The organism is Tateyamaria omphalii, from assembly GCF_001969365.1.
Classification (GTDB): domain Bacteria; phylum Pseudomonadota; class Alphaproteobacteria; order Rhodobacterales; family Rhodobacteraceae; genus Tateyamaria; species Tateyamaria omphalii_A.
In genome coordinates this window covers 2,710,308-2,817,791 of sequence record NZ_CP019312.1, presented here as the reverse complement: position 1 = coordinate 2,817,791, position 107,484 = coordinate 2,710,308, and the positions used below count along the sequence as shown (strand labels likewise).

Annotated in this window: 128 protein-coding genes, 1 tRNA gene and 1 pseudogene (2 of these 130 running past the window's edge); 64 read left to right on the top strand and 66 right to left on the bottom strand. The window is 62.9% G+C overall.

Annotation, left to right across the window (positions count from 1 at the left end; all coding sequences use genetic code 11):
* The 4 genes from eda to BWR18_RS14045 all read left to right on the top strand — a co-directional run.
* On the top strand, positions 1–608 hold the 3' portion of the coding sequence (eda, locus tag BWR18_RS14060) for a bifunctional 4-hydroxy-2-oxoglutarate aldolase/2-dehydro-3-deoxy-phosphogluconate aldolase (protein ID WP_076629104.1). 37 nt of this gene lie to the left of the window's left edge; only the last 608 of its 645 coding nucleotides appear in the window; its start codon lies beyond the left edge, outside the window; it ends in the stop codon at positions 606–608.
* Between the two features lie 277 nt (positions 609–885).
* A complete protein-coding gene (bchE, locus tag BWR18_RS14055; protein WP_076629103.1) occupies positions 886–2,523 on the top strand; it encodes a magnesium-protoporphyrin IX monomethyl ester anaerobic oxidative cyclase in 1,638 nt (545 codons plus the stop codon).
* The gene (gene bchJ, locus BWR18_RS14050) at positions 2,516–3,124 is read left to right on the top strand and encodes a bacteriochlorophyll 4-vinyl reductase (protein ID WP_076629102.1); all 609 of its coding nucleotides are present in this window, start codon (positions 2,516–2,518) and stop codon (positions 3,122–3,124) included. The genes bchE and bchJ overlap by 8 nt, the downstream gene beginning before the upstream one ends.
* 167 nt (positions 3,125–3,291) lie before the next feature.
* A complete protein-coding gene (locus BWR18_RS14045; RefSeq protein WP_172839390.1) occupies positions 3,292–3,849 on the top strand; it encodes a hypothetical protein in 558 nt (185 codons plus the stop codon).
* A 165-nt stretch (positions 3,850–4,014) separates the two neighbouring features.
* On the opposite strand, the gene rpmE is transcribed toward BWR18_RS14045, so the two are convergent.
* The 25 genes from rpmE to BWR18_RS13920 form a co-directional block, all read right to left on the bottom strand.
* Positions 4,015–4,236, bottom strand: coding sequence for a 50S ribosomal protein L31 (gene rpmE / locus BWR18_RS14040; protein ID WP_076629100.1), 222 nt, complete (start codon positions 4,234–4,236; stop codon positions 4,015–4,017).
* A complete protein-coding gene (gene rplS / locus BWR18_RS14035; RefSeq protein WP_076629099.1) occupies positions 4,233–4,622 on the bottom strand; it encodes a 50S ribosomal protein L19 in 390 nt (129 codons plus the stop codon). Before rplS ends, rpmE begins: the two co-directional genes overlap by 4 nt.
* Before the next feature lie 235 nt (positions 4,623–4,857).
* Positions 4,858–5,676, bottom strand: a complete 819-nt coding sequence (trmD, locus tag BWR18_RS14030; RefSeq protein ID WP_076629098.1) for a tRNA (guanosine(37)-N1)-methyltransferase TrmD — start codon at positions 5,674–5,676, stop codon at positions 4,858–4,860.
* Positions 5,677–5,680: 4 nt separating this feature from the next.
* Complete coding sequence (gene rimM / locus BWR18_RS14025) at positions 5,681–6,187, bottom strand: ribosome maturation factor RimM (protein ID WP_076629097.1); 507 nt, start codon at positions 6,185–6,187, stop codon at positions 5,681–5,683.
* Entirely contained in the window at positions 6,180–6,317 is a 138-nt protein-coding gene (locus tag BWR18_RS21905; protein ID WP_172839389.1) for a hypothetical protein, read from the bottom strand. Before BWR18_RS21905 ends, rimM begins: the two co-directional genes overlap by 8 nt.
* Positions 6,318–6,622: 305 nt before the next feature.
* On the bottom strand, positions 6,623–6,988 hold the full coding sequence (locus BWR18_RS21710; protein ID WP_157598776.1) for a hypothetical protein: 366 nt from the start codon (positions 6,986–6,988) through the stop codon (positions 6,623–6,625).
* 283 nt (positions 6,989–7,271) lie between these two features.
* Positions 7,272–7,898 (bottom strand): 5,6-dimethylbenzimidazole synthase, encoded by a 627-nt coding sequence (gene bluB / locus BWR18_RS14010; RefSeq protein WP_076629094.1) that lies wholly within the window; start codon positions 7,896–7,898, stop codon positions 7,272–7,274.
* Between the two features lie 15 nt (positions 7,899–7,913).
* Positions 7,914–8,288, bottom strand: coding sequence for a 30S ribosomal protein S16 (rpsP, locus tag BWR18_RS14005; protein ID WP_076629093.1), 375 nt, complete (start codon positions 8,286–8,288; stop codon positions 7,914–7,916).
* Between the two features lie 48 nt (positions 8,289–8,336).
* Positions 8,337–8,636, bottom strand: coding sequence for a chorismate mutase (locus BWR18_RS14000; RefSeq protein ID WP_076629092.1), 300 nt, complete (start codon positions 8,634–8,636; stop codon positions 8,337–8,339).
* Positions 8,637–8,735: 99 nt separating this feature from the next.
* Complete coding sequence (locus BWR18_RS13995; RefSeq protein WP_076629091.1) at positions 8,736–9,338, bottom strand: GNAT family N-acetyltransferase; 603 nt, start codon at positions 9,336–9,338, stop codon at positions 8,736–8,738.
* Entirely contained in the window at positions 9,338–9,901 is a 564-nt protein-coding gene (locus BWR18_RS13990) for a GNAT family N-acetyltransferase (RefSeq protein ID WP_076629090.1), read from the bottom strand. Before BWR18_RS13990 ends, BWR18_RS13995 begins: the two co-directional genes overlap by 1 nt.
* On the bottom strand, positions 9,898–10,425 hold the full coding sequence (locus BWR18_RS13985; RefSeq protein WP_076629089.1) for a GNAT family N-acetyltransferase: 528 nt from the start codon (positions 10,423–10,425) through the stop codon (positions 9,898–9,900). The genes BWR18_RS13990 and BWR18_RS13985 overlap by 4 nt, the downstream gene beginning before the upstream one ends.
* Entirely contained in the window at positions 10,422–10,940 is a 519-nt protein-coding gene (locus tag BWR18_RS13980; protein WP_076629088.1) for a GNAT family N-acetyltransferase, read from the bottom strand. The genes BWR18_RS13985 and BWR18_RS13980 overlap by 4 nt, the downstream gene beginning before the upstream one ends.
* On the bottom strand, positions 10,937–11,449 hold the full coding sequence (locus tag BWR18_RS13975; RefSeq protein WP_076629087.1) for a GNAT family N-acetyltransferase: 513 nt from the start codon (positions 11,447–11,449) through the stop codon (positions 10,937–10,939). The genes BWR18_RS13980 and BWR18_RS13975 overlap by 4 nt, the downstream gene beginning before the upstream one ends.
* A complete protein-coding gene (locus BWR18_RS13970) occupies positions 11,446–11,976 on the bottom strand; it encodes a GNAT family N-acetyltransferase (RefSeq protein WP_254684864.1) in 531 nt (176 codons plus the stop codon). The genes BWR18_RS13975 and BWR18_RS13970 overlap by 4 nt, the downstream gene beginning before the upstream one ends.
* The gene (gene ffh, locus BWR18_RS13965; RefSeq protein ID WP_076629086.1) at positions 11,973–13,478 is read right to left on the bottom strand and encodes a signal recognition particle protein; all 1,506 of its coding nucleotides are present in this window, start codon (positions 13,476–13,478) and stop codon (positions 11,973–11,975) included. The genes BWR18_RS13970 and ffh overlap by 4 nt, the downstream gene beginning before the upstream one ends.
* A 244-nt stretch (positions 13,479–13,722) precedes the next feature.
* Positions 13,723–14,118: a RidA family protein gene (locus BWR18_RS13960; protein WP_076629085.1), complete on the bottom strand. Its 396-nt coding sequence runs from the start codon at positions 14,116–14,118 to the stop codon at positions 13,723–13,725.
* Positions 14,108–14,524: an acyl-CoA thioesterase gene (locus tag BWR18_RS13955; RefSeq protein WP_076629084.1), complete on the bottom strand. Its 417-nt coding sequence runs from the start codon at positions 14,522–14,524 to the stop codon at positions 14,108–14,110. The genes BWR18_RS13960 and BWR18_RS13955 overlap by 11 nt, the downstream gene beginning before the upstream one ends.
* Entirely contained in the window at positions 14,521–16,155 is a 1,635-nt protein-coding gene (locus BWR18_RS13950) for an AMP-binding protein (RefSeq protein ID WP_076629083.1), read from the bottom strand. Before BWR18_RS13950 ends, BWR18_RS13955 begins: the two co-directional genes overlap by 4 nt.
* Positions 16,155–17,306 (bottom strand): acyl-CoA dehydrogenase family protein, encoded by a 1,152-nt coding sequence (locus BWR18_RS13945; protein WP_076629082.1) that lies wholly within the window; start codon positions 17,304–17,306, stop codon positions 16,155–16,157. Before BWR18_RS13945 ends, BWR18_RS13950 begins: the two co-directional genes overlap by 1 nt.
* Complete coding sequence (locus BWR18_RS13940) at positions 17,306–18,109, bottom strand: enoyl-CoA hydratase family protein (protein ID WP_076629081.1); 804 nt, start codon at positions 18,107–18,109, stop codon at positions 17,306–17,308. The genes BWR18_RS13945 and BWR18_RS13940 overlap by 1 nt, the downstream gene beginning before the upstream one ends.
* A complete protein-coding gene (locus BWR18_RS13935; RefSeq protein ID WP_076629080.1) occupies positions 18,096–18,572 on the bottom strand; it encodes a MarR family winged helix-turn-helix transcriptional regulator in 477 nt (158 codons plus the stop codon). The genes BWR18_RS13940 and BWR18_RS13935 overlap by 14 nt, the downstream gene beginning before the upstream one ends.
* Complete coding sequence (locus tag BWR18_RS13930) at positions 18,569–19,288, bottom strand: SDR family NAD(P)-dependent oxidoreductase (protein ID WP_076629079.1); 720 nt, start codon at positions 19,286–19,288, stop codon at positions 18,569–18,571. Before BWR18_RS13930 ends, BWR18_RS13935 begins: the two co-directional genes overlap by 4 nt.
* On the bottom strand, positions 19,285–21,579 hold the full coding sequence (locus tag BWR18_RS13925) for a bifunctional salicylyl-CoA 5-hydroxylase/oxidoreductase (RefSeq protein ID WP_076629078.1): 2,295 nt from the start codon (positions 21,577–21,579) through the stop codon (positions 19,285–19,287). Before BWR18_RS13925 ends, BWR18_RS13930 begins: the two co-directional genes overlap by 4 nt.
* 156 nt (positions 21,580–21,735) lie before the next feature.
* Positions 21,736–22,134, bottom strand: a complete 399-nt coding sequence (locus BWR18_RS13920) for a c-type cytochrome (protein ID WP_076629077.1) — start codon at positions 22,132–22,134, stop codon at positions 21,736–21,738.
* Positions 22,135–22,249: 115 nt separating this feature from the next.
* Between BWR18_RS13920 and BWR18_RS13915 the strand changes: the two genes are divergently transcribed.
* Positions 22,250–22,810, top strand: coding sequence for a DinB family protein (locus BWR18_RS13915; RefSeq protein WP_076629076.1), 561 nt, complete (start codon positions 22,250–22,252; stop codon positions 22,808–22,810).
* On the opposite strand, the gene BWR18_RS13910 is transcribed toward BWR18_RS13915, so the two are convergent.
* Together BWR18_RS13910 and BWR18_RS13900 are read right to left on the bottom strand one after the other, a co-directional pair.
* The gene (locus BWR18_RS13910) at positions 22,807–23,268 is read right to left on the bottom strand and encodes a hypothetical protein (protein ID WP_076629075.1); all 462 of its coding nucleotides are present in this window, start codon (positions 23,266–23,268) and stop codon (positions 22,807–22,809) included. The genes BWR18_RS13915 and BWR18_RS13910 overlap by 4 nt on opposite strands.
* Positions 23,269–23,635: 367 nt before the next feature.
* Complete coding sequence (locus tag BWR18_RS13900) at positions 23,636–24,208, bottom strand: FMN-dependent NADH-azoreductase (RefSeq protein WP_076629074.1); 573 nt, start codon at positions 24,206–24,208, stop codon at positions 23,636–23,638.
* Between the two features lie 120 nt (positions 24,209–24,328).
* On the opposite strand from BWR18_RS13900, the gene BWR18_RS13895 reads away from it, so the two are divergent.
* The 3 genes from BWR18_RS13895 to BWR18_RS13885 are packed head-to-tail and all read left to right on the top strand — an operon-like array spanning position 24,329 to position 26,968.
* Positions 24,329–25,210, top strand: a complete 882-nt coding sequence (locus BWR18_RS13895) for a LysR family transcriptional regulator (RefSeq protein WP_076629073.1) — start codon at positions 24,329–24,331, stop codon at positions 25,208–25,210.
* Positions 25,207–26,097, top strand: coding sequence for a DMT family transporter (locus BWR18_RS13890; RefSeq protein ID WP_157598774.1), 891 nt, complete (start codon positions 25,207–25,209; stop codon positions 26,095–26,097). Before BWR18_RS13895 ends, BWR18_RS13890 begins: the two co-directional genes overlap by 4 nt.
* A gap of 31 nt (positions 26,098–26,128) precedes the next feature.
* Complete coding sequence (locus BWR18_RS13885) at positions 26,129–26,968, top strand: transglutaminase-like domain-containing protein (protein ID WP_076629072.1); 840 nt, start codon at positions 26,129–26,131, stop codon at positions 26,966–26,968.
* On the opposite strand, the gene BWR18_RS13880 is transcribed toward BWR18_RS13885, so the two are convergent.
* On the bottom strand, positions 26,959–27,291 hold the full coding sequence (locus BWR18_RS13880) for an ArsR/SmtB family transcription factor (protein ID WP_076629071.1): 333 nt from the start codon (positions 27,289–27,291) through the stop codon (positions 26,959–26,961). The two genes, BWR18_RS13885 and BWR18_RS13880, sit on opposite strands and share 10 nt — an antisense overlap.
* 38 nt (positions 27,292–27,329) lie before the next feature.
* Positions 27,330–27,539, bottom strand: coding sequence for a hypothetical protein (locus BWR18_RS13875; RefSeq protein WP_076629070.1), 210 nt, complete (start codon positions 27,537–27,539; stop codon positions 27,330–27,332).
* 107 nt (positions 27,540–27,646) lie between these two features.
* Here BWR18_RS13875 and BWR18_RS13870 point away from each other — a divergent pair, with 107 nt between their 5' ends.
* The 7 genes from BWR18_RS13870 to BWR18_RS13840 all read left to right on the top strand — a co-directional run bounded on the left by BWR18_RS13870 (position 27,647) and on the right by BWR18_RS13840 (position 32,336).
* Complete coding sequence (locus BWR18_RS13870; RefSeq protein ID WP_076629068.1) at positions 27,647–28,546, top strand: LysR family transcriptional regulator; 900 nt, start codon at positions 27,647–27,649, stop codon at positions 28,544–28,546.
* A 186-nt stretch (positions 28,547–28,732) separates the two neighbouring features.
* The gene (locus BWR18_RS13865; RefSeq protein ID WP_076630319.1) at positions 28,733–29,068 is read left to right on the top strand and encodes an AtpZ/AtpI family protein; all 336 of its coding nucleotides are present in this window, start codon (positions 28,733–28,735) and stop codon (positions 29,066–29,068) included.
* Positions 29,069–29,083: 15 nt separating this feature from the next.
* On the top strand, positions 29,084–29,836 hold the full coding sequence (locus BWR18_RS13860) for a F0F1 ATP synthase subunit A (RefSeq protein ID WP_076629066.1): 753 nt from the start codon (positions 29,084–29,086) through the stop codon (positions 29,834–29,836).
* A 62-nt stretch (positions 29,837–29,898) separates the two neighbouring features.
* The gene (locus tag BWR18_RS13855) at positions 29,899–30,123 is read left to right on the top strand and encodes a F0F1 ATP synthase subunit C (RefSeq protein WP_015496525.1); all 225 of its coding nucleotides are present in this window, start codon (positions 29,899–29,901) and stop codon (positions 30,121–30,123) included.
* A gap of 112 nt (positions 30,124–30,235) precedes the next feature.
* The gene (locus tag BWR18_RS13850) at positions 30,236–30,772 is read left to right on the top strand and encodes a F0F1 ATP synthase subunit B' (protein ID WP_076629064.1); all 537 of its coding nucleotides are present in this window, start codon (positions 30,236–30,238) and stop codon (positions 30,770–30,772) included.
* Positions 30,773–30,775: 3 nt separating this feature from the next.
* Entirely contained in the window at positions 30,776–31,351 is a 576-nt protein-coding gene (locus tag BWR18_RS13845) for a F0F1 ATP synthase subunit B (protein WP_076629062.1), read from the top strand.
* Positions 31,352–31,520: 169 nt separating this feature from the next.
* Positions 31,521–32,336: a phosphate ABC transporter ATP-binding protein gene (locus tag BWR18_RS13840; protein ID WP_076629060.1), complete on the top strand. Its 816-nt coding sequence runs from the start codon at positions 31,521–31,523 to the stop codon at positions 32,334–32,336.
* Here the strand turns inward: BWR18_RS13840 and BWR18_RS13835 are convergent, their stop codons facing one another.
* Positions 32,337–33,104, bottom strand: coding sequence for a FadR/GntR family transcriptional regulator (locus tag BWR18_RS13835; RefSeq protein WP_076629058.1), 768 nt, complete (start codon positions 33,102–33,104; stop codon positions 32,337–32,339). It lies immediately after the preceding gene.
* 250 nt (positions 33,105–33,354) lie between these two features.
* On the opposite strand from BWR18_RS13835, the gene BWR18_RS13830 reads away from it, so the two are divergent.
* From BWR18_RS13830 to BWR18_RS13820, 3 genes are all read left to right on the top strand, one after another.
* Positions 33,355–33,759 (top strand): hypothetical protein, encoded by a 405-nt coding sequence (locus BWR18_RS13830; protein WP_254684863.1) that lies wholly within the window; start codon positions 33,355–33,357, stop codon positions 33,757–33,759.
* A 125-nt stretch (positions 33,760–33,884) separates the two neighbouring features.
* Positions 33,885–37,340 (top strand): chromosome segregation protein SMC, encoded by a 3,456-nt coding sequence (gene smc / locus BWR18_RS13825; protein ID WP_076629056.1) that lies wholly within the window; start codon positions 33,885–33,887, stop codon positions 37,338–37,340.
* Positions 37,341–37,396: 56 nt separating this feature from the next.
* Positions 37,397–37,747 (top strand): hypothetical protein, encoded by a 351-nt coding sequence (locus BWR18_RS13820; RefSeq protein WP_076629054.1) that lies wholly within the window; start codon positions 37,397–37,399, stop codon positions 37,745–37,747.
* A 298-nt stretch (positions 37,748–38,045) separates the two neighbouring features.
* Here BWR18_RS13820 and BWR18_RS13815 read toward each other — a convergent pair whose 3' ends face one another.
* Genes BWR18_RS13815 through cobD form a run of 3 tightly spaced genes read right to left on the bottom strand, consistent with a single transcriptional unit; the run spans position 38,046 to position 41,106 of the window.
* Positions 38,046–39,209 carry a lytic murein transglycosylase gene (locus BWR18_RS13815; protein WP_076629052.1) on the bottom strand — a complete coding sequence of 388 codons (1,164 nt, stop codon included), beginning with the start codon at positions 39,207–39,209 and terminating at the stop codon, positions 38,046–38,048.
* Complete coding sequence (cbiB, locus tag BWR18_RS13810) at positions 39,206–40,126, bottom strand: adenosylcobinamide-phosphate synthase CbiB (protein ID WP_076629051.1); 921 nt, start codon at positions 40,124–40,126, stop codon at positions 39,206–39,208. The genes BWR18_RS13815 and cbiB overlap by 4 nt, the downstream gene beginning before the upstream one ends.
* The gene (gene cobD, locus BWR18_RS13805) at positions 40,123–41,106 is read right to left on the bottom strand and encodes a threonine-phosphate decarboxylase CobD (protein WP_076629049.1); all 984 of its coding nucleotides are present in this window, start codon (positions 41,104–41,106) and stop codon (positions 40,123–40,125) included. The genes cbiB and cobD overlap by 4 nt, the downstream gene beginning before the upstream one ends.
* A 139-nt stretch (positions 41,107–41,245) precedes the next feature.
* Here cobD and BWR18_RS13800 point away from each other — a divergent pair, with 139 nt between their 5' ends.
* Positions 41,246–41,605 (top strand): response regulator transcription factor, encoded by a 360-nt coding sequence (locus BWR18_RS13800; RefSeq protein WP_076630318.1) that lies wholly within the window; start codon positions 41,246–41,248, stop codon positions 41,603–41,605.
* On the opposite strand, the gene BWR18_RS13795 is transcribed toward BWR18_RS13800, so the two are convergent.
* On the bottom strand, positions 41,598–42,581 hold the full coding sequence (locus BWR18_RS13795; RefSeq protein ID WP_076629047.1) for a glutathione S-transferase family protein: 984 nt from the start codon (positions 42,579–42,581) through the stop codon (positions 41,598–41,600). The two genes, BWR18_RS13800 and BWR18_RS13795, sit on opposite strands and share 8 nt — an antisense overlap.
* Positions 42,582–42,805: 224 nt before the next feature.
* On the opposite strand from BWR18_RS13795, the gene BWR18_RS13790 reads away from it, so the two are divergent.
* Positions 42,806–43,162, top strand: coding sequence for a hypothetical protein (locus BWR18_RS13790; protein WP_076629046.1), 357 nt, complete (start codon positions 42,806–42,808; stop codon positions 43,160–43,162).
* A gap of 173 nt (positions 43,163–43,335) precedes the next feature.
* Here BWR18_RS13790 and BWR18_RS13785 read toward each other — a convergent pair whose 3' ends face one another.
* Positions 43,336–43,818: a hypothetical protein gene (locus tag BWR18_RS13785; protein WP_076629044.1), complete on the bottom strand. Its 483-nt coding sequence runs from the start codon at positions 43,816–43,818 to the stop codon at positions 43,336–43,338.
* A gap of 265 nt (positions 43,819–44,083) precedes the next feature.
* The gene (locus BWR18_RS13780) at positions 44,084–45,253 is read right to left on the bottom strand and encodes a MalY/PatB family protein (RefSeq protein WP_076629042.1); all 1,170 of its coding nucleotides are present in this window, start codon (positions 45,251–45,253) and stop codon (positions 44,084–44,086) included.
* A gap of 96 nt (positions 45,254–45,349) precedes the next feature.
* Between BWR18_RS13780 and def (BWR18_RS13775) the strand changes: the two genes are divergently transcribed.
* The 5 genes from def (BWR18_RS13775) to BWR18_RS13755 are packed head-to-tail and all read left to right on the top strand — an operon-like array spanning position 45,350 to position 48,011.
* Positions 45,350–45,868 (top strand): peptide deformylase, encoded by a 519-nt coding sequence (gene def, locus BWR18_RS13775; protein WP_076630317.1) that lies wholly within the window; start codon positions 45,350–45,352, stop codon positions 45,866–45,868.
* On the top strand, positions 45,865–46,365 hold the full coding sequence (gene def / locus BWR18_RS13770; RefSeq protein WP_076629040.1) for a peptide deformylase: 501 nt from the start codon (positions 45,865–45,867) through the stop codon (positions 46,363–46,365). Before def (BWR18_RS13775) ends, def (BWR18_RS13770) begins: the two co-directional genes overlap by 4 nt.
* The gene (gene def, locus BWR18_RS13765; RefSeq protein ID WP_076629038.1) at positions 46,362–46,856 is read left to right on the top strand and encodes a peptide deformylase; all 495 of its coding nucleotides are present in this window, start codon (positions 46,362–46,364) and stop codon (positions 46,854–46,856) included. The genes def (BWR18_RS13770) and def (BWR18_RS13765) overlap by 4 nt, the downstream gene beginning before the upstream one ends.
* Position 46,857: 1 nt before the next feature.
* Entirely contained in the window at positions 46,858–47,763 is a 906-nt protein-coding gene (fmt, locus tag BWR18_RS13760) for a methionyl-tRNA formyltransferase (protein ID WP_076629036.1), read from the top strand.
* An 11-nt stretch (positions 47,764–47,774) separates the two neighbouring features.
* A complete protein-coding gene (locus tag BWR18_RS13755; protein WP_039682209.1) occupies positions 47,775–48,011 on the top strand; it encodes a hypothetical protein in 237 nt (78 codons plus the stop codon).
* Between the two features lie 5 nt (positions 48,012–48,016).
* Here the strand turns inward: BWR18_RS13755 and BWR18_RS13750 are convergent, their stop codons facing one another.
* The 7 genes from BWR18_RS13750 to BWR18_RS13720 all read right to left on the bottom strand — a co-directional run bounded on the left by BWR18_RS13750 (position 48,017) and on the right by BWR18_RS13720 (position 51,425).
* Positions 48,017–48,283 (bottom strand): hypothetical protein, encoded by a 267-nt coding sequence (locus BWR18_RS13750; RefSeq protein WP_076629034.1) that lies wholly within the window; start codon positions 48,281–48,283, stop codon positions 48,017–48,019.
* A gap of 71 nt (positions 48,284–48,354) precedes the next feature.
* Complete coding sequence (locus tag BWR18_RS13745; protein ID WP_076629032.1) at positions 48,355–48,639, bottom strand: hypothetical protein; 285 nt, start codon at positions 48,637–48,639, stop codon at positions 48,355–48,357.
* Positions 48,640–48,874: 235 nt separating this feature from the next.
* Complete coding sequence (gene rnhA / locus BWR18_RS13740) at positions 48,875–49,330, bottom strand: ribonuclease HI (protein ID WP_076629030.1); 456 nt, start codon at positions 49,328–49,330, stop codon at positions 48,875–48,877.
* Positions 49,323–49,916: a class I SAM-dependent methyltransferase gene (locus tag BWR18_RS13735; protein ID WP_076629029.1), complete on the bottom strand. Its 594-nt coding sequence runs from the start codon at positions 49,914–49,916 to the stop codon at positions 49,323–49,325. Before BWR18_RS13735 ends, rnhA begins: the two co-directional genes overlap by 8 nt.
* A complete protein-coding gene (locus BWR18_RS13730; protein WP_076629027.1) occupies positions 49,916–50,365 on the bottom strand; it encodes a DUF3429 domain-containing protein in 450 nt (149 codons plus the stop codon). The genes BWR18_RS13735 and BWR18_RS13730 overlap by 1 nt, the downstream gene beginning before the upstream one ends.
* Complete coding sequence (locus BWR18_RS13725) at positions 50,362–50,814, bottom strand: YdeI/OmpD-associated family protein (RefSeq protein WP_076629025.1); 453 nt, start codon at positions 50,812–50,814, stop codon at positions 50,362–50,364. The genes BWR18_RS13730 and BWR18_RS13725 overlap by 4 nt, the downstream gene beginning before the upstream one ends.
* Entirely contained in the window at positions 50,811–51,425 is a 615-nt protein-coding gene (locus BWR18_RS13720) for a LysE family translocator (protein ID WP_076629023.1), read from the bottom strand. The genes BWR18_RS13725 and BWR18_RS13720 overlap by 4 nt, the downstream gene beginning before the upstream one ends.
* A gap of 156 nt (positions 51,426–51,581) precedes the next feature.
* On the opposite strand from BWR18_RS13720, the gene BWR18_RS13715 reads away from it, so the two are divergent.
* Positions 51,582–53,351 carry an esterase/lipase family protein gene (locus BWR18_RS13715; protein WP_076629022.1) on the top strand — a complete coding sequence of 590 codons (1,770 nt, stop codon included), beginning with the start codon at positions 51,582–51,584 and terminating at the stop codon, positions 53,349–53,351.
* Positions 53,352–53,355: 4 nt separating this feature from the next.
* Here BWR18_RS13715 and ispH read toward each other — a convergent pair whose 3' ends face one another.
* From ispH to BWR18_RS13700, 3 genes are all read right to left on the bottom strand, one after another.
* The gene (ispH, locus tag BWR18_RS13710) at positions 53,356–54,306 is read right to left on the bottom strand and encodes a 4-hydroxy-3-methylbut-2-enyl diphosphate reductase (RefSeq protein WP_076629020.1); all 951 of its coding nucleotides are present in this window, start codon (positions 54,304–54,306) and stop codon (positions 53,356–53,358) included.
* 60 nt (positions 54,307–54,366) lie between these two features.
* Positions 54,367–55,104, bottom strand: a complete 738-nt coding sequence (locus BWR18_RS13705; protein ID WP_076629019.1) for a helix-turn-helix transcriptional regulator — start codon at positions 55,102–55,104, stop codon at positions 54,367–54,369.
* A gap of 158 nt (positions 55,105–55,262) precedes the next feature.
* Positions 55,263–55,835, bottom strand: coding sequence for a LabA-like NYN domain-containing protein (locus BWR18_RS13700; RefSeq protein ID WP_039682235.1), 573 nt, complete (start codon positions 55,833–55,835; stop codon positions 55,263–55,265).
* A 100-nt stretch (positions 55,836–55,935) separates the two neighbouring features.
* Between BWR18_RS13700 and folK the strand changes: the two genes are divergently transcribed.
* The 13 genes and pseudogenes from folK to recO all read left to right on the top strand — a co-directional run bounded on the left by folK (position 55,936) and on the right by recO (position 66,568).
* Positions 55,936–56,547 (top strand): 2-amino-4-hydroxy-6-hydroxymethyldihydropteridine diphosphokinase, encoded by a 612-nt coding sequence (gene folK / locus BWR18_RS13695; RefSeq protein ID WP_083957711.1) that lies wholly within the window; start codon positions 55,936–55,938, stop codon positions 56,545–56,547.
* Between the two features lie 73 nt (positions 56,548–56,620).
* The gene (gene rpoZ / locus BWR18_RS13690) at positions 56,621–56,974 is read left to right on the top strand and encodes a DNA-directed RNA polymerase subunit omega (RefSeq protein ID WP_039682236.1); all 354 of its coding nucleotides are present in this window, start codon (positions 56,621–56,623) and stop codon (positions 56,972–56,974) included.
* 22 nt (positions 56,975–56,996) lie between these two features.
* Positions 56,997–59,138 (top strand): RelA/SpoT family protein, encoded by a 2,142-nt coding sequence (locus BWR18_RS13685; RefSeq protein ID WP_076629017.1) that lies wholly within the window; start codon positions 56,997–56,999, stop codon positions 59,136–59,138.
* A gap of 23 nt (positions 59,139–59,161) precedes the next feature.
* Positions 59,162–59,821, top strand: coding sequence for a DUF2062 domain-containing protein (locus BWR18_RS13680; protein WP_076629015.1), 660 nt, complete (start codon positions 59,162–59,164; stop codon positions 59,819–59,821).
* A 96-nt stretch (positions 59,822–59,917) separates the two neighbouring features.
* Entirely contained in the window at positions 59,918–60,670 is a 753-nt protein-coding gene (locus tag BWR18_RS13675; protein ID WP_076629014.1) for a pyridoxine 5'-phosphate synthase, read from the top strand.
* Between the two features lie 129 nt (positions 60,671–60,799).
* Positions 60,800–61,111, top strand: a complete 312-nt coding sequence (locus tag BWR18_RS13670; protein ID WP_076629012.1) for a Dabb family protein — start codon at positions 60,800–60,802, stop codon at positions 61,109–61,111.
* Between the two features lie 7 nt (positions 61,112–61,118).
* On the top strand, positions 61,119–62,564 hold the full coding sequence (locus BWR18_RS13665; protein WP_076629011.1) for an alpha/beta hydrolase: 1,446 nt from the start codon (positions 61,119–61,121) through the stop codon (positions 62,562–62,564).
* 8 nt (positions 62,565–62,572) lie between these two features.
* Positions 62,573–62,989: a holo-ACP synthase gene (gene acpS, locus BWR18_RS13660; RefSeq protein ID WP_076629009.1), complete on the top strand. Its 417-nt coding sequence runs from the start codon at positions 62,573–62,575 to the stop codon at positions 62,987–62,989.
* 55 nt (positions 62,990–63,044) lie between these two features.
* Positions 63,045–63,863 (top strand): signal peptidase I, encoded by an 819-nt coding sequence (gene lepB / locus BWR18_RS13655; RefSeq protein ID WP_076629007.1) that lies wholly within the window; start codon positions 63,045–63,047, stop codon positions 63,861–63,863.
* A pseudogene (gene rnc, locus BWR18_RS13650) lies at positions 63,860–64,547 on the top strand (ribonuclease III); the annotation flags it as partial. The gene lepB and the pseudogene rnc, both read left to right, overlap by 4 nt.
* Positions 64,543–65,451, top strand: coding sequence for a GTPase Era (gene era / locus BWR18_RS13645; RefSeq protein WP_076629004.1), 909 nt, complete (start codon positions 64,543–64,545; stop codon positions 65,449–65,451). The pseudogene rnc and the gene era, both read left to right, overlap by 5 nt.
* A gap of 57 nt (positions 65,452–65,508) precedes the next feature.
* The gene (locus BWR18_RS13640) at positions 65,509–65,841 is read left to right on the top strand and encodes a DUF1491 family protein (RefSeq protein WP_076629002.1); all 333 of its coding nucleotides are present in this window, start codon (positions 65,509–65,511) and stop codon (positions 65,839–65,841) included.
* A 1-nt stretch (position 65,842) separates the two neighbouring features.
* Positions 65,843–66,568 carry a DNA repair protein RecO gene (gene recO, locus BWR18_RS13635; RefSeq protein WP_076629001.1) on the top strand — a complete coding sequence of 242 codons (726 nt, stop codon included), beginning with the start codon at positions 65,843–65,845 and terminating at the stop codon, positions 66,566–66,568.
* On the opposite strand, the gene BWR18_RS13630 is transcribed toward recO, so the two are convergent.
* The 5 genes from BWR18_RS13630 to BWR18_RS13610 form a co-directional block, all read right to left on the bottom strand.
* Positions 66,552–66,944 (bottom strand): META domain-containing protein, encoded by a 393-nt coding sequence (locus tag BWR18_RS13630; protein ID WP_076628999.1) that lies wholly within the window; start codon positions 66,942–66,944, stop codon positions 66,552–66,554. The genes recO and BWR18_RS13630 overlap by 17 nt on opposite strands.
* On the bottom strand, positions 66,941–67,465 hold the full coding sequence (locus BWR18_RS13625; RefSeq protein ID WP_076628998.1) for a TetR/AcrR family transcriptional regulator: 525 nt from the start codon (positions 67,463–67,465) through the stop codon (positions 66,941–66,943). The genes BWR18_RS13630 and BWR18_RS13625 overlap by 4 nt, the downstream gene beginning before the upstream one ends.
* Positions 67,466–67,598: 133 nt before the next feature.
* A complete protein-coding gene (locus BWR18_RS13620) occupies positions 67,599–68,189 on the bottom strand; it encodes a LysE family translocator (RefSeq protein WP_076628996.1) in 591 nt (196 codons plus the stop codon).
* 315 nt (positions 68,190–68,504) lie between these two features.
* Positions 68,505–70,193 carry an acyl-CoA dehydrogenase family protein gene (locus tag BWR18_RS13615; protein ID WP_076628995.1) on the bottom strand — a complete coding sequence of 563 codons (1,689 nt, stop codon included), beginning with the start codon at positions 70,191–70,193 and terminating at the stop codon, positions 68,505–68,507.
* A 266-nt stretch (positions 70,194–70,459) separates the two neighbouring features.
* Positions 70,460–70,819, bottom strand: coding sequence for a helix-turn-helix domain-containing protein (locus tag BWR18_RS13610; protein ID WP_076628993.1), 360 nt, complete (start codon positions 70,817–70,819; stop codon positions 70,460–70,462).
* A gap of 176 nt (positions 70,820–70,995) precedes the next feature.
* Between BWR18_RS13610 and BWR18_RS13605 the strand changes: the two genes are divergently transcribed.
* Positions 70,996–71,898: a LysR family transcriptional regulator gene (locus tag BWR18_RS13605; RefSeq protein WP_254684862.1), complete on the top strand. Its 903-nt coding sequence runs from the start codon at positions 70,996–70,998 to the stop codon at positions 71,896–71,898.
* A gap of 87 nt (positions 71,899–71,985) precedes the next feature.
* Positions 71,986–72,702: a hypothetical protein gene (locus BWR18_RS13600; RefSeq protein WP_076628990.1), complete on the top strand. Its 717-nt coding sequence runs from the start codon at positions 71,986–71,988 to the stop codon at positions 72,700–72,702.
* Positions 72,703–72,718: 16 nt separating this feature from the next.
* On the opposite strand, the gene BWR18_RS13595 is transcribed toward BWR18_RS13600, so the two are convergent.
* Positions 72,719–74,317 carry a phosphoenolpyruvate carboxykinase gene (locus tag BWR18_RS13595; RefSeq protein WP_076628988.1) on the bottom strand — a complete coding sequence of 533 codons (1,599 nt, stop codon included), beginning with the start codon at positions 74,315–74,317 and terminating at the stop codon, positions 72,719–72,721.
* Positions 74,318–74,664: 347 nt separating this feature from the next.
* On the opposite strand from BWR18_RS13595, the gene BWR18_RS13590 reads away from it, so the two are divergent.
* The 7 genes from BWR18_RS13590 (at position 74,665) to BWR18_RS13560 (ending at position 80,031) form a co-directional block, all read left to right on the top strand.
* Complete coding sequence (locus BWR18_RS13590) at positions 74,665–75,366, top strand: response regulator transcription factor (RefSeq protein ID WP_076628987.1); 702 nt, start codon at positions 74,665–74,667, stop codon at positions 75,364–75,366.
* 45 nt (positions 75,367–75,411) lie between these two features.
* Positions 75,412–77,112, top strand: coding sequence for a sensor histidine kinase (locus BWR18_RS13585; RefSeq protein WP_076628985.1), 1,701 nt, complete (start codon positions 75,412–75,414; stop codon positions 77,110–77,112).
* A 6-nt stretch (positions 77,113–77,118) separates the two neighbouring features.
* Entirely contained in the window at positions 77,119–77,544 is a 426-nt protein-coding gene (locus BWR18_RS13580) for an HPr kinase/phosphorylase (protein ID WP_076628983.1), read from the top strand.
* An 8-nt stretch (positions 77,545–77,552) separates the two neighbouring features.
* Positions 77,553–78,434, top strand: a complete 882-nt coding sequence (gene rapZ / locus BWR18_RS13575; RefSeq protein WP_076628982.1) for an RNase adapter RapZ — start codon at positions 77,553–77,555, stop codon at positions 78,432–78,434.
* Positions 78,431–78,826 (top strand): PTS sugar transporter subunit IIA, encoded by a 396-nt coding sequence (locus BWR18_RS13570; RefSeq protein ID WP_076628980.1) that lies wholly within the window; start codon positions 78,431–78,433, stop codon positions 78,824–78,826. The genes rapZ and BWR18_RS13570 overlap by 4 nt, the downstream gene beginning before the upstream one ends.
* A gap of 2 nt (positions 78,827–78,828) precedes the next feature.
* Positions 78,829–79,098, top strand: coding sequence for an HPr family phosphocarrier protein (locus tag BWR18_RS13565; protein WP_076628978.1), 270 nt, complete (start codon positions 78,829–78,831; stop codon positions 79,096–79,098).
* Between the two features lie 69 nt (positions 79,099–79,167).
* Positions 79,168–80,031 carry a lysophospholipid acyltransferase family protein gene (locus tag BWR18_RS13560; RefSeq protein WP_172839388.1) on the top strand — a complete coding sequence of 288 codons (864 nt, stop codon included), beginning with the start codon at positions 79,168–79,170 and terminating at the stop codon, positions 80,029–80,031.
* Between the two features lie 51 nt (positions 80,032–80,082).
* Here BWR18_RS13560 and BWR18_RS13555 read toward each other — a convergent pair whose 3' ends face one another.
* Complete coding sequence (locus BWR18_RS13555; protein ID WP_076628977.1) at positions 80,083–80,958, bottom strand: 3-hydroxybutyryl-CoA dehydrogenase; 876 nt, start codon at positions 80,956–80,958, stop codon at positions 80,083–80,085.
* A 150-nt stretch (positions 80,959–81,108) separates the two neighbouring features.
* Between BWR18_RS13555 and BWR18_RS13550 the strand changes: the two genes are divergently transcribed.
* Positions 81,109–81,921 carry a DUF6473 family protein gene (locus BWR18_RS13550; RefSeq protein WP_076628975.1) on the top strand — a complete coding sequence of 271 codons (813 nt, stop codon included), beginning with the start codon at positions 81,109–81,111 and terminating at the stop codon, positions 81,919–81,921.
* A gap of 53 nt (positions 81,922–81,974) precedes the next feature.
* Here the strand turns inward: BWR18_RS13550 and BWR18_RS13545 are convergent, their stop codons facing one another.
* Positions 81,975–82,901 carry an electron transfer flavoprotein subunit alpha/FixB family protein gene (locus tag BWR18_RS13545; RefSeq protein ID WP_076628973.1) on the bottom strand — a complete coding sequence of 309 codons (927 nt, stop codon included), beginning with the start codon at positions 82,899–82,901 and terminating at the stop codon, positions 81,975–81,977.
* On the bottom strand, positions 82,901–83,659 hold the full coding sequence (locus BWR18_RS13540) for an electron transfer flavoprotein subunit beta/FixA family protein (RefSeq protein WP_076628972.1): 759 nt from the start codon (positions 83,657–83,659) through the stop codon (positions 82,901–82,903). Before BWR18_RS13540 ends, BWR18_RS13545 begins: the two co-directional genes overlap by 1 nt.
* 194 nt (positions 83,660–83,853) lie before the next feature.
* Here BWR18_RS13540 and BWR18_RS13535 point away from each other — a divergent pair, with 194 nt between their 5' ends.
* The gene (locus tag BWR18_RS13535; RefSeq protein ID WP_076628970.1) at positions 83,854–84,219 is read left to right on the top strand and encodes a VOC family protein; all 366 of its coding nucleotides are present in this window, start codon (positions 83,854–83,856) and stop codon (positions 84,217–84,219) included.
* Here BWR18_RS13535 and BWR18_RS13530 read toward each other — a convergent pair.
* The 4 genes from BWR18_RS13530 to BWR18_RS13515 all read right to left on the bottom strand — a co-directional run bounded on the left by BWR18_RS13530 (position 84,216) and on the right by BWR18_RS13515 (position 86,573).
* A complete protein-coding gene (locus tag BWR18_RS13530) occupies positions 84,216–84,791 on the bottom strand; it encodes a cob(I)yrinic acid a,c-diamide adenosyltransferase (protein ID WP_076628968.1) in 576 nt (191 codons plus the stop codon). The genes BWR18_RS13535 and BWR18_RS13530 overlap by 4 nt on opposite strands.
* A gap of 2 nt (positions 84,792–84,793) precedes the next feature.
* Entirely contained in the window at positions 84,794–85,000 is a 207-nt protein-coding gene (locus tag BWR18_RS13525) for a twin transmembrane helix small protein (RefSeq protein ID WP_076628967.1), read from the bottom strand.
* A gap of 72 nt (positions 85,001–85,072) precedes the next feature.
* Entirely contained in the window at positions 85,073–85,903 is an 831-nt protein-coding gene (locus BWR18_RS13520) for an SDR family NAD(P)-dependent oxidoreductase (protein WP_076628965.1), read from the bottom strand.
* A 55-nt stretch (positions 85,904–85,958) separates the two neighbouring features.
* Positions 85,959–86,573 (bottom strand): SH3 domain-containing protein, encoded by a 615-nt coding sequence (locus BWR18_RS13515; protein ID WP_076628964.1) that lies wholly within the window; start codon positions 86,571–86,573, stop codon positions 85,959–85,961.
* Between the two features lie 228 nt (positions 86,574–86,801).
* On the opposite strand from BWR18_RS13515, the gene BWR18_RS13510 reads away from it, so the two are divergent.
* Genes BWR18_RS13510 through BWR18_RS13500 form a run of 3 tightly spaced genes read left to right on the top strand, consistent with a single transcriptional unit; the run spans position 86,802 to position 91,484 of the window.
* Positions 86,802–89,096, top strand: coding sequence for a DNA topoisomerase IV subunit A (locus BWR18_RS13510; protein WP_076628962.1), 2,295 nt, complete (start codon positions 86,802–86,804; stop codon positions 89,094–89,096).
* A 7-nt stretch (positions 89,097–89,103) separates the two neighbouring features.
* A complete protein-coding gene (locus BWR18_RS13505; RefSeq protein ID WP_076628960.1) occupies positions 89,104–90,402 on the top strand; it encodes a DUF898 family protein in 1,299 nt (432 codons plus the stop codon).
* Positions 90,399–91,484, top strand: a complete 1,086-nt coding sequence (locus BWR18_RS13500; RefSeq protein ID WP_076628959.1) for a M48 family metallopeptidase — start codon at positions 90,399–90,401, stop codon at positions 91,482–91,484. Before BWR18_RS13505 ends, BWR18_RS13500 begins: the two co-directional genes overlap by 4 nt.
* Here the strand turns inward: BWR18_RS13500 and BWR18_RS13495 are convergent.
* Entirely contained in the window at positions 91,481–92,845 is a 1,365-nt protein-coding gene (locus BWR18_RS13495) for a cytochrome P450 (protein WP_076628957.1), read from the bottom strand. The genes BWR18_RS13500 and BWR18_RS13495 overlap by 4 nt on opposite strands.
* A gap of 107 nt (positions 92,846–92,952) precedes the next feature.
* Here BWR18_RS13495 and BWR18_RS13490 point away from each other — a divergent pair, with 107 nt between their 5' ends.
* The 6 genes from BWR18_RS13490 (at position 92,953) to BWR18_RS13460 (ending at position 98,352) form a co-directional block, all read left to right on the top strand.
* A complete protein-coding gene (locus tag BWR18_RS13490; protein ID WP_076628956.1) occupies positions 92,953–93,561 on the top strand; it encodes a hypothetical protein in 609 nt (202 codons plus the stop codon).
* 155 nt (positions 93,562–93,716) lie between these two features.
* A complete protein-coding gene (gene tuf, locus BWR18_RS13485; RefSeq protein ID WP_076628877.1) occupies positions 93,717–94,892 on the top strand; it encodes an elongation factor Tu in 1,176 nt (391 codons plus the stop codon).
* 596 nt (positions 94,893–95,488) lie between these two features.
* Positions 95,489–95,938, top strand: coding sequence for a hypothetical protein (locus BWR18_RS13475; RefSeq protein WP_076628952.1), 450 nt, complete (start codon positions 95,489–95,491; stop codon positions 95,936–95,938).
* A 214-nt stretch (positions 95,939–96,152) separates the two neighbouring features.
* The gene (locus BWR18_RS13470; RefSeq protein ID WP_076628951.1) at positions 96,153–96,992 is read left to right on the top strand and encodes an FAS1-like dehydratase domain-containing protein; all 840 of its coding nucleotides are present in this window, start codon (positions 96,153–96,155) and stop codon (positions 96,990–96,992) included.
* Positions 96,989–98,227: a CoA transferase gene (locus tag BWR18_RS13465; protein WP_076628949.1), complete on the top strand. Its 1,239-nt coding sequence runs from the start codon at positions 96,989–96,991 to the stop codon at positions 98,225–98,227. The genes BWR18_RS13470 and BWR18_RS13465 overlap by 4 nt, the downstream gene beginning before the upstream one ends.
* A 49-nt stretch (positions 98,228–98,276) precedes the next feature.
* A tRNA-Trp gene (locus BWR18_RS13460) sits at positions 98,277–98,352 on the top strand.
* Positions 98,353–98,361: 9 nt separating this feature from the next.
* On the opposite strand, the gene BWR18_RS13455 is transcribed toward BWR18_RS13460, so the two are convergent.
* Entirely contained in the window at positions 98,362–99,249 is an 888-nt protein-coding gene (locus tag BWR18_RS13455) for a LysR family transcriptional regulator (protein ID WP_076628947.1), read from the bottom strand.
* A gap of 108 nt (positions 99,250–99,357) precedes the next feature.
* Between BWR18_RS13455 and BWR18_RS13450 the strand changes: the two genes are divergently transcribed.
* The 4 genes from BWR18_RS13450 (at position 99,358) to nusG (ending at position 102,142) form a co-directional block, all read left to right on the top strand.
* Positions 99,358–100,062, top strand: a complete 705-nt coding sequence (locus BWR18_RS13450; protein WP_076628945.1) for a type 1 glutamine amidotransferase domain-containing protein — start codon at positions 99,358–99,360, stop codon at positions 100,060–100,062.
* 399 nt (positions 100,063–100,461) lie between these two features.
* Entirely contained in the window at positions 100,462–101,142 is a 681-nt protein-coding gene (locus tag BWR18_RS13445; RefSeq protein WP_076628944.1) for a hypothetical protein, read from the top strand.
* Between the two features lie 98 nt (positions 101,143–101,240).
* Positions 101,241–101,438 carry a preprotein translocase subunit SecE gene (gene secE, locus BWR18_RS13440; RefSeq protein WP_039689783.1) on the top strand — a complete coding sequence of 66 codons (198 nt, stop codon included), beginning with the start codon at positions 101,241–101,243 and terminating at the stop codon, positions 101,436–101,438.
* 170 nt (positions 101,439–101,608) lie between these two features.
* On the top strand, positions 101,609–102,142 hold the full coding sequence (gene nusG / locus BWR18_RS13435; RefSeq protein ID WP_076628942.1) for a transcription termination/antitermination protein NusG: 534 nt from the start codon (positions 101,609–101,611) through the stop codon (positions 102,140–102,142).
* 148 nt (positions 102,143–102,290) lie between these two features.
* Here nusG and BWR18_RS13430 read toward each other — a convergent pair whose 3' ends face one another.
* The 5 genes from BWR18_RS13430 to BWR18_RS13410 all read right to left on the bottom strand — a co-directional run bounded on the left by BWR18_RS13430 (position 102,291) and on the right by BWR18_RS13410 (position 107,067).
* On the bottom strand, positions 102,291–103,121 hold the full coding sequence (locus BWR18_RS13430; RefSeq protein ID WP_076630314.1) for a glycerophosphodiester phosphodiesterase family protein: 831 nt from the start codon (positions 103,119–103,121) through the stop codon (positions 102,291–102,293).
* 68 nt (positions 103,122–103,189) lie between these two features.
* Positions 103,190–104,302, bottom strand: coding sequence for an extracellular solute-binding protein (locus BWR18_RS13425; RefSeq protein WP_076628940.1), 1,113 nt, complete (start codon positions 104,300–104,302; stop codon positions 103,190–103,192).
* 43 nt (positions 104,303–104,345) lie between these two features.
* Positions 104,346–105,173, bottom strand: coding sequence for an ABC transporter permease (locus BWR18_RS13420; RefSeq protein ID WP_076628939.1), 828 nt, complete (start codon positions 105,171–105,173; stop codon positions 104,346–104,348).
* Complete coding sequence (locus tag BWR18_RS13415; protein WP_076628937.1) at positions 105,170–106,024, bottom strand: ABC transporter permease; 855 nt, start codon at positions 106,022–106,024, stop codon at positions 105,170–105,172. Before BWR18_RS13415 ends, BWR18_RS13420 begins: the two co-directional genes overlap by 4 nt.
* Positions 106,021–107,067 (bottom strand): ABC transporter ATP-binding protein, encoded by a 1,047-nt coding sequence (locus tag BWR18_RS13410; protein WP_076628935.1) that lies wholly within the window; start codon positions 107,065–107,067, stop codon positions 106,021–106,023. Before BWR18_RS13410 ends, BWR18_RS13415 begins: the two co-directional genes overlap by 4 nt.
* A gap of 151 nt (positions 107,068–107,218) precedes the next feature.
* Between BWR18_RS13410 and BWR18_RS13405 the strand changes: the two genes are divergently transcribed.
* On the top strand, positions 107,219–107,484 hold the beginning of the coding sequence (locus tag BWR18_RS13405; protein ID WP_076628934.1) for an ROK family protein. The gene runs 850 nt beyond the window's last position; the window shows 266 of its 1,116 coding nt (coding positions 1–266); the start codon lies at positions 107,219–107,221; its stop codon lies off the right edge, out of view.

The window sequence follows — 107,484 nt, the reverse complement described above, 5'->3', positions numbered from 1 at the left end:
AAATCTGTGACCTGGCGCCGATCGTGCCTGTTCTGGTGGTGGACGATGTGGCCCATGCCGCGCCTCTGGCCGAGGCTTTGGTGGCGGGTGGGTTGCCTGCATTGGAGGTGACCTTGCGGACGCCTGCCGCGCTGGATGTGATCGCGGCGATGGCGCAGGTGTCTGGCGGGGTTGTGGGCGCCGGGACGCTGGTGACGCCGGATGATGTGAAGGCGGCCAAGGAGGCGGGGGCGCAGTTTGGTGTTTCGCCGGGGGCGACGGAGGCTTTGATTGCGGCCTGTGAGGCCGAGGACTTGCCGCTGCTGCCGGGGGCTGCCACGGCGTCCGAGGCGATGGGGCTTTATGAGCGGGGCTATGACATGCTCAAGTTTTTCCCGGCCGAGGCGTCGGGTGGGGCGCCCGCCCTCAAGGCCATCGGGGCACCTCTGCCGCAGATCTCTTTCTGCCCCACGGGTGGGGTCAGCATGGGGAATGCGGACAGCTATTTGAGCCTTCCGAATGTGGTCTGTGCGGGGGGATCCTGGGTGGCGCCCAAGGATTTGGTTCGGGCCGGGGATTGGGCCGGGATTGAAGCGCTGGCCAAAGAGGCGGCGGCGCTGGCGCGGTAAGTGTCCCAGGCTGGGACGCATCTTCGACCCTGCAAAATCAATGGGTTACAGCGGCCGGTTCGCGATTTGTTAACCTTTTGGGCCTTGTTGAGCGCCCAGCTGGTCGGTCCTCGCGTCTTGGGGAGCCGGGCGCGCAAACGGGGATGAGAGCCATGCCCCATGCGCCCACCGGTCAGACCGATCCGTGCGCGCCGTCCCCCGACACGCACCATTTTGATCCAGGTCAATGAAGCAAACGCCCAAAATGTAAACTCTGATTTACATTGGAGGGCCGCACATGCGCATTCTGTTTGTACATCCGAACTACCGATCCGGCGGGGCCGAGATTGCGGGAACCTGGCCACCGGCCTGGGTCGCCTACCTGACGGGGCACCTGCGGCAGGCGGGCTTTGACGACATCCACTTCATCGACGCGATGACGGATGAATTGACGGATGCCGATCTGGCGCAGCGGATGGAGGCCATCAAGCCCGACGTGGTTGGCGTCACGGCAATCACGCCGTCGATCTACCGCGCCGAAGATGTTCTGAAAATCGCGCAGGACGTGGTGCCGGATGCGGTGCGTGCCATGGGCGGGGTCCACGCCACATTCATGTACAAGCAGGTCCTGTCCGAAGCGCCGTGGATCGACGTGATCGTGCGGGGCGAGGGCGAGGAGATCTGTACCGAACTGATGCTGGCCATCGAAGACGGCCGCTTTCCCGCGGACCGTCACAAGATCCGCGGCCTGGCCTTTGCCGATGGGGACAAGATTGTCGCCACGCAAGCCGCCAGCACGGTCAAGGACCTGAGCAAGATCAAGCCCGACTGGTCCGTTCTGGACTGGGCGAAATACATCTACATCCCGCTGAACACGCGCGTTGCCATCCCGAACCTCGCGCGCGGCTGCCCGTTCACCTGTTCGTTCTGCAGCCAGTGGAAGTTCTGGCGCGACTACCGCGTGCGCGATCCCAAGGATGTGGTGGATGAGATCGAAGACCTTGTGGACAATCATGGCGTTGGGTTCTTTATCCTCGCCGACGAGGAGCCGACGATCAACAAGAAGAAATTCGTGGCCTTCTGTCAGGAATTGATCGACCGGGGCCTGCCCAGGCGCGTGAAATGGGGCATCAATACCCGCGTGACGGACATCTACCGCGACAAGGATCTGCTGAAGTTTTACCGCAAGGCGGGCCTTGTCCATGTGTCGCTGGGGACCGAAGCGGCAGCCCAGATGAAGCTGGACGTATTCAACAAGGAAACCAAGGTCGACGAGAACAAGACGGCCATCCGGCTTTTGCGCGAAGCGGATATTCTGGTGGAGGCGCAATTCATCGTCGGCCTTGATAACGAGACACCCGAGACGCTGGAGGAAACCTACAAGATGGCGTGGGACTGGCAGCCCGATCTGGCGAACTGGTCGATGTACACGCCGTGGCCGTTCACGCCGCTGTTTCAGGAATTGAAGGACCAGGTCGAGATTTACGACTTTTCCAAATACAACTTCGTCACCCCCATCATGAAACCCGCCGCGATGGAGCGGGGCGAATTGCTGGACGGGGTGATGAACAATTATCGCCGGTTCTATAGCCGCAAGGCGCTGTTTCATTATCCTTGGCGCGGCACGGGGTTCCGGCGGCGGTATCTGCTGGGCTGCCTTTACGCGTTCCTGAAGGCCGGGTTCCAGAGGACGTTCTATGATCTGGGCAAGGCGGGCTATTGGGGGCCGCAGACCAAGAAGACCGTCGATTTCCATTTTGACGAGACGCGGCAGGTGGCCGAGGCGCAGCTGGAGGATTGGGAGGCGAGCGCCGACCGCGCGGCGCGTGCCAAGGAGCGGCGCGAGGCGGTGAAGGCGCAGACCATTGCGCGCAAGCGGGAGGCCGATCAGGTCAAAGCCTGTGGCGGCGGCGATCAGCAGATGGAGGATGTCTGAGGATGCGCAGCGCCCCGGGGGCCTGATCGGGCCGAACGCGGTTCTGCAATTGCTGCCGCTGCTGGACCGGATCGGTGGGCCGGAGCGGCGGGACCGGATGCTGGCGGCGGCGGGTATTTTCGATGTACCGGACGGCAGTTGCATGATCCCCGAAGGCGATGCCGCGCGCCTGCACCGGCAATTGCGCAAGGAAGAACCCGATCTGGCCCCGTGCCTGGCGACCGTCGCGGGGTATGAGACCGCGAACTATATCCTGACCCATCGCATTCCGCGGCCCGCGCAATGGGTGCTGCACACTTTGCCGCCCGCCCCGGCGGCGCGGCTGCTGTCGCGCGCCATTGAAAAGCACGCCTGGACCTTTGTCGGCTCGGGCCGCCTGCAGGTGCCCGATGCGTGGACGTTCGAGATTGAAGACAATCCGTTGATCCGGGGGGAGCACAGCGAGGGGTGTCTGTGCCACTGGCATGCCGCTGTTTTTGCGCGTCTTTACCAGGCGCTGGTGTCGCCCGGTTGTGTCTGTGAGGAGCGGGCTTGCGGGGCCCAAAACGGGGGTGGCCCGTGCCGGTTCGAGCTGCGCTGCGCGGTGCCGCATGTTGGGTGATGTTGGTGTGTGTGCGGACGCGGTCGGGGTTTGAGCCCCAGCCTGCGTGATGCAGCGCAGTGAACCGCCGGTCGCTGTCTTGCGTTGCCTCAATGCGTTCGCGCGCGCGCTGGTGTACGGACGTCCACATGTGAACGGGGTTTCAGACAGGAGTGTTTTGTATGCGCATGACCCAGCCGCGCCCCGGACTTCTTGGATCGTGGGACCGTTTTGTCGGCCCAGGCATGAGCAGAGGTGAGACCCTGGTGTTGCTCGGCGCGACCCTTGCCGGTGGGGCGCTGGTCGCCGTGCACCTTTATACACTTGGACTGCCTTGGCTGCTGATCGCGCTGGGGGCGCTTGTCGCGGCGGATGTCATTGGCGGAGCCGTCTGCAACATGACGGAAACGACCAAGCGGTGGTATCACCGCCCCGAACAGCGCCGTCGCGACCATTTGGGTTTTATCGCCCTGCATGTCTGTCACGTTGTCATCGTGGCATGGGCGTTTCGGGGGCCGGGGTTTGACAGCATTTACGCGTTGAGCATCGGCGGCTGGCTGGTTTTGTCCGCCATCCTCGTTCTTTGCGCGCCGACCGTCCTGCGCAGTCCGCTTGCCACGACATTCTTTGCCGTTGCTCTGGGCCTGTCGCTCTATGCGCTGGGACCGACGCCGGGCTTTGAATGGTTCGTGCCGCTGCTGTTCATCAAGCTGCTGATCGGACATGCCGTCCCGGTGAAGGACTAGCCACTGTGCTGTGGCGTATTGATGGTTTCGGACTGGGATAGGGCCTGGGCGGGCGTTCGCTGACATGATGCGCGCCCGCGTCGTCCCGTATGCGGGACCTGTGCCACAAGAAAAAGGCCGCCCTGACAAGAGCGGCCTTTGGCAATTCCGTGCTGTGGCAAGGGTTTAGAAGCCCAGGCCCGCGTACTTGTTCTTGAACTTCGACACGCGGCCGCCGGTGTCCATCAGGCGGGATGTGCCGCCGGTCCAGGCCGGGTGCACCGAGGGGTCGATGTCGAGCGACAGTTGGTCGCCTTCCTTGCCCCAGGTCGATTTCATTTGCACCACGGTGCCGTCCGTCATCTTGACGTCGATGATGTGGTAGTCGGGATGCGTGTCGGCTTTCATGCTTCCGCTCCTTCGGACTTCTTGGGTTTGTAGTTGGTGACTTCCGCGATCCGGGCCGATTTGCCGCGGCGCGAGCGGAGGTAGTAAAGCTTGGCGCGACGCACGCGACCGCGGCGGACCACGGTGATGCTGTCGATGTTGGTCGAGTAGAGCGGGAAGACCCGTTCGACGCCTTCGCCAAAGGAAATCTTGCGCACGGTGAACGAGCCGGCGATGCCCGTGCCGTTGTTGCGTGCGATACAGACGCCTTCGTAGTTCTGCACGCGGGTGCGGGTGCCTTCGGTCACTTTGTAACCGACGCGGATGGTGTCGCCCGCCTTGAAGTCGGGGATGTCTTTGTCGAGGGCGGCAATCTGTTCCGCCTCGATCTGTGCGATCAGGTCCATGGCCTGGTCTCCTATCATGCTCGTGGTTTGCCCACGAAGGTTGTGTCGCGCCTGAGAGCTCTCGTGTCTTCACCGGGTCCGCCATCGCGCCCGCCGGAGGTCAGGTCATCATTCCTTTTCGTATCCCGAGTGTCGCGTGGTCTGATCACCGAAGAAGGTGCCACGCGCCAAAGGGTCCGGTCGGGGAGGACCCCGAGTCGGAATGGGCGGTGTATAGGCGGCGTTGTCTGCCGGATCAAGCCGTTCCGTCGGTTTTGCCGCGGTGTTTGGCCCAGAGGTCGGGCCGGCGCGATCGTGTGAGGTTTTCGGATTGGTCTTGCCGCCATTCCGCGACCTTGCCGTGGTCGCCTGATGTCAGCACCGGGGGAATATCCCGCCCTTCCCAGGTGGCGGGACGGGTGTAGTGCGGGTGTTCCAGAAGGCCGTTTGAGTGGCTTTCGTCGACGGCACTCTCTGCATTGCCCAGGACGCCGGGGAGCAGGCGGACGGTGGCATCCAGCATGGCCTGGGCTGCGATTTCGCCCCCCGTCATCACGAAGTCGCCCAAGCTGACTTCGGTGATGTTCCAGTGGTCGAGCACGCGCTGGTCCACCCCTTCGAACCGGCCGCAGAGCATGGTGACCCCGTCGCAGCGCGCGAGGTCGCGGGCCATGGCCTGGTCAAAGCGTTGCCCCCGCGGGGACAGATACAGGATGGGCCAGCGACCGCGGGCATGGGTTTGGGCGTCTCTCAGGGCGGCATCAACCACGTCTGCGCGCAGCACCATGCCCGCGCCGCCGCCTGCAGGCGTGTCATCGACGTTGCGGTGTTTACCGATCCCATGCGTTCGCAGGTCGTGGGTGTGCAGCTGCCACGTGCCGTCCTGCAGCGCCTTGCCGGTGAGCGAGGCGCCGAGCACGCCGGGGAACGTGTCGGGGAAGAGGGTGATGATGCGGGCCTGCCAGACGCCCACCAGATCCGGCGCTTCGTCCATCAGCGAGGACGGTTTGAGCGTGGGGCGGATCGCTTTGCGCCCATGAGATTTGGGGGGCTGGGCTTCGGGGGGCTGCGCCATGTGCCTAGAACAGCCCTTCGGGCGGGTCGGCGACGATGCGGCGGGCGGACAGATCGACAGTGGGCACTGCGGCCTTGGTGAAGGGCAACAGGACCGTGGTCGTGGCGCCGGGGGCGTGGATTTCCAACAGATCGCTGGCGCCGTGGTTCTGCACGGATTTCACCCGGCCAAGCGCGGTGCCACCGGTGTCGAACACGTCGAGCCCGACCAGATCGGTATAGTAATACTCGTCATCGGGCAGATGGGGCAGTTGGCCGCGGCGGGCAAAAAGCTGCGTGCCCTTGAGCGCGTCGGCCTGTTCTTTGGTCGCAACCTCGGCGATGCGGGCGACAAAGCCGTTTTTCATGGGGCGGATAAGGGCGAGGGCAAAGGACCTTTTGCCGTCTTCGGAGACAAGCGGGCTGTAGGTTTCGATGTCTTCGGGATCGGCGCAGAAGGATTTCACGCGCACCTCGCCGTGCACGCCATACGCGCCCGAGATCGCACCGACGCAGATCAGATCATCACTCATTCCAGCACACTCCGTCGCGCATTGTGCCGCCCTGGGTCGTGCAGGCGTCGGACGCCTGGCTGCGTTCGAACATCAGACCCGCCACGAAGGCGATCAGGATCAGGACAGCGGTGCGGATCAGTCCGAACATGGGGCGCATTTCCTTGCGGTGGTTGTCGCATTTGCGACAGGTGGCGGGGGGTTGTCCAGTGGGGGGATGTTCGTTGTCGGCGCGGGCGCGCGACCAAGTGCCGGGGGGCTCTTGCATGGCGCAGGGTCTTGCGCGCCGGTGTTTGAGGTGAGGCACCGCAGAGCGTGTCGGGTGATGTGACTGTCACACCGTGAGGCAGAGCGGCTTGGAAGATGTGCTTTTGTGGACGTTGGGTTTGAGGCCATCTCACCGGATGCTGCACTTCGCACCAATGTCCGCTGCCAGATTGAGGCCGCTAAAAATCATCATTCGGAAGTTTTGCAAACAGAAGTGACAGTTCCATCTGAAGCGGTCTGAACAAAGTCGAGAACGCAGTGCTTCGAATTGAGCTCTACCAACAGCAAAACTGCGCCCATGGTAGTAGCGAAGGAGCCGATGAGGAACATTGCGTTTCTGAGAAGCGCATTTCTAGAATTTCTGTTTCTGGGGTGGCACAGAACCCGCCAAAACGAAATGGTGCTGCCGGTTGCAACGTCCCAGGTACCACGCGCCGTGGCATATGCCGCAAAGATCAAGCTTGAAAATGATGCAAGGAGCCTCAAAAACCAAAAGATGGTAACAACCAAACCAAAGATCACCAATATCAGGTGAACGTAGATGAAAGTGGCCACGTTGGTTGGCTCCTTGAGAACTGGACCTGGAATGGGCTGGACCTTGTTTGGACAGAATCGCTGAAATTCGCCAAACGAGCAACAACGACGCTGTATTTGCGAAGCAGACCTTGGCACGGGCGTAACAAAAGGTAGCAAAGTCCGCATAGCCGCTATTCGCGCTGTCGTTCTTTTTGCATGCGCCGTCGTCGCAGCAGACGCGTCTTGGCGGCTGCAAGGCGCGCCGTTGCTCAAGGCCTGAGTGAGATCGGCGACGACGCTGTTTGGTGGGGCCCAGGACTGATTACCGCGTGTCGATGATCAGGTCGTGGCGGTGTTCCCAGCCGGTACGTTCCAGTTCCGGGGTGTCGGCCTGTGCTTCGGGCCAGCCGACGCACATGTAGGCGACGAGGCACCAGGTTTCGGGTGCGTCGAGGTCGCGGCGCAGCCGGGCGGGGTCGAGGATGGAGACCCAGCCCATGCCGAGGCCTTCGGCGCGGGCGGCGAGCCACATCAGGGTGATGGCGCCCACGACCGAGTAGCGGCGCATTTCGGGCATGGTGGCGGCACCGAGGCCGCGCCCTTGGGACGTGCTGTCATCGCAGAAAATCGCAAGGTGTTCAGGGGCTTCGGCCATGCCGGAGAGTTTGAGTTGGCTGTAGCTGGCGGCGTCCGCGCCGTCATAGCCTGCGAGGGCTGCGGCGTTGGCGGTCTTGTAGTTTTCGAGCGCTGCGCTGCGGGCCGCATCGCTTTGGACGCGGAGGATGCGCCAGGGTTCGGACAGGCCCACGGAGGGGGCCAGCCGAAATGTGTCGAGGCAGCGCATGAGCACTGCCTCGGGCACGGGGTCGGTGCGAAAGCGGCGCACATCGCGCCGCCACGCCATCAGGTTCAAAAGCTGGTCGCGAAACTCATCCGGGAATGTGTCCACGCGCCAAGCCCCTGATTATTCTGCAGATTCTTCTGCGGGTGCTTCGGCAGCGGCGGCTGCTTTGGCGGCTTTTTCTTCGGCGCGTTCCTGGGCTTTCTTGCCGGGCTCACCCTTGTTGGGGTTGTTGCGCTCTTTCTTGTCCATGACGCCTGCGGCTTCGAGCATGCGGGCGATCCGGTCGGTGGGCTGTGCGCCCTCGCCCAGCCAGTATTGGATGCGTTCCATGTTCATCTTCACGCGCTCTTCGCTGTCCTTGGGCAGGAGCGGGTTATAGGTGCCCAGTTTTTCGATGTAGCGGCCATCGCGCGGCATGCGGCTGTCGGCTGCCACGATGCGGTAGAAGGGACGCTTTTTCGAGCCGCCGCGGGCGAGACGAATTTTCATAGCCATGGTGTATTTCCTTTTGGTTTCAGTGGGGTGGCGGACGGCGCGTCCGCCTTACGATTGGTGTTTCTGATGGTGCTGAATAACCTCAGCGATGATGAAGTTCAGGAACTTCTTGGCAAATTCGGGGTCCAGGTCGGCCCGGTTTGCCAAATCTTCGAGCCGTGCGATCTGCGCGGCTTCGCGCGTGGGATCGGAGGGCGGAAGGTCGTGTGTGGCCTTGAGTTTCCCCACGGCCTGCGTGTGCTTGAACCGCTCGCCCAGGGTGTAGACGAGGATCGCATCGAGCCGGTCGATGCTGGCGCGGTGGTCGGCCAGTACCTCGGCGGCGCGGGTGGTGACGGTATCGGTCATGGGCGGGCTCCATTGGGCGAAAACGGGCGTACACACCCCGTGCACAAACTGTGCACAGACCGTGCACCGCTTTGGTGCATCGCTGTGATCCGGGTCAGGTCAATCAAGCGCCCATCCTTTCGGTTTGAACATCGGGTCGGCGTAGTGGCCGATTTCCATCTCGATCCCGTGCGCGAGTTGGCTGCCATCGAGTGCAGCGGGCGAGGGGTGCCGGTAGACCGCATCGGAGCCGTCGATTGTCGGCGCTTCCTTGTCCTTGACCGCGCCCAGACGCTCGGCCAGCCGGATGCTGTCGAGGTTCATGGGGTCAAGGTAGCTGACGGCGCCGTCCCACCCCTGGGCGTAGTAGTGCGCGCGCACGGCATGGGTCGCTTCGAGCGCGTAGCCCTTGCCGGACTTGTCGGGCCAGATGATCCAGGCGATTTCGCGTTCGGGCCAGCCTGCGGGCTGCCAGCCGCCGGCCATGCCGTAGGTGTCGTCCGTGTCCTTGTCGTGGATCATCCACATGCCGAAGCCGCGGATGTCCCAATGCCCGATTTCTGCGGCGTAGAGCATCCATGCCTCGTAGGCGTTCAGCGGGCCGCCCATGAAACGGGAGCGGTAGGAGGCGAAGGTCGCCTTGAAGTTCGGATAGTCCTCGGGTTCCGGCCCGCGCAGGACGAGGCGCTGGGTTTCGATGACGGGGATGGCGGCGTGGGACATCACATCACCTCGCGCAGGTAGCGGTAGATGAGGGTTGTTTCGCCGTCTTCCGTGATCTCGCCATCGGGGAGGCCGCCGAGCCGCTGCGCCAGCTTGATCGAGCGGGTGTTGGCGGGGTCGATATAGGAGACGAGCGTGGACCAGCCGAGGGTTTGGAAGGCGTGGGTGAGGGCGGCATGTGCCGCCTCGCGCGCGATGCCCATCCCTTCGGCTTTTTCCGTCAGCATGAAGCCCAGTTCGGGTTCCTGATCGCCCGGCTCATAGCCCAGCACGACGAAGCCCGCGATGTCGCCTGCGTGCCCGATGGTCCAGAGACCGTGGCCGTGCAGCAGCCATGTCGAGGTCATCTGGGAAAAGTCGAGCCAGGCGTCTTCGCGCGTCATCGGCCCGCCGAGGTGCTGGCCACGCCGGGTGCAGGCGATTTGCGCATAGGTGTCGAAGTCGGTGACGCGCGGGGCGCGCAGGATCAGCCGGTCGGTTGCCAGCGTCGGCAGGTGGCCTTGGAGTGCGATGGCGAAGAGGGAGGCGGCACCGGTGCGGGGCGTTTCGCAGGGGAAGGTCATGTCAGCGCCTCCGGTCCGGGGTGCCGCCAAAGCTGCATGGGGCCGTAGCGGTCGTGGGTGAAGTCGCTGTCATATGTGGCGCCGAGACGTTCGGCCACGCGGCGCGAGCCGTTGTTGTTTACGGCGATCAGGCTGGTGAGGGTGGTCCAGCCCAATGTGTCATAGGCGTAGGTGCGGGCGGCTTTTGCTGCTTCTGTGGCGTAGCCTTTACCTGTGGCGCCGTTGAAGAGGTCCCAGCCGAGTTCGCGTTCGGGGAAGCCTTCGGGGTGCCAGAGGCCGACGATGCCAACCGGTGCTTGCGTGGCTTTTTCGACGAGTGTCCAGCGGCCGAACCCGCGCAGGACCCAGTGGCCCGCTTCCTGAGCGAGGCTGCGCCAGCTGAGTTCGCGGCTTTGTGGGCCACCGACGAATGCCGCGCGGGGGGAGGCGTAGAAATCGGCCAGTGCGTCGAAATCCGTGAGCGCGGGGGCGCGCAGGATCAGACGCTCGGTCTCAATCGTGGGGGCGGAGAAGGTGACACTCATGCCGCGGGCCTCGGGTGGCGGTAGACATAGGTCTTGCCGGGTGTTGCGGCGGTGTCGTCGCGGACGGCGCCGAGCCGTTCGGCCAGCGCGATGGAGCGCGTGTTGGGATAGGCGATATAGCTGACGATGGTGTCCCATTTCAGGGTAGTCCACGTGTAGTCGATGACGGTTTTGGCGGCCTCGTGTGCGATGCCTTTGCCTTCGAGCGCGGGATCGAAGATCACCCAGCCGACTTCCTGTTCCGGCCAGGTTTTCGGGTTCCAGTGGCCGACGATGCCGAGCGGGGTGTCGTCGCCTTTGTAGGTTACCACGAACATGCCGTAGCCGCGCATGACCCAGTGGCCAAGTTCGGTGCAGAAGAATTCCCAGCCTTGTTTGTCGTTTTTTGGGCCGCCCACGTATTGCGCGCGGTCGGTCTTGTAGAAGTCGATGAACGTCGGCGCGTCCTGTGGCTGCGGTGCGCGCAGGGTGAGCCGGTCGGTGGTGAGTGTGGGCGTGCCGGTGAGGGTGATCATGCGGGCACCTCTGCGCGCAGGTGGTAGACCAGCGCGCCGTCATACCATTCCGGAGCGGGTTCATCCGTGAGCGTCGCGCCGATGCGCTGTGCGATTGCGATGGAGCCTGTGTTGTCGGGCATGACGTGAATGATCATCTCGGGCCAGCCGAGGTCACCCAGAAGGTGATCGCGGACCCGGCACGCCGCTTCGGTGGCGAGGCCGCGCCCCTCGTATGCGCCGTCCCACAGGGTCCACGTGAATTCGGCCGGTTTTGTCGCGTCCAGTTGCATGGGGCCGACATGGCCGATGGGCGCGCCGTCCTGTTCCATGATGTAGCGGCCGAAGCCGCGCAGGGTCCAGTGGCCTGCTATGGCCGCGAACTTGTCAAAGGCTTTGACCGTGTCGAAGGGGCCGCCGACGAAATGGGTGCGGGGGCTGGCGCAATAGGCCGTGTAGGCGGGCAGGTCGCTGGCCTGCGGTTGGCGCAGGATCAGGCGGTCTGTGGTGAGGGTTGTGGCGGCGGTCATGCGGCGCTCCGGTGGCGGTAGACTGCCGTTTCTGCGGGCGTTTCGCCGTCGGGCAGGGGCGCGTCCGGGTCGTGCGCTGCGCCGAGCCGGGCGGCGAGCGCCTCGGAGCGGGTGTTGCCAGGGGTGATGTAGCTGACGAGGGATTTGTCGCTGTGGTGCGCGGCGAACCAGTCGCGCGCGGCGGTGGCGGCCTCGAATGCGATGCCTTTGCCTTCGGCCTCTTCCATCAGCGTCCAGCCAAGTTCGGGTTCGGGGAAGTGGGCGGGCTGTTGCAGCAGGACCTCGCCGCAATAGGTGCCGCTTGCGCGATCCTCGATGGACCATGCGCCGAAGCCCATGAGGGGCCAGCTGCCGATCGCAGCCGCAAATTCCGACCAGGCCCGGTCGGCGCCGATCTGGCCCCAGCTGAACGTGGCGCGGGGCGAGGCGCAATAGGCGGCGAAGGCCGGGAAGTCCGCCTGTGCCGGTGCGCGCAGCACCAGACGCTCGGTTTCGAGCGTGGGGATATGAGCGGTATGCCCGGTCACTTTTTCTTGCCGAACCCGCTGAGGCCGGGGGGCAGGGGCATGCCGCCGCCGCCACCCAAGCCCGGCAGGCCGCCGGGCATCTTGCCGCCAAGCTGCTTGGCCGCCGCTTCAAGCTGGGCCTGGTCCATGTTGCCCATGTCGGGCATTCCGCCTTTGCCGCCCATCATGGCCTTCATCGCCTGTTTCATCATGCCGCCTTTGCCCTTGCCGAGCTTTTTCATCATGTCGGACATCTGGCGGTGCATCTTCAGGAGCTTGTTGAGGTCGCTGACCTCCATCCCCGAGCCGCGCGCGATGCGTTTCTTGCGGCTGGCTTGCAGGATCTGGGGCGCGGCGCGCTCTTTCTTGGTCATGGACTGGATCATGGCGATCTGCTGCTTGAGGATCTTGTCGTCGAACCCGGCGTCGGCCACCTGTTTCGACAATTTCCCCATGCCGGGCATCATGCCCATCATGCCTTCCATCCCGCCCATCTTGAGCATCTGTTCCAGCTGCATCCTGAGGTCGTTCATGTTGAACTGACCCTTGGCCATGCGCTTCATCATGCGCTCGGCCTGTTCGGCCTCGATGGTTTCCTGCGCCTTTTCGACGAGGGAGACGATGTCGCCCATGCCGAGGATGCGGCCCGCGATGCGGTCGGGCTCGAACGTTTCGAGCGCGTCCATCTTTTCGCCCAAGCCCACGAACTTGATCGGCTTGCCGGTGACGGCGCGCATGGAGAGCGCCGCACCGCCGCGGCCGTCGCCGTCCATGCGGGTCAGGACGACGCCCGAGATGCCGATGCGGTCGTCGAAGTTTTGCGCGGTGTTCACGGCGTCCTGACCGGTCAGCCCGTCGACCACCAGGATCGTCTCGCGCGGGGTGGCGACATCGCGGACCTGTTCGACCTGGGTCATCAACTCTTCGTCGATGGAGAGGCGGCCCGCCGTGTCCAGCATGTAGACGTCGTAGCCGCCCATGCTGGCCTGCGTCTTGGCCCGTTTGGCGATCTGGACGGGGTTTTCGCCCTTGACGATGGGCAGGGTGTCGACGCCGATCTGGGAGCCGAGGATGGCGAGTTGTTCCATCGCGGCGGGACGGTTGACGTCAAGGGACGCCATCAGCACGCGCTTGCCGTCGCGTTCGGTCAGGCGTTTGGCCAGTTTGGCCGTGGTTGTGGTTTTACCGCCGCCTTGCAGGCCGACCATGAGGATGGGGGCAGGCGGGCTGTCGATCTTCAGCGCGCCGGGTTCGCCTTCGCCCTTGAGGGTCGCGACGAGGGCGTCGTGCACGATCTTGACGACCTGCTGGCCAGGGGTGATGGATTTGGTGACGGCCTGGCCCGTCGCCTCGTCCTGCACCCGCTTGATGAAGTCGCGGGCGACGGGGAGGGAGACGTCCGCCTCGAGCAGTGCGACGCGGACCTCGCGCAGGGCGGTTTTGACGTCGTCCTCGCTCAGCGCGCCCTGTTTGGTCAGCCGGTCGAAGACACCGGAGAGGCGTTCGGAGAGATTTTCAAACATGGGCCTGCATCCTTTCGACCGTTGACGTTTGCCTTCACCTAAGTGTTGGCGGCTCGGGACCCAAGGGAGCAAACGACGAGCGCCCCCGTGGGCGCAACGCGCTGACGGAGGGCGATCCCGGGATGTCCCAAGGGACCGGAAGATATCGCACTTCCGGGTGTTGCGGGGGAGCTATGCCAGCGCCGCGTGCGAGTCAAGGGGTGCGGCGGGTCCGGCAGGATCGTGGCGGGGCGATCTGCGGTGGTTAGCCGATGAAGGCGGTTGCCTCGATCTCGACCTTGGCGGCGTCTTCGATCAGTCCGGCGACAACCACCATGGACATTGCGGGGAAGTGTTTGCCAAAGACCTCGCGGTAGGCTTTGCCCACCTCTGCCTGTGCGGCGAGGTATTCGTCCTTGTCCGTCACGAACCAGGTCAGGCGCGTGATGTCCCCGACCTGGCCTCCGGCGGTCTCGACGATGGTGCGGATGTTGGTGAGTGCCTGGCGCATTTGCCCGATGAACGTGTCGCTGACGAACTGTTTGTCGGCGTCCCAGCCGATCTGGCCGCCGATATACAGGGTGCCGTCCTTTGACAGGACGCCGTTGGCGTAGCCCTTGGCGGGCAACCACCCGTCGGGATGGATCACGTCATGGGTCATTATGTGCCTCATATGCCGTCAGTTTCTGCCGCAGGGCGTCGGGCCAGGGTGTGGGGGTGCCGTTCGCATCGACGTGGACCAGGGTTGCCGATGTCTCGAACCGCGGTTGGGTTTGGCACGCGCCGGTCATGCGATAGGTCCATGAGGTGCGCCCGACCGCTGCGGTCACAAGACGGAAATCAAGCAGATCGCCGTGCCGGGATGGTGCGATAAAGCGGGTTTCGATGGCTGCTGTCGGCACGGCCCTGTGGGGATGGAAGCGTTCGAACGGCATGCCCAAAGCGGTGTCGAAGAAGGTTTCCACACAGTCATTGATCATCTCGTAGTACCGCGGGAAAAAGACGATGCCCGCGGGGTCGCAATGCTTGAACAGCACTTTTTGCTGCATCTGGAACCCGGTGATCATCTGTTCCGGCGGCCATGCGAGGGCGTCAGCTTGTACCGCTGGATTTTGCCCGTTTGGGTTTTGGGCAACGCGTCCGCGAAGTGAACGCGGCGCGGGTATTTGTAGGGGGCGATGGTGGTTTTGACGTGTTCCTGCAACTCCTCGATCATCGCGTCCGATGCGGTGAAGCCGTCCGTCAGGACCACATGCGCCTCCACGATATGCCCGCGCGCATCATCCGGGGCGCCGACCACCGCGCATTCTGCGACGGCGTCGTGGGCGAGAAGCGCGGCTTCGACTTCTGGTCCGGCGATGTTGTAGCCTGATGACACGATCATGTCGTCGTTGCGGGCCTGGAAGTGGAAATATCCGTCCGCGTCGCGGATGAAGCTGTCGCCGGTGATGTTCCAGCCTGCAAGCACGTAGTCCTGTTGCCGGTCGTCGTTCAGATAGCGGCAGCCGGTTGGCCCGCGCACTGCAAGGCGCCCGACCTCGCCGTTGGGGACCGCGTGGCCTGCGTTGTCCACGATCTTGGCCTCGTAGCCGGTGACGGGCTTGCCCGTGCAGGCCGGTTGGTGGTCATCGAAGCGGTTCGATATGAAGATGTGCAGCAGCTCGGTCGCGCCGATGCCGTCCAGCATCGGCTTGCCCGTTTTTTCGATCCAGGCGTCATAGATGGGTTTGGGCAGTGTTTCCCCGGCCGAGACGGCCGCGCGCAGGCTGGACAGGTCCGCGCCGTCCTCCATCGCCGACAGCATCACGCGGTAGGCGGTGGGTGCCGTGAAGCAGACGGTTGCGCGGTATTTTTCGATGATGTCGATCATGTTGGGCGGCGTTGCCTGTTCCAGCAGCGTCGCGGTTGCGCCGAAGCGCAAGGGAAAGATCGCGAGCCCGCCCAGCCCGAAGGTGAAGGCCAGCGGCGGCGAGCCGACAAAGATGTCGTCGGGCACCACGCCCAGCACCTCTTGGGCGTAGCCGTCGGCGATGATCAGGAGGTCGCGGTGGAAGTGCATGGTTGCCTTCGGCTCTCCTGTCGAGCCCGAGGTGAAGCCCAGGAGGGCCACGTCGTCGCGCCCGGTTTCGACAGTTGCGAAGCGGACGGGTTTTTCCAGTGCGAGCCGGTCGAGTTCGGCGTCGTGGTTCGAGGTGCCGTCGAAGCCCACAACGCGCTTGAGCCGTGGGTTGGCCGCCTGACACGCCGCCATCTCCTCCATCAGGCGGGTGTCGCAGAGGGCAAACTGGATGTCCGCCTTGTCCACATAGGCCGACAGCTCGCCCGCCCGCAGCATGGGCATCGTGTTCACGACGACCGCGCCGGCCTTGGTTGCCGCCAGCCAACAGGCCACCATGGCGGGGTTGTTGGCGGACCGGATCAGGACGCGATTGCCCGGTTTCACCCCGATGTCGTCGACCAGCGCGTGGGCCAGCCGGTTGGTCCAGTCCGTCAGTTCCTTGTATGTCCGTTGCCGCCCGTTGCCGATCAGCGCGGTGTGATCGCCAAAGCCGCGCGCGACCATCGCGTCGGTCAGTTCGTGCCCGGCATTGATGCGGTCGGGGTAGTCGAAGCCACCCAGCGGCATGTCCGGCCAACTGTCCGGAGGTGGCAGGTTGTTACGGGCAAAACTGTCGGTGTGGGCGGATGGGCCAAGCATCAGGTGTCTCCCTCGAACATAGCCAGAGTTTGGCGGGCGATGATGACTTTCTGGACGTCGCTGGCCCCCTCGTAGATGCGGAGCGCGCGAATCTCGCGGTAGAGCCGTTCGACCGCTTCGCCCGCGCGCACGCCGTCGCCCCCGAAAAGCTGCACGGCCTTGTCGATGACCTGTTGGGCCTGGTCGGTGGCAAAGAGCTTGGCCATTGCCGCCTCGCGCGTGATGCGGGGCGCGCCGCTGTCGCGGGCCCAGGCGGCGCGGTAGATCAGGAGCGCGCTGGCGTCGATGTCGAGCGCCATGTCGGCGATGTGCCCCTGCACCATCTGCAGATCAGAGAGCGGCGCGCCCTGCACGTGGCGGGTCGTGACCCGCGCCAAGGCCTCGTTCAGCGCGCGGCGGGCAAACCCGAGCGCTGCTGCGGCCACTGTCGGTCGGAAGACGTCGAGGACGGACATCGCGATCTTGAACCCCTGGCCTGGTGCGCCGAGCATGGCCGTGGCGGGCACCCGGCATTCGGTGAAGCGCAATGTTGCCAGCGGGTGCGGGGCGATGGTGGTCAGCCGTTCCGTTACCTCAAAGCCGGGCAGGTCGGGGGTGATCAGGAATGCCGACAGCCCCTTGGCGCCCGGCGCCTCGCCCGTGCGGGCAAAGAGCGTGTAGATATCGGCGATGCCGCCGTTGGAGATCCAGGTTTTTTCGCCGTGGAGGATATAGTCGGTGCCGTCCCGTGTTGCCGTCATCGTGGCATTGGCGACGTCCGATCCGGACCCCGGTTCGGTCAATGCAAAGGCCGAAAGGGCGGTGCCTGCGCGCGTCCTGGGCAGCCATGCGGCCTTTTGCGGGTCGGTGCCGAACAGCGTGATGGCCCCGGTGCCCAGGCCCTGCATGGCAAAGACGAAATCCGCCAGCCCGTCGTGCCGCGCCAGTGTTTCGCGCGCGAGGCAGAGTGTGCGGACGTCGAAGTGGCCGTCGTTGCTGGAGGTGGGGGCAAGGATGCCTGCCGTTCCAAGCTGTGCGGCCAGTGTTCGGCAGGTGGTGTCGGTATCGGTGTGATCGACATCAAGCCCCGCGGACACCGCGTCGACATGCGCGGCCCAGTCGCGGTGATGGGCGTCGAAGAAGGGCCAGCTGAGAAAGCTCGTGTCGGCCATCAGTCCCCCTCGAATATCGGCGTGCTTTTGGCGACAAACGCCTTGTAGGCGCGGGTAAAGTCGCGCCCCTGCATACAGATCGCCTGTGCCTGTGCTTCGGCTTCGATGGCTTGATCGAGGCTCATGTTCCATTCCTGTGCCAGCATGGTCTTGGTCATGGAATTGGCGAAGGTTGGGCCCTGCACGATCCGTTCTGCGAGCCGCAGCGCGTCGGCCTCCAATGCGTCGGTGGTGCTGATGGAGTTGAAGAACCCCCAGCGCTCTCCTTCTTCGGCGCGCAGGGTGCGCCCGGTGTAGAGCAGTTCGGCGGCGCGGCCCTGGCCGATGATCCGCGGCAGCATCGCGCAGGCCCCCATGTCGCAGCCCGCCAGCCCCACGCGGTTGAAGAGAAAGGCCACCTTGGCGTCCGGTCCCGCGATCCGGATGTCGCTGGCCATGGCCATGATCGCCCCGGCCCCGGCGCACACACCTTCAACGGCAGCGATGATCGGCTTTCCGCAATGCACCATGGCCTTGACCAGATCACCGGTCATTCGGGTGAAGGTCAGAAGCTCTTTCATCGACATCCGGGTGAGCGGCCCGATGATGTCATGCACATCGCCGCCCGAACTGAAATTGCCGCCGTTCGGCAGGATCACAACCGCGTGGATGTCGTCAGAATAGACCAGCGCGCGGAACCAGTCGCGCAAGGCGGCGTAGCTTTCGAAAGTGAACGGGTTTTTCCGTTCGGGCCGATCATGGGCGATGCGGGCGATGCCGCCGCTGATCTCGCACCGGAAATGTTCGGGGTCATGCAGGGTCATTGGAGGCTCCGGGATCGAGGGCTTTGTCGAGGAGGGCGCTCATGTGCGCCGCGTCTGCGACGCTGAGCCCGCCGAGCAGGTCGTCGATCCATGCCTCGTGTTCGGCGGCGAGGGCGGCGAAGGCGGCCTGCCCCTTGGGGGTCAAGCGGGCCAGCAGTGCGCGTTTGTCGCCCGGCACTGCGACGCGCAGGGCTAGGCCGTCCTGTGTCAGGCGGTCGACAATCCCAGTGACATTCCCGTTCGACACTCTGAGATAGCCCGACAGGTCGCTCATCTTCAGACCGTCGGGATGGCGCGCCAGCGCTGCCATAACGTCAAAGCGCGGCAGGGTCGTGTCACGCGCATCCCGCAGGCGTCGCCGCAACTCGGCTTCGATCCCGCCGGACAGTTTCAGCAGCTTGAGCCACAGTCTGAGCCGTTCCTTCGAAGCCGGTTCGGGCGGTGGGGTTGGATGGGGTCTCATATCTCGCCTCCGGACAGGGACAGGGCGTGGCCGTTGATCGCGGCCGCTTCGGGTGAGGCCAGAAACAGCGCCGTGGCCGCCACTTCGTCGGGCGCAATCAGCCGGTTTTGGGGGTTGCCGGACGTCACCATGGCCGTCGCCTTGTCCCGGTCCACGTCAAAGCGCCGCATCAGTCCGGTGATCGCATCATCCGCAAGCGGTGTGTCGGTGAAGCCGGGGCAGATGGCGTTGCAGGTGATGCCGGATGTGGCCACGTCATGCGCGACCGCACGCACGAGGCCCAGCACGCCATGCTTGGCCGCGGTGTAGGCCGGGACGGATGCGTTGCCCTTCAGCGCGGCGGTCGAGGCGATGGCGATCAGCCGCCCGCCGGTTGTCATGTGCGGCAGGGCCGCCCGGAACGTCAGGAAGGTGCCCGTCAGGTTGACAGCGAGGGTGCTGTTCCAGTCCGCGAGCGAGGTCTTGACCAGTTTGCCCGATGCGCCGCCGCCCGCATTTGCGATGACCACGTCAAAGGGTGTCCCAAAAAGGGCGGCGACCGCAGCCTCGTCCGTGACGTCGGCGGTGCGGCAGGTGATGGCGCGGCTTTTGGCGGCCTCCTTTAGAACGTCTGGGCGGCGGCCCGTGATCGTCACCGCATCGCCCGCATCCGCAAAGGCGTGGGCGATCGCCCGCCCGATGCCTGTGCCGCCGCCGGTGATGAGGACCTGTCTCATGCCCTGATCGCCTCTGCATCGCGGTCGGCGAGGCGCCAGGCCTGATCGCGTCCCGCCAGGTAGGGCAGGGGCCAATCGGGCGCGGCCCGGTCGCCGATCCGCGTCGCTTCGCGCAGGGTCCAGTAGGGATCGGCCAGGTGCGGCCGCCCGATGGCCACCAGATCCGCGCGGCCCGCCATCAGGATCGAATTGGCGTGGTCCGCCTCGTAGATGTTGCCGACGGCCATGGTGCTGATCCCGGCCTCGTTCCGGATGCGGTCGCTGAACGGCGTCTGGAACATGCGGCCATAGACGGGTTTGGCGTCAATGCTTGTCTGGCCTGCTGACACGTCGATCAGGTCGGCCCCGGCGGATTTGAAGGCTTGGGCGATCTGCACCGCGTCCTGTGGCGTCAGCCCGGCGTCGCCCACCCAGTCATGGGCCGAGATGCGCACGGACATGGGCCGGTCGTCCGGCCATGTGTTGCGCATCGCGGCAAACACCTCGAGCGGCCAGCGCAGCCGGTTTTCCGGGCTGCCGCCGTAGTCATCGGTGCGGATGTTGGACACCGGCGACAGGAAGGACGACACGAGATAGCCGTGGGCGGCGTGCAGTTCGATCATGTCAAAGCCCGCGCGCGCCGCCATGGCGGCGGAGGCGGCGAATTCGTCCCGTATGGTGTCCATCTCGGGTCGGGTGATTTCGCGGGGTGTGGGGTTTTCCGGGCTCCACGGGATTGCAGAGGCGCTGAGCACGTCCCAGTTGCCGGACGCGAGCGGGGCATCCATACGCTCCCACCCCAGTTGGGTGGAGCCCTTGCGCCCGGAATGGCCGATCTGACAGCAGATCCGGGCGTCGGTTTCGCCGTGCACAAACGCGGTCAGCCGCGCCCAGGCGGCTTCATGCTCCGGCGCATAAAGCCCTGGACAGCCGGGGGTGATCCGCCCCTCGGCGCTGACGCAGGTCATTTCGGTATAGACCAGCCCCGCCCCGCCCTTGGCCCGTTCGCCGTAATGGATCAGGTGCCAGTCGGTCGGGCAGCCATCCACGGCCTTGTATTGAGCCATGGGCGACACCACGATCCGGTTTTTCAGCGCCATGCCGCGCAGTTGGAAGGGTGCAAACATCGGCGGGCGCAAGGGCGCATCCCGGGTCGCGCCGGCCTGTGTCATGAACCACCGCTCCGCCCCTTCAAGCCATGCCTTGTCGCGGTCGCGCAGGTTTTCGTGGCTGATGCGTTGGCTGCGGGTGAGCATGGAATAGTTCAGCTGCACAGGGTCGAGGTCGAAGTACCGCTCGACAGTCTCGAACCATTCCAGTGAGTTGCGCGCCGCCGATTGCAGGCGCAGGACCTCGAGCCGCCGTTCTTCCTGATACCGTGCGAACGCGGTCTCGCGCTTCGGTTCCTGATGCAGAAGGTCGGCAAGCGCCACGGCGCTTTCGAGCGCCAGTTTGGTGCCGGACCCGATGGAGAAATGCGCCGTCGCGGCCGCGTCGCCCAGCAGAACCACGTTTTCGTGGTGCCAACGTTCACACAGGACGCGCGGGAACCGCAGCCATGCCGATCCGCGGATGTGGTTGGCGTTTGTCATTAGGGCGTGGCCGCCGAGGTGGTCGCGAAAGATGTCCTGGCAGATTGCGATGGTGTCGGCCTGGCTCTTGTCGCCGAAGCCCCATTTGTCGAACGTATCTTGCGCGCATTCCACGATGAAGGTCGCGGTGTTGTCGTCGAACTGGTAAGCGTGCGCCCAGACCCAGCCGTGTTCGGTTTCTTCGAAAATGAAGGTGAAGGCGTCGTTGAATGTCTGGTGCGTGCCCAGCCAGACGAACTGGCACAGGCGCTGGTCGATATCGGGTTGGAACGCGTCCGCATAGAGCATCCGCGTCTTTGAATTCAGCCCGTCGGCGGCGACCACGACATCATAGGCGTGTCGGTAGTCTTCGGCGCTCGCGACCTCTGTTTCAAAGCGCAGGTCGACGCCGAGTTCTTTGGCGCGGGCCTGAAGGAGGATCAGCAATGTCTTGCGCCCGATGCCGCAAAAACCGTGGCCCGATGACAGGATACGTTGTCCCCGGACATGCAGGGCGATGTCATCCCAATAGGCGAAATTGTCCTTGATGACGGCGGCGCTGATCGGGTCGTTTGCGGCCAGATTGGCCAGCGTTTCATCCGACAGCACCACACCCCAGCCAAAGGTGTCGTCCGCGCGGTTTCGTTCGATCACCGTCACTTCGTGGGACGGATCCCGCAACTTCATCGAGATCGCGAAATAGAGACCGGCAGGTCCCCCGCCAAGGCACGCAATCCGCATTGAAGCCAGTCTCCTCTCAGTGAGTGAGTTCAGGCAAGAGTTGCTGCAATCGGTTTATATTTCAAGCTTGAAGTTTTAGGCTTGAAGATTTTAAGCCCGGTCAACCCGGTTCCTCCTTGGCGCGTGTGCACAAGCGTGCAATCATCGTATCCCTGCCTATTCCTGAATGCTTTGCAGATAAGCCATCAGATCCACAATCGGCTTGCTGGTCAGGATCGGTTGGCCGGTTTCGGCCTTGAGCGCCGTATCCTCCCCTTCGAAATACCAGCCGTAGACCGGCATGGGCGAACCGTGGCTGACCAGCGGGTCGCGCCCGTCGATCCGGGATACCACGCGTGCGATCGGAAAGGTGCCCTCGTTGCGGGCCTGAAGGTCGTTCAGGGCGGGTGGTTGCAGCAGGAGCGCCGGGCGCATTGGCCCGTTGCCGTCCGCATTGACCCCGTGACAGGTGGCGCAGTGCCGCTGGTAAAGCGTTGCGCCGTTTGACACATCCTGGGCCCAGGCGGTCAGGGGCATGCTGCCAAGCAGAGCTAAGGTGGCGATGAGCTGTTTCACGGGGCGTCTCCTATCTGATACGGAGGGGAGCGTAAGGAGCGCTGTGCCCCGCCGACCTGATCTTGATCAAATGCCCCGTGCTTTTTCGCGCAGCGGCAGGAAAGAGACGACCGCCATGACGCAATTATTTGTGCCGCAAGCCTATAACAATGCGTGGTCGAATTACCGCCTGCATCGCGCCTGTGGCGGGCTGACCGCCAAGGAGTTGACCCAGGCGCGCCCGTCCTTTTTCGGGTCGATCATTGCAACGCTCAATCACATTCTGATTGTCGACTGGTTCTACGTCTCGGCGCTGGAAGGGGCGTGCATCGGTTCCGCGGCCTTTGACCCCGAGGTGCCGCATCCCGAGTTGCCCGCCTTGCGCGCCGCACAGCGCGAGGTCGATCGCCGTTTGATCGCCGTGACCGAGGACGCGACGCTGTCCGATCCGCTGCGCATTGTGCGGATGCTGCGCGACAGCGGGGTTCAGGAGGAACGGTTTGACCGCACGTTTCTGCATCTCATCCAGCATCAGATCCACCATCGCGGGCAGGTTCATGCGCTCTTGAGCATGACCACAACCGCCCCGCCGCAGCTGGACGAATTCTATATGGCGTGGGACGCCGAGGCGCGCCTGCGTGCCCCGGACCTGGCCGAGATGGGCGTGACCGAGGATGACATCTGGCGCGGGCGTTAGCCCGACCGGCGATAGGCGCGCAGCCAGTCGTTGATCGCGTCGGCAGACCGGCGTGGCCCGTTGCCAGAGACATAGGCTTCGACCAGCGGGTAGGGGGCTGTATCGTCGAAGATGAGGATCGGGCGGGCTGTGTCGGAGAACGCCTCGACCTCTGCCCGGCGGATGTTGGTCAGCGGGTGCACGGCATTTTGGTAGCGCAGCAGCGTCCTGCGCTGCACGGTGACCGTGCCGGAATGCGCGTCGAAAATGACCTGATCGCGTTTGATTGCCAGTGCAAAGATCCCCAGCGGCACACCTGCCCCCAGAAACACGGTCAGGAGCCCGCTGGTTTCGCCCGCCGCCACAAGCGCCAGACCTGCCGCCGCACAGGCGACGATGCAGACAATCAGGCCGCCGCCCAACACCCAGGGGGCGTGCGCCAGGATCAATTGCGTGGGCAGCTTGCGGACAACAGTCATGCCGGAACGCTACCGGCAACTGGCAATCCTCGACAAGAGCCGGAACCGGGCCGTGTTTGGTGGCGTTAACCATTCGTTAACGTTTCGAGCGTTGCGCCAGAGACCAAGGAAAGACGAAGGAAATCTGTTGAAATTTGTAGTTGTGACGTTTGCCGCACTGACCCTTGCCACGCCGACACTTGCGTCGGTCCACGCCCTCAAGCCGCTGTCCGTATCTGGGCCTGACGCGATTTTTCATGGCGGCGGGTGCCGGAAATCATCGCCCCCCGGCCAATGCTGCCACGCGGGCTCCCAACCCTATCACTGCCACTGAACTATCAAAGCCCCCGCCCATCGGACGGGGGCTTTGCCTTTGCCGGGGCCGGGCTTAGGCCGCCAGTTTCTCGATCTCGGCCCTGGCGTCATTGATCGCCTCCTCGCCCTGGGCCATGACGCGGTCGGCGGCAATGATCTCGACCTCGTGGATGCCGATGAAGCCAAGCACGTGTTTCAAGTAGTCGGTGGCAAAGTCGACCTCGCTGCCCACGGGCGTGCCGCCGGTGGCGACGGCGATGATCGCGCGTTTGCCGTTTAGCAGGCCGACGGGGCCCGCCTCGCTGTACTTGAACGTCAGGCCCGCGCGCGCCACCAGGTCGATCCACGCCTTGAGCGCGGCGGGGATGCCGAAATTGTAGACCGGGGCGCCGATCACGATGGTGTCGGCGGCTTGCAGTTCCTGCACCAGCGTGTCCGAGAGGGCGAGCGTGTCGCGCTGGGCCGGGTCGCGGTCATCTGCCGGTGTGAAGTTGGCGTTGACCCAGGTTTCGGTGATCTGTGGCAGCGCCTCGCTCAGGTCGCGGCGGATCACGTTGCCGCCCAGCTTGGCGACGATCCGGGCGCTCAGGTCGCGGGTCACGGAGCCTTGGGTGCGGGCGGAGCTGTCGATGTGCAATATGGTCATGGTCGGGTCCTCTCTGGGATCGGAATGTCTCGTGTTCTCAGATTTGTACCTTGCAAATTCGAACGCAATTCCTGAAACTCAACAGCATCTGTTAGCATTTGCACAAAGAGCTTTTGACCGATGGACAATTGGGACGAGATAAAGACGGCCTATCAGGTCGCCCGCATGGGCACGGTGAGCGGCGCCGCAGACGTGCTGGGCGTGCACCATGCCACCGTCATCCGCCATATCGACGCGCTGGAGGGGCGGTTGGGCGTGAAGCTGTTTCAGCGGCACGCCCGCGGCTATACCCCGACCGAGGCGGGCGATGATCTGTTTCGCGTGGCCCAAGCCACCGACGACCAGTTCAGCCAGCTTGCGGGCCGGATCAAAGGGCGCGGCACCGAAGTCTCGGGCGAGTTGGTCGTCACCTCGCTCGTCAACATGGCGCCGCGCATGGCGCCCGTTCTGACCGAGTTTCAGCGGCTGCATCCCGATGTGATCGTGCGCTACCTGACCGGTGAGCGATTGTTTCGCCTGGAATATGGTGAGGCGCATGTCGCCATCCGCGCGGGCAACGCGCCGGACCAGCCCGACAATGTGGTCCAACCGTTTGTCCGCCAGTCCATGGGGCTTTATGCGACCCGCGGCTATGTCGACGCCCATGGCCATCCCGAGGATATCGCCACCGCCAAGGGCCACCGGTTTGTCAGCCACGACGTCGCGGACAACCGAGCGCCGTTTCACAAGTGGTTGCGCAGCCAGGTGGCCGAGAGTGACATCACCTTTCGCTCGACGGATGTGCGGGCGCTGGAGCAGGCGGTGCTGGCGGGGGCCGGGATCGGCTTTCTGTCGGTGCTGGAGGCGCGGGCCAACCCCGACCTGGTCGAGATCACGACCCCGCGCGAGGATTGGTCGGCGCCCCTGTGGCTGGTGACCCATGTGGATCTGCACCGCACCAACAAGGTGCAGGCGTTTCTGACATTCCTCAAAGAGCGGTCCAAGGGCTGGCAGGTGCTGTGACACCGGGCTTGCGCGGCCATGCGGCGATGCTGTTGTTTTCGGCCCTTGTGGCCGGGTCGTTTTCGCTGGGCGCGATGGCGGCGAACGAGATTGCGCCCGCGGCGCTGAATGCCGCCCGTTTCTGGATCGCCGCCGCGGTGATCGGGGGGGCGGTGGTGGCGCGCGGTGGTGTTCCGGCGCAAGCGCTGAAGGCCCCATGGCGCTATGCGGTGCTGGGGGGTCTTTTTGCCATCTACTTCGTGCTGATGTTCGAAGGGTTGAAGACGGCTGCGCCGGTGAGTGCGGCGGCCGTCTTTACCCTCACGCCGGTGATGGCGGGCGGCTTTGGCTATCTTCTCCTGCGCCAGATCACGACGCCGCGCATGGCGCTGGCCCTCGCCGTCGGGGCCGCGGGCGCGCTTTGGGTGATCTTTCGCGCCGACCTGTCCGCCTTTCTCGCGTTCGAGGTGGGGCGGGGCGAGGTCATCTATTTCTTTGGTTGCGTGAGCCACGCCATTTACACGCCCATGGTGCGCAAGCTGAACCGGGGCGAGCCTGCGGTCGTTTTTACCTTTGGCATGCTGGTGGCGGGTGCCGTACTGCTGACCCTGTGGGGGTGGCGCGATCTGGTGGCGACGCCGTGGGCCGATCTGCCGGGCATCGTGTGGGTGACGCTGATCTATGTGGCGCTTTTTGCCTCTGCCGCGACCTTTGTGCTGCTGCAATTCGCGACGCTGCGCCTGCCGTCGGCCAAGGTGATGGCCTATACCTACCTGACCCCCAGCTGGGTGATCCTGTGGGAGGTGGCGCTGGGCAACGGTGTGCCGCCCGGGATCGTCTGGGTGGGTGTCGGTCTGACCGTCGTGGCCCTGTCGCTGCTGTTGCGGGATGAGGGGCCGGTGACATGATGCTGTTACATTCTGCGGTGCACATAGTTCTATGATTATCGAAATGAAAGTGACCGTCACGGTCGACCGCAGTGCCAATTTGCTCGCCCCCGTGGGGTTGAGCACGCCCGCCGCGACCCGTCTGGGTGTCGAGGTTGAGGGCGCTGATGCAGCCCGCGTGACCTGTGCCGCCTTGCAGCAGGGCGCGCTGATCCTGACCCCCACCGCCGACCGGATCACGTTGCGCTACGGGTTCGACGCGGCGGCGGCCCCCTGTCCGGAGGCGATGTTCGCGCCCCATGACAGCCGTTACACCCGCGCCCATCCCGATCTTGCGGCCGAGGCGCAAGAGATCGTTGCGGATGGCGGGATCGCGGCGATGGTCGCGCATGTGACGTCGATGTTCGACTATGGTCACACCGATGACCGCTTTTATGACGAAGCAGATGCCATGCCGCAGCTCTGTGACATGACCACCGGGTCCTGCGTGGACATCAACGCCTATCTGGTGGCCGGTCTGCGCGCGGCGAGGGTCGAGGCGGGGTATGTCGCCGGCTACTTCGTCCCCGAAGAGCGGCGCGATCACACCACCGACATGCACTGCTGGGTGGCCACGCGTGAGGGCGGCCAGGTGCAGCATTGGGACATTGCCCATCACCTGAAGATGGGGCGGCGTGACATTCGCCCTGGGTTGAACCCCAAGCCGGGTGTGCGCGTGGCGATGTCGCATTCCATGGGCTGGACGCTGCCGGGCGTGCCCTTTGCCGATTTCAAGCTGTTGGGCGAGCCGGTGTGGTTTGATGCGGGCGGTTGGGATCAGGCCGCGTGCCGGTTCGAACTGTCAGGCTATGATGCGCTGGATGCGGCGCAGAACCAGCCGGTTCACGCCTGACGGTCGGGCAGCTCGGACGCCAGGAACCGTTCGAACGCGTCGAGATTGACGGGTTCGAACTGACCAAACCCCTGCATCCAGACCGATGCCGCGCGCATCGCGTCCGGGTCCAGCTTGCACCATTTCACGCGCCCGCGCTTTTCCTGCTGGATCAACCCGGCGCGCGTTAGGATGGTCAGGTGCTTTGAGATGGCGGCCAGCGACATCTCGAACGGCTCGGCCACGTCCGTCACCGCCATGTCATCTTCGAGCAGCATCGTCAGGATCGCCCGCCGGGTCGGGTCGGCGAGGGCGGAAAAGACGGTGTCGAGCGGATCGGCCATGGCCCGTCATACCGAGGCTGCAGGTCAAGGGGAAGCGGTCAGAGATAGGGATGCCTGTTCTGTTCGGACGGCCAGCGATGGGACATCTGCGCGCGTTGATGCGGTGTCAGGCCGATGTCGCGGGCGATGTGATCGGTCATCGGGGGCAGGGCGGTGCCGTCTGTTGGTTTGGATCTGCGCCATGAGCGCAGGATTTTGGCACAGGTCGAGAGGGCGCGCAAAAGCGCGTTGGAGCGTATCAGCTGCATGGGAGCCTCGTTTTTCTGGAGGTATGAGGTGACTATGCCCGAGCGTTGCAGGCGCGACAAACAGAGTTCCTTGACATCACTTGTGCGTTTTCTGCACGGTTCGGCGCATGTCCCGCACCCTGCCCCCGCTCAATGCCCTGCGCGCCTTCGAGGCTGCCGCCCGGCACGAAAGCTTTACCCGTGCCGCCGAAGAGCTGGGCGTCAGCCACTCCGCCATCAGCCGTCATGTGCGCGGGCTTGAGGCGCGGCTGGGCGTACAGCTGTTCCGCGATGCGTCCCGCGGCGTGGCGCTGACGGCCGAGGGTGGCCATTACCTGCAGCGGATCACCCCCGCCTTTGACGTGATCGGAGAAGCGACCGAGGGGCTGGCGGACACCCCGGCGGGGCGGGTTGTGGTGAACAGTGAGCCGGTCTTTGCCAGCAAGATCGTGATCCCGTTGCTGGCCAAGTTCCAGCGCGATTTACCCGGTATTGAACTGCGTCTGGTGGGGTCAAACGAGTTGGCGGATCTGGACCGGTATGAAGCAGACCTTGCCATTCGCTACGCCAAGACGGGGTATCTTGACGAGCCATCGGATTTGGTCAGCAATGCGCCGATCTACCCGTTTGCGGCGCCCGGATACCTGAAGGACGACATCCTGCGGCCCGAGCATCTGACGACGCGCCCCTTGCTGCGAGACCGCGGCGGCAATATCTGGGTCGATTGGGTCAAGCATGCGGGCATTGACGTTGCCGTGCCCGATCCGCCGTGGCGGATGCGGGCGGCGCTGGCGCTGGAAGCGGCGGTGCATGGCGCCGGGATCTACCTGGGCGCGTCCGACGGCACATATCTGGACGAGACCTCGGGGCGGATCGTGCGCGTGTCCGAGGTGGGGTTTCGGCAGGGATCGTTCCACCTGCTGACCAGCGGCCAGTCCGGGCGGCGCAAGGCCGTGCGATCTGTGCGCACATGGCTGCTGGACCACACTCGCGCATTGCGCAGCGCAGAAGATCAACCAAATGGTTGAACATCACAATGCGGTCGAAAGGGGCGCTTGTGCCTGCTGCGACGCAATGGCACCCGTCTTCATTGTTCCGAAAAATATGCAATAAAACAGTTGGTTATCCCAGAGCGAGGCGGTGGCATGGTGGCGTTGACTCACGCCTCTGCGCGCCATATCCCTTCACCGAACCAAATGACGGGACAAAGGCGCGTGACCGACCCCGAAGACGCAGATCGACTGAAGGCCCTGAGCGCCCGCATCGACGCTATGAAAGAGGAACACGCGCCAAAACCCCGCACACCGGATCATCACTCTCAGGCACAACTGGCCTGGCGCATGGTGATCGAGCTGGTGGCCGGTCTGGGGATCGGGTTTGGCATGGGATACGGGCTGGACGCGCTGTTCGGCACCACACCGTTTCTCATGATCATATTTATATTTCTGGGCCTCGCGGCCGGCATCAAGACGATGATGCGCAGCGCGCAAGAGGTTCAGAGCAAGCGAGAGGCCGAAGAGGCCGCTGAGGACGACGCCCCGCGGGGCTAGGACGGAGAGAGCCGGATGGCAGACGAAGCAACAAGTGGTGGTGGGCTGTCCTTCAAGCCTATGGATCAGTTTGAAGTGAAACCGCTGTTTGGCGGGTCGGACATCCACATGTTCACGATCACCAACGTGACGCTTTGGCTGGCTCTCGCCGTGCTGGCGATCATCGGCCTGATGGTCCTGACCACGTCCAAGCGTGAAACAGTGCCGGGCCGCGGCCAGTCGATTGCCGAGCTGATGTACGGCTTTGTCTACAAGATGGTCGAGGATGTGACCGGCAAGGACGGGATCAAGTATTTCCCCTATATCATGACGCTGTTCATGTTCATCCTCTGTGCAAACTTTCTGGGCCTGATCCCGATGTCGTTCACCACGACCTCGCATATTGCCGTCACTGCCGTTCTGGGTTTTGGCGTGTTCATTGCCGTGACGGTTCTGGGCTTTGTCAAGAACGGGGCCTCGTTTCTGGGCCTGTTCTGGGTGTCGAGCGCGCCGCTGCCGCTGCGCCCCGTTCTGGCCGTGATCGAGATCATTTCCTATTTCGTGCGCCCCGTCAGCCACTCTATTCGTCTGGCAGGCAACATGATGGCGGGCCACGCGGTTCTGAAAGTGTTCGCTGGCTTTGCCCAAGTCGCGGCGATCGCGCCCATCGCCATTATCGGTGTGATGGCGATCTACGGCCTCGAGGTGCTGGTGTCGGCCATTCAGGCCTACGTCTTCACGATCCTCACATGCGTGTATCTCAAGGACGCACTGCACCCGCATCACTAATGTAAGGCGGAGGTGTCCTCCGCCCGACCAAACACCAACTTCCAATCGTAAGGAGAATTCTCATGGAAGGTGAACTCGCACATATCGGCGCAGGTCTGGCAGCAATCGGTTCCGGCGCAGCCGCAATCGGTGTGGGCCACGTGGCTGGCAACTTCCTCGCGGGCGCCCTGCGCAACCCGTCGGCAGCCGCCGGTCAGACCGCGACCCTGTTCATCGGCATCGCCTTTGCAGAAGCCCTGGGGATCTTTTCGTTCCTCGTCGCTCTGCTGCTGATGTTCGCCGTCTAAGCTTCTCTGGCGACATTCCTTACGGTCGGGCGGCGTGATATGGTTACGCTGCCCGATGTAACGGCTCGCAATTCGGCCCTGCACGCAGGGTCCACTCAGGGGAACGACCGACATGGCAACCGATACCAACGCAGCCGCTGAGGTTGCAGCAGGCGCCCCTCCGGGCATGCCGCAGCTGAACATCGATACGTTCGGCAACCAGATCTTCTGGCTCGTGCTCGCCCTTCTGGCGATCTACTTTGTGCTGTCGCGCGTGGCCCTGCCGCGGATCGCAGCCATCCTTGCCGAACGGCAGGGGACCATCACGAATGACATCGCCGCGGCCGAGGACCTCAAGGCCAAGGCGGAGGCGGCCGAGGCGGCCTATGACAAGGCGCTGGCCGATGCCCGTGCCGAAGCGCAGCGCATCGCGGGCGAGACGAAGGCAGCCATTCAAGCCGACCTCGACGTCGCCATCGAAAAGGCGGATGCAGAGATCGCGGCCAAGGCTGCCGAAAGCGAAAAGGCCATCGCCGACATTCGCGCTGGGGCGCAGGAAGCCGTCAAGGAAGTGGCCAAGGATGCGGCGCAGGACATCGTGGCCCTGATGGGCGGCAAGGCTGATGCCAAGGCGATCACCGCCGCCGTCAACGACCGGATGAAAGGATAAGTCATGCGTTTTCTGACCCTTACATCTATCGCCGTCGTCGCTGCAGGTCCGGCCATGGCCGCATCGAAGAACCCGTTTTCGGCGGAGTTCTGGAAGCTGAGCAACACCGACTTCATCGTCGCGATTGCCTTCATCCTGTTCATCGGCGTGCTGTTCTACTTCAAGGTGCCCGGCATGGTCTCGAAAATGCTGGACGACCGCGCAAGCGGCATCCAGTCCGAGATCAACGAAGCCCGCGCCCTGCGCGAAGAGGCGCAAACCTTGCTGGCCTCGTACGAGCGCAAGCAGAAAGAGGTGCAGGCGCAGGCGGACAAGATCGTTGCACAGGCGAAGAAGGACGCGGAAGCGGCTGCTGATCAGGCACGTGCCGATCTGAAAACCTCGATCGAGCGGCGCCTTGCTGCGGCAACCGACCAGATCGCGTCGGCCGAAGCCAGCGCCGTCAAAGAGGTGCGCGACACCGCCGCCGTCGTGGCCGTTCAGGCCGCGCGTGAGGTGATTGCCCAACAGATGACGGCCGCTGACGGCAATAAGCTGATCGACGACGCTATCGCGGAGGTAGAGGCGCGCCTTCACTAAACGCTTCGTATCGTTGTGAAAATTCTGAACCCCGGCCCCGCGCCGGGGTTCTTCGTTTGTGAAGCTTTTGTGAAGTTTTCCACTGGCTTGGCATGGATCAAATTGCCCCGCTCCGCCGCGCAGTAGGCGTTGGGGAACGCTCTGTCTTTCAGCCCCTGCGAGGTTTTCAATGTTCGACGCCCAAACGACCAAGGTGACGCCCTCTGCCAGCCAAGGGCGCAACAGCCCACCGATCATGACGGTCCGGAACCTGTCGCTGCATTATGGTGACAAGCAGGCGCTGGATGATGTCAGTTTCGACCTTTATTCAAACGAGATCCTCGCCTTTATCGGCCCCTCCGGGTGCGGGAAATCCACGGCGCTGAAGTGCTTGAACCGTATGCACGACGACACGCGCGGCGTGCGGACCTGCGGCACGATCCTGATGGAGGGCGAGGATATCAACGGCCCCGATGTCGACCCGCCGCTGCACCGCCGCCGCTTTGGCTGGGTGGCGCAGAAGCCCAATCCATTTCCCACGTCGATCTATGAAAACGTCGCTTATGCGGCGCGTCTGCATGGGTTGACGCCGAACCGGCAGGCGCTGAAAGAGCATGTGAAACAGTGCCTTAGCCGTGCGGGCCTATGGGACGAAGTGGAAGAGCATCTGTACAAGAAATCTGGCACGGACCTGTCTGGCGGGCAGCAGCAGCGGTTGTGCATCGCCCGCGCGCTGGCGACGCAGCCGGATGTGCTGTTGATGGACGAGCCCACGGGGTCCATCGACCCGATCGCCACCGCCCGGATCGAGGATCTACTGCTGGAACTGAAGCAGGATCAGGCCATCGTCATCATCACCCATTCGATGGCGCAGGCGCGCCGCATTGCGGACCGGGTCGCCTATTTCCACTTGGGGAAATTGCTTGAGGTGCAGGACACCGAAGCGATGTTCACAGCCCCCGCAACACCCGAGGCGCGGGCGTTCATCGAGGGCAAGATGGGGTGATCAGGCGGACGTTTCGTGATCGAGCCGTTGGCGCGCGATTTCCTCGTTATGTTCGGCCTTTTGCTGGTCCCTGAGCGCCCGTTCGACATAGTCGAGATGGGCGTGGACAGCCGCGCGTGCGGCGTCGGGGTCGCGGGTCTGGAGCGCGTCGTTGATCTGGCGGTGCTGGTCCAACAGCGCCTGCCGCGTGGTGCGTTGCTTGAACATGACCTGACGGTTGTAGAACACACCATCTCGTAAGAGCTGGTACATCGACCGCATCATGTGGAGCATGATGACGTTGTGGCTCGCCTCGATGATGGCCATGTGGAACTGCGCGTCGAGCTGTGCCTCTTCCTCTCCGTTGCGCTTGGGGTGGGCGGCTTCCATCTTTTCGAACACCTTTTGCACCACCGCCAGATCGGTGTCGGAGGCGAGGCGCGCGGCCCGTTCGGCGGCGAGCCCCTCCATGTCGCGGCGGAAGCTGAGATAGTCGAACACCGCCTCGTCATGGCGGGCAAAAAGTTCAGTTAAAGCAGGGGCAAAGGCCGATCCAAGCACGTCGGCCACATAGACGCCGGCGCCCGGTTTGGCCATCAAGAGGCCGGTGTCCTGAAGGGTCGCGATGGCGTCGCGCAGGGAGGGGCGGGAGACGCCCATGCGCTCGGCCAGGTCGCGTTCCGGGGGCAGCCGTTCGCCCGGTCGCAGGATGCCGCGCAGGATCAATTGTTCGATCTGCCGAATGACGGCGGCGGACAGTTTGTCGGGCTGGACGGGGCGAAAGGGCATGGTCTCTCCGGTCGGATTGGTAAAATCATATGACCAATGTGCCGGGCGTGCAATCGGACAGGGCAGCGTGTGAGTCGCGGCCCGCGTTTACCTTGTTTTCATGGAGATTGACGGCAAAACCGGCATGCACAGCCCGTACACACCCTGTGCACAACCCGTGCACCGATGATGCCCCGGCGTGCCAGGATTAATGCACCGTGCGGTGGACCGCGTTCACCAGTTGTTAATCAAGATGCCGCTTTCTGTCTGCATGCGTTTTGTCCTGCTCGCCTGTCTTGTCCTTGCCGCCTGCAATACCGCAGGCCCCCATTTTCGCGGCCTACCCGCGACGACGGTGACGGTCGAGGGGTCCACCTTTGATGTGCGCGTCAATGGTCGGCTGGCGGAGGCGTTGCGCACCAACATGGAATACGCGCCGCGTTTTGGCCCCATCAAGGCCCGTGCCGCCAAGGCGATGGAGATGGTGAGCGGCTGCACCGTCAAAGAGGTGCGCGGGGATCAGGCGCTGGCGACGGGGATCCTGGATTGCGGCAAGGGTGGTCCGCCTATTGACCGGCTGAAACCGCAGGGTGAGTACAGTTGCCACACGATTGACAGCTATGTCAGCCCGGCCACGAATGAACTGGTCCTTGATGTGGATTGCGACCTGATCTGAGCCGCTTGGCCGCAATATCTTGTGGATAAATCTGCCCAAAACCCCGATTGTAGGGGTGCGGCGTTGACAGTGCCGCCCGACGGCGTCCACCATTGCACCCCAACCAGACTCACTTTGGGGGCCGCGTGCGCTTTTCCAAACTCCGACTGACCGGCTTTAAATCCTTTGTCGATCCGACCGATTTGATCATCGCGGACGGGCTGACCGGCGTGGTGGGCCCCAATGGCTGTGGCAAGTCGAACCTGCTGGAAGCCTTGCGCTGGGTGATGGGCGAGAACCGCCCCACGGCGATGCGCGGCGGCGGGATGGAGGACGTGATCTTTGCCGGGGCCGCGACCCGGCCCGCTCGCAACTTTGCCGAGGTGAGCCTGCATATCGACAATTCCGAGCGGTTGGCGCCCGCGGGCTTTAACGATCAGGACGCGCTTGAGATCGTGCGCCGCATCACGCGCGATGTGGGCAGCGCCTACAAGACCAATGGCAAGGATGTGCGGGCGCGCGATGTGCAGATGCTGTTTGCCGATGCGTCAACGGGTGCGCATTCGCCTGCGCTGGTGCGGCAGGGGCAGATCGCGGAACTGATCAACGCCAAGCCCAAGAACCGGCGTCGGATTCTGGAAGAGGCAGCGGGGATTTCCGGCCTGTATCAGCGGCGGCACGAGGCGGAATTGAAGCTGAAGGGGGCCGAGCAGAACCTGGCCCGCGTCGATGACGTGATCGAGCAGTTGGCGGCGCAGTTGGCGCAATTGGCCCGGCAGGCCCGGCAAGCGGCACGGTATCGCGAGATTGGCGACAGTCTGCGCAAGGCCGAAGGGCAGCTCTTGTACCGCCGCTGGCGCGAGGCGGATGATGCGCGGGCGGCGGCGGACGAGGAATTGCGCGCCCGGACCACGGCGGCGGCGCAGGCCGAGGGTGCCGTGCAGGTGTCAGCCAAGGCGCGGGTGACGGCCGAGGATGCGTTGCCACCGTTGCGCGAAGAAGATGCGATTGCGGCGGCCGTGTTGCAGCGTCTGGCCGTGCAGCGTGACACGCTGGCCGATCAGGAGGCACAGGCGGAGCAAGCCATTGAGCGGCTGACCGGTCGGATTTCGCAATTGGCCCGCGATATTGACCGCGAGGGCGGGTTGAACCGGGATGCGGGCGAAACGATCGAGCGCCTGGAGTGGGAAGCGGCCGAGATTGCCAAGGCGAGCGAGGGGCACGAGGCGCTGCTCGCGGACGCCGCCGAGGGTGCACGCGAGGCTGGGCAGGTGCTGCAGGCCCGCGAGGGGGACCAGTCAGACAAGACCGAGGATGTGGCGCGTTTGGCGGCGCGGCATGGATCGGCCCAGCGTTTGCTGGAGGACAGCCGGAAGGTCGAGGCCAAGTCGGAGGCCGAGGCCGAGAAGGCGCGTGCCGCCGTGGCGACGAGCCGCGCGGCCTTGGACAAGGCCGGTGTGGATTTTGAGGCGGCGGAGGCGGCTGCGGCGGAGGCCGAGGCTGTGGCCACGCGCGCCGATGCCGCGCTGATCGCTGCCGAGGAGGCGCGCGCCGAGACGCAGGCGCGCGAGGCCGATGCCCGCGCCGAACGGTCGGAGGCGGAGGGCGAGATGAATGCCCTGCGGGCCGAGGCAGGTGCGCTGGCCAAACTCGTTGAGCGGGATACGGCGGAAGGCGGTCAGATCCTGGACCGTTTGCAGGTGCAACAGGGGTTTGAGAAGGCGCTGGGGGCGGCGCTCGCCGATGATCTGCGCGCGCCTGAGGTGGATGCGGATGGGCCATCGGGCTGGGCGGTGTTGCCTGCCTATGATCGGGACCAGCCGTTGCCCGAGGGTGTGACCGCGCTGACCCAGCACGTGTCTGTGCCGGAGGTGTTGCAGCGCCGGATGTCGCAGATCGGGTTGGTTGATGCCGATGATGCGGCGCGGTTGCAGCCCTTGTTGCAGCCCGGCCAGCGGTTGGTGTCGCAGGAAGGCGATGTGTGGCGTTGGGACGGCTTCCGCGCCTGGGCCGAGGATGCGCCGAGTGCCGCGGCCTTACGCTTGCAGCAGTTGAACCGTTTGGAAGAGTTGAAGCAGTCGTTGGAGCGTGCGACCGCGCGCGCCGATGGCGCGCGGCAGGCGCATGAGGCGTTGACGGCGCGCATGGCGGAGTTGACCGAGGCCGACAAGATGGCCCGTCATGCACGGCGCGAGGCGGACCGGATGGTTGCCGATGCCGCCCGTGCGCTGAGCCGGGCGGAGGCGGATCGCAATCTGGCCGAGGGGCGGTTGGAGTCGCTGGGTCTGGCCGTGACCCGCCACGAAGAGGATGCGATGGCGGCACGCGCGCGGGTGGCGGAGGCGGATGCGGCCTTGGCCGAGTTGCCCGATCTGGAGGCGGCGCGGGCGGAGGTCGAGGACCTGCGCATGACCGTTGAGGCCGCGCGCATCACCATGATGTCGCGCCGGTCGGCCCATGATGATTTGCGCCGCACGGGCGAGGCGCGGGTGAAGCGCGCGCAGGAAATCACCAAGGAGGTGAGCGGCTGGAAGCATCGGTTGGAGACGGCGGAGCGGCGGACGGCGGAGCTGGTCGACCGCAAGGCGACATCTGAGGCCGAGTTGAAGGAGGCGCAGGCGGCACCCGGTGAACTGGCCGCCAAGCGCGCGGCATTGAGTGACGAGATTGCACGCGCCGAGGCGCGCAAGGCCGAAGCGGCGAATGCGCTGTCCGAGGGCGAAGGCGCGTTGCGCGATGCGACGCTGGCCGAGCGTGAGGCCGAACGGCTGGCATCCGAGGCGCGCGAGGCGCGGGCGCGGTCAGAGGCGCGTGCAGAAGCGGCGCGCGAGACGGTCGCCTATGCTGCGGAACGGATCGCGGAAGAGCAACAGATGACGCCAAACCAGTTGCTGACGGCGCTGGACGTTGTGCCGGATCAGATGCCGGGGGCAGAGGCGCTGGAAACCGAAGTGGGACGGTTGAAGCGGCAGCGCGATGCGCTGGGTGCGGTGAACCTGCGCGCCGAGGAAGATGCCAAGGAGGTGCAGGAGGAGCATGACACGCTGGTCAGCGAGAAGGCCGATCTGGAAGAGGCGATCAAGACCCTGCGCAGCGGCATTGCCAGCCTGAACCGCGAGGGGCGCGAGCGGTTGCTGACGGCGTTCGAGCAGGTGAATTCGAACTTTTCGCTGCTGTTCACGCATCTTTTTGGCGGGGGTGAGGCGAACCTGGTTATGGTCGAGAGCGAGGACCCGCTGGAGGCGGGGCTTGAGATCATGTGCCAGCCGCCGGGCAAGAAGCTGTCGACGCTGAGCCTGCTGTCGGGGGGTGAGCAGACGTTGACCGCGATGGCCCTGATCTTTGCCGTGTTCCTGGCCAATCCGGCGCCGATCTGTGTGCTGGATGAGGTGGACGCGCCGCTGGATGATGCAAACGTGACCCGCTTTTGTGATCTGCTGGACGAGATGTGCCGCCGCACCGACACGCGGTTCCTGATCATCACGCACCACGCGGTGACGATGGCGCGCATGGACCGGCTGTTTGGTGTGACGATGGCGGAGCAAGGCGTGAGCCAGCTTGTGTCGGTCGATCTGAAGAAGGCGGAGACGATGGTGGCCTGAGCGTGGTCACCGTGACGTGACGGGACCGTATGTCCGATCCGTGCTAGCGTCGCGTTATGCGTTTGATTTTGCTTCTGGTCCTGCTGGCCACGCCGACTTTTGCCGACGACTGGGCCGTGCGAAGCGGCGATGCGCCGCTGGATCAGGGGGCTGTCATGGTGTTGGTCGAGGGCAAGACGCTGACGTTTTTCGACGACGGGCAGTCCAAGTTTTCGGTTGGCGGAGCGTATTCCTACACCTATGCCAATGGCGGCGGGACGGCGTTTGGCCGCTATGAGGTGGGCGCAGACGGTACTGTTTGCATCGCCTTTCGCAACGGGTTCGGGCGCTGCGATCGGTACGTTGAAAACGGTGGCCGGGTGGTCATGCTGACCGAGAAGGGCGAGCGGTTTCCCCTGCGGCCTTGAGCCCCATTCTAACCAAATGTTTCGACATTTCTTAGCATTTTGCCGATGCAGCCCATCCTTGGGCTGTGAAAGGGGGTGATTGAACTGTCGGAAAGAAACTTCCGCAGATGGATGGTCGCGATTGCAGCGATGACACTGTGCGTCACGACCATCCGCCTCTTGATCGGGCTTTGACCTGAAAAAGAGTGGCCCGGCAGAGTAGCAGCTCTGCCGGGCCTTTTGTTCGGTGATTGAACTGAACAAAACTTCCGATGGGTTGAATATATCCCCAACGTTACCAAAATACAAACATTCGCTGTTACAACCGATTGAGCAACGCGGGCGTTGGCCACGCATCGGCAGGCAGGCCCAAACGCTGTTGTTCGGCCTGAACAGCCGCCCGCGTACCGGCCCCTAGAATGCCGTCGATCTTGCCCACGTCATGCCCGCGCGCCTGTAGCCTGGTCTGCAGCTGCTTCATCTGATCCGGTCCCAGCCCGGCATCCGGTGTGCCCGCGTCATAGACCTGTGCCCCGCCCAGTCGGGTGGCGAAATAGGCGGCGGTTAGCACGTATGTAAACGACTGGTTCCATTCGAAATACACGTCGAAATTCGGATAGGCGAGGAAGGCTGGCCCCTTGTGCCCCTGCGGCAGGATCAGGGAGGCGGGCAGGGTGGCAAGCTGGCCGCTGCGGGCGCGGACGCCCATCGCCTGCCAATCGGCGATGCTGCGCGGTTTGCTGACGCCGCTCAGGCTCCAGTCCATCTGCGCGGGCACTGTGACCTCTTGCAACCATGGCTCGCCCGCGCGCCAGCCGAAATGTTGCAGCATCTTCCCGCCCGACATCAGCGCATCGGGGGCCGAGGTTTTGAGCCGGACGGCACCGTCGCCATCCCCGTCCACACCGTTTTCGATGATGTCGCCGGGCAGCATTTGCACCATCCCGATCTCGCCTGCCCAGGCACCGGTTGTGCGTGCGGGTTCAAAGTCACCGGCGGCGAAGAGCTGCATTGCGGCAAAGACTTGTGGGCGAAACAGGTCGGGCCTGCGGCAGTCATGGGCCAGCGTCACCAGTGCGTTGGCGGTGTTGAAATCGCCCTGAAACGCGCCGTAATCCGTTTCGAACGCCCAGAAGGCCAGAAGGACGTTCCGGTCCACGCCATAGTCCCGTTCGACCCGGTCAAACACGCTGTCCCATTGCCGCGCCTTGGCCCGGCCCGTGTCGATGCGGTTTTGCGAGATCAGGCGGCGGGAAAAGTCGATGAAGGGGCGTTGGAAGACGCCCTGGGCGCGGTCGGCGCGCAGGACCTTTGGGTCTTGGCGGACAGGGGCGAGGAAGCGGTCGACGGTGTCAGGCGCGATGCCGCGCGTGACCGCCTCGGATTTGAGGCCGGACTTGAACGCTGAAAAGCTGCCGCCGCACTGCGCAAGCGCAAGGCTTGGCAGGCAGGTGATGGCGAGGGCGCAAGCGAATGTCTTCAAAAAATCCAAATCAATACTCCAATCAACAAAATGAATGCGAGGGCCAAGCCCCAGCTTTTCCACACGATCCGCAGGGCCGCGTCAATGTCGGCGGGGGTGATGTCGCGCCGTCCGTCGGGGTGAACCCAGGCCAGATCCTCCATCCGGCCGTGATAGCTGCGCGGTCCGGCGAGGGCTATGTTGAGGGCGCGGGCCATCGCCGCTTCGGGCCAACCGGCGTTGGGCGAGCGGTGGAGCGCCGCGTCAGCGCGGATGGCGGCCCAAAGCCCTGTTGCGCCGCCGACCAGCGCGATCAGGCCGCCCGTCAGCCGGGCAGGCACCCAGTTCAGAAGGTCATCGAGCCGTGCCGCCCCCCAACCGAATGCGGCGTGGCGGGGTGTGAGGTAGCCGATCATGCTGTCGGCCGTGTTGACCACCTTGTAGATCAGGATGCCCGGCAGCCCGCCGATCAGGAACCAGAATGCGGGTGCGATGACACCGTCGCTGAAATTCTCCGACAGGCTTTCGATTCCGGCACGGGCCACCTGGTCGGTCGTCGCGGTGCTGACGTCCCGCCCGACGATCATCGCGACCGCGCGGCGCCCTTCGCCCACGGATTGGCGCAGGCCATGCGCGACAGCGGCGACATGGTCGATGAGAGAGCGGTGCGCCAGCAGGATGGCGGCGACGATCACTTCGACAGCCCACCCGAGTTGCGCAAGCCCGATGCCAATGAGGCCTGCCCCGAGGACGAGGGTGACGATGGCCACGATCCCTTTGGCGCGTGCGCCGGGCGCGGTGTTCAGCCGGGTGTCGAGGGCGCTGACGGCCCGCCCCATCATCACCGCAGGGTGGGGCAGGCGCGACCACAGCCACCGCGGCTCTCCGGCCAGGGCGTCGAGGGCCATGGCAAGCGCAAGCGTCAGGCCGGTGGTCACAGGGCCCCCCCGAGCCGGTCCCAGGCGTGCCCCGGTGGCAGGCCGAGGCGCAGCCAGGTGCTGCTGTAGGGAAAGACGCGGCTCCAGATATGTGCGCGCGCCAGCCGGGTGTGCCAGACACCCGCGTCGCCCACATCGTAGAGCCGAAAGAGCGTCGTGCCGCCCACCAGTTGAGCACCGCGCGCCTGCATCAGCGTGTCGAGCCGGTCTGCGTCTTGCGTCAGAGAGGCGCGTGTTTGCTGTGCCCAGGCCTGATCTTCGAGCGCAGTGGCACCGATGTTCAGGGCGATGCCGGACACGGGCCAGGGGCCCAGCATGTCGCTCAGCCGGGCGATGAGGGCCGGATCACCGATAACGAAGCCAAGGCGTATGCCAGCAAGTCCCCAGAACTTGCCGAAACTTTTCAGGATCAGCGTGCCGGGCCGGTCTGCATGCGCGATCAGGCTGGCGTCCGGGGTGACGTCGCAAAAGCTTTCATCGATGACCTGCAGCGGTGCGGTCAGGTCCCCTGCGCTCCAATGTCTTCCGTCGGGATTGTTGGGATGCACCAGCACTTGCGCCGCTGCCGTGGGGTCGCTGTTTGTCACCGTCCAGCCGGCATTGGCAAAGCTGGCGGCATGTTCGTTGTAGGTTGGGGACGGGATGTGGACCGTGCCCTTGGGCGCGAGCCGCGGGATCTGTGCGATGGCCGCCGACGCGCCGGGCGTGGCGAGGATTGCGGCGCCCACCGGCACGTTCCAGGCCGTGCGCGCGGCGGCGATCAACCGGTCCGAAGCCGCCCTGTCCGGCAAGGCGGTCCAGTCCGTTTGCGACAGGTTTGGCAAGGGATAGGGCGCCGGGTTAATTCCCGTAGACAGGTCGATCCAGTCCGATCGGCGCCCGCCATACTGCGCGATGGCTGCATCCAGACCGCCACCGTGATCTCGTGTTTGCGCCAAAATGCAAGGCTCCTGTACGTGACGTGTCGGTTTCGGCGTCATCCGGCCCGGACAAAGCGGAAAGTCGCCCAGTTTTCAAGTCCGAGCGCCCACGTTAACGGACTACATGATCTGTTAACTCTTTGTTAAGACAATCTTGCCCAGAAGGATGGGCGTGTCCGTTGGGCCGCTCGGAGTGACCATGAATGTATTGATCGTTGAAAGCCGGTTGGAGTTGGGGGTGTTGTGGCAGCGGCACTTGACGCGGCAGGGTGCGGACGTGGCGCTTGTGCGCGGTCAGGACGCGGCTGTGGCGCATCTGTCCGAATACGCGGCCGACATCATCGTCATGGATCTGGTTCTGGACGAGGGCAGCGCGCTGGCCGTTGCGGACTTTGCCAGCTACCGCCATCCGAACGCGCGGGTAATCTTTGTCACCGACACGACCTTCTTCTCCGACGGGTCGATCTTCAACCACGCCAGTAACGCCTGCGCCTTTGTCCCCGCGGGCACGCCGCCCGAGGATCTGGCCGCGATGGTGGAGCATTACGGGGTCAGCTGAGCGCCTCGCGCCCGTGGGGCGCGTCAAACTCCAGAACGGGATTGATCGGCAGGATCCGGTGCGGATTGATGGTTTCGTGGCTGTAGTGATAGTGTCGCACGATGTGGTCCATGTTCACCGTCTGGGCCACGCCCGGCATCTGGTAAAGCTCGCGGGTGTAGGCCCATAGGTTGGGATAATCCACGAGCCGCCTGCGGTTGCATTTGAAATGCAGGTGGTAGACCGCATCGAACCGCACCAGCGTGGTCCAGAGCCGCCAGTCCGCCTCGGTCAACCGATCCCCCATCAGATAGCGCGCGCCGGACAGGCGGTCCTCCAGCCAGTCGAGCGTGTCGAAGAGCGGATGCACCGCCTCGTCATAGGCTTCTTGCGTGGTGGCGAAGCCGGACTTGTAGACGCCGTTGTTCAGCGTGTCATAGATGCGGTCATTCACGGGTGCGATGGCATCGCGCAGGTCCGCGGGCCAGTAATCGTCGGTGTTTCCGGTGATCCCGTCGAAGGCGGAATTGAACATGCGGATGATCTCGGAGCTTTCGTTGCTTACGATGGTTTCGCGCTGTTTGTCCCACAGGATCGGAACGGTCACGCGACCCGAAAACCGCGGATCGGCCCTTGTATATATGTCTCTGGCGTAGGGCAGGCCATAGAGCGTGTCGCCAGTCGCACCCGTATTGTCTGCCTCAAACGTCCAGCCATCAGAGAGCATGTCGGGGTGCACAACGGAGGTGGTGATGTGATCCTCCAGCCCCTTGAGCGTGCGGAAGACAAGTGCGCGATGGGCCCAGGGACAGGCATAGGACACGTAGAGGTGGTAGCGCCCGCTGGCCGCCTTGAATCCACCCTCACCAGACGGACCCGAATGTCCGTCGGCAGTGATCCAGTTGCGGAACTTGGCCTGGCTGCGCTGGAATTTGCCGCCGCTTGATTTCGTGTCGTACCACTGGTCGTGCCAGACGCCGTCCACCAAAAGGCCCATATGTCTTCTCCTGCTTGTTCTGAGGCTGATGTAGCGGCGGCGGATTTGTGCGCAAAGTGATCGTGGCGCGCATCATGCCTGCGCCTGTGCACAGCTGCATGTAGAAGATGAGAGTCACAGGAAAGCCACAACCTGAAAGACTCGCGCCATGCTATTGGAATTTAACTGAAACGACTCATCTAAAGGGTCATCCTCGGTGTGGGTGGGTAAAAGGAAAGACTGCCATGTCGACATTCGTACCCAAGGAAGTGCAAGCGGGCCTGGACAGCGCGCGTCTTTCGTCGCTGAAAAAAGCGTCGCGGCTGCGGCTTGCCGTTGATGGCAAGACTTATCCGGTGCTGCGCATGTGGAAGACCGGCTTTTCCATGCTGGCCGATACGGCGCCGTATCTTCGTGGGTATGTCGACCTCTATGATGGGGCGATCCACCTGTTTCAATGCCTGATTGTCGCTGCCGATGAAGAGGCGGGCGAGATGCGGTACGAGTTCAAGCGCCTGACCGCCGTGGCCGAGAAACCGGCGCTGGATTTCGTGCGGGCCGAGGACGCGCCGGTGGCCCTCCTCGCGCACGACATCGACTGACAAAACGGATGTGAGCGCGGCGCCCTTACAACAGAACATCGGCGGTTCACCGGTGACGTGTCTGGATCAAAGATGTGTCTGGGCCAGAGCGATGCGCTCTCAGCCAACGTATCCAGAGAGGTCATGCAGCCCGCGTGCAAGAGCGCCGCGGCAGACCGCGGCGCCTTCCACCTTCAAAACATCTCAAAGTCCCCGCCGGATGGAAACTGCGGCGCAATGCGCCCTTCGAGATCGGAGAACGTGGAGTTGTCCGGCAACATCTGAAAAGAAAAGGCGCTGTCCGCACCGTAGCTATAGACGTCCGTAACCCCGGTGAATGGATCATAGACCGAGTAGGTTGCCGAGTTTGTTTCCGGGTCGTAATTGATTTCGGCGTCCTTCGGCGGATCATTAAGGACAAACTCGTCCCAGGGATCAGCGGGCGTACCCGCGGCATCGTCCATGGCGGCCGAGACGAAGTCGCCGACCGTATAGCCGGGCAACTGCAACGTTTGACCTAAGCCAAAGCCAACGCTTGAAAAGAAGCCTGAACCGGAACCGGCAAAGCCGCTTGGTCCACCTGAGATGATGGACAGGAAACCGCCTCCGCCACCCCCGTCGCTGGACAAGGAAACTGTTGATTGAATAACACCACCAATCGGCATGGTTTTCTCCATTTGAAAATGTTGGAAGTCCGCTTCCGGCCCTAATGCCGCATGCGCTAATATGCGAAAGCGTCACTAACCGCTGACATGGATGCAAGTGATCGTTTTGTGTGGGACGATTGCGCGCAAGAACCTGCCGCGCTTCGGCGAAATGCCGATCACGTGCCATCAGGCGTGACCATTATTTCGGCGGTTCTGCGCGTCTGCCGGTGCATACGAGCGCGCCGTGGTTGGTGATGCGCCTGCCGAAGGGCAGGGGTCACCGGCGTATTGGTGCCTACTGCAAATCCCCGAATGCCTTGGCCAGCCGGTCGACCGCTTCCTGCACCCGTGCGCGCGGGGTGGCGATGTTGAACCGGAGCCAACTGTCGCCGCCCTTGCCGAAGGTGGGTCCGTGGTTGACGGCGATGCAGGCGTCCTGTTCCACCCGCTTGGTGAACTCGTCCCGCGACATGCCGGTGCCGTCGAAATCGACCCATGACAGGTATGTCGCCTCCAAGGGCATGGAGTAGAGACCCGGGATCGCGTTCACCGCGTCGTCAAACAGTTTGCGGTTGCCGTCGAGATAGGCGACCAGCTCGTCCGTCCATGCCGCGCCCTCGGGCGAGTAGGCGGCGGTGGCCATGAAAAGGCCGAAGGAGTTGGGCGACAGGCCCAGCCCCATCATCCGTTGGGCAAACTTGGCCCGCAGGTCGGGGTCCGCGATGATGACGTTGCCGGAATGCGAGCCTGCGATGTTGAACGTCTTGGTCGTGGCCGTCATCATGATCAGCCGATCCTCGACCCCCGGAATGTGGGACATCGGAATGTGTCTGTGGCCGGGCATGACGAGGTCGTGGTGGATCTCGTCCGACACGAGGATCAGCTTGTGCCGCTTGGCGAAGGCCGCAACGCCCAAGAGCTCGTCCCGCGTCCAGACCCGCCCGCCGGGGTTGTGCGGTGAGCAGAGGATGAGCATCCTTTCCGACCCGTCAAGCTGGGCGTCCCATGTGTCGAAATCCATTTCATAGCGCCCGTTGGACATGGGCATTTCGCATTCGACCACGCGCCGGTTGTTGGCTTTGATGACCTTGGCAAAGGCGTGGTAGACGGGCGTGAACAGTACGACCCCGTCGCCCGGTTCGGTGAAGGTGTCCACGCACATCGCGGTGCCGTTCACGAGGCCATGGGTGGTAAAGATGTGGTCGGCCTGCACCGTCCAGTTGTGCCGCTCCTTCATCCACCACTGGATCGCTTCGCGGTACTTGGTGTCGTCCCCGAAATAGCCGATGATGCCGTGATCGAGCTGCGTCTGCACCGCGTCCAGCACGCATTGCGGCGGGCGGAAATCCATGTCGGCCACCCACATGGCCAGCCCCTTGTCCCCATCGACGCCGTAGATCGCCTCCATCATGTCCCATTTCACGCAATGGCTGCCGCGGCGGTCGATGATCTGGTCGAAACTCATGGGGCTCTCCGGTCTGGTTTTGAGGCAGGCTAGCGTGCGCGCGGGCAGGTGCAAGGGGACATTGCGATGGCGGGGGCGTTGCCTTACATGGACGCCATGAAACGACCGATTATCCTGCATCCCGACCCGCGGCTGAAAAAGACGGCAGAGGCTGTGCCTGATCTGACCGATGAGCTGCGCAAGCTGGCCGACGACATGCTCGAGACGATGTACGACGCGCCGGGCATCGGGCTGGCCGCGCCGCAGGTGGGTGTGCTGACCCGTCTGGTGGTGCTGGATTGCGTGAAGGAGGAGGGCGAGGCGCCCCGTCCGCTGATCATGTTCAACCCCGAGGTTGTCGCGTCGTCCGACGCGGTGAACACCTACGAGGAAGGGTGCCTGTCGATCCCGGAACAGTTCGCCGACGTGACCCGCCCGGCGGAGGTTCAGGTGCGGTGGATCGACCGCGATGGCAATGAGCAGACGGAAGGCATGGACGGCCTCTGGGCCACCTGCGTCCAGCACGAGATTGATCACCTCGATGGCAAGCTGTTCATCGACTACCTCAAGCCGCTCAAGCGCCAGCTGATCACACGCAAAATGCAAAAGCTGAAACGCGAACGCGCGCGCGCATGAGCGTGCGAACGATCCTGACCTGGCCGCACCCCCGGCTCGAGGCTGTGTGCGCGCCGGTCGAGGTGATCGCACCGGATATCCGCGCCTTGGCCGAGGATCTGCTCGAAACGATGTATGCCGCTCCCGGTCGCGGTCTGGCGGCGTCGCAGGTGGGCGCGCTGGTGCGCCTGTTCGTGATGGACACGACATGGAAAGAGGGTGCGCGCAGCCCGGTGGTCTGCATCAACCCCGATGTGATCGAGCGATCCGATGAGCGGGCCACGGCGGACGAGGGGTGCCTGTCGATCCCCGGTGTCATGGCAAGCGTTGAACGGCCCACATCGGTGCGCATGGTCTGGACGGACCTGGACGGCATGGTCCACGACGAATGGCTCAGGGGCTTTGCCGCGCTGTGCGCGCAGCACGAGTTGGATCATCTGGACGGGATCGTCACCCTCGACCGCGTGGATGATGCGCAGCGCGATGCGATCCTCGACGCCTATGAGGGTGATTTATGACCATTCGCCCCTTTGTCCCATGGCCTGACAAGCGCCTGCGCACGCCCGCCGAAGACGTGATGGACATCACGGATGAGATACGCACGCTTTGGGCCGATATGGTCGAGACGATGGACGCGATGCCGGGCGTGGGTCTGGCGGCCCCACAGATCGGGGTGATGTTGCGCGTTGCCGTCGTTGATGCGACGCCCGACCGGTCCCGGCGTATTCTGCTGGCCAACCCGGAGGTGCTGCAGGCATCCTCGGAAATCGAAAAGGGGACGGAAGGCAGCCCCAACCTGCCCGGCGTCTCTGCCGAGATCCCGCGCCCCAGGGCCGTCACCGTCCGGTTCCTCAATGAACAAGGCATGATCGACCGCCGCGATTTCGAAGGGCTCGAGGCGCGCAGCGTTCAGCACCAGATCGACCACCTGGCCGGGCGGATGTATTTCGACAACCTGGGCCGGGTGAAGCGCGACATGCTGCTGCGCAAGGCCAGGAAGGGGACATGACATGCGCCTGATCTTTATGGGCACGCCCGACTTTTCCGTCGGCCCCCTTGATGCGCTGCACGCCGCGGGCCACGACATCGCCTGCGTCTACACCCAGCCGCCGCGCCCGGCGGGCCGGGGCAAGAAGGACCGGCCCAGCCCCGTGCAGGCGCGGGCCGAGGCGCTGGGGCTGGAGGTGCGCCACCCGGTGTCCCTGCGCAATGAGGCCGCGCAGGCCGAGTTTGCGTCGTTGAATGCGGACATCGCAGTCGTCGTGGCCTATGGCCTGATCCTGCCGCAGCCGATCCTCGATGCGCCGACACATGGCTGCCTGAATATCCACGCCAGCCTGTTGCCGCGCTGGCGCGGGGCTGCACCGATCCACCGCGCCATCATGGCGGGCGATGCAAAGACGGGCGTGTGCATCATGCAGATGGAGGCGGGGCTGGATACCGGGCCCGTCCTGTTGCGGGACAGCACGCCTATCGGGGCGACCGAGACGACCGCGGACCTGCATGACCGGCTGTCGGACATGGGTGCGCGGCTGATTGTCGAGGCTTTGACGCATCTGTCGGATCTGACGCCCAAGCCGCAGCCCCAAGAGGGCGTGACCTACGCCCAGAAGATTGACAAGGCAGAGGCCGCCATCGACTGGTCCCGCGATGCGGCAGAGGTGGATCGTCTGATCCGCGGGCTGTCGCCCTTTCCCGGCGCGTGGTTTGACCACGCAGGCACGCGGGTCAAGGTGCTGGGGTCCGAATTGGCGCAAGGCACTGGACCGGCTGGCACGATCCTCGACGATGCGCTGACCGTCGCCTGCGGCACGGGTGCCGTCCGTCTGACGCGCTTGCAACGGGCGGGCAAAGGCGCGCAGGATGCGGATGTGTTCCTGCGCGGTCTGCCACTGCCCAAGGGCACGCAATTGTAGGAGAGCGCGCTATGTTTCCCACCCTGATCGGCACCGTGGTGATTGCAGGTATCGTCGGCTACCTGTCTGAAAAGACGCGCTTTACCCATAACGGCATCGTGCAGTCGATCATCATCTGCATCGGGGGCGCGTTCCTGTTCTACTTCGTGCGGCTGATGTTTGGTTTTGGTTTTTCCAGTCCGGGCCTGAACGCCATCGTGTCGTCCATCGGCGCGCTGATCATCGTGCCGACGCATTGGCGGAAATAGCGGCGTCAGTCGCGGTCTTCGACCTGCGGTGTCTGCACATTCGGGCTGAGGTGACTGGAGGGTTTCGCCTCACGAAAACCGGGGCCAAGGTGGGTTGAGGGTTTTGCCTCGCGCACGCCGCTGGTCAGCGGTGCCGGTTTGGGGACCAACGGCTGTGTCGGGTCGGTCTGGTTCACGAGTGGTGGTATGTCTGGTGCTTGGGCCTGGGCCATGGTGCTGATGGCGGCAAGGATGGCTGCGCCGCGTATTCCGATCTGTCGTCTTTTCGGCATTCTCAATCGTCCTTTGATCCGACCCGCCATAGTCATATGGCAGGCCGGTGGCGCGATTTGGAGGATGTCGATCAGAAGAACTTTTTGATCAGGACCTTCTTTTTGAATTTTGTCTTGGGTGAGACGTATTTCTTTTTCACACCGTGGTGCTTGTGACCGTGGAATTTATAGCCGTGGTGCAGCTTGTGCTTTTTCAGCTTCACTTTGAAATTCGCGTCGAACACCTGCGCCGTTTCAGTATCGGTGGTGGCGCTGGCCCACAGGGGCTGCGCGCTTGCGGGCGACAGGCTGGTGAGCGTCACGGCGGTGGCGATGGCGGCGATCAGAAGCGGGGTTTTGGTGGCTTGCACATTCATGTCTCTGTTCCTTTTGCGGGGGCCGGTCGGGCCGTTCGTCTTGGGACAGAGATAGCAGAAGGGGGCTGTAACAATAAGGGACCAAATGGTCACGAACTGTCATGGAATTGCGGGAGATCCGTGATGTCAGCGGCCCGGATTGATTGATTTCCGTTTTTATTTCAGTGGCTTGTGCGGTGCCAATCTTGTAACAATCGCTGTGATGGCTTGGCCGACTGCCGCCTGTGCCCCTGCGTCACTTGCCCTTGAACGGGGCCATGCCCGCCCGCGCCAGCTCATCCGCGCGTTCGTTTTCGGGGTGCCCGGCGTGCCCCTTGACCCATTCCCAGGTCACGTTGTGCCGCGCCTGCGCGGTGTCGAGCCGCTTCCACAGGTCGGCATTGGCCACCGGCTTTTTCGAGGCATTCTTCCAGCCGTTGCGCTTCCAGCCGTGGATCCAGCTGGTGATCCCGTTCTTGACGTAGTTGCTGTCGGTCACGACCGTGATCGTGCTGGCCCGGTCGAGCGCCTCGAGCGCGGAGATGGCGGCCATCAGCTCCATCTTGTTGTTGGTGGTCTGCGCCTCGCCGCCTTTCAACTCGCGTTCTTTGACCACTTTGTCGCCGTCCATCGCGCGCAACAACGCCCCCCAGCCGCCCGGGCCGGGATTGCCCGAGCAGGCGCCGTCGGTATAGGCGAAGAGCCTAGGCACGTTGCGCCTGCAGCACGATGAAGGGGGCAACTTCGCCCGAGAGGCCCGCTTCCTCGCCCTTGCGGCTGTATCCGATCTTGAACCCGGTGCGGGTCAGCAGGTCGGTCAAGTCGTCTTCGGTCCTGTAGGAGTATAGCCGTCCGATGCTGTCGCGGCTCTCGCCTTCGCCCAGCTTGGTGCCAAAGTGCAGCAGGCCGCCGGGTTTGAGCGCCGCGTGGATGGCTGTGAACTGGTCGGGCCAATCGCTGAGGGGCGTGTGCAGCATGGAGAAGTTGGACCAGATGCCGTCATAGGTGGCGATGTCGGTCAGGTCGGCATAGGTGGCTTGCCGCGCGGTCACGCCTGGATGCGTCTTGGCGAGCGCCAGCATTTCCGGCACCGGATCCCAGGCATGCACGTCGAGCCCGGCCTGCGCCATGGCAGCGGCGGCGAAGCCGGGGCCGCAGCCGATGTCCAGCACCGTTGCCCCCGCGGGGACATGCGCGATGAAGCGCAACATGGCGGCGCCTGCGGCCTCCTTGTCCGTCATGCGTGCGTATTCTGCGGCCTTGGCGGCATAGACATCCAGCGTTTCGCGGTCGCTCATCAGATCACCGTCACGGCAAGGCAGGCCACGACGATGGCCGTCAGAAGCACGCGGAGTTGCATCCACCACGGTGGCGTCAGCCCCCAGCGGAAAAAGGCGAAGTCGAGCATCAGGAGCCCCACAAAACCGAAGATCAGGTTCAGCCCCGCGCTGGTCGGACCGCCGCCGGTCATCAGGAACGCCCAGAGGGCCGGGATCACCGACAGTGCGTAGCCTGTGGCGGCTTGAGATCCGCGTGCTTTGGTTGCGAAGCCCCAGAGCACGCCAGACATGAAGGACAGGATGACCGAGCCGTAAAACAGCTGGACATAGGGACCGATGAACCGTGGGCCGATATACTGCAGCCCCCAGGTGGAGAGGGCGGGGTTGAGCACCGTCAGGGCGCCCCAGACGAAGGGGATCAGGCCGGCGAGGCCGAGGATCAGGGGGGCGCGGGGGATGGCGGTCATAATTCAGCGATCAATTTGGCGATGCGTTTGGCCCGGGTGTCGGACCTTTTGGCGATGTTGACAAGGTGCAATTTGCTGCGCTGCTGGCCCGGTGTCAAAGCGGCCCATTGGGTGCTGCGTCCTGCGCCGCGTATGGCCGCCGAGACCTCCTCCGGAACCTCGACCACGTTGGGGTCCACGGGGCGGATGCGCGCGTCGAACGGGTGGCCAACCTCAAGCCCGCTGTCGCGCAGGAATGTCCTGCCGGTGTAGACGAAGAGGCCGTCGATGACGGGGGCCTTGTTCAGGGCGAGGTTGATGGGGACGTCTGCAAATTCGCCTTCGATCCGCTTGGTCTTGGGCGGCAGGGCGGCGGCGATGTCATCCGGCAGGCGCAGGATGGTGTAGGTGTTCTTACCCCAGTTCAGCGGCTTGATCACCCCTTCGAACCAGAGCCAGTCGTCGCTCATGCCCGTTCGAGCGCCAGCCGACCGGCGAGGGCCGCAAAGATGGCGGCGAAGCTGCGCGAGAGCCAGCGCATCACCACCTCGGAGCCGAGGATCCATTGCCGTGCGGCGGCGGCGAAGGTGCCGTAGAGGACGAAGACGGCGAAGGTCATCGCCATGAAGACAAGGCCCAGCGTTGTCATTTCCAGAGTGGCGGTCGCGGCGTTGCCGGAAAGGAAGGGCGGCAGAAGGGCGAGGAAGAAGATCGACAGTTTGGGGTTCAGGATGTTGATCAACGCCCCCCGCCGCGCGATGCGCCAGCCCGCGTCTGCGCTGCGCTGGGACGAGATGTTGAGCGCGCCGCCCGATTGCAGGCTGCCCCAGGCGAGCCACAGCAGGTAGGCGACGCCCGCGAATTTCACGATGTTGAACAGCAGGGCGGAGGTGTGGAGGATTGCGGCCAGTCCCAAGGTCGCCGCGGCGAGGTGCGGGACGATGCCGAAGGTGCAGCCGAGGGCTGCCCAGAGGGCTGCGCGCCGTCCTTGGCCAAGGCCGAGGGCGAGGGTGTAGATGACGCCGGTGCCTGGTGCGATCACCACGACCAGTGCGGTCAGGAAGAATTGAACTGTCAGCATGTGCGCCCCCTGGTTTGTTCCGGGCGAGGCTATGCGTTGTGCTGCGGCACGTAAAGCGTGCGCGCGCTGCCATCAGCCGCCGGATTTGTCGCTTTGTCATATCATGACCCTGCGGTAGCGTCCGTGCCAGTTGGATTTGCCACTCAAGGTTTTTCGATGACACGCGTTTTCTTCTCCAATTTCGAGCAGCGGTCAGGGGCCAGCGTTCTTTACGTCGTGCTGCACGCTTACAACAACGGTCCGCAGCATGTGCAAGGCATCCGGGCGGCGATCCGGGAGATTGAGCCGGATGCGGATATTCTGTGCCCGGAGATGCCGACGGGCCTGTTTTCCCTGGCCGATCCGGAGGATATTGCGGCGCAGATCAAGGAACGGATCGACCTGCTGTTTGCCGAGAACGCCTATGACCGCATTGTCCTGGTTGGGCACAGTGTCGGGGCGTTGATCTGCCGCCGTGTCTATCTGCTGGCCTTTGGCGGGCCGCCTGTCGACGCGCGCGACGCGGACACAGGGACTGAGGCAGCGGTTTGGGTGGGGCGGGTCGACCGGATCATCCAGTTCGCGGCCATGAGCCGGGGCTGGACCATCAACCACCACCTGTCGCGCAAGACCGCCTTTGGCTACCGCGTGGGGCTTGCTGCCTTGCTACCCTGGGGCTTCATGAATGCACGTACTCCGCTGATTCTGCATATTCGCAAGGGCGCGCCGTTCCTGACCCGATTGCGCATGGACTGGGTCAATATGGCCAATGAGGTGCGCAGGCGCGCCGGGGCGGGCCAGGAGGCCACGCATGTGCCGACCATTCAACTGCTGGGTACCATTGACGATACGGTGGCCCCTGAGGACAACATTGACCCGGTCGCTGGCAGCGCGTTTTTCTATCGCGACGTGCCCGGGTCTGGCCACGGCGATGTGATTGATTTTGGCGACACTGCCGCGCTGCCGTCCCAAGGTGGTGAGCCCCTTGGGCGCGGTGACGCGCGCAAGGCCGTGTTTCAGGAGGTGGCGACAGCAACCGTTGCCGATCTGACCCAGAGCAGCGTGCATCCGGCGGACGAGACCTTTGCCGATGTGGAGACGGATGTGACCCATGTCGTTTTTGTCGTGCATGGCATTCGCGATGTGGGGTACTGGACCCACAAGATCGCGCGCGCCATCATGCGTCGCGCCAACGCCCCCGACCTGCGGGACAAGGTGAAGGTCCGCTCGCAGACGTCGAGCTATGGGTTTTTCCCGATCATATCCTTTCTGCGCCCCGCCAAGCGGATGGAGAAAGTGGATTGGTTCATGGATCAGTATGTGCAGGTGCGTGCCCGCTATCCGGAGGCGGCCGTGTCCTTTGTCGGGCACAGCCACGGCACCTATCTGCTGGCGCGGTCCCTGCGCGAATACGAGTTCTGCCGCTTTGACACCGTGGTCTTTGCAGGCAGCGTGGTGCGCCGTGCGTTTCCCTGGCGCGACTTCATTGCGCAGAGGCAAGTGCGCAAGATGATTAATTACGTGGCCACCGCCGACTGGGTTGTCGCCTTTTTCCCCAAGGCGTTCCAAGCTGTCGGCTGGCAGGACCTGGGCAGTGCCGGGCATGATGGTTTTGATCAGGCGGTGAAGGACGGGCCCGAGCTTTTTGAGGTTGAATATGTGCGGGGTGATCACGGGGCCGCCATTCAGGAAGGCAATTGGAATGACATTGCCGCGTTCATCTTTGACCCGCGGCAGATCGAACCTGCTGCCGGGATCAGCGCGCCGCGCCGCAACTGGCTGGTGGAGCGGATCGGGTTCGTGGCGCCTGCGGTCCCGTTGCTGATTGTGGCGGTTGCGGTGCTGATTGGTTACGTGTTGTATCAGGCGCCGACAACGGCGTGGTCCAACGAGCTGTTGGTTGGTGTATACGCGTTTCTGGTCGTGAAGGGGTTGTCGAAGCTGTGAGGGTTCAGGCCGGTTCGCGCAGGACCCGGGGCACTTTGAATTCCACGTTCTCGACCGCCGTTTCCACCAAGTCGACTGTGACGTCGTAGCGGGCGCGGAAGGCGTCGATCACCTCGTTGATCAGCACTTCGGGAGCGGAGGCGCCCGCGGTGATGCCCATGGTCGTGATCCCGTCCAGCGCCCGCCAGTCGATGTCTGTCGCGCGTTGGACAAGCTGGGCGTAGGTGCAGCCCGCCCGTGCGCCGACCTCGACCAGCCGTTTGGAGTTGGACGAGTTGGGCGCGCCCACCACGAGCATGGCATCGCATTTGGGCGCCATCGCCTTGACCGCTTCCTGGCGGTTGGTGGTGGCGTAGCAGATGTCTTCCTTGTGCGGGCCGACGATGGCGGGGAAGCGGGTCTGGAGGGCGGCCACGATGTCCTTGGTGTCGTCCACCGACAGGGTGGTCTGGGTGACGAAGGCCAGTTTGTTCGGGTCGCGGACCGCGACCTTTGCCACGTCTTCGACCGTTTCGATCAGCAGCACCTCGCCGTCGGGCAATTGGCCCATGGTGCCCACGGTTTCGGGGTGCCCTTCGTGCCCGATCATGATCATTTGCAGGCCGTTGTCAGCGTGACGCTGCGCTTCGATATGGACCTTGCTCACGAGCGGGCAGGTGGCGTCGACATAGACCATGTTGCGCGCCTGTGCGGCGCTGGGCACGGATTTGGGCACGCCGTGGGCCGAGAAGATGACGGGCCTGTCGTCGGGGCATTCCGACAGCTCTTCGACAAAAACGGCGCCCTTGTCGCGCAGGCCGTCCACCACGAATTTGTTGTGCACGATCTCGTGCCGGACAAAGACGGGAGCGCCCCATTTGTCGAGCGCCATCTCGACGATCTTGATCGCGCGATCGACGCCGGCACAGAACCCGCGGGGTGCGGCAAGATAGAGGGTCAGTGCAGGCTGTGGCATGGCGGCTCCTGTTGTTGATCCAGAGTTAAGCGCTTGGGGGCACCGGGTAAAGGGTGGCGCCTAGTCTGCGGTGGTCTGACCGAACACAAGCCGCGCGGCGTCGGCCCGGTTGTGAATGCCGAGTTTGCGGTAGGCGGTTTTGGCATATTCGTTCACGGTGTTGAGGCTGATGCCGCAAACCCGCGCCGCCTCTTTCCGGCTGAGGCCGCGGGCAAGCATGTAGATCACCTCGGCCTCGCGCGGGCTGAGCGCATCGAGCGACGCGGGCATGTCGGGCGCGATGAGGGCGGGCGCGTGGTCGGTTCGGGTGCCTGACAGCTCTTCGATCCGGCGGTGGATCAGCAGGCAAAAGAGGCGGAATTGTTCACCTTGGGGCCACATGGTTTCGAGAAACGTGTCGCGGTCGAGTGTGGTGCCCAGGTTGAACCCGCCGTACCGCTCGGCCCCGCGCAGGCGGGTGGGGATGCCGAAACCTGTCAGAAACCCTTCGGACCGGGCCGTTTTGATAAATGCCTTGGCGTTATCGGGGAGGTAATCGTGGTCCGGCAGGAACTCCGGGCCCGTGCGGGTGATGTCGTAACTGTTGCAGCAATGGCTGAGAAACGGGTCGGCATCTGGGGCAGCCTGGGCATAGAGCCCGGGGCAGGTTGTCAGAACGCGGCTGTCATGTGCGGGTGTGCCGGTGGCCGTGATGTAGATCACGTGGCGGATGCCGCGTGCGCGCAACGTTTGCACCACACCATCCCATAAAGCGGCCACGCTTGTGAGATGTTCCAGCTGTTCAGCATCACGAAACATGCTGCGATCCCCCCAATCGGGGGGATATTTACACAGGTCTTTTTGTTTTAAAACAGCGAGGTGTGCTGGTAGCCTGACATGCCGTATTTGATGACGAACCCATTTTCATATGACGGGCAGCGACATTGCAGTGTCACTGCCCGTTGATGAGTCCGACCTTAGCCCTGCGCTTGCAGCTTTTGCTCGCGTTCGGGCATCGGTTCGCGTGGGGGGCGGCCGATCACGTCCTTCAACTCATCAAGTTCGATGAAGTTGTCCGCTTGCCGGCGCAGATCATCCGAGATCATCGGCGGCTGGCTGCGAATCGTCGACACGACCGACACGCGCACGCCCTGGCGCTGGAGGCTTTCCACGAGCGGGCGGAAGTCCCCGTCGCCCGAAAAGAGCACGATGTGGTCCACGCGCGGCGCAAGCTCCATTGCATCGACGGCAAGTTCGATATCCATGTTCCCCTTGACCTTACGCCGACCCATGGAATCCGTGTATTCCTTGGCCGGTTTGGTCACCATGGTGAACCCGTTGTAATTCAGCCAATCCACGAGTGGACGGATCGGTGAATACTCGTCGTTTTCAAGCAGGGCCGTGTAATAGAATGCACGCAGCAATTTGCCACGCCGCATGAACTCTTGCCTGAGAAGTTTGTAGTCTATGTCGAACCCAAGCGCTTTGGCTGCGGCGTAAAGGTTCGAGCCGTCGATGAACAGTGCTAACCGTTCGTCCTTGTAAAACATAAAATGTCCTTCCGAAAATTCGGGGTTCCGCCTGTGATTTCCGTGAGTGAGTGCGTTAAAACGCGAAGCGGCGGTGGTCGGAAAATAGGTGTTTTTTATTATGTCGCAAGTCGGAGATGGGGTCAAAGCGAGCGAAACCCTGCCGCAGAACCAAGCAAAACTGGTCATTGCCCTCGGATCAAACAAGTCTTCTGCCGTAGGGTCACCTGCGAAAATTTTACAAAAAGCCATCTTTCGGATGGAGGAATCCGGTGCGGTGATTCGGGCGCAAAGCCGGTTTTTCATGACCCCGGCGGTCCCGGCGGGCAGTGGTCCCGACTTTGTAAATGCTGTTGTTTTACTGTCTGCTACGTGGTCGGCCCCCGAAGCGATCACGCGTCTGCACGAGATTGAGGCGGATCTGGGCCGTCGCCGCAAGGTCAGGTGGGAACAGCGGGTCGTGGACCTTGACTTGCTGGCTTACGGAGATGTCGTCCGCCCCGATGTTGCGACGTTGCGTCAATGGATGGATCTGCCCCTCGATCAGCAGCAGGAATCGGCCCCGGGGCAGCTTTTGCTGCCGCATCCGAGGATGCATGAGCGCGCTTTTGTCCTTGTTCCGATGGCGGAGGTCGTGCCGGATTGGGTGCATCCCATCACCCGTCGCACCGTTGTCGAGATGCGGGATTCGCTGCCGGTTGAGGATTTGGCGGCCATCATGCCGTTCGAATAGCGGCTTGTCATTCGCGTCAATCGCGCCTAAATAGCGCCCTTCTATTCTTTCCTTCCTGAGCAGGAGCATCCCCATGGCCCGCGTGACCGTTGAAGACTGCGTTGACAAGGTTCCGAACCGTTTCGAACTGGTGATGCTTGCCGCGCACCGCGCGCGCGAGATTTCCAGCGGTGCGCCAATCACTGTGGATCGTGACAACGACAAGAACCCTGTCGTGTCACTGCGCGAGATCGCGGAAGAGACGCAAAGTTCGGAAGAGTTGCGCGAGCGGCTGATCGAATCGAACCAGAGCCAGATCGAAGTCGATGAGGCCGAAGAGGACGCCATGGCGCTTCTCATGGGTGCCGAGCAGGACAAGCCCGAAGAAGACAGCATGTCCGAAGAGATGCTGCTGCGTCAGCTGATGGCCGCCCAAGGCCAGGGCTGACACCGCCCGGGGTGCGGACCGCATGATATCTGCCGACGACCTGATCGCGCTGGTCCGCAACTACAACCCCAAGACGAACGACGATTTGATCCGCCGGGCCTATGCCTTTGGCGGTCAAATGCATGACGGGCAGTTCCGCCATTCGGGCGAGCCCTATTTCACGCATCCGGTTGCCGTCGCGGCGATCCTGACCGAACAACAGTTGGATGATGCGACCATCGTCACCGCGCTGCTGCACGACACGATCGAGGACACCAAGGCCAACTACAGCATGGTCGCCGAAGAGTTCGGGGACGAGATTGCCAAGCTGGTCGACGGTGTGACCAAGTTGACCAATCTGCAGCTGAGCAGTGTCGAGACAAAGCAGGCTGAGAACTTCCGCAAGCTGTTCATGGCCATGTCGAAGGACATGCGCGTGATCCTGGTCAAGCTGAGCGACCGTCTGCACAACATGCGCACCATCAAGTCGATGCGCGCCGAAAAGCAGGTGCAGAAGGCGCGCGAGACAATGGACATCTTTGCCCCGCTGGCGGGCCGGATGGGCATGCAGTGGATGCGCGAGGAATTGGAGGATCTGGCCTTCAAGACGCTGAACCCGGATGCGCGGTCTTCGATCATTCGCCGTTTCATCACCATGCAGCGCGAAACGGGCGATGTGATCCAGCGTATTACCGGCGACATGCGGCACGAGTTGGCGAAGGTCGATATCGACGCCGAAGTGTTTGGCCGCGCCAAGAAGCCCTATTCGATCTGGCGCAAGATGCAGGAAAAGGACCAGTCGTTTAGCCGGTTGTCCGACATCTATGGTTTCCGCGTCATCACCGGCACCGAAGAGGATTGTTACCGCGCGCTGGGCGCCATTCACCAGCGCTGGCGCGCTGTGCCCGGCCGGTTCAAGGACTATATCAGCCAGCCCAAGACCAACGGCTATCGGTCGATCCACACCACCGTGTCGGGCCGTGATGGCAAGCGGGTCGAAGTGCAGATCCGCACGCGGCAGATGCATGATGTGGCAGAGACGGGTGTGGCGGCGCACTGGTCCTACCGCGACGGCGTCCGGTCGCAGAACCCGTTTGCCGTTGATCCGGCGAAGTGGATCAGCCAACTGACCGAGCAGTTTGACAGTGAAGAGGACCACGAGGACTTTCTCGAGGCCGTCAAGCTCGAGATGTATTCGGACCAGGTGTTCTGCTTTACCCCCAAGGGTGAGGTCGTCAAATTGCCGAAAGGCGCGACGCCCATTGATTTCGCCTATGCGATCCACACGCGGATCGGCAATGCTTGCGTCGGCGCCAAGGTGGATGGGATGCGCGTGCCCTTGTGGACCCGTGTCAAGAACGGCCAATCGGTTGAGATCATCACAGCGGAGGGGCAGACGCCGCAGGCCACCTGGCTTGAGATTGCCACCACCGGCAAGGCCAAGACGGCCATTCGCCGCAGCTTGCGCGAGGCTGATCGGGATCGGTTTATTACTCTTGGTCGCGAGTTGGCGCGTTCAGCTTTTGCCCACGTGCAAAAGAAAGCAACCGACAAGGCGCTGGAGGCGGCGGCCAAGCACCTGCGCCTGAAGGGAGCGGATGAGGTACTGGCGCGTCTGGGATCGGCAGAACTGACTGGCCGCGAGGTGGTGCAGGCGATTTATCCCGATTTGACGCCAAAACCCGGAAAGCAGGTGGACGCGCGCCGGGCCGTGATCGGTCTGTTGCCCGGGCAGTCGTTTCAGCGTGCGACCTGCTGTGAGCCGCTGCCGGGCGAGCGCATTGTCGGCATCGCCTTTCGTGGGGAGGGCGTTGTGGTTCACGCCATCGATTGTGAACGTTTGGTGGAATACGAGAATCAGCCCGACCGCTGGCTGGACCTGCATTGGCACGACGGCAGTCACCCAGCCGTGTACGGTGTGACGCTGGATATCACGATTGGCAATGACGCCGGTGTGCTGGGGCGGATTTGCACATTGATCGGTGAGAGCAAGGCGAATATCTCGAACCTTGAGTTTGTGGATCGGAAGCCTGACTTTTTCCGGCTGCTGGTCTACGTAGAGCTTCGGGATGCCCCGCATTTGCATACGTTGATGGGCGCCCTTGAAGCAGAGAGTGATGTGGCCGCCATCGACCGCTTTCGCCGTCCTGCCCCGTCTGCGGGCCAAGCGGTGGTGGCGGGCTAGGCGCAAGAAGGGGCGACAAGACATTGGTGTTCAAGCGCCGCGACCCCAAACCGTTCCTGCGCGCGGTGCTGGAAACCCTCTGGCCGCGCGGGGGCTGGGCGCGCGCGTTTCAGTATGTAAAGCACCGCGTTCGCCGGTTGCCCGACAGCCCCGAAAAGATCGCGCGGGGCATCTGGGCTGGTGTCTTAACCACTTTCACCCCGTTTTATGGCCTGCATTTTCTGGTCGCTGCCGTGATTGCCACGGCGATGCGCGGCAACATCGTGGCGGCGCTGATGGCAACTTTTTTTGGCAACCCGCTGACCTATGTGCCCATCGGCCTCGTGTCGCTGCAAACCGGTCACTGGCTTTTGGGCACGGAGATGAAGGAAGAGACCGAGCGGTCCTTTGGCGGGAAGTTCGTCGATGCGGGTGCGGATCTATGGCTGAACCTCAAGCATGTGTGGTTGGATGAGCCGCGGGACTGGACCAACCTGAGCATCTTTTACGACGAAGTGTTCTTTCCCTACCTGATCGGCGGCATCATTCCGGGCATCTTGGTTGCCACGGTCAGCTATTACCTGTCCGTGCCCGTGATCCGCGCCTACCAGAAGCGTCGCAAGGGGGCCATCAAGGCCAAGTTCGAGGCGCTGAAGGCCAAGGCCGCCAGCAAGGCGGCAAGCGCCAAGCAGAACGTCGACTGATCGCTTGGTACAATTTTCCCGCTTTGTCCGTATTTCCGGTGGGTTATATCCGCACTAGGTTGCGGCTGAGCGACATGGGTTGGAAGGACTGAACCGATGACATCTGCTTTGGGTAAGCTGCGCCTTGGTGTGAATATCGACCACGTGGCCACGGTGCGGAATGCGCGTGGCGGGGACACGCCAGATCCGTTGCGGGCGGCCAAGATGGCCGAAGCCGCGGGCGCCGACGGCATCACCGCGCACCTGCGCGAGGACCGCCGCCACATCTCGGACGCGGATATCGAAGGGTTGATGGACGTGCTGTCCGTGCCGCTGAATTTCGAGATGGCGGCGACGGACGAGATGCAGAGCATTGCGCTGCGCCATAAACCTCACGCCGTCTGCATCGTGCCCGAAAAGCGCGAGGAACGCACGACCGAGGGCGGGCTTGAAGTGGCGCGCGAGGAGAACCGCTTGGCCCATTTCATTGCGCCGCTGCGCGATGCGGGGTGCCGTGTGTCCATCTTTATCGCCGCCGACAAACGCCAGATCGAAGCCGCCCACCGGATCGGTGCGCAGGTGATCGAGCTGCATTCCGGTGCCTATTGCGACGCGCATCACGAGGGGCGGTTTGACGACCGCGACCGCGAGTTGGAGGCGATGCGCGAGATGTCGGCCTTTGCCCATGATCTGGGTCTTGAGGTGCATGTGGGCCACGGGCTGACCTATGAGACAGTTGCCCCCGTTGCGGCCTTTCCCGAGGTGATGGAGTTGAACATCGGCCACTTTCTGATCGGCGAGGCAATCTTTCTGGGCCTGGACCCCGCCATTCGCGAGATGCGCCGGTTGATGGACGACGCGAGGGCCTGATCGGCATGTTCCCGACGATTTTGTGCCGGTGGCTTGTGCTTTCGCTGGAACGCTCCATTCTTGAGTGAATGTTGAATATGCCGTCGCTCTGGCCATCGCCAATCGACGTGCAGAGGATAGGAGCCAAGTATGATCCGTCATTGCGTTTTCCTGCGTCTCGCCCCAAAGGCGGACAGCGCCGAGCTCGACAAGGTCATGCTGGGTCTGGGCGATGTCGTGCGCCGCATTCCGGGCTGTTCAGGCTTCCGTGCCGGGCCCAATCGGGATTATGAGAGCAAGAGCCCGGATTATCCCTACGGCTTTACGCTGGATGCGTTGGACGCCGAAGCCTTGGCCACCTATGCCGTCGATCCCGAGCATAAGGCGCTGGGCGCACGGCTGGTCGCCCTGTGCGAAGGCGGCGGGGACGGGGTTCTCGTTTTTGACATCGACGCGGTTTAGCGGCCCCATGCGGGGGTGGCTTGTGGCCGTGGTCGCTGTGCTGGTGGCGGCGTGGGCCGTGACGGTTCTGGAAGGCGCGCGCGCGGGTCTGACGATCGAAGACCGCCGCGTCGGCGATACCCCTGTGACCATCTATTCCAGCGCGGCAGATGGGCCGCCCGTGATCGTGGCGCATGGCTTTGCCGGGTCGCGGCAGATGATGCAGGGGTATTCCCTTGTGCTGGCGCAGGCGGGCTATACCGTTCACGCCTTTGATTTTGAGGGACACGGCCTGCACCCGACGCCGATGGGCGGGGACGTGAATGCCATTGACGGGACAACCCAGCGGCTGGTGACCCAGACCCGCGCCGTGATCGACAGTGTGGCGGGCGATGTGCCGGTTGCGCTGCTGGGACATTCGATGGCGACGGATGTGCTGGTGCGTGTGGCGCAGGATGATCCGCGTGTGGGGCCGATTGTGCTGCTGTCTGCCTTTTCCCGTGCGATTGATGCAGCCCATCCCGGGCATATGCTGCTCGTGACCGGCGTGTGGGAGCCGGGCTTGACCGACTTCGCGTTGGAGGCGGCCCGGATGGTCGATCCGGCGGCTGTGGTGGGCGAAACGGTCGTCGCTGGCGATGTCAGCCGCCGCGCTGTGTTGGCGCCCTATGCCGAGCATGTGGCGATCCTGCATTCCCGGGCCGGTCGGGCGGAGGCGCTGGATTGGGTGAACGGGTTTTATCAGCGATCGGGTGTGGCATCCGTGCCGCCCACGGGGTGGGCGCTCATCGCGTTGCTCTTCGCGGTGACGGCGTTGGTGGCGCCATTGGCGCGGCTGTTTCCTCAGAAGGCGCCGGGGGTGCAGCCGATGGGCTGGCGTGCATTTGCCTTAGTCGCCTTTGTGCCTGCGCTGGTTGCGCCGTTGATCGCAGCACCGCTGGACACCCGGCTGTTGCCGGTTCTGGTTGCGGATTATCTGGCGCTGCATTTGTTCATCTATGGCCTGCTGCAACTGGGGTTGCTGTTCTGGACGGGGCGGCGGTTGACCGCGCCCGCGCCCTTGGCGGCTGGTATTTTGGTGGTGTGGGGGCTGGGCGTGTTCGGGCTGGCCCTTGATCGGTACGGCGCGAATTTCTGGCCGACGGACGGGCGGTTGCCGATCCTCGCTGCGCTCGCGTTGGGGGCTGTGCCGTTCATGCTGGCCGACGCGCGTGCGGCCTTTGGCGCGCCGGCGTGGCAGCGAGTGGTGCTGCGTCTTGCGCTTTTGGTGTCGCTGGGCATTGCCGTTGCGCTGGATTTCGAGGGGCTGTTTTTCCTGATCATGATCGCCCCTGTCATCCTGCTGTTTTTCCTGACCTTTGGCGTGATGGGCCGTGCCTTTGCCAAGCGCACGGGGCCGGGGACGGCAGGGCTGGCGCTGGGGCTTGTTCTGGCGTGGGCCTTGGGCGTATCCTTTCCGCTCTTTTCCGCGTGAGACTGTAGATGATCCTGGGCATTGGCACCGATCTGGCGAATATCGAGCGCATTCAGGGCACGCTGGACCGCTTTGGCGACCGGTTCCGCAACCGGGTGTTCACTGACATCGAGCAGGCCAAGGCCGAGCGCCGCGCGGACATCGCGGGCACCTATGCCAAGCGATGGGCGGCGAAGGAGGCCTGTTCGAAGGCGCTGGGCACCGGTCTGCGCATGGGAATTGCGTGGAAGGACATGGCCGTCACCAACCTCAAGACAGGTCAGCCGGTCATGCACGTGACAGGCTGGGCGGCGGAACGCTTGACCGCGATGACACCTGCGGGACATGAGGCGATCATCCATGTGACCCTGACCGATGATCACCCTTGGGCACAGGCCTTTGTCGTGATTGAAGCGCGCCCGATACAATCGGCGCCGGTGGCTTGACACCCCCGCACGTCACCCGCATGTAGCGCTGACCCCACACCCCAAGGAGCGCGCAATGGCCGCCAAGGAAAAGTCCCAGAATGGCGTGATCGAGACGATCAAGACCATCGTCTATGCGCTGCTGATTGCGGGTGTGTTTCGGACCCTGTTCTTTCAGCCGTTCTGGATTCCGTCGGGGTCCATGAAAGAGACGTTGCTGATCGGGGATTTCCTGTTCGTGAACAAGATGGCCTACGGCTATTCCTACGCGTCCTGCCCGTCGATTCCAGCCGTTGGACTGGATGCGCAGGCGCTGTGCGGGTTCATGGGCGATGATCGTATCTTGGCGGGCCAGCCCGAGCGGGGCGATGTGGTTGTGTTCCGTCACCCTGTGTCGGGGGCGGACTTCATCAAGCGGGTCGTGGGCCTGCCGGGGGATACCGTGCAGGTGCGCGACGGGCAGATCGTGCTGAACGGGACGCCGGTGCCGCAGGACCCTGCGGGCACGTTTACAGAGGTGTTCGACCGACAGGGGCCGCAGGGCCTGTTGCCCCGGTGTGAGAGCGGCGCGGTGGGGCAGGGCGCCGCCTGTACCAAGTCGCGCTTTGTCGAGACGTTCCCGAATGGTGAAGAACACGTGGTGCTGAACGTGGCCGTTCAGCAATCCGACAACACGCCCGTTTACCGCGTGCCCGAGGGTCATTACTTTTTCATGGGTGACAACCGCGACAACTCCTCTGACAGCCGCTTGGCGCAGGTGGCGGGTGGCGTGGGGTACGTGCCGTTCGAGAACCTGATTGGTCGCGCAGACCGCATCATGTTCTCGTCCGCGGGCCGGTCTATGCTGTTCTTCTGGACCTGGCGCAGCGATCGCTATTTCAAGAGGATCGAGTGAAGCTGGGCGCGGACCTTTCGGCGTTCGAGGGCCGGATCGGCCACCGTTTTGCCGCGCCCGAACTGATTGTCGAGGCGGTGACGCATGCATCGATGTCGTCGCCGACGCGGTCGGACAACCAGCGGCTGGAGTTTCTGGGCGATCGGGTGCTGGGTCTGGTGATGGCGCAAGCCTTGCTTGAAGCGGATCCGGGTGCCGCCGAAGGGACGCTGGCCCCGCGCTTCAACGCACTGGTCCGCAAGGAGACCTGCGCCGAGGTGGCCCGCGACATCGCACTTGGCGATGTGCTGCGCCTGGGTCGGTCCGAGATGCTGTCAGGTGGGCGGCGCAAGCAGGCGTTGCTGGGTGATGCGGTCGAGGCGGTGATCGCAGCCGTCTATCTGGATGCCGGGTTTGAGGCGGCCAAGGCGCTGATTCTGCGCCTATGGGGTGAGCGCATCGCGCGCGTCGATGCGGATGCGCGCGACGCCAAGACGGCGTTGCAGGAATGGGCGCAGGCGCGGGGCCTGACCCCGCCGCAATATGTGGAAACTGCCCGGTCGGGGCCGGATCATCAGCCGGTGTTCACCATCGCCGCCCGCCTGTCCACGGGCGCGGAGGCGACCGCCACCGCCGGGTCAAAGCGTGAGGCGCAGCAGGCTGCGGCCCAAGCGCTGCTACAGGAATTGGAGGGGTCGGCATGACCACGCGTGCGGGTTTCGTCGCCCTGATCGGAGAGCCCAATGCGGGCAAGTCCACGTTGCTGAACACCATGGTGGGCGCCAAGGTCAGCATTGTGACCCACAAGGTGCAGACCACCCGTGCCCGCATTCGCGGCGTGGCGATGGAGGGCGACAGCCAGCTGGTCTTTGTCGACACGCCGGGGCTGTTCCAGCCGCGTCGCCGTCTGGACCGTGCGATGGTCGCCGCTGCCTGGGGCGGGGCGGCGGATGCGGATGTCATCGTGCTGATGATCGAGGCGCATCGCGGTGTGACCGCTGGGGTTGAGCGCATTCTGACCCAGCTCGCTGAGATCGGAAAGGGCCGCACCGTGGCGCTGGCCATCAACAAGATTGACCGGGTCGAGGCGCCCGTTCTGCTGGGTCTGACCAAGGACCTGAACGAACGGTTCGAGTTTGTCGAAACCTTTATGATTTCTGCCGAGAAGGGCCATGGGGTCGAGACCCTTCGGAAGTGGTTGGCGGAGCAGGTGCCTGAAAGCCCATGGCTGTATCCCGAGGATCAGATTGCCGATCTGCCCATGCGCATGATCGCCGCCGAGATGACCCGCGAGAAGCTGACCCTGCGCCTGCATCAGGAGCTGCCCTATCAGCTGACCGTTGAGACGGAAGCCTGGGAAGAGCGCAAGGATGGATCGGCGAAGGTGGACCAGATCATCTATGTCAGCCGCGATGGGCACAAGGGAATCGTCCTGGGTCACAAGGGCGAGACCATCAAGGCGGTGAGCAAGGCCGCACGCGAGGAACTGGCGGAGTTTCTGGGCCGCAAGGTGCATCTGTTCCTGCAGGTGAAGGTGCGCGAGAAGTGGCTGGAAGAGGCGGAACGCTATGACCAGATGGGTCTGGATTTCAAAGATGGAAATGCCTGAGCGTTTTGCTGATCGGCCCTCCGGGGGCGGTTTATCTGGCAAAGTGAAGGAGCGTGCGTGTCGCCCCGTTTGACATCCCGGTTCTGGGTGGACGCGTATCTGGCGCGCCTGCGCTTTGCCGACATCCCGGGGTTTGTCGTGTCCCATGGGGATGACACGGGCGGGGCGGTTTTGGTCAAGCTGAACACGCTGGATGGACAGGCTGTTCTGTACCAGCGGTCTTTTGATCTGATGACCGACACGCGGGTCTGGGCCGAGTTGGCGTCCGGGCCGGAACCGGATGTGGACGCCGCCGTGGCCCGGCAGCGCGGGTTTGATCCCGATCTGTGGGTGATCGAGGTGGAGGACCGGGCCGGGCGGCACCTTCTGGATCAAGAGGGTCTGGCCTGAGATGGAGTGGCGCGGCACGGGCATATTGCTGAGCGTGCGGCGCCATGGAGAGACCAGCGCGATCATTGATGTGTTTACCGAGGAAAAGGGGCGCCATGCCGGTGTCGTGCGGGGCGGGACCAGCCGCAAGATCGCGCCCATCCTGCAGCCTGGGGCGCAGTTGGATGTGGCGTGGCGTGCGCGGCTTGAGGATCATATCGGGACATTTGCCGTAGAGCCTGTGCGCAGCCGTGCCGCATTGGTCATGGGCAATCGGTTGGCGCTGGCGGGGTTGAATGCCGTCACCGGCTTGTTGGGATTTTGCCTGCCGGAGCGCGAAGCGTATGGACCGCTGTACCGTCGGACCGAAGCGCTGCTGGATCTGCTGGGGCAGGACGCCGTATGGCCGTTGGCCTATTTGCAATGGGAATTGGCGCTGCTTGAGGAGATGGGCTTTGGCCTTGATCTGTCGGCCTGTGCGGCGACGGGGGCGACGGACGGCCTGGCCTATGTGTCGCCCAAGACGGGGCGGGCCGTATCCGAGGCGGGTGCTGGCATCTGGGCGGACCGGCTGCTGCCCCTGCCGGCAGTGCTGCGCCGCGAGGGGGACGCGCCGGATCGCGAGATTGCACAGGGGTTGGAGACGACCGGGTATTTTCTGGCGCACCACCTTGCCCCTGATCTGGGGTCGCGGCCATTGCCGGAAGCGCGCGCGCGTTTTGTCGATGCGTTCAGTCGGACGTTGTGAACACCATTTCGTCGCCGTCATCATTGCGCAGAAAGAGCGTGCCCTCGCGCACTTCGGACTGGGTCATGCGCGCGAGTGCGTCGAGATATGCCGTTTCCGCATCAAGGTCCGCGCAGGCTGTGCGCGTGGCCAGGATCGGGCTGAGTTGGAACCATGGATACGGCACCGTGTTGGTTGCGCTGAAGCTGTTGCAGGGCGCCTGACCCGACACCGGGCCGCCCGGCTGAAATTCGAGCGTCGTGGGCCCAGGCAGTGCGGAGCCGTTCAGGGTTTGCAGCTCCCACAGCCGATCTGCGGCGCCGTAGCGTGCGACCGTCTCGTCTGCCTGGCAGGCGGGGATGGACGCAAGCAGCGTCAGCGCCGCAGCGCGGATCATTTCAGGGCCATCACCAGATCTACGAGTGCCGCAAAGGCGACGAGCGCTTCACCATCGTCGGTGCGCATCTGCTTCAGCCCGACAAGCGAGCCATAGGCGGAGCGTGCGAAATCCTCGTTCGTGACACCGATGCTGGACATCAGATCCGTGAGACGCTTGAGGCGGGCCGTATCGACCTCTGCCAGCGCCTTGGCGACGGCTTTGTCCTGCTGCGCCCAGGCGCGCAGGGCGGGACCGGGGCTGTCTTCCTGTACGCTTTGTCCGAAGCGGATCATCTTGTCCGTGGGCGTTCCATTCTGTGCGCTGTCGTCGGCAAGCGTTGCCAAGGCGCGGCTTTTCCATTCGGCGAGCAATGCCTTCTGGAATGCTGGTACGTCCTTGAAATGCCAGTAAAAAGACCCTTTGGAGGTCTTCAGGTGTCGTGACAATGGCTCGGCCCTGAGCGCAAGTGGCCCTTGGGCGGTGAGCTGTTCAAGCCCGGCGTCGATCCAGGCGGCGGGGGAAAGGGGTGCTTTGGCCATGTTCGTGCGATACGCTCGGGTATGCAGGGGTGCAAGCGAAAGCGGCTACAACTTCCGGTATGAGCGTTTTGCCGCACATGGTGCGAAAAAATTTGCTTATCTTGCATGCTGTTCGGCCGGCATGTGGGCGGTTCTAGATCCCGGAGGCCACCGCCAGCGCGACCACCAGAAGCATGGATGCGGCCATGGCATAATTGATCCGCCGCTGGCGATGCGGGGCGAGGTCGAGCGCCTTGAGTTGCACCCCGAACCAAACCCACAGCACGTGGATCGGTAGCCAGATCGCGTTGACGATCAGGAGCTTCCAGGCGGCCTCGGCCACAAGCGCGTCAGGCATCAGTGCGAAGCCGGAAAAGAGCGCCGTGTTGACGGCGTAAGCCTTTGGATTGATTGGCTGAAGCAGGATGCCGTTGATCACGCCGGGCTCGGTCTCTGCCGGGGCGAAGGCCAGTTTTGACCCGGCAAATGCGATGCGCGCCGCGAGGTAGAGCAGGTAGCCGGTGGACAGAACGAACAGGAATGTCCGCAGGGCCGGACTTGCGAGGATCAGGGCGGCGAGGCCGCTGATCACCGCGAGGATCACGAGGTTGTTGCCGATGAGGAGACCCAGCACGTAGCGCAGGCCCGACCGCATGCCGAAGGCGGCGCCGACGCCTGCCGCCGAAAGGACGCCGGGGCCGGGGGTAATGATCAGGAAGAAGACGGCGGCGGCGAAGGTGAGCATTGGGTCAGAATGGCGGAGGAGGCACCGTACGCGCAACAGTTAACCCGCGTTTTACGCGGGAGGGTCGGATATGCGGGTTAACGCCCGTGTTTGTTGGGAAAACGGCGATGCACAACCTGTGCACCATGTGTGCACCGACCGTGCACCGCTGATGCACCGAAACCGGGGTTAACGGAGCGTGCGGTGGTGAAGGTTAAGGGTGGGTTAATGGGATGTGTGTGCCGTAGAAACGACGAGGCCGGGCAGAAGCCCGGCCTACAGTGTTGCTGATCACAGAGGGTATGGCGGGTTGAAAACCCGCCTTACGGGTGTGTGTCAGCCGAGGATGCGGCGGGCGATGACCTGGGCCTGAATTTCGGCCGCACCTTCGAAGATGTTGAGAATACGGGCGTCACAGAGCACGCGGGAGATTTTGTATTCCAAGGCAAAGCCGTTGCCGCCGTGGATTTGCAACCCGTTGTCGGCAGCCGCCCACGCCACGCGGGCGCCGAGCAGCTTGGCCATGCCCGCCTCCACGTCGCAGCGCCGGCCTTCGTCCTTTTCGAAGGCGGAGAAATAGGTGAGCTGGCGTGCCACCATGATCTCGACCGCCATCATCGCCAGTTTGTTGGCGACGCGGGGGAAGTCGATCAGGGATTTGCCGAACTGCTTGCGGTCCTGTGCGTATTGCATCGAGATGTCGAGCGCGGATTGCGCCACACCGATGGCGCGGGCTGCGGTCTGGATGCGGGCCGATTCGAAGGTCTCCATCAGCTGCTTGAAGCCTTTGCCCTCTTCGCCGCCGAGCAGGTTCTCACCCTTCACGTGGAAGTTGTCGAAGCCCAGCTCGTATTCTTTCATGCCGCGGTAGCCCAGCACTTCGATCTCGCCGCCGGTCATGCCGTCGGTTGGGAACGGGTTTTCGTCGGTGCCGGGCGTCTTTTCAGCGAGGAACATCGACAGGCCCTTGTAGTCTGTCGTGTTGGGATCGGTGCGGGCCAGCAGCGTCATCACCTGCGTGCGCGTGGCGTGGGTGATCCAGGTTTTGTTGCCCGTGACCTTGTAGTCGCCATTGTCGTCCTTGACCGCGCGGGTGCGCAGGGCGCCGAGGTCCGAGCCGGTATTGGGTTCCGTGAACACGGCTGTGGGCAGCGTTTCGGCGCTGGCCAGTTGCGGCAGCCACTTTTGCTTTTGCTCTTCCGTGCCGCCGGCGATGATCAGTTCGGCGGCAATCTCGGACCGGGTGCCGAGCGAGCCGACACCGATATAGCCGCGCGACAGCTCTTCGGACACCACGCACATGGAGGCCTTGGACAGACCGAAGCCGCCGTATTCTTCGGGGATGGTCAGGCCGAAAACGCCCATCTCGGCCAGCTCGTCGATCACCTCCATGGGGATCAGCTCGTCCTTGAGGTGCCAATCGTGGGCGAAGGGTTCGACCTTGTCCACGGCGTAGCGGCGGAACTGCTCGCGGATCATCTCGAGCTCTTCGTCGAGACCGGACGCGCCCACCGTGATCTCGGCGCTGCGTTCCTGCATCAGCTCGACAAGGCGCACGCGGGCGGCTTGGGTGTTGCCGCCCTGGGTCAGTGTCATGACCGCGGGGTCCATCATGCCGCGCATGTCGTCCTGGGACAGGCCCAGATCCTGCAGGCGCAGCACTTCGCCCTGGTTCATCTGGATGCCGCCATAGATTTGCCAGAGGTATTCACCGAACGCGATCTGGTGAATCAGGGCTTCGACCTCGCCAAACTTGGACTGCGATTCGAGCGCTTCGGCCCATTTCTGCATCTGGCGCAGCGATTCGGTGTAGGTGGCGAGCCACGCGAGACCGTGGGCGGCGGTCTGATTCTCTTCCACAAGGGCGCCGGACACGCGACCATCCACACTGAGTTCAGCCCGCAGACGGGTGCGGGCGAGTTCGGTAATGTCCTGGACTGGCTTCAGCGCCGCACGTGTCAGACCAAGCAGGTCATCCAGTAAAATGGGCGTGACCGCCCCAATATCCTGTCCGTCATGTGCCATGGCTTGGCTCCTCATTTTCAACTCGGTCTCGGCTTACCTAGTTCGCAGGTGCAGCGCAACAAACATTCATTTTGGTGCGGCCATTTGTTCGTTTCTTGCGTGGCATTATACTGCAGTGCAGCATGGATGTGGCATGGGAAGAGTATTGCACAAAATAAAACCGCGCCCAAGTTGGGCGCGGTGTCACTCGTACGACTACTATTCTTTTGGGCCCGTGGTGCAGCCGGACGTCATACACCGCAGGGGTATTTCGTGAAATACCGCCCTCAGGAGGCCCTGCGTGCGACTGTCAGGCCCGACACGTCTTCGATGAAGGTCACGATCCGCGACTTGATTCTCTCGTCTTCGATCGTGGCGAGCGCGTTCACAATATCGAGGCCCCGATCGTTGCGGGGGGCTGGATCCTGCTCGGCCAGACCCTCAAAGAAATAGGACGTGGGCACGTCGAGGATACGCGACAGTTCAAACAGGCGGCTTGCCGCGATTCTGTTCGACCCGATTTCGTATTTCTGGATCTGCTGAAAGGACAGGTCCAAACGTTTTGCAACATCGGTTTGTGACATCCGACGCAGGGTGCGGATTTGTTTCAGGCGCTTGCCGACGTGAACATCTACTGGGTGTGACACAACTAATTACCTCCGGTTTATCTGGAGACAGTCATCGCCGAGTACACGCACAGGTTCAATTGGCTAGTTTTGCACCCAATACCACACGTAAATGTTGCATTAATGTATGATTCATTTAACGTAGATGTATTGCTCATCATACATTGGGTTTGCCTGTGAATGCCCCGACGCGCAACTTGACCGACGCCAATCAACCGCTGCTGTTCGAGATGATCCGCTCGTTCACGACGCTGGCGCAGACGTTGAACCTGTCCCATGCGGTGGCGGAACTGAACAGCACGCGGCAGACGGTGCGGCGCCATATTTCGCAACTCGAGGAATTGCGTGGGGAAGAGCTGTTTCGGACGCGGGACCGCCGGTATGAACTGACCGAGGCGGGAGAGGCGGCGCTGCCTGAAGCGCGCGAACTTCTGATGCATGCACGCGCGTGGTCCAAGGGGCAGACCGGAGTGCGCAGCGCGCTGCAATATTTGCAGGCCAAGGCCGGTGACTGGGTCTTTTATCAGCAACAACAACCCATCGGGGACATCTGGCATGACGAGTCGATCTTGCTGCGCGAGACGTATCGCGCGTGGGTCATGGGCGCCGGTGAGATCGAAAATCCGGCGCTGGCGCATGTCCGTCCCTACCTGATGGTGTACCGCAATTCTGATTCGGGCTGGATCTGCGTCGAATTCGGCCAACGCTCGGCATACGTGAATTGGTTTGGACAGGATTACGCACGCTCAAGTATTGGTCGTCCCATTGCGCGCTTGCCTGCGGGTGAGGAATTCGGACGAATGCTCGATCAGTCCTTTCTCGATATTCAGACAACGCAGATGGCCCGACTGGACCACGTGTTCACCCGCATGCCCGGCCGGAACGATGCCGGACCGGTCACGATGGCCTACCAACGCCTTATGATGGCTGGATTTTTTCCTGATCGGTCATCTGCTGTAACGACCCTGGTTGTGCCCACCGTGAACGTGAAGATCGCTGCTCTGGACGAGGCGCAGCGGGCCGATCTTGCGGAAATCGAACCACCGGATTTTGACCCGGCACATGCAACATTCGAAAACCTCGCAAAACCGCCACCTTAACGAACTTACACTTATTCAGCGAGTTTTACGGGTATTTTCCACGAATCTGTCTTAACTTTGACGCAATGCGTCAGAGGAGAGATAGTTATGACCATTCAGTTCCCCGGCAATGCGGCGCCATTTATCGCGACCAGCCGCAATATCTTGGTATCACAGGGGATTACTCTGACCATTGGAACGGACTTTGAAGAGTATCGCGACATCGTTGCCGAAGAACGCCCCATGCAGAAGCTGGGCGCGCCCTTCGATCCCGACCTGCACGGTCTGAACCGGTCCAACGCGTTCTGGTTGATTGGCCGCAGTGAGGACGGAGAGTTGATCCATACGCAGGCGGCCAAACGTGTGCGACTGTCTGCGCGCCCACTGAGTGGTTATCTGCTGCGGCAGTTCAGGGCGTTTCCACCGCCGCTCAAGGGCGTTGATCTGGCCCGGTCACGCTTTCGCGCGACGCCGGGCACGCACAAGATCAACGGCATGGCTGCGTATCACGGCGAGTTCTGGGTCGCGCCGGAGCGGGGCAAGTATCGCGGTGTCGGACTTGCGCCCGTACTTGGGCGTACAGGTATGCTCGAGATGATGCAGCGCTGGGACCCGGACTGGATCTACGGGTTCATTCTGAACGTCGTGGCGTACAAGGGGTTCGCGGCCCGGATCGGATACCTGCACCTGGAACCCAGTGTCCTGAAATGGGTGGTCGAGGGGCGTGACGCCCCGATCGACACGTTCCTTGCCTACAACAGCCGCGAGGATCTGGAATACCTGCTTGATATTCCGCTGTCGGATGTGGTGCCCGAGGCCGCGTAAGGCCCCGGGAGCGTCCTTAGCTGATGGCGGCGGCTTTTACGTCGTCATCAATATAGGGCAGGTACTGCTCGAAATTGTTCGAGAACATGTCGACCAGCTTGGCCGCCTGGCGGTCATAGGCGGCCGCGTCGTCCCATGTGCGCCGCGGGTCGAGCAGGATGTCGGCCACGCCCGGCACAGACACAGGCACATCGAAGCCAAAGTTCGGATCCTTGCGGAATTCCCCCTTGGCCAATGTCCCGTCCAGTCCTGCCGTCAGCAGTGCCCGCGTGGCGCGAATCGGCATGCGGCTGCCGGTGCCGTATGCGCCGCCCGTCCAACCGGTGTTCACCAGCCAGCAGGTCGCGCCATGCTTGGCGATCTTTTCCTGCAGCAGCTTGCCATATGTTTCTGGCCGACGCGGCATGAAGGGTGCGCCGAAGCAGGTGGAGAATGTGGGCTCGGGCTCGGTCACGCCGCGCTCGGTGCCTGCCACCTTGGAGGTGAAGCCGGACAGGAAGTGGTACATGGCCTGTGCGGGTGTCAGCCGCGCAATGGGCGGCAAGACGCCAAACGCGTCACAGGTCAGCATGATGATGTTCTTGGGATGACCACCCAGCGCCGAGGATGACGCATTGGAGATATAGTGCAGCGGGTAGGCACAGCGCATGTTGGCCGTCAGGCTGTCATCTTCGAAGTCCAGATCCTTGGTGTCGGGGTCGAACACCATGTTTTCGATCACCGTGCCGAACTTTTCGGTCGTGGCGTAGATTTCCGGCTCTGCCTCTTCGCTCAGATTGATGGTCTTGGCATAGCAGCCGCCTTCGAAGTTGAAAGTGCCGCGGCCGGACCAGCCGTGTTCGTCATCGCCGATGAGCACGCGGCCGGGATCGGCGGACAGCGTCGTCTTGCCCGTTCCCGACAGGCCAAAGAAGATGGCGGTGTCAACCGGGTTGCCCTGCGCGTGGTTGGCCGAGCAGTGCATTGGCATCACGCCGCGTTCGGGAAGGAGGTAGTTCAGCAGGGTGAACACCGACTTCTTGTTCTCGCCCGCGTATTCCGTGCCGCCGATCAGGATCATCTTGCGGTCGAAGTTCATCGCGATGACGGTTTCGGAGCGGCAATTGTGACGCTCTGGGTTGGCCTGGAAGGACGGGCAGTTGATGACAGTGAAGTCGGCGATGAAGTCCTGCAAATCCTCGGCATCGGGACGGCGCAGCATGTGGCGGATGAAGAGGCCATGCCATGCCAGCTCGGTCACCATGCGCACGTTGATGGAGTAGCTGGGGTCGGCCCCGCCCGTCAGGTCCTGAACGAAATACTCGCGGCCCTTCATGTGTTCGAGCATATCCTGGTACAGCGCATCGAAGCCTTCGGGCGACATGGCGGCGTTGTTGTCCCACCAGATGCTGTCCGCGACGCTGTCGGTTTTCACCACGTGCTTGTCCTTGGGCGAACGGCCCGTGAACTTGCCGGTGGTGACAAGGAATGTGCCGCCCTTGCCAAGCGTGCCTTCGTTCCGTTCGAGCGCGCGTTCGATCAGGGCGGGTTCGATCAGGTTGTAATAGACATCGCCCAGCCCATTGATCCCTTGATCTTCGAGGCGGAACTGCGGGTTTACCCGTCCAAATGTCATGTGAACTCTCCTGATGTCGCCATGCGGCGGTGATGGTCAGAGTACGGCCCAAAGGCCACGAAACGACATTACGCCGCTGTATTCCGGCGTCTTAACACGCGGATTCATAAGGTGAATAGGGCTGTGTCCAAGGTTAGCGCCACCATCGCGACCGGTTGCGCAAACAGTGTTTCCACGCTGTGCACTGTCGGCGGGAATGTGCGGCAATTTAGCCATTCCTAACCACTTTCTGGGCAGTCTTGCAGCGGATTTACCCACCGATTCGCACTTATGGATTGATTCGCAACGTCAAAACCGAAACAATGGCAGAAAAAACAAATGGTACGAGCAGTATAAGGAAACAGGCAATGTCAAAGATTGCATTGGTGGATGACGACAGGAATATCCTGACGTCCGTCTCCATGACGCTCGAGGCTGAAGGGTTCGAGGTAGAAACATATAACGACGGTCAAGCTGCGCTTGACGCGTTTAACAAGCGCTTGCCGGACATGGCGGTGCTGGACATCAAGATGCCGCGCATGGACGGCATGGATCTGTTGCAGCGCCTGCGGCAGAAGACGACGATGCCGGTGATCTTCCTGACGTCGAAAGACGACGAGATTGACGAAGTGCTGGGCCTGCGCATGGGGGCCGACGACTATGTCAAGAAGCCGTTTTCCCAGCGTCTGTTGGTCGAACGCATCCGCGCGCTGCTGCGCCGCCAGGATGCGGTGGCAGGCGACGTTGTCGGCGACACCGAGGAGACCAAGGTGATGGAGCGCGGGGAGCTGCGGATGGATCCGCTACGTCACGCGGTCAGTTGGAAGGGCAACGACGTGTCGCTGACGGTGACGGAATTCCTGCTGTTGCAGGCATTGGCCCAACGCCCCGGTTTCGTGAAATCCCGCGACCAGTTGATGGACGTCGCATATGACGATCAGGTCTATGTTGATGATCGGACGATCGACAGTCACATCAAGCGCCTGCGCAAGAAGATGCGCAGCGCGGACAATGAATTCTCGGCGATTGAGACGCTCTATGGCATCGGCTATCGTTACAACGAAGAATAACAAGGCGTAGCGCGCCCAGAACGGGCGCAGGCCGAGAGGACAGCAGTGCGAGACACGAGCACACCTCCCTCCCGTGACGGTGATATCGTCCTTGGGGAAGACTGGGTCGCACCGGAAACATCCGCCGCGACCGAGTTGCGCGACGGGCGTGCGCGGCGCGGCCTGATGTCGTTGCGTGCGTCACCGCTTGCGCGCAAGATCATCACGTTCAACCTGATCGCGCTGAATGTTCTGGTGGCAGGCATCCTGTACCTGAACTCAACCCGCGAGAGCCTCGCGGTGCAGCGTCTGTCCGCGCTGGTCGCGCAGGCCGAGCTGGTCGCTGACGTGATCGAGGCCCAGCTGCCGACCGGCGCGCCGGTGAGCCTGGTGACAGGTGACGGTGCCAATGTGCCGGAAACGCTTGCCGCGCTTGACCTTCGCGCGGGCCACGAGGTGTATGTCTTTGATCCCGCTGAAGTGCTTGTCGCGCAAAGTGAGGGCACCCTTGCGCCGCTGCCGCGACAGGTCAACGGGACGGAAAACGCTGCGGTCCTGACCGATGGCCTGGGCTGGCTGTGGCACCAGATCTCCCGCCCGTTTTCAGGCACCGAAGCAGCACCGCCCGAACCGATCGAGAATCAGTTGCGGCCTCTTGTGGCGCGCAGCCTGGCCGGAGACACGCAGATCAGCGAAAGCCTCGCCGTCGCCGGCGGCGCAATGTTCAGTGTTGTAACGCCAATCCAGCATGACGGCGCGGCCGTGGGCGTGATCGCATTGACCAGCGCGTCGGGAGAAATCGACGCCCTTGTGCGCGGTGAACGGGAACGGGTGCTGCAAATGTTCGTCATCGCGACACTGGTGTCCATCGGCCTGAGCCTGGTTCTGGCCTCGACCATTGCGAACCCGCTGGCTGACCTTGCCGCAGCGGCCGAATTGGGTCGAGACAAGAACGCGCGCAAGGTGAACCCGGGCCGCATCCGCATCCCCGATCTGACGGCGCGCCCCGACGAGATTGGCCGCCTGTCCGGTGCGTTGCGCGGCATGATCGCGGCCCTCTACAACCGCATCGACGGCAACGAACAATTCGCCGCGGATGTGGCGCATGAGATCAAGAACCCGCTCGCGTCGCTGCGCTCTGCGGTTGGCACCTTGCGGATGATCAAACGCGATGACCAGCGCGAGAAGCTGCTGGATGTGATCGACCATGACGTCCGGCGCCTGGACCGTCTGGTCAGCGACATCTCGAACGCCTCCCGTCTTGACAGTGAACTGGTCAAGGAAGAGGAAGAGCCGTTCAACCTGCTGCAAATGCTGGGCAATCTGGGTCAGTACCTGGGAGAAGACGCCCGCAGCAAGGGCATTGAGTTCATCACGGACCTGCCTGCACACCCGATCGAGGTGCAGGGCCTGGAGGCGCGCCTTGCGCAGGTCTTTGTCAACCTGATCACCAACGCGATTTCATTTTGCGAGGACGGCGACGCCATCCGGGTCTGGGCGCGCAAGCGCGAAAACCGCGTGCTGGTGGTGGTCGAGGACACCGGACCCGGCATACCCGATCAAGCGCTGACCAAGATCTTCAAACGCTTTTATTCGCAGCGTCCGGAAGAGCATTTCGGCAACAATTCGGGCCTTGGCCTCGCCATTTCCAAGCAGATCGTCGAAGCGCATGGCGGTGTGATCTGGGCCGAGAACATTCGCCCCACCGATGCTGACATTACATCCGAACCCTTGGGCGCGCGCTTTGTCGTTGGTTTGCCGGTCTAACCTGCGATGACAGCGGCGTTGCGTGTGCACGCGAGTGCGGTTGCCGTGGACGGGCGCGGTGTTTTGATCCGAGGCGCGTCGGGCAGCGGCAAGTCGAGCCTTGCGCTTCAGCTGATGGGATTGGGCGCCACGCTGATCGCCGACGACCAGACCGAGTTGACCCGCGCCACCCATGGAATTGTGCTGACGGCCCCCGCGGCCATCAAAGGACAGATCGAAGCACGCGGCGTCGGGATCCTGAACGCCCACAGTGTGACGGCGCCGCTGCACTTCGTGGTGGACCTTGATGTGGTCGAGACGAAGCGCTTGCCCGAGCTGCACCAAACGCCCATCTTGGATCACATATTTCCGTGTATTCACAAAGTAGACACTCCGGCTTGGCCCTTTGCCGTGATGCAATACGTGAAAGGCGGACGACGCGACACGGAGTGAGACCCGCGATGCCCGCTGCCCGCCGCCTTGTACTTGTCACCGGCCCATCGGGTGCGGGGCGTTCGAGCGCGATCCGGGTGCTTGAGGATTTGGGATACGAGGCGATCGACAACATGCCGATGCGCCTGATCCGGTCGCTTCTTGACAGTCCAGACCGCGAGGCGCCGGTGGCCTTGGGCCTTGATCCGCGCAATCGCGACTTTTCGGCCACGGCAATCAATGACGCGTTGGGCCAGATTGCGGCGGTGCCGGGTGTGATGCCCGAACTTCTGTATCTCGACTGCCGGACCGACATATTGCTCAATCGCTTTTCCGAAACGCGGCGCCGTCACCCGCTGGCGGAGGCCGACCGGGTCGAGGCGGGGATCCTGCGGGAGAAGGATCTTTTGGCGCCGGTGCGGGAGCGTGCAGATGTGCTGATCGACACGAGCGACCTGAATGTCCACCAGTTGCGGGCCGAGGTCGAGCACTGGTTCTCGCCGGGTGAGCAAACCCAGCTGGCGGTGTCGATCCAGAGCTTCAGTTACAAGCGCGGTCTGCCGCGATCTGTGGACATGGTATTTGACTGCCGATTCCTGAAGAACCCCTATTGGGAGCCGGCGCTGCGCCAAAAGACCGGCTTGGATTCGGGGGTCAAAACCCACATCTATTCCGATCCGCGCGCGCAAGAGTTCGAAACACGATTGCGTGACTTGCTGCTCTGGCAGTTGCCCGCGGTTCTGGACGAGGGAAAATCTCATCTATCGGTTGCATTCGGTTGCACCGGCGGCCAACACAGGTCGGTTGCCATGGCGGAAACCGTCGCGGCAGCCCTTGCAGCGGCTGGCTGGCAAGTGTCTATTCGGCATCGGGAACTGGATCGCCGCAAACGCGAAGAGGCATCAGCTTGATCGGGATCGTGATTGTCGCACATGGCGGGCTCGCGGGGGAGTACCTTCGCGCGATTGAGCATGTCGTGGGTGCGCAGCCCGGCGTGCGTGCCATCGCCATCGAAGCGGATCACGACCGCAAGGCAAAGGAGACCGAGATTTGCGCCGCCGCCGATGACGTCGATACCGGCGAGGGTGTGGTCGTGGTGACCGACCTTTTCGGCGGTTCCCCGTCGAACCTGAGCCTCTTGGCTTGCAAGCCGCAGAACCGCCGGATACTTTACGGAGCTAACCTGCCGATGCTGATCAAGCTTGCCAAGAGCCGCAAGCTGCATGTGTCGGACGCGGTGCAGGCCGCCCTGAGTGCAGGCAAGAAGTATATCGACAGCCAGAATATAGGCGCAGATACCTGAAGATGTCCCACCGCAGACTTGAAATCGTGAACATCAAGGGATTGCACGCGCGTGCGTCCGCCAAACTGGTCGAAGTGGTCGAGGCCTTCGATGCCCGCGCGACCGTCAGCCAGGATGGTATGTCTGCATCAGGCGACAGCATTATGGGCCTTTTAATGTTGGCAGCGCCAATTGGAAGTTTTATTGACGTTGAAACTTCGGGCCCTGATGCCGAACCGTTGGCAGATGCGCTCAGCGCATTGGTGGCCGACAAGTTCGGGGAAGAGACCTGAGCCAAACGGACCGGCATGGTCCACATGTCGATAGAAGGTGACGATCGCTTGGTCGATAGCACACACAACATGACGAAGGTTGCAAAGCCTGAGCCCGAGAAGGTGTCGTTCAACACCTATGACCGGCGCAGCCTGTCCTATGCGTCGACCTTCGAGGATCCTTGGAAGGCCACCTTTATCCGCGTGATGGAAGCCTTTACCGGCAAGCTCACCATCCTGCGCCTGATCCGCAAGTTCGAGCGGCAGGGCGCACCGGGTGGACAGGCGTTCTGGCGCGCCTGCCTTGATGTGATGGGCATTGATCTGACCACGCCGCAAGAACAGCTGAACCGCATTCCCAAGGAAGGGCCGGTCATCGTTGTCGCAAACCACCCGCATGGGATGGTCGATGGCATGATCTTTGCCGACCTTATCGGACGTGTGCGGCCTGATTACCGGATCCTGACCCGTTCGCTTTTGACGGCCATTGATGAGGTGGCGGGCAGCTACATGATCCCGGTGCCCTTTCCCCATGATCCCGATGCGCAGCGCAAAGGGGTCGAGATGCGCGCCAAGGCGATGGCGCATCTGAAAGAGGGGGGTGTGGTGGCCCTGTTTCCATCAGGTGTCGTTGCCACGTCGGAGACATGGTGGGGCCCCGCGATCGAGGCAGAGTGGAACGTCTTTACCGCGCAGCTGATCCGCCGTTCCGGCGCGACGGTCGTGCCGATGCGCTTTCCCGGTTCAAACAGCCGCGCCTATCACATCGCCGACAAGGTGTCGCCGATGCTGCGGCAAGGCCTGTTGCTGCACGAGATCGTGCGGTCCTGCAACAAGCCGCAGGGCCCCATTGTCGGCGATCCGCTTGATCAGGAATTTGTGACAGGGTTCAAGGATGACCCGCGCGGTTTCATGGCGTGGTTGCGGGATCACACCATGGCGCTCAAGGACTGAGGGGCGCGGAATTTTACCAAAATTCCGGTCCGTTTTCTGTGTCGGAAAACGCTACCGCGTCGGAACCGGCGTTTCGCCCCGGTAGTCATAGAAGCCGCGTTGCGACTTGCGGCCCAACCAGCCAGCCTCCACATATTTGGTCAGAAGCGGGCAAGGGCGGTATTTGGTGTCTGCCAGCCCGTCATGCAGCACGTTCATGATGGCCAGGCACGTGTCCAGCCCGATGAAGTCGGCCAGTTCCAGCGGACCCATCGGGTGGTTGGCGCCCAGACGCATCGACGAGTCGATGGATTTGACCGACCCTACGCCTTCGTAGAGCGTATAGACCGCCTCGTTGATCATGGGCATCAGGATGCGGTTGACGATGAAGGCCGGAAAATCCTCGGCCGTGGCCGCTGTCTTGCCCAGTTTTTCGACGACTGCGGCGCAGGCGTCAAATGTTTCGGCGTCGGTCGCGATGCCGCGGATCAATTCGACCAGTTGCATCACCGGCACGGGGTTCATGAAGTGGAAGCCCATGAATTTTTCCGGTCGGTCCGTGCGGCTGGCCAGGCGCGTGATCGAGATCGACGAGGTGTTCGAGGTCAGGATCGTATGCGGTTGCAGATGCGGCAGGAGATCCTCGAAAATGGCCTGCTTTATCGTTTCGCGCTCCGTCGCCGCCTCGATCACCAGATCGGTCTGGCCGAGGTCTGGAAGGGTCTGCGTTGTGTGGATGCGGGCGAGGGCTGCGGATTTGTCATCGGCGCTGATCTTTTCGCGGCTGACCTGTCGTTCGAGATTGCGGTCAATCGTGGCCATTGCACCGGCCAGCGCGTCGCCCGAGATGTCATTCAGCATGACATCGTAACCCGCGAGTGACATCACATGTGCGATGCCGTTGCCCATCTGCCCAGCACCCACAATTCCGACCGTCTTGATGTTCATCTCTGCCCTCGTGTCCCGTCGCTGCACCTTAGGGTCAGCCGCGTGCCGGGGCAAGGGGATGCAATGCCTCATTAACGCCCGATTTCGTTAGGGCTTCGTCAACTCGGCGCTGCGATGATGAACGTGGGAAAAATAGTGAGAGTGGGTCTCATGAGTATTGAATCGTTAGGTCCTGGCGGGCTTGACTACCTGCCGTGCAGATACGGCAATTCGAAGGTTTTGTTTCGTGGGCCGCGCCGGTCCTTGGACGCGCCGTTTGTTGCGTTCTTTGGTGGGTCGATCACCTATGGCAAGTTTGTGGCAACGCCGTTTCCAGAGCTTGTGGAACGGTCCACGGGCGTGACATGCGTGAATTTCGGTTCGCTCAATGGCGGCGTCGATGTCTTTGCGACCGACCCGTATCTGCGGGAGGTTTCTGGCATGGCGCAGACCACGGTGATTCAGATCACCAGCCCGCGGAACATGTCGAATCGATTTTACCGGGTGCATCCGCGCCGCAATGACCGTTTTGTCGAGGCGTCTTCGCTGTTGCGCGCCATCTACCGCGAGGTGGACTTTGCCGAGTTCAACTTCACCAACCACATGTTGGCGCGCTTGCAACTGATCTCTCCCGAGCGGTTCGAGACCGTTGTGGAAGAATTGCAAATGGCGTGGATCGCGCGGATGCGTCTCGTGCTCAGCCAGATTTCGGGCCGGACAGTCCTGCTGTGGGCGGCGCGTCAAACGCCGGAAGCATCTGCGCAAGATCCTGAGGCCGACTCGGCCTTTGTCTCGCGCGAGATGATCGACAAAGTTTCGGAACTGGCGACGGATTATGTTGAAACGGTGATTTCGGATGATGCGATCAAGGCGGGGACCGAAGGGATGGTGTTCAATGAACTGGACGCACCTGCCGCGCGGCTGATGCTGGGCCCATCAGCGCATCAGGAAATCGCGCAATCGCTTGTGCCCGCCTTGACATGAAGCGCCCGCCGGATGACCGGCGGGCGTTCAGATTGCACGGGATTTGAAGCTGCTTACAGCTTTTCGATCATCTCTGGCACGGCGTCGAACAGGTCGGCGACCAGCCCGTAATCCGCAACCTGGAAGATCGGCGCTTCCTCGTCCTTGTTGATCGCGACGATGACCTTGGAGTCCTTCATGCCCGCGAGGTGCTGGATCGCCCCCGAGATGCCGACAGCGACATAGAGGTCTGGTGCCACGACCTTGCCCGTCTGACCGACCTGCCAATCGTTCGGGGCATAGCCTGAGTCGACCGCGGCACGCGACGCGCCAACGGCGGCGCCCAGCTTGTCTGCCAGCTTTTCGATCAGCGCAAAGTCGTCTTCGGAGCCGACGCCGCGCCCACCGGACACAACCACGCCAGCCGAGGTCAGCTCGGGACGGTCGCTTTCGGCCACCTTGTCCTCGACCCAAGCAGACAGGGCAGGGTCCGACGCCGCACCGATGGTTTCGACCGACGCCGAACCGCCGGTGCCTGCCGCGTCAAAGGTCGACGTGCGGAAGGTGATGACCTTCTTGCCATCACCGGTTTTCACGGTCTGGATCGCGTTGCCCGCGTAGATCGGACGCTCGAATGTGTTGCCGTCGACCACGGCCGTTGCGTCCGAGATCACCATCGCGTCCAGCAGGGCCGCAACGCGGGGCATGATGTTTTTCGCGTCGGTGGTGGCGGGGGCGACGATATGTTCGTAATCACCGGCCAGAGACACGATAAGGTCCGCGACCGGCTCGGCCAGACGCTTGCCATACAGCGCATCCTCGGCGCACAGCACCCGTGCCACGCCGTCGATGGTGGCGGCGGTTGCGGCGGCATCAGCGCAGGTTGCGCCTGTTGCCAGCACGGTCACGTCACCCAGCGCCTTGGCGGCTGTCACGGCCTTGGCCGTGGCGTCCATGCTCAGTTCACCGTCATTGATTTCTGCGAGAAGAAGAACAGCCATTACACAGCCCCCGCTTCTTTGAGTTTCGACACAAGCTCTTCGACCGAGCCCACCTTGATGCCAGCAGCGCGCGTTTCGGGCTCTGCCGTGCTCACGATTTCCAGCCGCGGTGCGGTCTCGACGCCGTAGTCAGCGGCTGTTTTCTCGTCCAGCGGCTTTTTCTTGGCTTTCATGATGTTGGGCAGCGACGCATAGCGCGGCTCGTTCAGGCGCAGGTCGACCGAAATGACGGTCGGCATGTTCACCTCGATGGTCTGCAGACCACCGTCCACTTCGCGCGTGACCTTGGCCTTGTCGCCGGCCACTTCGACTTCGGAGGCGAACGTGGCCTGGCTCCAGCCCAGCAGGGCCGACAGCATCTGACCGGTTGCGTTCATGTCGTTGTCAATGGCCTGCTTGCCGCAGAGCACGAGGCCGGGTTGCTCTTCCTCGACCACTTTGGCGAGGATCTTGGCAACGGTCAGCGGCTCGATATCGGTGTGTACGTCGTCGGCGGCAATCACCAGGATCGCGCGGTCGGCGCCCATCGCCAAAGCGGTCCGCAGGGTTTCCTGCGACTGTTTGACACCGATGGAGACTGCAATGACCTCCTCGGCCTGGCCCGCTTCTTTCAGGCGGATGGCTTGTTCGACGGCAATCTCGTCAAACGGGTTCATCGACATTTTCACGTTGGCGAGATCAACCCCGGAACCGTCCGCTTTCACGCGCACCTTCACGTTGTAGTCGATCACGCGTTTGACAGGCACAAGCACCTTCATGAGCGTTCCTCTCCTCAAAATAACGACTCAGCTTCGACAGCCGAAATAGTTTATCCCGCTCGGTTTACCCAAGTCGCCGTTACGGAAACAGGACAAAATCGTCGCGTCACGGCCTTTGAACGCCGCGTTTTCAAAGCGATGCGCCCCAACGGAAACTTTGATACACTGTTGGAAAGCCGGACGGAGGGATCGAAATGGAATGTGTCACAGGATTTGGAGGCTTCTTCTTTCGATCCGAAAACCCCGAAGGGCTCGCGTCGTGGTACCGCGATATGCTGGGTATCAATCTGGTGCCGACGGCTGCGGACCAGACACCTTGGATGGCGCAGGGTGGACCTACCGTCTTCGCGCCCTTCGCTGCGGACACGGACTACTTCGCTGCGGACAAGGCATTCATGCTGAATTTCCGGGTCGAACACCTCGACAAGATGGCCGCGCAGCTGGAAGACGCGGGCGTGACCGTCAAGATGGTGGGAGATATGCCCGGGATCGGCCGCTTTGCGCATCTCACCGATCCCGAAGGGACACCCATTGAGTTGTGGGAGCCGGTGCAGGACTAGTCGCGGTTTGCGCCCGGTATCCAGAGCACGTCATCTTTGCCACCGTTGTTGGCAATGCGTGCCGCCACAAAGAACCAGTCGCTCAGGCGGTTGAGGTACTTCACGGCGGCGGGGTTCACCGCCTCCATCGTGGCCAGTTCGACCGACAGCCGCTCGGCCCGGCGTGCCACGGTGCGGCACACATGCAAATGCGCCGACAGGGCAGAGCCGCCGGGCAGTATGAAGCTGCGCAGTGGCTCAAGATCACCGTTCATCGCGTCAATCTCGGCTTCCAGCCGCGACACTTGCGCGTCTGTCATCCGCAAGGGCGGGTATTCGGAGTCTGCGTCCTTTTCCATGTCGGGACGGCACAGATCTGCGCCGAGATCGAACAGGTCGTTCTGGATACGGCTCAGTGACGTATCAATATCGCCCGACGCTTCCAGCCGCGCGACGCCCAGAAAGGCGTTCAATTCGTCCGCCGTGCCATAGGCCGTCACGCGCATCGCGTGCTTGGCCACCCGTGCGCCGTTGCCCAATGCGGTTTCGCCCGCATCACCCGTTTTCGTATAGATCTTGTTCAGGACGACCATGTTCAGTTCCCCGTTCCGCGCAGTGCCACATAGGCCAGGATCAAAAGGACGGCCACGAATTGCGCGCCAATCCGGTAGCGCATCAACTTGTTCGAGTTGGTCTTGGCCCATCCCGAGCCCTTGGCAAAGCCGCCAAGGCCCAGCATCAGCACGACAACCACGGCCAGGCAGGCCAGAACGATCAGGATGAATAACGCGTCAGAACCCATGGTTCACTGTCCCTTTTTCTTGTCTTGCCACGATGTAGGCGGCGCATGTCCAAAAGCGAACGCGGCGTTGGGTCACCCGCGCGAAAGCACCCAATCGAGCGCACGTACCGGCAAGATACGGCGCAAGGCCGCCATGATATATGTCGGTGTCGTCACCATGTAGACCGGGCGCGGCTTTGGCGCCTCAAGCGCGTGGCGCAGTTTTTTGACGACCGCCTCGGGGGGCAACTCAAACGTATCCGGTCCGCTGTCTTCGTACAAACGCTTGCGCAGCTTTTTGCGATACTGATCAATACGCACCGACCCTTCCCAGTCGATCCACCGCTCGAAATGCGGGATCGAATTAAGTCTTATCTTGCTGGTGATCGGCCCTGGTTGGACCGAAATGACGTGGATCGGCGTGCCCCGCATCTCGACCCGCAAGGTCTGCGTCAGCCCCTCAAGCGCGAATTTCGTCGAATTATACGCCCCGCGCCAAGGCATCGTGACAAAACCCAGCACGGATGAGCATTGCACGATCCGGCCATGCCCTTGCGCGCGCATCACAGGGATGACCGCCCGTGTCAGTGTGTGCCAGCCAAATAAATTCGCCTCGAAGATGTCCCGCAAGGCGTCCGTCGGCAAATCCTCGACCGCGCCGGGGATGCCGAAAGCGCCATTGTTGAACACGGCGTCCAGTGTGCCGCCCGTGGCGGTCAATACTTCGGCCAGACCGGCATGGATCGTGTCGGGATCGCCGTAATCAATGCGCGGGCTGTCGAACCCCTCGGCCCGCAGGCGCGCGCAATCTTCGGCCTTGCGGCAGGCTGCAAAAACGCGCCATCCGGCGGCACGCAAGCCGTGCGCCGCGGCATAGCCAATCCCCGAGGAACACCCGGTGATGAGTATGGATTTTTGTGCCATTGCCTGTCCTGCTCGTATCCGAGCGGGACAATAGCGCGCTGCGCGCGTCGCGCAATCAGCCTTCGCTTAGAAGGAAGTCTGCCATCCATCCCTCGGTGCCGCCGCCGACCGGGCGCAGCTTGACCCAGCCATTGCCGGGGTCTTGCAGGATTTCGACCGCATCGCCACGGGTCAGCTTGTTCACGACGGAAAAGTTGGTGCCGGGACCGCCGCGGACATTGACGTTGCGCGCGGACACTTCCCGCACCTCTTGCACGGTCTCTTCTGTCGTTGCCGGGGCGTTGAAATCGACCGGCGTGATAACGGCCGTGTCCACGATCAGGCTGGGCAGGATGACGGTGGGTTCCTCTTCAGACAGCGCGACGTCCGTGGCCTCTGGTTCTTCCGCGGCAGGCAATAGGCGCGCAGGGGTTGTGGGCACGTTGCGCTGCGGGCGCAGCACGTCGTTGACACTGTTGAGGTTCAGGGACACGCGCGTGACATTCTCGGGCAGCAGCCGTTGCGCGGCGGGGGCCGCATCTACCACACGTTCAAGTTTCTCTGCGTCCACGGCTACAGGCACCTCGACCCGCGCCAACCGCGTGGCCTCGGGGTCGAAATCGGCACCACCGCTCATCTCGTAAAAGGCGAACGCCAGAAACCCGAACGTCACAATAATAAAGCGCCACATACCGTGTGTCCCCCAGAACGTACCCGATGCGTTATAAAAGCAGCTCGATAACGCAAGGTGACCATACCAAACCGAACGATTCCAAACAGTGGTAAATGTCGGTCAGTTTTCCCCACAGCACGCCGCTGTGGTGTGAGCGCAACGCGATGCGCGCGCGGTTGGTTCCTACACGGCAGATCATTCACCTGACCGCTTGTTCCTGACGAAGGGGGCCGCTACACACCATCTATGGCCGATCAGACCGACACCCCCAACATGGACCTCAGCGAACCGCTGCGCCGCGCGCTGGGGGAGCGGTATCTGACCTATGCCCTGTCCACGATCATGCACCGCGCGCTGCCCGATGCGCGCGACGGTTTGAAACCCGTGCACCGGCGCATCCTGTTCGCGATGCGGGAATTGCGCCTGTCCTCGACCGGTGGTTTTCGGAAGTCGGCCAAGATTTCGGGCGACGTGATGGGCAACTATCACCCGCATGGCGATGCGGCGATCTATGATGCGATGGCGCGGCTCGCGCAGGACTTCAACGTGCGCTACCCCCTGGTGGACGGGCAGGGGAACTTCGGCAATATCGACGGCGATAACCCGGCCGCCTCCCGCTATACCGAGGCGCGGATGACGGCGGTGGCCGAGGCGCTGCTGGAGGGGCTGAACGAAAACGCCGTCGATTTCCGCGAAAACTACGATGGCACGCTGACGGAACCGGTTGTGCTGCCCGCGCAGTTTCCGAACCTGTTGGCCAATGGCTCAAGCGGCATCGCCGTCGGCATGGCAACCAACATCCCGCCCCACAACATTGCCGAGCTGTGCGACGCCTGCCTGCATCTGATCAAGACGCCCGATGCGCGCGACGACACGCTGCTGAATTACGTGCCCGGCCCCGATTTCCCCACAGGGGGCATCATCGTCGAGCCGCCCGAGGCCATCGCGCAAGCCTACCGCACGGGCAAGGGCGGCTTCCGCCTGCGCTGCCGCTACGAGGTCGAGGATCTGGGCCGCGGCCAGTGGCAGATTGTCGTGACCGAAATCCCGTATCAGGTCCAGAAGTCCAAGCTGATCGAAAAGCTGGCCGAGGTCATCCAGACCAAAAAGGTGCCGATCCTTGGCGATGTCCGGGACGAGTCCGCCGACGACATTCGCCTGATCCTTGAACCCCGGTCCAAGAACGTGGACCCGGACGTGCTGATGGGCATGCTCTACCGCAACTCGGACCTTGAGGTGCGGTTCAGCCTCAACATGAACGTCCTGATCGACGGCGTCACGCCCAAGGTCTGTTCGATGAAGGAAGTGCTGCGTGCCTTCCTTGATTTCCGCCGGGAGGTGCTGATCCGGCGCAGCCAGCACCGGATGGAAAAGATCGACCACAGGTTGGAGGTGCTTGAGGGGCTGATCGTCGCCTTCCTCAACCTCGACCGCGTGATCGACATCATCCGCTACGATGACGACCCCAAGGCCGCGCTGATGCGCGAGGATTGGGGTAAGGACCACGCCCGCGCCATGACCGAGGCGGACTACATACCACCCGGTCCGGGTGATGGGGAACTGTCTGAGGTGCAGGTCGAGGCGATCCTGAACATGCGCCTGCGCAGCCTGCGCCGCTTGGAAGAGATGGAGCTGCTGCGCGAGCAATCCGAGTTGATGGAAGAACGCGCTGGGCTCGAAGACCTACTCGACAGCGAAGACCTGCAATGGGAGGCCATCGCGGACCAGTTGCGCGAGACGAAAAAGAAGTTTGGCAAGGACTACGAAGGCGGCGCGCGTCGCACGACATTTGCCGAAGCGGGCGAGGTCGAAGATGTCCCGCTTGAGGCGATGATCGACCGCGAGCCCATCACGGTGGTGTGCAGCCAGATGGGTTGGATCCGCGCGATGACGGGGCATATAGACCTGACCCGTGAGTTGAAGTTCAAGGACGGCGACGGCCCCCGGTTTATATTCCACGCCGAAACAACCGACCGGCTGATCGTCGTCGGCTCGAACGGGCGGTTTTACACGCTGTCCGCATCGAACCTGCCGGGCGGGCGCGGTATGGGCGAACCGCTGCGCCTGATGGTAGACTTGCCGAACGAGGTGCAGATCCATTCGCTTTTGACCCATAAACCGGGTCGTAAGCTTTTGGTGGCATCGACGGCGGGGGACGGCTTTATCGTACCCGAGGACGAGGTGATCGCTCAGACGCGCACCGGCAAACAGGTGCTGAACGTGCGCGGCGATGTGAAGATGGCGGTGTGCAAACCTGCTGGCGGCGACTGTATCGCCGTAGTGGGTGAAAACCGCAAAGTGTTGGTCTTTGGACTGGAAGAATTGCCCGAAATGGCGCGGGGCAAAGGTGTGCGTCTGCAAAAGTACAAGGACGGGGGGCTGAGCGATGCAACCACCTTCACCCTGGCAGACGGGCTCAGCTGGCTCGACCCCGCAGGACGAACAAGAACCGAAACCGACCTTGCCGAGTGGCGCGGACGGCGCGCAGGCACCGGGCGGATGGCCCCCCGCGGCTTCCCAAGGGACAATAAATTCACCTGACGGTGCTTTGCCGGTTGGTTTTGTCGGTCGCCGGGGCGCCGTGTTCTGGCTGGCCCTGAAAACCGGCTTCTGGTCGATCCTCACGCTGGGCTTTTACCGCTTCTGGATGAAGACGCGCCTGCGCCGCTATTTCTGGTCATCCATCCGCCCCGGTGGGCACCCGATGGAATATGTGGGCGACCCGTGGGAGAAGCTGCTTGGGTTTTTCATCGCTGTGGTGATCCTTACCTTTTACATCGGGGTCGTGAACCTGATCCTGATGTTCGTCAGTTTCTCGCTGTTTGACGGCAACGTCGCGGGCTACTTCCTCAGCTTCCTCGGTGTGATCCCGCTGTGGTTCTACGCCCGCTACCGTGCGCGGCGCTATGTGCTGGGACGCACCCGTTGGCGCGGTGTGCGCTTTGGCCTTGAGCCCGGGGCATGGGGCTATGCCTGGCGGGCCTGCGTGCATTGGCTGATCACGATCTGCACGCTGGGGCTGCTCTGGCCGCGCATGACATTCTATCTTGAAAAGTACCGGACGGATCGGACCTTTTTCGGCTCGGCCAAGCTGACCCAGGGCGGGCGCTGGACGATGCTCTACCGCCCTGCCGTGCCCTTGATTGCGGCGCTGGTCGCCTGCGGCCTCTGGACGCTGTGGGTCATGGTGCTTCAGCCCGTCGGCCCGGTGCTTGATCTATTCGTGCGCGGGTTTCTGGAGGGTGCATTCGGGATGGAAATCGAAACCGGTGATCAGAGCCGGGATCCGTCAAATGGCAATCTGAGCTTGACCCCGCCACAGGCGGTCTGGCGCATGTGGCTTTTGATCCCGCTCTTCGGGGCGGTCTATTTCGGTGTGGTGCACTACATCTTTGGCGCGCGGCGGGTGATGGCCAATCACAAGTCTTCCCCGGGCATCACCTTCACTTCGAACCTGCGCACCACCCGCGTTGCGGGCATTTATGCGGGCGGGACAACGCTCGCCTATCTGGTCCTTGTCTTCGGCATTCTGCTGATCCTGCTGTTGATGATCCCGGTCGTGGGCTTCAACATCTTGAACCAGATCGGTGGCATTGACGCGGATGCGATTGCGGGCATCCCCAGATGGGTGTCCATCACCGCCTCTGTTATCCTCTATTTTGCCGTGTTTCTGCTGTGGTCGGTGGTCTACAATACCTTTGTTACCTTCCCGCTCATGCGCCATATGGCATCGACCCTGTCGCTGCCGGAAAATGACGGGCTGACCGACATCAGCCAGGTCGCCCGCGATGAGTTTGCCGAGGCTGAAGGCTTTGCCGAAGCGCTTGATCTGGGGGCCGCGATATGACCAAGGCAACCTATTTCGACGGTGACACGCCGACGCCGGTGCCGGTCTACGTGATGCCGTCTTCTGATCGGGCCCATCTGGTGCTTGCGCGTGAGGACGCCGCCGACATCAATTGGCCCGTCGCAGATGTGCGCGCGGTCGAGGACCATCCCGCCGGGATCGACACCGTCCTGCGGCTCACCACTGATCCGGTTGCGCGGCTCTATGTGCCCAATGCAGGCACGTTGCCACCCCTGCCCAACCTGCATCGTGCAGCGCCGCCCGAAGGGCGCGGGCGATTGGCGCTGTGGGCAACGGGCGCTGTCGCTGCCGTTGCCCTGCAAATCGGCGTGCTGATCCCGCTGATGGCCGATCAACTGGCCAACTTCATCCCGCCCCGCGCCGAACGGGCATTGGGCGAGGCGACGTTCAACCAGATCCGCGATGCACTCGGCAACGACGCGCTCGGCCCCCTGCGTATCTGCGAAGCGCACGAAGGGCGTGCCGCACTGGACGACATGGCGGCCATTTTCGCTCCCGCCATGCCCGAAGGGACCGAAATCTCGGTCTTTGTCCTCAACCACCGCATGATCAACGCCTTCGCATTGCCCGGCGGCTATGTCGTCTTCTTCCGCGGCCTGATCGACGCGGCCGAAACGCCCGAGGAGGTGGCCGCTGTCTTTGCCCACGAATTGGGCCACGTGGTCAGCCGCGACCCCACCCGCCACGCCCTGCGGTCGGCAGGCAGCATCGGGGTGCTGGGCCTCCTCTTCGGCGACTTCGCGGGTGGCGCTGTGGTCCTGTTCCTCGCCGAACGGTTGATTGACGCGAATTACACCCAAGGGGCCGAAGAGGCGGCGGATACCTTTGCCCACGCCGCCCTCGAACAGGCCGGCATATCGCCCGCCGCCCTTGGCGATATGTTCCAGCGGCTCAAGGATGAGCACGGCGAATCAGACGGGATCGTCGCGCATTTCCTGTCGCACCCGTCGCTCTCCGACCGGATCGACCGCGCGGAAGCCGCCGTGCCAGACGGGCAAACATGGACCCCGGTCCTGACAGAAGACCAATGGGCCGCCCTGCAAGCAATCTGCGAGGACTAGGCCGGTTCTGCCGTTAGCCAAACGCCCCCCTCGGGGCGCAGGGTCAGGATCATCACCGGCTCTGGCTCCTTTCCGGGCACGGGTGTGAACCGGAAACGGCTGATCACCGTGGCCAGGATGATGACCGCCTCCTGCAGGGCAAAGGACGCGCCGATGCAGATGCGTGGGCCATCCCCGAAGGGCATATAGGCATATCGGTCCACCGACTTTCGGTCGGCAAAGCGGTCGGGATCAAAGGTATCCGGATCGTCCCACAGCAGTTTAGACCGGTGCAGCGCATAGATCGGGATGATACACGTGTCGCCCTTTCGGATCTCACGCCCGCACAGCACATCGTCTTCCATCGCCGTGCGCGACACCATCCCCGCAGGTGGATAGAGGCGCAGCGCCTCGTCAATGATGCAGCGGATAAAGGGCAGATGTTCCACATCCTCGCCGGTCGCCGCACGGCCCTGCAAAACGGCCTGCGCCTCGGCCCGCGCCCGATCCTGGATGGCGGGATCAAAGGCCAGCAAATACATCGACCAGGCCAGCGTCAGGGCGGTCGTCTCATGCCCCGCCACGATAAAGGTCAACAGATTGTCGCGCAGCTCGGCCGTGGTCATCTTGCGCCCGGATTTCGGATCTTCGCCCGCCAGCAGCAGGTCCAGCAGATCAGGCACGCCGTCGTGGCCCCGCGCCGCGCGCTCCTCGATGGCGCGGTCGGCCACGGCCTTTGTTTCTCGCATCGCCTGACCGGACACGACCCGGCCCGGGCGCGGCACCCAATCCGGCGCGCCCAGAATATCAAAGAGGGAAATCTTGCCCGCCTCAGAGATGTAATCCTCGATGGCGCGGTGCACGCCAGACCGGTCGAACGCCTCTCCACCGGAAAAGGTGACGTCGGCAATGACGTCAAAGGTCGTGTTCACCATCTCGTCCAGCAGGTTCACGGCACGCGGTCCTGCGGCGGCGATCCGATCGGCACAGCGTTCAGCGGCACCTGTCATGATGGGCGCCAGGTTCATCATGTTGCGATGGGTGAACACCGGGGCCGCCGTGCGCCGCTGCCAGCGCCAATCGGCGCCCTCGGCGATAAAGATCGACTCGCCAATGGCAGGCTTCAGCAGGTTCTTGGTCACAACGGATTTCGGATAGATGTCCAGATTGTCCAGCACCATCCGCTTGATGCCCGCAGGATCGGTGACCATGTGCCACCGCTTGCCGGTCTTGCCCGACACGATCGGCAGGCGCGTCGACAGCTCTGGAATGATGCGCAGCACGTTGCTGCGCGCCATTTGCAGGCTTTTCCAGATCCCCCATTCCTCGTTGACCAGCGGAACGCGCACGGGCAGCGGGCGGGGCAGGGCGGTATCGGGCATGTCTCCCTCCGTTCCTTACGTCATATAGGGACGCGTCCGCACCGGACAATTGCGCCAACGCCGCACCTGCGCTATCGGGGGGCAACAAGAACGGGGAGAGTGCAGGAATGATGCGTTGGGTCTTGGGCCTTGTGATGATGGCCGCGCTGTCGGCATGCGCCAGCAATCGCGATTTGGATGAGGCCCCCGTGCCGCTGGGTGATTTCCGGCTTGTGCACAATATCGTCGTGGCCGAAAACGCGCAGCGCGGCCCGCTCAGCCGCCCGGCGACCGAGGCGGAACTGACCGACGCCGTCAAGTCGGCCATGGCCGAACGGTTCGGGCGCTATGACGGGGCCAGCCGCTACCATTTCGGCATCTCGGTTGAAGGGTACGTGCTGGCGCAACCGGGCATCCCGCTCGTGCTGGCGCCCAAATCGGCGCTGATCCTCAACGTCACGGTCTGGGACGACGCCGCGGGCGGCAAGCTGAACGACGAACCCGAACAGGTCACCGTGCTCGAAACCTTTGGCACCGCGCCTATCATCGGCACCGGCTACACCATGACGGCAGAGGAACAGCTCAAGGAACTCAGTCAGAACGCCGCCAAGGCGGTTGAACGCTTCCTTGTGCGCCAAAGCAGGGAAGAGGGCTGGTTCACACCCGACCCGACAGCCGTTGCCACGCCCACCGATATTGATGCTGATGCCAACCCCGAAGTGCCTGCCGCACTGTAGGTCAATCGCACCAGTGCTTCGGCTTCTCAGGCTGCTGTCAGTTGCGCCTTGGACTGTGCCCAACCGCGCTTGATTTTCCCTTTCAATCGCAATACATGCCGCGCGAAGTGAAGCAAGGGGCGCGGTCCCCAGATCAACAAAGGGCGTCTGACAAGATGGCAAAGGAAAAGTTTGAACGTACGAAGCCGCACGTTAACATTGGCACGATTGGGCATGTTGACCACGGCAAGACGACGCTGACGGCGGCGATCACGAAGTATTTCGGTGATTTCCAGGCATATGACCAGATTGACGGCGCGCCCGAAGAGAAGGCGCGCGGGATCACGATCTCGACCGCGCACGTGGAATACGAGACCGAGAACCGCCACTACGCCCATGTCGACTGCCCCGGCCACGCCGACTACGTCAAGAACATGATCACCGGTGCCGCCCAGATGGACGGCGCGATCCTGGTCGTGAACGCCGCGGACGGCCCGATGCCGCAAACGCGCGAGCACATCCTGCTGGGCCGCCAGGTGGGCATCCCCACCATGGTCGTGTTCATGAACAAGGTGGACCAGGTCGACGACGAAGAGCTGCTGGAGCTGGTCGAGATGGAAATCCGCGAGCTTCTGGACAGCTACGAGTATCCCGGCGACGACATTCCGGTCATCCCCGGTTCGGCCCTGGCGGCGATGGAAGGCAACAACCCCGAGATCGGCGAAGAGGCGATCCGCAAGCTGATGGCGGCCGTGGACGAGTTCATCCCGACGCCCGAGCGTGCGGTGGACCAGCCCTTCCTGATGCCGGTCGAGGACGTGTTCTCGATCTCCGGCCGCGGCACGGTTGTGACCGGTCGTGTGGAACGTGGCGTGATCAATGTGGGCGACGAGATCGAGATCGTCGGCATCAAGGACACGCAGAAAACGACCTGCACGGGCGTTGAAATGTTCCGCAAGCTGCTGGACCGCGGTGAAGCGGGCGACAACATCGGCGCGCTCTTGCGCGGGATCGACCGTGAAGCGGTCGAGCGCGGCCAGGTGCTGTGCAAGCCCGGTTCGGTCAAGCCGCACACGAAGTTCGAGGCCGAAGCCTATATCCTGACCAAGGAAGAGGGTGGCCGTCACACGCCGTTCTTCGCGAACTACCGTCCGCAGTTCTACTTCCGCACGACGGATGTGACGGGCACGGTTCAGCTGGCCGAGGGCACCGAGATGGTGATGCCCGGCGACAACGTGTCGTTCGGCGTCGAGCTGATCGCGCCGATCGCGATGGAAAACGGCCTGCGCTTCGCGATCCGCGAAGGCGGCCGCACCGTCGGCGCCGGCGTGGTGTCCAAGATTACTGAGTAATCGGTCGCGCTTGCCGCGACCCGTGGGCGGCCCCTGCGACGGTGCCTTTGCACAGCAAAGGTCACGGGAGCAGAGCCGCAGCACCACGGTGGCAAGCTGAGTACCAATCGCAAGGCGGATCCCGATCCGCCCCGGACAAAACACGTAAGGGGCCGCGCAAATGCGCGGCCTTTTCATTTTTTGTCAGAAGATCCTTGCCAGGGTGCGTCAAACCTGGGCGAATATTTGAAATCTCCTTTTGTCGGCACCCTGCCAGCCGGAATGTCGTTATGCCAATTGGCTCTTTTTTCCGATCCTCTCCGCCAGCCAGAAAGGTGAGGCTCCTGCATGTCTTGAGGAAAGCGAACCGCCGGACAAGTTGATTGCAATCTGCGAAACTGCACTGGCGCGTGCGTCTGCGCCCAATGCCGATACACGCGACACAGGTGCAGTGGCCCGGTCCTTTGCCGGTCTCGCGTCATCTGGCCGCCCCCTGACGCTGATTGACATTGCTCTCGCGATGTCCCGCGAACACCAGGGGGGCCCGTCGTGAAAAAGCCTGGTTCGTTACTGACTCTGGTCGCCCGAAAGAAGGCGGGAAACTCCCTGAACCGGCGTTGCGATATGACGACGAGGATCCCTCGACCCTCCATGCGGGTGGCGTTGCCCCGTACCATCAAGGGGCGACCGGTGCTGCGCTGGCGCGCCTGAACAGGGTGATCGACACGGGCCAAGTACCCGCACATGCGCATCTCTGGCGGGCGAGGGCGAACCTTGATCTGGAAAACGACCGCCGGGCCATGGTCGTCGCAAACTATGTTGCGCAGCATCAGGCCGATGTATCCGGCGGGCCTGCGCGGAAGGCCCGTGCCCTCGATCCGGACGCGCGTTGTCCGTTGTATGACGTGGCGTTCATCGACGCGGCCGAAGGGCGATACAAAGATGTCGAAGCTGTGTTGCTCGACGCAGTGCGCCGAACCTGGTTTCCGCAAGCGACGAGGAAGATCGCGGAATCATTCTGCGCCGGATTGCTCTGTTCCGGCGGGTCTCATGTGCCGCAAAGCTGACGATCAACCCGCATAAGACGAACTTTTTGGCACGATCTGCTGTGCATTCTGCATCTGCGAAAGCGCGACCAAAGTGGCTGAAATCCAAGACTTCTCTTCGTGCTGCACCTGCAAAGTCAGCCGGACGGTATACGATGGTATCCCGCTAAGCCATTAAAATATATTGATTTTTTCCTTTTCGGCGCGCAATTTGCTTGGCACGGGAGGACATTTGATGGATCAGATCAACACAGCGGCGTGGGTCGGAAAATGCGCATCCGACATGGGGTGTATCGACGACGCGATGGCTACCAAGCTGCATGCCACCATCGGACGGTCGAACGAGGCGGCACCTCATGCTGGCGCACTCCTGCCGCCGCTTTGGCACTGGGCCGCCTTTCCACCCATGAGCCATGTTGAACATCTTGGCACCGATGGACATCCTGCTCCCGGCGCGCTGCTGCCCCCACTTGGTCTGCCGCGGCGTATGTGGGCAGGTGGCGCGCTCAGCTTTCACGCACCGATCAAAGTGGGCGACACGCTGCAACGCCATACCGCAGTCCGGTCCGTCGATACCAAGACGACCGACACCGGGCCCATGGCGTTTGTTACGCTCGATCACACAATCACCGGCCCGCAGGGCCTTGCCATCGAAGAACGTCAGGACATCGTCTACCTCCCGATGCCCGAACACTTCACACCTCCCAAGAAACGTCCCATGCCATCGGACGTTAGCGAACGGCTCGACGCATCACCGGCATTGTTGTTTCGCTACTCAGCCGTGACGTTCAATGCGCATCGAATCCACTACGATCTGGACTACGCACAACGGGTCGAAAAATATCCCGGCCTCGTCGTGCACGGCCCGTTGCAAGCGGCCCTTCTGATGCGCCACGCCACCGAAAAGGCAGGTCAGCCGCCCCTGTTCTTCGACTTCCGCGCGGTGCATCCGCTCTTTGCTGGAACGCCCGTCGAAATCTGCAGCACCGATGATGATGGCATCCTGTCGCTCTTCACCGGCCAAAATGGCCACCAAGGTATGCAAGCCACAGCCATGTTTGGAGGCACTCAATGACCCTTTTGACCGGAATGCGTGTCGTCGAACACGCCGCCTTTGTCGCCGTGCCGCTCGCTGGCATGACCCTCGCCCAGATGGGTGCTGACGTGATCCGTATCGACCGCCTTGGCGGTGGGCTTGATGCCGGGCGCTGGCCGCTCGCACCCTCGGGACAAAGCCTGTTCTGGGCCGGTATGAACAAGGGCAAGAAATCCGTAGCTGTCGATACACGCCATCCGGAGGGGCAGGCCCTTGTGCAGCAACTGGTGGCTGCACCCGGCGACGACGCGGGCCTCTTCCTGACAAACCTGCCGGCACGGGGCTGGCTTGACCATGAAACACTTTGCACGCTGCGCGACGACATCGTCAGTGTCACGCTCAAGGGCGACCGCCATGGCCGCCCGCAAGTGGACTACACGGTCAACCCGGCGCTTGGCATTCCGCACATGACAGGGCCCGAAGGGTCGCGTGACCCGGTGGCGCACGCCTTGCCCGCATGGGACCTGATCGCGGGCAACATGTGTGTGTCCGCCCTGCTGACGGCAGAGCGGCACCGCCTGCGCACGGGCGAAGGGCAAAAGGTGGAACTGGCGCTCAAGGACGTCGCCGCCGCCACCATGGGGCACCTCGGGATGCTGGGCGATGCCACGCTGAACCCGACGGATCGGACCAAGGCGGGCAATGCGCTTTACGGCGCTTACGGACAGGATTTCGTCTGCGCCGACGGCCGCCGCATCATGGTCATCGGATTGACGGGCCGACAATGGCGCGGGCTGGTGAAGGCCACCGGCACCGAAAATGCCATGCAGGCGATGGAACGGCGCTATGGAATTTCTCTCGCGGACGAGGGCGAGCGCTGGCGCCGCCGGGCCGAGATCACCGATATCCTGCGCCCATGGTTCGCGGCACGCCGCGTGCGCGAATTCCGCACCGAATTCGATGCGGCAGGCCTTACATGGTCCGAGTTCCGCACAGTGCGCGAAGCGTTGGCGGACGATGCTGATCTCAGCTCGGACAACCCGATGTTCGACATCCTGCACCAACCGGGCTTGGGCACCTACCCGGTGCCGCGCCACCCGGCCACCTTCGGCGCGGCAGACCGGTCGCCTGCACAGGCGGCCCCGTCTCTCGGCGCGCATACCGAGGAAGTGCTGGGTGACATCGCCCGACTGACAGACACCGAAATCGCGCACCTGTTCGATGCTGGCATCGTGCAATCGGAAAGCTACAGCGCGACACGCACGGCCGCCTGATTTCGCCCTTGCAAAGCGCCGGACTGGCGCGTAATCCAGTCCAGCGTGAAGGGGTATAGCTCAGCTGGTAGAGCGACGGTCTCCAAAACCGTAGGTCGCGGGTTCGAACCCTGCTGCCCCTGCCACGCTTCGATCTACCCCTCCTGCATAGCGTCCAGAAGAGTTTGCCGTGCAAACGCCACACGCGGGTGTCTGAGCGCGCTTTTGTTCCACACCAGATAAAACGACGCCTCCGGTGTCTCCGCGGGAGCCGCAACTTCAACCAGCGTCCTTTCGTCCAGCGCGCGCACGCACAGATAGTCCGGGATAACGGACCAACCGGCGCCCGCCTCGGCATAGGCGCGCAACGCGCGAATGTCTGGTGCGGTCACGACAGGCATGACGGGGCCCAGGTCGATCCCATTGGCCGCACACCACGTTCGGATCAGGGGCAGGTTGCTGTCATAACTCACATACCCCTCCTGCCGCAGCGCGGTCTGTAGATCTGCCGCATCGTTCAGTCGCGCGGCAAGCGCCGGGGCGGCCACCAGCAACAAACGCTCGGACCCGATCCGCGCCGCATCCAGTTGGGGATCGGCAGGCTTGGACGCAGTACAGGCCAGATCGACCCGACCCCCACGCAGCATATCATAAAGCGCGTCACGCCCACCGAATTGCAGCCTGATCTGCAACCCGGCCTGCCACAGGGCCGACAGGGGCTGCGCCATCCACTCGGCCATCAATTCCGCAGGTCCCGCGATATGCACCGTTCCTGTCAGACTTGTGGAGCGCGCCTTGAGCGTGGCAAGCGCCGCCTCGGCCCGGTCTAGGCCGTCGCCGATCTGTTGGGCCAGGTCGTCCGCCAGCGGCGTCGGCGCCATGCCCCGCGCGCGCCGCACGAACAGGGGGCGCCCAAGCTGGGCCTCAAGCGCAGCGACATGTTGGGACACCGCTGGTTGGGTCAGTCCAAGGCCCCGCGCCGCGTCGCTGATGGAACCACGGCGGTGTACTTCCACAAAGGATCTGAGGGTCTGCAGGTTCATGGGATAGACATAAGGAAATTTATAGATGTGGGTAAATCAGCTTTGGTTTCATTATGGAACGAAATGTCTACCTCTTGCGTCAACCCCACAGCACAAGGAGACACTCGTATGACCAATGCAAACATCCTGATGATCGCCACGTCCGCCGCGCAGATGGACAATGGCGAAGCGACCGGCCTCTGGCTCGAAGAGCTGACAACGCCATTCTACGCCTTCACCGACGCGGGCGCACAGGTGACGCTGGCCTCGATCCGGGGCGGTGCGATCCCCGTCGACCTGCGCAGCATCGCGCCAGAGGGCGAGAATGACGCCTCGGTCGAACGCTACCTCAAGGACAAGGAGGTGCAGGACGAGGTCGGCGCCACGCCCCGCTTTACCGATATCGACCCCGCCGGGTTCGACGCGTTGTTCCTGCCGGGCGGTCACGGCACGATGTTCGATTACCCGAATGATGCGGACCTGCACGCGCTGATCGAGGCGTTTGACCGCGCGGGCAAAGTCGTCGCTGCCGTCTGCCATGGACCCGCAGCACTGGTCGGCCCCAAGGCCGAGGACGGCACGCCGCTGGTTCAAGGGCGCCGCATCGCTGCCTTCACCGACAGCGAGGAACACGCCGTCGGCTTGCAAGACGCCGTGCCGTTCTTGCTGGAATCCCGGCTGAAAGAACTTGGCGCCAAGCACGAGGCGGCACCGGATTTCGAACCCTTCGCCCTGCGCGACGGCAATCTCGTGACCGGTCAAAACCCGGCCTCCGCTCAGAAAACGGCCGACCTCGTGTTCGAAGCGTTGGCCGACATCCGCAAGGCGGCCTGAGACCCAGACGGCGTCGCGATGTTCCGGGCGGGTAGCACTATAGCTGCACGATACGACATTGAGTGACGTGACCAACCCAACCTAGGCAGACCGTGCGCAAACGTGCGTGCGGCCTGCCTAAATATCACAGACTCTGAGTCGCCGAATGCGCCGAAACTGTGAACGGGCGCTGCACACTTGCGACACAATCCGCGCAAGGTCGAAACAGTCCGGCGAGGCCGCCAAGGACTGTCTCGCCCCGGTCCACAGTGCCACATTCTCGCCACATCCCTGACACCGACCGCCCTTATTCCGGCCCTAGCTTCGCCTCAACCGCGTGACGCGGCCCCTATCACACGCCCGATCTGCCCGGGCCGGTAAAGAGAGCCCCGATTGGTAACGGGGCAAGGAAGCTGCCAGATGAAGTACACATTGATCCCCGGTCAATCTCACACCGCAAGCGAGGAAGAGACGATGTCGATGATCCGCTCGGTCCTGACCGACGACACCGACACGGTTCCCGCGCAAGCCGACCCGACGCCCGCGGTGGTCCGCCGCGCCTTTGTCGAAAAAACGACCGCACCCATACCCCGCCGCCGGGCGGAAGACCTGCCAGACCTCGCCGAGGCGGAGGACGCGTCCGTTCCCCGCCCGCGACTGACGTCTCGGATCGCAAAGGCCCTCCTGCGCCCGGTGTCGGGGCTTGCCGCTCGCATCCGCACTTTCCAACCCACGACCCGCCACATCGCCCTTGCGCTGTCGGCCCTCCTGTTTGTCCTGCGCCCGCATTGGTTCGTGATCGGCGCGGTGCTGGCCGTGATGCTGTCGGCCGGCACGTTCCTCTTGCTGGGCGCCGACCGCATCTGGCGCGGCGTGCTCGCCTGGCTCGACCGGGTCGAAGCGCGCGACCCCGCCCGCGCCACCGACCTGCGCGTCAAACTCGACACCTTCGCCTACCGCTGGGACGCCGTGCTCGACATCTTTCCCGACGGGATGGTCGACAGTCTCTACATGCCAGACTTCCAGGCGATGCAGCGGGCCGACATCGACCACCAGCAAGTGGTCAGCGACCGGCTGAGCCGTATGGCGCACGAGGGCTGAGCCATCTCTCACAAGTGACCAGGGCGGGAGCAATCCCGCCTTGAATTCATTTCGTCCTGCCGTTACATGCGGTCCATCCGCAGCAAAGGACATGATCCATGGCCACCACCAATCCACTTCAGTTCATCCAGCAGGTCCGCTCGGAAGTGTCGAAAGTGGTGTGGCCGACCCGGCGCGAGGTGTTCCTGACGACTGTCATGGTGTTCATCCTGTCCGCGCTGACCGCCGTGTTCTTTGCACTGGTCGACATCATCATCCGCTGGGGCCTGGAAACGGTCCTCACGACCTTCGGCTAGGACCGGACCGGGGCGCACCTCTTGCACTTTGAAATGGCGCAGAGTATTTCCCACACCTGATCTGACACAGGCGCGCGGCGATTCGAGCCCCGCGCCACTTTTTATTCCGGGCAGCGGTTCACGAACGCCGCACACCCGGCAAAGCAAACGGGCGAGGGGCCAAACAAGACATGGCAAAACGGTGGTATTCGGTCAGCGTTCTTTCGAACTTCGAAAAGAAAATCGCCGAGCAGATCCGAACCTCGGTCGAAGAAAACGGGCTTGAGGATCAGATCGACGAAGTGCTGGTCCCGACCGAAGAAGTGATCGAAGTGCGTCGTGGCAAGAAGGTCACGACCGAGCGCCGCTTTATGCCTGGCTACGTGCTGGTGCATATGGAAATGTCCGACCAGGGCTACCACCTAATCAACTCGATAAATCGCGTCACCGGCTTTCTTGGTCCGCAGGGCCGCCCGATGCCCATGCGCGACGCCGAGGTGAACCAGATCCTGAACCGCGTTCAGGAAGGCGAAGACGCGCCCAAGCTGATGATCAGCTTCGAGATCGGCGAAAAGGTCAAGGTCAACGACGGCCCGTTCGAGGATTTCGACGGCATGGTCGAGGAAGTGGACGAGGACAACCAGCGCCTCAAGGTGACGGTGTCCATCTTTGGCCGCGAAACCCCGGTCGAACTGGAATATACCCAGGTCACCAAACAGATCTGATCTCGCAGGCTTTGTGAAACGGAAAGGGCGCACCTCGATGCGCCTTTTTTCCGTTCAAGACCTCGGGGACCGAACGGAAACATAACTGACACCCGCCGCCCGGGCATCCACCCGCACTGATTGTGATGCTTCGCATCGAGGCCCCTCGTTACGCAGCAGCCTTCAAAAAGGCGGACAGGGCAGCCGGTTCATCAGTCTGGATCAAACGGATCTGCGCGCGGGCCAACGCGCCCCAAACCGCATCCGGATCCACCAACGCCTGGCTGTCGGTTTTGGGACAGGACGGCATTGCATCAAGCGTATTCACAAAAACCTCGGTTTGGACGGAACTGCAAACCTCGGCCACGTGCAGAACGATCTCCATATCGCGACACAGCACCTCAACGAGGGGAAAGCGCGCTTCGACAATCAGGTCGCGGATCTGGGCAACGGTGCCCGGATCAGCAAAAAGGATCGGCTTCACGATGATCCCAGTTGCGTCTTCCATCGCGCGCAGGGCCTCGTAATCGGCGCGGCAGTTGACCTCGCGCTTCAAATTCACCTGATCCTCCATACCGGCGGCCTTCACGGCGGTCGCAACCGCTGTGATTTGATCCGGGAACTTGGTGTCGATGTCGAGGTAAGTCCGGTCCTTTGCAACGGCCAAAGCGTCTGACAGGCTGGCGATATGTTCGCCCGTCAGGGGGGCGTCGCCACCCATGCCCTCGCGCAGCCTCACATGCCGCAGGTCGCGCCACAGACGCGGGGCAGCGGCCCCAATGGTGTCGGTCGTCCGGTCCAGCGTGCGGTCGTGCAGGCAAAACAATGTACCGTCCCAGCTTTGCTGGACATCGAGTTCGACAAAATCGTAACCGCGATCTGCGGCTTCCTTGATTGCCAGCGCGGAATTCTCCGGCGCATGATGCCAGGCGCCGCGATGCGCCACGATGGCGCCTGTCCAGCTGGTGTCATTCAGAAACGTGCGAAGTGGGGGGCGCATTGCGATCTTTCTTTCAAGGGGGGTGCGGGCCAGCATGAAAAACACCGGCCCGCAGATATTTGCGGCGGTCAGCGTTCCAGGATGACCTGCTCGATAAACGCCTTCTCCAGCTCGCCGCGGAAGGGTTGCGCGCCCCATGCGGTCTGGTTCGCCCGCTGCGCATTGGGGACCAGTGCGGCGCTGTCATCGGCTTCGGCGTGCATCGGCGCGGTGCCAAAGGTCTGGTTGAACATCGTCTGCACATCAGCAGAGGTGAGCCAGTGGATCAACACCGCGGCAGCGGCGGGGTTAGGTGCATTCACAGGGATCGCAACACCGTTTCCACCGCCGTTCATGCCGAACTCGGGGATATAGAACTTGATGTCGCCCCGCACTTCGCCGTTGTTCTGCAACCCGGCAAGGTGATCTTCCCAGGCGGGCACCATCCACAACTCACCATCCGACAGGCGCGTGATGCTGTCGACATTGGACGCGGTGACGACAAAGTCGTCCGCCTGCTCCTGGAACAGGGCAAAGCCCTTTTCCGCGGCCGTCAGCCGTGCGTCACTGACCTCTCCGTCCGCCATGTCCAGGTCGGCGGTCACGCGGATCATGTTCTGAAAGAACGACGGGCCGGAGCCGCCCTTTTCATAATTGAAGCCGAACTTGCCGGGGTTCTCGGCCCAGAATGCAGCAATCTCGTCGGCGGTCTGGGGCAGGTCGGCCTCGTCCACATGGGCGGGATCATAGGCGATGCCGGTCTGATTGCCCCAATAGGCGACGACATGGCCCTTGCCGTCCACACCCAGCAATTCGCCCACACGGCCCTCATCCTCGGGCAGCATATCCAGCGGCAGGAACAGCTCGGTCACATCGACTGTGTCAAAGTCATTAAAGCCCCAGGCAAAGACGTCGATGTCGCCAACATCGCGACCACGTTCGGCCAGCATCTTGTCGGCGTTGCCTTGCCCGGTGCCTTCGGGAATCGTGACCTCGATCCCGTATTCCGCCTCAAAGGCTTCGACGACGGGGCGGAACCGATCCTGGAAGTACCAGACATACCAGCTCACTTCGCCCTCTTCCTGCGCTTGGGCAACAATGTCATCCCAGCTCATCTTGGACAGATCGGTTGCCGGACTTTCGGCAAGCGCAGCGCCTGCCCCTATTGTGAGGGCCGTGATCGAGGTTAGCAGCATTTTCATGGGTAGGATCCTTTGTTGGGGTTGCAGAAAACGGGCGCCCTGATCAGGCCTTGCCTGAGGACAGGGACGGGTTCGCGGATTTCAGGAACGCCTCGAGAAACAGCATCAGGATGATGTTTGGGACGACCAGAATAAGGGACAGCACCGCTGCATCAGGACGGATGAAATCCTGGCCCAGCCGCGAAAACAGCAGCGTGGGGACGGTGGTGAAATCGGGCGATCCGACGACGAATGCGATCGCAAATTCCTCGATCGACTGGATGAAGACGATCAGCAGGCTGGCAAAGATCCCCGGACGCAGGGCGGGCAGATAGGCCGCACGGAACCGCGCGACGGGCGACGCGCCCAGATCACGCGCGGCGTCGATGTGATCCTGCCGCACTTGTTCAAAGCTGACGGTCAGGATGCGGATGGCAAAGGGCAGGAACAGGATGCAATGGGCAAACAGGATCGCGAGGAACCGCGACTGCGTCAGGCCCAGCTGGAACAGGATTGCCGTGAAAAAGATCGCGGTGACAAACCCCGGAACCACAAGGGGCAGCAAAACAAGCAGCTTGGCGGCCTCCCGGCCTGGAAACGGCACGCGCGCCAGGCAATAGGCCGTGGGCATCGCCAGCAGCAGCGTCACAATCGCCGTTGTTGGCGCCAGCGTATAGGAATTCAGGAGCGCAGGCTTCAGCGCCGAGTTTTCCCACATGTTGGTCCAGCGAAAGGTCGACATCTCCGGTGGAAGCAGGTTGTCGGGCGTCCAGGGTTGCGCCGGATCGACGAGCGACCACAGGATCGCCATCGTGAACGGGATGATCAGCCAGACGGCGCAGATGATCAGCAGCGCCCCCATGAGAACAGAGTTGATCCGCGCTTGCGTCATCGGCTTGCGGGCCCCCGCAACAACAGGCGCGCGATCACGGCCAACAGAAGCGAACCCACCAGCGCGATGACCATCAAGGTGACCCCGACCACCGCCGCCTCGTGCCAGCTCGTCTGCCGGACAAAGACCATCAACTGCGCCAGAGACTGCCGGTTCGTCGGCCCCGCGATGACCTGAAAGCTGAAATCCGCAACCGCCCCGATAAAGATGATAACCAGCGCTGCCTGCATCGCCGACAGGCTGAGCGGCGCGATGATCTTGCGAAACCGCGCAAAGGTGCCCGCACCCATGTCGCGGGCGGCATCCAGCACGTCATCGGGAATGGCCTGCACCGCCCCTGTCAGCAGCAGGAGGGCAAAGGGCATGTTTTTCCAAGTTTGCAGGAACAGAACGCCAAAGGCCCCGCGATCATTCTGCAAGCGGCGCGGCGCGTCCCACAGCCCGATGCCCTGCATGAACTGGTTCAGGATGCCGTGAAACGAAATCACGTTGATGAACAGAAATGCGGCAACCAGCCCCTGGACCAGCAAGGGCGCCTTGAGGATCGCACCGACGGTGATCGACCCGCGAAACGGTTTGCGCAGCCAGATCGCCAGCGGATAGGCCAGCGCCACCGACAGAACCGCCGACCAAACGCCAATGTAGATGGAGTAGCGCACTGCACGCGTGTACAGCTTGCGGTCCAGCATCTCGGCCCAATGCGCCACTGTCAGCACACTCTCGCCGTTCAGGTTGTAAAGCCCAAAGGACTGCGCCACCGCGATATAGACCACCATCCCGATCATGCCCACAATCAGGCCAAGGCCCGGCGCCAGCAACAAAAGGACAGTGATCCAGCGCCGCGCCGTCATCTGAGCGGCTCCAGCATCAGCACGTCACCGGGATCCAGCGCAAAGGTGATGTCGCCTCCGACAATGGCGTCGCTCGCCGCAACCTGTAGCCGGTAAGTCTGACCGCCCGTCGCAACATGCAGATCCGTGAAATGCCCCTGAAAGGCGCGGGACACGACGGTGCCCGTCAGCGACCCCTCCGGCGATACGTGCGCGCGTTCGGGGCGCCAGGCGATGTTGATATGCTTGGCTTGCGGGTCGTTGACATCCCGGCTGACAAGGCGACCCATGCGACTGTCAAGCAGCCAGCCGCCGCCATCAGCCTCACCAATCACCTCTGCAGGCATCACGTTGGCGTTGCCGATGAAATCGGCGACAAAGCTCGTCGCGGGCGCGTGATACAGGTTTTCGGGAGTCGCGATCTGCTCGATCCTGCCATCACGCATCACGATGACCCGGTCGGACAACGCCAGCGCCTCGGACTGATCATGGGTCACATAGACGGCGGTCAGGTCGTTGTCCTGCTGTATGCGCTTGATCTCAAGCCGGACCTGGTCGCGCAGCTTGGCATCCAGGTTCGACAGGGGCTCATCGAACAGGATGACGCTCGGCTGCATGGACAACGCGCGGCCCAGGGCAACCCGCTGCTGCTGGCCTCCCGACAAGGCATTTGGCAACTTGTCGAGCTGTGGCTCCAGCGACAGCTGCTGCGCAATCTGCGCCACACGGGCGACGCGGTCCCGGCCCGCAACGCGCTTCTGGCGCAAGCCGAACTCCAGATTGCCGCGCACGGTCATATGTGGAAACAGGGCATAGGACTGAAAGCACAGCGCGGTATCGCGGTGCTCCGGCGGGGTGCGGGTGACATCAACGCCGCCAATGTGAATGCGGCCCGCCGTCGGGTGCAAAAAACCCGAGATCATTTTCAACAGTGTCGTCTTCCCGCAACCTGACGGGCCTAGAAGGGTCACGAACTCGCCTTGCGCCACGGTGAACGACACGTCTCCGACCGCCGTGAACTGGTCAAACTGCATGGTCAGGTTGTGTGCAAGAATATCAGACATGCAGAGTGTCCCTCGTGGCGCGTGCCTTTATTACTCAATGTGAGTAATAAATTTGTGACAGGCCATCTTTTTCCAGATGACACCCGACATGGGCTTCAAATCATTGGTATCTCTGGCATAATCGGCAAGGCCAATCCCGAGGTGCGGACACATGTCCTTTCCATTGTCGCGCAGCGCGGCTGAAATCGTTGAAATCGCGCGCCGGTATCCGCAGCTGCCGCGCGCCGATTTCGCGCGGCACACGGTGCTGTCACAACAAAGCATTCACCGCATCACGGCGGACCTTGTGGCGCGCAATCTGCTCGCCGCCCACGCGCCGGTGGCCGAGGGGCGCGGCAAACCAAGCCCCGGCGTGTCACTGAATGGGGCAGGGGCTCACGCGACCGCAATCTCGATCAATACCGGAAACGTGATTGT

Coding starts and splice junctions, on each gene's coding strand:
- rpoZ (WP_039682236.1), top strand. CDS start 56,621: ATGGCCCGCGTGACCGTTGAAGACTGCGTTGACAAGGTTCCGAACCGT.
- BWR18_RS13960 (WP_076629085.1), bottom strand. CDS start 14,118: ATGACCCATGACGTGATCCATCCCGACGGGTGGTTGCCCGCCAAGGGC.
- BWR18_RS13900 (WP_076629074.1), bottom strand. CDS start 24,208: ATGACCATATTGCACATCGACAGCTCCGCCCGCACCCAAGGCTCCGTG.
- BWR18_RS13550 (WP_076628975.1), top strand. CDS start 81,109: ATGAGTATTGAATCGTTAGGTCCTGGCGGGCTTGACTACCTGCCGTGC.
- BWR18_RS13830 (WP_254684863.1), top strand. CDS start 33,355: ATGCGTTTTGTCCTGCTCGCCTGTCTTGTCCTTGCCGCCTGCAATACC.
- BWR18_RS13465 (WP_076628949.1), top strand. CDS start 96,989: ATGACCCTTTTGACCGGAATGCGTGTCGTCGAACACGCCGCCTTTGTC.
- trmD (WP_076629098.1), bottom strand. CDS start 5,676: ATGGCGCAGCCCCCCGAAGCCCAGCCCCCCAAATCTCATGGGCGCAAA.
- BWR18_RS13410 (WP_076628935.1), bottom strand. CDS start 107,067: ATGTCTGATATTCTTGCACACAACCTGACCATGCAGTTTGACCAGTTC.
- fmt (WP_076629036.1), top strand. CDS start 46,858: ATGCGCCTGATCTTTATGGGCACGCCCGACTTTTCCGTCGGCCCCCTT.
- BWR18_RS13500 (WP_076628959.1), top strand. CDS start 90,399: ATGACCAAGGCAACCTATTTCGACGGTGACACGCCGACGCCGGTGCCG.
- BWR18_RS13540 (WP_076628972.1), bottom strand. CDS start 83,659: ATGAAGGTGCTTGTGCCTGTCAAACGCGTGATCGACTACAACGTGAAG.
- BWR18_RS13980 (WP_076629088.1), bottom strand. CDS start 10,940: ATGATCACCCTCACCGGCACGCCCACACTCACCACCGACCGGCTCACC.
- BWR18_RS13955 (WP_076629084.1), bottom strand. CDS start 14,524: ATGATCACCGGGTTCCAGATGCAGCAAAAAGTGCTGTTCAAGCATTGC.
- BWR18_RS13545 (WP_076628973.1), bottom strand. CDS start 82,901: ATGGCTGTTCTTCTTCTCGCAGAAATCAATGACGGTGAACTGAGCATG.
- BWR18_RS13925 (WP_076629078.1), bottom strand. CDS start 21,579: ATGCGGATTGCGTGCCTTGGCGGGGGACCTGCCGGTCTCTATTTCGCG.
- BWR18_RS13860 (WP_076629066.1), top strand. CDS start 29,084: ATGGCAGACGAAGCAACAAGTGGTGGTGGGCTGTCCTTCAAGCCTATG.
- BWR18_RS13975 (WP_076629087.1), bottom strand. CDS start 11,449: ATGACCGCCGCCACAACCCTCACCACAGACCGCCTGATCCTGCGCCAA.
- rapZ (WP_076628982.1), top strand. CDS start 77,553: ATGCCCGCTGCCCGCCGCCTTGTACTTGTCACCGGCCCATCGGGTGCG.
- BWR18_RS13565 (WP_076628978.1), top strand. CDS start 78,829: ATGTCCCACCGCAGACTTGAAATCGTGAACATCAAGGGATTGCACGCG.
- nusG (WP_076628942.1), top strand. CDS start 101,609: ATGGCAAAACGGTGGTATTCGGTCAGCGTTCTTTCGAACTTCGAAAAG.
- BWR18_RS13730 (WP_076629027.1), bottom strand. CDS start 50,365: ATGACCGCCATCCCCCGCGCCCCCCTGATCCTCGGCCTCGCCGGCCTG.
- BWR18_RS13495 (WP_076628957.1), bottom strand. CDS start 92,845: ATGCCCGATACCGCCCTGCCCCGCCCGCTGCCCGTGCGCGTTCCGCTG.
- BWR18_RS13450 (WP_076628945.1), top strand. CDS start 99,358: ATGACCAATGCAAACATCCTGATGATCGCCACGTCCGCCGCGCAGATG.
- BWR18_RS13820 (WP_076629054.1), top strand. CDS start 37,397: ATGCGTTTGATTTTGCTTCTGGTCCTGCTGGCCACGCCGACTTTTGCC.
- BWR18_RS13415 (WP_076628937.1), bottom strand. CDS start 106,024: ATGACGGCGCGGCGCTGGATCACTGTCCTTTTGTTGCTGGCGCCGGGC.
- BWR18_RS13490 (WP_076628956.1), top strand. CDS start 92,953: ATGATGCGTTGGGTCTTGGGCCTTGTGATGATGGCCGCGCTGTCGGCA.
- BWR18_RS21905 (WP_172839389.1), bottom strand. CDS start 6,317: ATGTTCGGACTGATCCGCACCGCTGTCCTGATCCTGATCGCCTTCGTG.
- BWR18_RS13745 (WP_076629032.1), bottom strand. CDS start 48,639: ATGAATGTGCAAGCCACCAAAACCCCGCTTCTGATCGCCGCCATCGCC.
- BWR18_RS13595 (WP_076628988.1), bottom strand. CDS start 74,317: ATGACATTTGGACGGGTAAACCCGCAGTTCCGCCTCGAAGATCAAGGG.
- BWR18_RS13620 (WP_076628996.1), bottom strand. CDS start 68,189: ATGCTCACCTTCGCCGCCGCCGTCTTCTTCCTGATCATTACCCCCGGC.
- BWR18_RS13790 (WP_076629046.1), top strand. CDS start 42,806: ATGTCGACATTCGTACCCAAGGAAGTGCAAGCGGGCCTGGACAGCGCG.
- BWR18_RS13455 (WP_076628947.1), bottom strand. CDS start 99,249: ATGAACCTGCAGACCCTCAGATCCTTTGTGGAAGTACACCGCCGTGGT.
- BWR18_RS13855 (WP_015496525.1), top strand. CDS start 29,899: ATGGAAGGTGAACTCGCACATATCGGCGCAGGTCTGGCAGCAATCGGT.
- BWR18_RS13520 (WP_076628965.1), bottom strand. CDS start 85,903: ATGGCACAAAAATCCATACTCATCACCGGGTGTTCCTCGGGGATTGGC.
- def (WP_076629040.1), top strand. CDS start 45,865: ATGAGCGTGCGAACGATCCTGACCTGGCCGCACCCCCGGCTCGAGGCT.
- BWR18_RS13600 (WP_076628990.1), top strand. CDS start 71,986: ATGACCATTCAGTTCCCCGGCAATGCGGCGCCATTTATCGCGACCAGC.
- BWR18_RS13995 (WP_076629091.1), bottom strand. CDS start 9,338: ATGTCCCACGCCGCCATCCCCGTCATCGAAACCCAGCGCCTCGTCCTG.
- BWR18_RS13735 (WP_076629029.1), bottom strand. CDS start 49,916: ATGAGCGACCGCGAAACGCTGGATGTCTATGCCGCCAAGGCCGCAGAA.
- BWR18_RS13935 (WP_076629080.1), bottom strand. CDS start 18,572: ATGAGACCCCATCCAACCCCACCGCCCGAACCGGCTTCGAAGGAACGG.
- era (WP_076629004.1), top strand. CDS start 64,543: ATGACCACGCGTGCGGGTTTCGTCGCCCTGATCGGAGAGCCCAATGCG.
- BWR18_RS13870 (WP_076629068.1), top strand. CDS start 27,647: ATGTCCCGCACCCTGCCCCCGCTCAATGCCCTGCGCGCCTTCGAGGCT.
- BWR18_RS13985 (WP_076629089.1), bottom strand. CDS start 10,425: ATGAGTGTCACCTTCTCCGCCCCCACGATTGAGACCGAGCGTCTGATC.
- BWR18_RS13945 (WP_076629082.1), bottom strand. CDS start 17,306: ATGGCCGACACGAGCTTTCTCAGCTGGCCCTTCTTCGACGCCCATCAC.
- BWR18_RS13720 (WP_076629023.1), bottom strand. CDS start 51,425: ATGCTGACAGTTCAATTCTTCCTGACCGCACTGGTCGTGGTGATCGCA.
- def (WP_076629038.1), top strand. CDS start 46,362: ATGACCATTCGCCCCTTTGTCCCATGGCCTGACAAGCGCCTGCGCACG.
- BWR18_RS13705 (WP_076629019.1), bottom strand. CDS start 55,104: ATGTTTCGTGATGCTGAACAGCTGGAACATCTCACAAGCGTGGCCGCT.
- BWR18_RS13560 (WP_172839388.1), top strand. CDS start 79,168: ATGACGAAGGTTGCAAAGCCTGAGCCCGAGAAGGTGTCGTTCAACACC.
- lepB (WP_076629007.1), top strand. CDS start 63,045: ATGGCCGCCAAGGAAAAGTCCCAGAATGGCGTGATCGAGACGATCAAG.
- ffh (WP_076629086.1), bottom strand. CDS start 13,478: ATGTTTGAAAATCTCTCCGAACGCCTCTCCGGTGTCTTCGACCGGCTG.
- BWR18_RS13840 (WP_076629060.1), top strand. CDS start 31,521: ATGTTCGACGCCCAAACGACCAAGGTGACGCCCTCTGCCAGCCAAGGG.
- acpS (WP_076629009.1), top strand. CDS start 62,573: ATGATCCTGGGCATTGGCACCGATCTGGCGAATATCGAGCGCATTCAG.
- BWR18_RS13875 (WP_076629070.1), bottom strand. CDS start 27,539: ATGCAGCTGATACGCTCCAACGCGCTTTTGCGCGCCCTCTCGACCTGT.
- bchJ (WP_076629102.1), top strand. CDS start 2,516: ATGTCTGAGGATGCGCAGCGCCCCGGGGGCCTGATCGGGCCGAACGCG.
- recO (WP_076629001.1), top strand. CDS start 65,843: ATGGAGTGGCGCGGCACGGGCATATTGCTGAGCGTGCGGCGCCATGGA.
- BWR18_RS13845 (WP_076629062.1), top strand. CDS start 30,776: ATGCGTTTTCTGACCCTTACATCTATCGCCGTCGTCGCTGCAGGTCCG.
- rpsP (WP_076629093.1), bottom strand. CDS start 8,288: ATGGCTATGAAAATTCGTCTCGCCCGCGGCGGCTCGAAAAAGCGTCCC.
- def (WP_076630317.1), top strand. CDS start 45,350: ATGAAACGACCGATTATCCTGCATCCCGACCCGCGGCTGAAAAAGACG.
- BWR18_RS13470 (WP_076628951.1), top strand. CDS start 96,153: ATGGATCAGATCAACACAGCGGCGTGGGTCGGAAAATGCGCATCCGAC.
- BWR18_RS13850 (WP_076629064.1), top strand. CDS start 30,236: ATGGCAACCGATACCAACGCAGCCGCTGAGGTTGCAGCAGGCGCCCCT.
- BWR18_RS13990 (WP_076629090.1), bottom strand. CDS start 9,901: ATGACCTTCCCCTGCGAAACGCCCCGCACCGGTGCCGCCTCCCTCTTC.
- BWR18_RS13590 (WP_076628987.1), top strand. CDS start 74,665: ATGTCAAAGATTGCATTGGTGGATGACGACAGGAATATCCTGACGTCC.
- BWR18_RS13800 (WP_076630318.1), top strand. CDS start 41,246: ATGAATGTATTGATCGTTGAAAGCCGGTTGGAGTTGGGGGTGTTGTGG.
- tuf (WP_076628877.1), top strand. CDS start 93,717: ATGGCAAAGGAAAAGTTTGAACGTACGAAGCCGCACGTTAACATTGGC.
- BWR18_RS13445 (WP_076628944.1), top strand. CDS start 100,462: ATGAAGTACACATTGATCCCCGGTCAATCTCACACCGCAAGCGAGGAA.
- BWR18_RS13785 (WP_076629044.1), bottom strand. CDS start 43,818: ATGGAGAAAACCATGCCGATTGGTGGTGTTATTCAATCAACAGTTTCC.
- BWR18_RS13750 (WP_076629034.1), bottom strand. CDS start 48,283: ATGCCGAAAAGACGACAGATCGGAATACGCGGCGCAGCCATCCTTGCC.
- cobD (WP_076629049.1), bottom strand. CDS start 41,106: ATGACGCCGAAACCGACACGTCACGTACAGGAGCCTTGCATTTTGGCG.
- rplS (WP_076629099.1), bottom strand. CDS start 4,622: ATGGACCTGATCGCACAGATCGAGGCGGAACAGATTGCCGCCCTCGAC.
- BWR18_RS13630 (WP_076628999.1), bottom strand. CDS start 66,944: ATGATCCGCGCTGCGGCGCTGACGCTGCTTGCGTCCATCCCCGCCTGC.
- BWR18_RS13425 (WP_076628940.1), bottom strand. CDS start 104,302: ATGAAAATGCTGCTAACCTCGATCACGGCCCTCACAATAGGGGCAGGC.
- BWR18_RS13625 (WP_076628998.1), bottom strand. CDS start 67,465: ATGGCCAAAGCACCCCTTTCCCCCGCCGCCTGGATCGACGCCGGGCTT.
- rpmE (WP_076629100.1), bottom strand. CDS start 4,236: ATGAAAGCCGACACGCATCCCGACTACCACATCATCGACGTCAAGATG.
- BWR18_RS13910 (WP_076629075.1), bottom strand. CDS start 23,268: ATGACTGTTGTCCGCAAGCTGCCCACGCAATTGATCCTGGCGCACGCC.
- ispH (WP_076629020.1), bottom strand. CDS start 54,306: ATGCCACAGCCTGCACTGACCCTCTATCTTGCCGCACCCCGCGGGTTC.
- folK (WP_083957711.1), top strand. CDS start 55,936: ATGTCGCAAGTCGGAGATGGGGTCAAAGCGAGCGAAACCCTGCCGCAG.
- BWR18_RS13670 (WP_076629012.1), top strand. CDS start 60,800: ATGATCCGTCATTGCGTTTTCCTGCGTCTCGCCCCAAAGGCGGACAGC.
- BWR18_RS13940 (WP_076629081.1), bottom strand. CDS start 18,109: ATGACCCTGCATGACCCCGAACATTTCCGGTGCGAGATCAGCGGCGGC.
- BWR18_RS13700 (WP_039682235.1), bottom strand. CDS start 55,835: ATGTTTTACAAGGACGAACGGTTAGCACTGTTCATCGACGGCTCGAAC.
- BWR18_RS13715 (WP_076629022.1), top strand. CDS start 51,582: ATGACACGCGTTTTCTTCTCCAATTTCGAGCAGCGGTCAGGGGCCAGC.
- BWR18_RS13615 (WP_076628995.1), bottom strand. CDS start 70,193: ATGGCACATGACGGACAGGATATTGGGGCGGTCACGCCCATTTTACTG.
- BWR18_RS13510 (WP_076628962.1), top strand. CDS start 86,802: ATGGCCGATCAGACCGACACCCCCAACATGGACCTCAGCGAACCGCTG.
- BWR18_RS13530 (WP_076628968.1), bottom strand. CDS start 84,791: ATGGTCGTCCTGAACAAGATCTATACGAAAACGGGTGATGCGGGCGAA.
- BWR18_RS13930 (WP_076629079.1), bottom strand. CDS start 19,288: ATGAGACAGGTCCTCATCACCGGCGGCGGCACAGGCATCGGGCGGGCG.
- BWR18_RS14045 (WP_172839390.1), top strand. CDS start 3,292: ATGACCCAGCCGCGCCCCGGACTTCTTGGATCGTGGGACCGTTTTGTC.
- BWR18_RS13525 (WP_076628967.1), bottom strand. CDS start 85,000: ATGGGTTCTGACGCGTTATTCATCCTGATCGTTCTGGCCTGCCTGGCC.
- BWR18_RS13755 (WP_039682209.1), top strand. CDS start 47,775: ATGTTTCCCACCCTGATCGGCACCGTGGTGATTGCAGGTATCGTCGGC.
- BWR18_RS13665 (WP_076629011.1), top strand. CDS start 61,119: ATGCGGGGGTGGCTTGTGGCCGTGGTCGCTGTGCTGGTGGCGGCGTGG.
- BWR18_RS13895 (WP_076629073.1), top strand. CDS start 24,329: ATGGACAATTGGGACGAGATAAAGACGGCCTATCAGGTCGCCCGCATG.
- BWR18_RS13915 (WP_076629076.1), top strand. CDS start 22,250: ATGACGCAATTATTTGTGCCGCAAGCCTATAACAATGCGTGGTCGAAT.
- BWR18_RS13430 (WP_076630314.1), bottom strand. CDS start 103,121: ATGCGCCCCCCACTTCGCACGTTTCTGAATGACACCAGCTGGACAGGC.
- BWR18_RS13795 (WP_076629047.1), bottom strand. CDS start 42,581: ATGGGCCTTTTGGTGGACGGCGTCTGGCACGACCAGTGGTACGACACG.
- BWR18_RS13535 (WP_076628970.1), top strand. CDS start 83,854: ATGGAATGTGTCACAGGATTTGGAGGCTTCTTCTTTCGATCCGAAAAC.
- BWR18_RS13685 (WP_076629017.1), top strand. CDS start 56,997: ATGATATCTGCCGACGACCTGATCGCGCTGGTCCGCAACTACAACCCC.
- secE (WP_039689783.1), top strand. CDS start 101,241: ATGGCCACCACCAATCCACTTCAGTTCATCCAGCAGGTCCGCTCGGAA.
- BWR18_RS13675 (WP_076629014.1), top strand. CDS start 59,918: ATGACATCTGCTTTGGGTAAGCTGCGCCTTGGTGTGAATATCGACCAC.
- BWR18_RS13725 (WP_076629025.1), bottom strand. CDS start 50,814: ATGAGCGACGACTGGCTCTGGTTCGAAGGGGTGATCAAGCCGCTGAAC.
- bchE (WP_076629103.1), top strand. CDS start 886: ATGCGCATTCTGTTTGTACATCCGAACTACCGATCCGGCGGGGCCGAG.
- BWR18_RS13885 (WP_076629072.1), top strand. CDS start 26,129: ATGATTATCGAAATGAAAGTGACCGTCACGGTCGACCGCAGTGCCAAT.
- BWR18_RS13420 (WP_076628939.1), bottom strand. CDS start 105,173: ATGACGCAAGCGCGGATCAACTCTGTTCTCATGGGGGCGCTGCTGATC.
- BWR18_RS13950 (WP_076629083.1), bottom strand. CDS start 16,155: ATGCTTGGCCCATCCGCCCACACCGACAGTTTTGCCCGTAACAACCTG.
- BWR18_RS13555 (WP_076628977.1), bottom strand. CDS start 80,958: ATGAACATCAAGACGGTCGGAATTGTGGGTGCTGGGCAGATGGGCAAC.
- BWR18_RS13580 (WP_076628983.1), top strand. CDS start 77,119: ATGACAGCGGCGTTGCGTGTGCACGCGAGTGCGGTTGCCGTGGACGGG.
- BWR18_RS13880 (WP_076629071.1), bottom strand. CDS start 27,291: ATGGCCGATCCGCTCGACACCGTCTTTTCCGCCCTCGCCGACCCGACC.
- BWR18_RS13780 (WP_076629042.1), bottom strand. CDS start 45,253: ATGAGTTTCGACCAGATCATCGACCGCCGCGGCAGCCATTGCGTGAAA.
- BWR18_RS13835 (WP_076629058.1), bottom strand. CDS start 33,104: ATGCCCTTTCGCCCCGTCCAGCCCGACAAACTGTCCGCCGCCGTCATT.
- BWR18_RS13515 (WP_076628964.1), bottom strand. CDS start 86,573: ATGTGGCGCTTTATTATTGTGACGTTCGGGTTTCTGGCGTTCGCCTTT.
- BWR18_RS14000 (WP_076629092.1), bottom strand. CDS start 8,636: ATGACCGATACCGTCACCACCCGCGCCGCCGAGGTACTGGCCGACCAC.
- rimM (WP_076629097.1), bottom strand. CDS start 6,187: ATGAGTGATGATCTGATCTGCGTCGGTGCGATCTCGGGCGCGTATGGC.